The sequence below is a fragment of the Micromonospora eburnea genome, assembly GCF_900090225.1.
Taxonomy (GTDB): domain Bacteria; phylum Actinomycetota; class Actinomycetes; order Mycobacteriales; family Micromonosporaceae; genus Micromonospora; species Micromonospora eburnea.
Window position 1 is genome coordinate 734,797 of record NZ_FMHY01000002.1, and the last position, 113,493, is coordinate 848,289.

The following is a 113,493-nucleotide window of genomic DNA, read 5'->3' on the forward strand; positions in this document are numbered from 1 at the left end:
GTGGTCGATCGCGAAGGCCATCACCTCGTCGGCGTTGCCGACCGGGTCCGGGGTGCCGGGGACCAGGGGTGCACCGGCGCGCTGGGCGATGTGCCGGGCGGTCACCTTGTCGCCGAGGTCGCGGATCGCCTGCGGGGTCGGGCCGATCCAGGTCAGCCCGGCGTCGATGACGGCCTGGGCGAAGTCGGCGTTCTCGGAGAGGAAGCCGTAGCCGGGGTGCACCGCGTCGGCGCCCGACCGGGCGGCGATGTCGATCAGCTTGTCGATGCGCAGGTAGCTGTCGGCGGCGGTGTCGCCGCCCAGGGCGTACGCCTCGTCGGCCAGGGTGGCGTGCAGGGCGTCCCGGTCGGAGTCCGCGTAGACGGCGACGCTCGCCAGGCCGGCGTCGCGGCAGGCGCGGATGACGCGTACGGCGATCTCGCCGCGGTTTGCGATGAGTACCTTGCGCATCTTGGTGGCTCCTCCCCGGAGGTCGATGCCGGGAGTTTATCGGCCGGCCCTCGGCCCCTAACGATCGCTCAGTGTGGGATAGGGCACCCCCCAATCGCGCTTTAGTCAAATTTGCTTATTACGCTTGTCCGGTGTCGGCAACACGGATGATGATTCTCGGCCTGGCCAGGTGGATGCAGCCGGTGCACGGCTACGACGTACGCCGTGAGCTGCTGAGTTGGGGCGCGGACAAGTGGGCCAACGTGCAACCCGGGTCGATCTATCACGCGCTGCGCAAGCTCACCGACGAGGGGCTGCTCCGGGCGGTGTCGACGGAGCAGGTCGGCTCCCGTCCCGCCCGCACCACCTATGAGGTGACCGCCAAGGGTGACGAGGAGTTCGAGGCCCTGCTACGGGCGCAGTGGTGGCAGTTGCACGAGCCGCCGGACCCCTTCGCGGCGGCGTTCTCCTTCCTGCCCGCGATGCCGCGCGACGAGGCGGCGGCGGCCCTGCGTAACCGGGCCAACCTGATCCGGGCCGGGATCGAGTCGATGCGTGCCTCGCTGGAGTCGGACTGGGTGCGCAACCGCAAGCCCGTGCACGTCGGTTGGATGTTCGAGCTGTGGCTGGCCCGGGGCGAGGCGGAGATGGCCTGGTGTGACCGGATCGCCGAGCGGATCGAGTCGGGAGTGTCGTACCTGCCCTCTGCAATGGAGGGAGCCGAGGGCTGGTCCGGCTGGACGGGCGGGGCGCCCGACGGCCACAACGCGGAATAATCAACGTTGACCACAAGAGCTATATCGCGTTAGTCTCGGCGCCACCGCAGGGGAGCCGCGTGCCCTCTGTGTGGACGATCGGCGGCCGGTCACGCCCGGCCCGGACGACCAGGAGCAGACATGATCGAGACCAGGGGGCTGCGGAAGTCGTTCCGCTCCCGCGCGGGTCGCGAGACGAAGACCGTGGACGCGGTCCGGGGCGTCAACCTCGACGTCGCCGAGGGGGAGATCTTCGGCTTCCTCGGCCCCAACGGGGCCGGCAAGACCACCACCCTGCGGATGCTCGCCACCCTGATCGAGCCCGACGGCGGCGAGGCCACCATCGCCGGAGCCGACCTGCGCAAGGATCCGGCCGAGGTGCGCCGCCGGATCGGTTACGTGGCCCAGGGCGGCAGCACGTGGGACGAGTCCACCGCCCGGGAGGAGCTGGTGCTCCACGCCCGGCTCTACGGCATCTCCAAGGCCGAGGCCCACCGGCGTGCCACCCGGGCCCTGGACGCCTTCCAGCTCACCGAGTACGCCGACCGCAAGTGCAAGACGTACTCCGGCGGCCAGCGCCGCCGGGTGGAGATCGCGCTCGGCATCATCCACGAGCCGAAGATCGTCTTCCTCGACGAGCCGACCACCGGCCTCGACCCGCAGAGCCGCGCCCACATGTGGGACGAGATCCGCCGGCTGCGCAGCGAGGGGATGACCGTCTTCATCACCACGCACTACCTGGACGAGGCGGACGCGCTCTGCGACCGGATCGCGATCATGGACCACGGCGAGGTGGTCGCGGAGGGCACCCCGGCCGAGCTGAAGCGGGAGATCTCCGGCGAGGTGGTGCAGGTCGGTCTCGACGCCGCCATCACCCCGCGCGCCGCCGAGCTGCTCGACAGCGAGGCGTACGTCAACAAGCTGGAGACCGTCGACGAAGGCGGCCTGCGGCTCTATGTGGACGAGGGCGCCACCGCCATCCCGCAGGTGCTGCGCCGTCTCGACGGCGCCGGGCTGGACCTGCGCTCCATCGAGCTGCACCGCCCCAGCCTCGACGACGTCTTCCTCACCAAGACCGGCCGCTCGCTGCGCGAGTCCTGACCTCCGGAGAAGCTGTCATGAAATTCGCCCGCGACACCTGGCTGATCTTCCAGCGCCAGACCCAGCTCCTGCTGCGCAACCCGGTCTGGGTCTTCGTCGGAGTCTTCCAGCCGGTGATGTACCTGCTGCTCTTCGCCCCGCTGCTCAAGGCGGCGCTGAACGCGCCGACCCAGGCCGCGGCGTACAAGATCTTCGTTCCCGGCCTGCTGGTGCTGCTGGCCATCTTCGGCGGCCTGTTCCAGGGCTTCGGCCTGATCGCCGAGCTGCGCGCCGGGGTGATCGAACGGTCCCGGGTCACCCCGGTCAGCCGGCTCGCCCTGCTGCTCGGCCGCTCGCTGCGGGACGTGGTCTCGCTGATCGCGCAGGCGATCATCATCACGCTCCTGGCGCTCCTGTTCGACCTGCGCGTCTTCATCGGCTACCTGCTGCTGGCGTACCTGATGCTGGCCCTGATCGCGCTGATGACCTCGGCCGTCTCGTACGGCGTCGCGCTCAAGGTCAAGAGCGAGGACGCGCTCGCCCCGCTGATGAACACCGTCGCCCAGCCGGTGCTGCTGCTCTCCGGCATCCTGCTGCCGCTCGCTCTGGCCCCCGGCTGGCTCCAGGGCATCGCCAACTGGAACCCGTTCTCCTGGGCGGTCGACGGGGTCCGGGCGCTCTTCGCCGGTGACCTCAGCAACGACAAGGTCTGGCAGGGGCTGACGATCATCGCGGTGCTCGCCGTCGCCGGCGTGGTCTGGGCCGCCCGGCAGTTCGCCCGCAGCGTCCGCTGAGCTGAAAGGAAGGGCCCCCTATTAACGCCAGCGGTAGAGAAGGGCTCCCCTCTCACCACCGTTGAGCGGACGAGAGCTGCCTCTCAGCAGCGGCGGGGCACCGGGGTTGCGCGCGTAGCGTGTACCGGTGCCCCGCCTCACCCGTGACAGGACGACCTGGTTCGCCTACGCCCAGCTCGGGCTCTGGGGCTTCTTCCTCTACGGGTTCGGCCCAGTCGTACCCCTGCTCCGCGACGAACAGGGCACCAGCGCCGCCGTCGCCGGCCTGCACAGCACGGGCATCGCGGTCGGCGCGCTGATCGGCGGGGCCCTCTTCGCGCCGGCCGCCCGCCGCCTCGGCCGTGGCCCAGCCATCTGGCTCGGCCTCACCGGCGTGGCCGGCGGCGTCGCCGCCCTCGGGCTGCTCCGCCCGCTGCCCGCCACCCTGGCCGCGGTCGCGGTGATCGCCACCTTCGGCATGATGGTGATCAGCGGGGTCAACGTAGTGCTCACCGCCCACCACGGACCCGCCGCGCCCGCCGCGCTCACCGAGGCCAACGCCGCCTGCGCCGGCATGGGCATCCTCGCGCCGCTCGTCATCGGCACCGCCGTGGACGCCGGCCACGGCTGGCGGCCGGCGATGGCCGTCGAGGTCGGGCTGATCGCGCTGGTCGCCCTCGCCGCCCTGACCTTCCGGGTACGCCTGCCGAAGGCCGCCCCCGCTGCCGCGGCTGCCGCCGCCCCGGCCGTGGTGAGCGCCTCGACTACCGTCGATGCCGTCGATGCCGTCGATGCCGTCGATGCCGTCGGGGTGTCCGCGTCGTCTGCCGCCCGGGCGACCGCCTCGGCGGGGGCGGAGCCGGCCGACGGGGCACCCGCCGGCCCGCCCGCCCCTGTGCGCGCCCGACTGGCCGGCATCGGCGCACCCGCCGATGGCGCGGCCGGGACCGGTGTATCCGCCGCCGGCACCCGCGCGGCCGGCCGGCTGTCGGCGGCGTACTGGATCGCCTGGGTGCTGATGTCGGCCACCGGCTCGATCGAGGTGTGCCTGTCACTCTGGACCGCCGACGTGCTCCGTACCCACGCCGGGCTCGACACCGGCAGCGCCTCGGCGGCCGTCGCCGCGATCGTCTGCGGCATGTTCGTCGGCCGGCTGGCCGGCGGCCGGTTCGCGCTGCGCTGGCCGCCGGTGCCGCTGCTGCTCGGCGCGCTGGCCGTCTCCCTGGCCGGGTTCGCCCTGTTCTGGTCCGCCTCGATCGGCTGGCTCGCGGTCACCGGGCTGGTCGTGCTCGGCCTGGGCAACGCCCTGCACTACCCCCTCGCAATCTCCATCGCGCTCGCCGTCGCCGGGCCGGCCGCCGACAAGGCGGCCGGTTGGTCGTCGTACTCCATGGGGGTGGGTTTCGGGATCGCGCCGGTCGCGCTCGGTTGGGTGGCCGACGGGGTCGGACCGCACCTCGCCTTCCTGCTGCTGCCCGGCTTCATCGCGGCGTCCGTGCTGCTCACCGTGCGGCTCGGCCGCGTCCTACGCGCCCCGCGCCCGGCCTGACCGCCCAACCCGCTCGCTCTTTGCTTGATCGACTCGCTGTGCGGCAACCTGTGGTCTCCCCAGCGCCTGACACCGCAGGATGCCGCAACCCGAGTCGATCAGCGCACTCTGGCGAGCGTCACCCCGTCGGCGATGGGCAGCATGACCACGTCAACCCGGACGTCGGAGAGGATCTCGTCGTTGAACGCGGCGATGGCCCGGTCGTCGGCGTTCTGCGGGGCGAGTACCCGGCCACCACGCAGCGTGTTGTCCACCGCGACGACCGCGCCCGGCCGCATCCGGGGCACCAACTCGTCCCAGTAGACCGGGTAGCCGACCTTGTCGGCGTCGATGAAGGCAAAGTCCAGGTAGCGCTCCTGCGGCAACTGGCGCAGCGTCTCCGCGGCCGGGCCGATCCGCAGGTCGATCCGGTCCTGCACGCCGGCCCGGGTCCAGTAGCGGCGGGCGATCCCGGTGTACTCCTCGGAGATGTCGAAGCAGGTCAGCCGGCCACCCTCGGCGAGGCCCCGGGCGATCGCCAACGAGGAGAGCCCGGTGAACGTGCCCACCTCCACCGCCTGCCGTACACCCAGCAGCCGGGTGAGGAAGGTCAGGAACGCGGCCTGCTCCGGTGCGACCTGCATGTCAGCCTGCGCGGGAAGGGCGGCCAAGGTCTCCTCGGCCAACTCCCGGACGATCTCGTCGGGCGTGGAACCGTGCGCCACAAGATAGGCGTGCAGTTCCGGAGTCAGCGGCAACGGTTTCGTGCTCATGGTCGGACGTTAGCCGAGATGTTCGATCTCCTGGCCGCCGGGCGCGACCTTCGTCCACAGGTCGGTGACGCTCAGCCCAAGCTCGCCGAGAAGCGTACGCAGCAGCGGCAGGCTCAACCCCACCACCGTGCCCGGGTCACCCTCGATGCCAGTCAGGAACGCCCCGCCCAGCCCGTCGATGGTGAACGCCCCAGCCACCGCCAGCGGCTCGCCCGTCGCCACGTACGCGGCGATCTCCTCGTCGCTGATGTCCGCGAAGTGCACCGTCGTCGAGGCGACCCCCTCCGCCCGCGATTCGTGGACCGCGTCGATCAGGCAATGCCCGGTGTGCAGCACTCCGCTACGCCCACGCATCCGCTGCCACCGTCGGGTGGCGTCCGCCGCGTCCGCCGGCTTGCCCAGGATCTCGCCGTCGAAAGCCAGCACCGAGTCGCAGCCGAGCACCAACGTCTGCTCGTCCGGCGTGGCGCGCAGCCGGCCCAGCACCGCCTGCGCCTTCAGCCGGGCCAGCTCCAGGCACAACTCCTTTGCCCGGTCGCTGACCACCTGCGACTCGTCGACGCCGCTCACCAACACGTCCGGTTCGATCCCGGCGGCCTGGAGCAGCTTGCGGCGGGCAGGGCTCTGCGAGGCGAGCACGAGGCGCAGCGGTAGGGAACTCAACACCCCACCGACGCTACCGGCTGATCCGTGGCGGCGGGTCGTCGGCACGGCGACGACGACGCCACACCAGATAGCCGCCACCCGCCGCCACCAGTACGCCCAACGTCGCCAGCCCGCGCGCCGTCGCGCCGTCGCCTGCGTTGTCGCCCGGTGCCGTCGCCTGCGCCGAGGCGGGTGGGGTGGCCGCCACCGACTCGAAGCCGAGTGGAGGCACGTCCGCGGTGAGCGCGGCGACCAGATCGATGACGCCGTAGCCGTACTCGTCGTCACGGCCGGGCGGTCCCTTGTCGATAGCGGTGGCAGTCAGCCGATGCGCAACCTCCCGAGCAGGCAGGTTGGGGAACTTCGAGCGGACGAGGGCAGCGGCCCCGGCAACGATGGCTGTTGCTGCCGAAGTTCCCGTGCCCTTGGAGTACTTACCGTCATAACTTGTGCTGTAGATGTCGACAGCAGGGGCCGCAACATCGATCTCGGGCCCGGTCACTGACACTGCGGCGTGCCTGCCGAGACGGTCAACGCCGGCAACGGCTATAACGCCATCCTGAGAAGCAGGATAGCCCACACTTGTGTCATCCGGGCGATTTCCAGCTGCCGCGACGATGACAATATTTGCGCGGAGGGCCATTTTCACCGCGTGTTCGAGTCGAGCATTTCTCTGGGTGACGGCAGAGATGCAAATGACGTCCGCTCCCTGTCGTACTGCATATTCTATGCCGGCCGCAAGCTGTTCGGCGTGTCCTCCATCGCTGACTGGCTTTCCGCGAATCGGTAATATTTTCGCCTCTGGGGCTATGCCAAGTGTCCCAGTTCCGTCCCTTTGGCCATGGGCCGCAATGAGGCCAGCCATTGCAGTGCCGTGGCCATCCAGATCCCGTCGTCCGTCGCCGCTCGCCGTCATATCAATTCCAGGCAGCAGGTTATCGGCCAAGTCGGGATGTGGATCCACGCCGGTGTCTGGCACGCCGATCGTAACGCCTGCGCCACGGCTAATTCTGTTGGCGTTCGCTACCCCCAGAAAACCGAGGTGCCACTCATCTGCCCGGACCTGTTCGGCTCCGGACGGCTGAGGTGCGGCCGAGGCTGTTACCGCCGGCATGATTATCTGCATTAAGGCGATGAGAACTCCAAAGGCGGTGGAGATGCGATATTGCATCACCGATCGAGGCCGATGGCAGGCCCAGGGTCGATTGGATCTTGGTCATTCGGTGGGCGAACAACCGGGTTGACCCCAGTGTCGGTTTCCCACGGGTTGTCCGGGTCCCAGCGATGAGTCCTGACCTCGCCTTGCTCGCTCCGGCCCGGCCGGCCGACTGGCCCTCCGGTGTTCGATGTTCGTGGGCCTATTCCCAGCGTGCCTCCCGTTGGGGGCATGCCACTCATCCCGTTCGGAGGGAAGGCGCGGCCAACACCCGGGCGGGAACCCGCAGCACCTGTCGGTGCTGTTCCTGCACCGCCACCCCCAATTACGCCGCCTACTGGGTTGACCCTGCGAGGCGAGACTGCGCCCCCTCCGGATTCGCGGAGTCCTGGTGTGCCGCCGATTAGGCCGCCTGGCGGCATCGGCCGAGGCGAAGTGGTGTGAGTCTCGCCTCCGGAATTTGAGCGGCTGGCTGTATTCGGTTGTCCGTTCTGGGAGCCAAAGTTGGGTACACGACCTACGGCATGGGAAACCGGCGGCAGGCTTGGTGGCACTCCTACGCTGCCGGCCGACGCTGAGGGTGGTGAGGTGCCCGGCAAGTTCGGGCCGCCGTGTGTAGACGCGAGGCCGGTGTCGACCCCACCGAGGACAGGCCCCGGTCCAGATGCCACCCCTGGCTGCGGGGCGGTCGGCAGCGAAACTGGTCTAGTCGTAGTCGATCTGCGGCTTGCTCGTGACTCAGGGCCAGTAGATGCCATTGGTACTGGCACGATCGGTGGGAGAACTGGAGTGACGGCGCTGCCGTAGACGTCGGGGTCGAGGTGCTCTCGTCCAGGCCATGTCTTGGGTGCGGGTGGGGGTTGGCGGAGCATTACTTGGGCTTGTTGGAGTTCTCCGCTCAGTCCCGTCATCAGGCTCCGCGCCCGGATGTTCAGTTGCTCCAGGTCCGCGTCCGTCACCGGCGGCCGTTCGGGCAGGCGGCTGCCGGCCACCGCCTTCGGGTCCGCGAGCGTCGCCTCGTACGCCTGCTTCTGTTGGAGTTTGGCGGCGTACTCGTCGTAGATCGGCTTGAGGTCGGCGCGGGTGCTGGCGATGGCGCGCGTGGCGGCCGCGAGCGCGTCGTGGTTCGTGGCGGCGGCGTCGTGGGTGCGTTGCGCCTTGTCGATGAGCTGGTCCAGCTCGGCGAGGTACGCCCGCGCGGCCGCATTGGTCTCCGGCGGCCAGGCTTCGGCGAGGCCGCGGCGGTATTCCTGGAGCCGGCTGAGGTGCGTCCGGGCGAGTTCGCAGATCTTGCGCCACCCGGCGACCTGCTTCCACTGCCCGGTGGTCTCCTGGTCCTGCAGGCATGCCCACATGCTGGGCACGCTCATCAGCCGCCAGTCGGTGAGGCCCGAGGTGCGGCCGTGGCCCCGCTCGATCATGGCAGCACCACCGGCCCGTCCACCGTCGAGGTCGGATCGGACAGCACGGGGAGCGGTCGTGATCCGGCCATGCCGGAACGGCCCAGGGCCCGCTCGACGTCGGCGACCCGGGCGGCGGAGAACGCGTCGGTGTGCACGTACTGATCGGCGATCCGGCCCGCGGCGTCGGCGAGGTGGCCGGTGGCGGGGCCGAGGTCCCATACGGTGTGGACGGTGGCCTGCTGGGTCTCGTGGTGGGCCTGGAGGAACTGGACCAGCTCGATGAACGCGTCGGCCGGGTTGGGGACCGGCGCCTTCATGTCGTCGGCGATGTACGACAGGTGCGGGGCGTAGTTGCGGGTGACCTCGTCCTGGAGCCGATCGGCGAACTCGCGCATCTGTCGGATGTCGGCCTCGATGCCGCCGTAACCTCGTAGCCAGCCTGCCGGCCGGCCCTCCTCGGGGATCATCGGCCCTCCCTCTGTGTCACCGCATGGTTTCCCAGGGTGAGGTTAACGGCTCGGCGGCGTTCCTGGCAGTCCCGGCCGACGGCCGGGCGCAGCCGTCGTGCCCAGTATCAGCGGGGCAGACCGGAGGCGCGCCACGCGCCGGGACCGGCGACGAGCGCCGCGCCCCCCGGACGGGCGCTGCGCGTCCACCGCGATACGGGGGCCGGCGCGGTGGCCACGGCCGGTCGGGTCCGCGTAACGATCGCGCCGACCAGGGCGGCCAGTTCCTCGGGGGTGGGCACCCCGCGGACGATCCGGAACAGCGGCTCTTCGGCAGACATGAGTTTCAGGGTACGCGTCGAGAACTTGACCTTCCTCGCACAGTGGCGTGCCGGCGATGTGCCCGTTGGAACAGCCGGGTACGGTTTCAGCGATGTCGAACGCGCTGCCCCAACTTATCGCTGGCCGGTACCGGCTCATCTCGCCGCTCGGTCAGGGTGGCATGGGCCGCGTGTGGAAGGCACGTGACGAGGTGCTGCACCGGGACGTGGCCATCAAGGAGCTGGTCCCGCCGCCCAGTCTCACCCCGGAGGAGCGCCGCGAAATGCGGGAACGCTCGCTGCGGGAAGCGCGGGCGATCGCCCGGCTGAACAACGTCAACGTGGTCCGCATCTTCGACGTGCTGCGTACCGACGGCGATCCGTGGATCGTCATGGAGTACGTGCCGTCCAGGTCGTTGCAGGACGTCCTCGCCGAGGATGGGCCGGTGTCGCCGGCCAAGGCGGTTCAGATCGGTTTCGGGGTGCTGGGCGCGCTGAAGGCCGCCCACAAGGCCGGCATCATGCACCGCGACGTGAAGCCGGGCAACGTGCTGATCGGCAACGACGGCCGGGTGGTGCTCACCGACTTCGGCCTGGCCACCATCCCGGGCGACCCGAACGTCACCCGTACCGGCATGGTGCTCGGCTCGCCCGCGTACATCGCGCCGGAGCGGGCCCGGGACGGCACGGCGGGGCCGGAGGCCGACCTGTGGTCGCTGGGCGCGACGCTCTACGCCGCCGTGGAGGGCAAGTCTCCGTACGCCCGGCCGTCGGCGATCGCCACCCTGGCCGCACTCGCCGTCGAGCCGCTGCCGCCACCGAAGAACGCCGGGCCGCTCAAGCCGGTCCTACAGGGCCTGCTGCGTAAGGATCCGGCCGAGCGGATCACGGCCGAGGTGGCGGAGCGCCTGCTCCGTAAGGCCGCTGGGCGGCGTGCGCGGAGCATCTCGCTGCTGGACGGCGTACGCCGGCCGGGGCCGAACGGTCCGCGTGAGCCGCGCCCACCGCTGGTGCCGGCGCCGCGTCCGGCCGACGAACGCGTCGGGCGGCCTCCGGCCACCCCGGCTCCGCGTAAGCCCGACCAGGGCCCGGCCGCCGCCGGCACGGCGGACGACGCGACCGCCAAGGTGCCCGACAGCCTGGACGCGACGCCCACCGCGAAGGTGGCCCCGCCGGCCGTCGACCCGCCGACCACGAAGCTCGCCTCGCCGGCCGCCGAGCCGACCACGAAGCTCGACGCCGCCCCGGTGCTCGACGCGCCGGAGCCCGTCGACGTCGAAACGGCGGTGGACGGATCCGACCCCGCCCTCGACGAGACGCGGATCGACAGCACGCCGGCAGCGGCACCGGTGGAGCCGCCGGCCCCGCCGAGCGCATCCGCCCAGGCGGAGCCGGTGAGTCCGGCACCGCCGTCCGGACGGGCCGCGGCCATTCCGGGTACGAAGCCGGAGCGCAACCGGCGCAACCTGCTGATCATCGCGCTGGCTGCGGTCCTGGTGCTCGGCCTCGCGGTGGCCGTGCCGCTGCTGACCAGCGGCGACGACAACGGCGCCGAGCAGCCGGGCGCTCCGACCCCGGCCGCCTCCGCGTCGCCGTCCGCGACCAGCGCCGCGCCGCCGACGTCGGCCGCCCCGACCAGCGCCGCCCCAAGCCCGACCCCGTCGAAGACCCTGGCATCGGGTGCTGCCCTGCCGGCCGGTTGGGAGCTGTACAAGGACGAGACTGGTTTCTCGGTGCCGGTGCCGCCCGGGTTCAGCCTGGACTATCGCCGCCACTTCGGATCTGGTCCGGAGGACTGGCGGGTGAGATTCAAGGACGGACGAGGCCGCGCCCTGCTGATCGACCAAACCACTCGGCCGCTCAAGGACGCCGAGGCGGACTGGCGCCAGCAGGAAGCGCGCCGGAAAAAGGACTACACCGGATACCAGCACGTCAAGATCGTCTCGGTGGACTACTGGCGTGAGGCGGCTGACTGGGAGTGGATTTACACCGAGGGTGGCCGGCAGCTTCACGTCCGAAACCGGGGTTTCGTGACGGCGCCCGACAAGGGTTACGCGATCCGCTGGGACTGCCCGGAGAAGGACTGGGCGGCGAACGAGCCCATCTTCAAAATCATCGCCGACGGATTCGTGCCGGTGCGGCAGTGATTCGCGTGGCCTGCTGTCGGTGAGCGCCGGAGACGACGGTGGCGGCAGCGGGACCAGCTGTCCCGCTGCCGCCGATCTGTTTTTCGGGATCCGTCAGGCGGTGTTGTTGGCCAGCGCGAGCAGCCGGCTGCGGTCACCGTTCCAGTAGTTCCGGTCCACGTTGCCGCTGATCCCGGAGACGCTGCCGCTGCTGGTGTACTGCCAGAAGCTCCAGACCGGCGCGCCGGCCGGCAGGGTGCCGGCCGAACCGCACCAGCAGGCGATCCACAGCGGGCTGTTGGCCCACGGGCCGGTCCAACTGCCGGTGCACTGGTTCCACCAGCTGGTGGTGGTGTAGATGACCGCGTACCGGCCGGTGCGGGCCTTGTACCGGTTGAGGAAGTCGTTCACCCAGGTACGCATTCCCGAGGTGCTCAGGCCGTAGCAGTAACCACCGCTGTACGGGTTCGCCTCCAAATCGAGCGCGGCGGGCAGGGTGCGGTTGTCCGCCGACCAGGCGCCACCGTTGCTGGCCAGGAAGTCGGCCTGGGCGGCGCCGCCGGACAGGTTCGGCCGGGCGAAGTGGTAGGCGCCACGGATCACCCCGGCGTAGTAGGCGTTGGGGTAGTTGGTGTTGAAGGACGGGTCCTTGTAGGTCGTCCCCTCGGTCGCCTTGATGTACGCGAACTCGATGCCGGCGTTGCGGACACTGGTCCAGTTGATGCTGCCCTGCCAGTTGGAGACGTCGATGCCGGCGACCGTGGCGGCCGAGGCGGGCGTGGCGCCGACGAAGAGGGCCGCCGCTGCCGTGGCGACGACGGTGAGGCCGGCGGTAAGCATCCGGCGCAGGGAGATTCTGGTACGAGCCATTGATGCCTCCTGGGACGGTAGCTAATTGACGACCATCATTGAAGACAAGTGCCCGTTCCGGCAAGAGTGTCTGAAGAATTTTTCATAGACGGGAACCGTTGCCTCGGTGGCTGGCCAGTGCCGGCCGGGGCGGGCCAGCTCGGGCCGGTAGGCTGCCCGCCCATGCCCCTCATCGACGGCCTCACCACCCTCTGGGACAAGCTGCTGAGCGCGCAGCCCGCCCCGCCGCCGCTGCTGGTGCTGATCACCGCCGCAGTCGCGCTGGCCGTGGTCGCCACCCGGGTGCCCTGGCGGGTCGCCCGCAACGCGGTCACCATCGCCCACGAGGGCGGCCACGCACTGGCGGCGTTGCTGACCGGACGGAAGCTGCGCGGCGTCCGGCTGCACTCGGACACCTCCGGGCTCACCCTCTCCGCCGGGCGGCCCACCGGGCCGGGAATGGTCCTCACCCTGCTCGCCGGGTACATCGCCCCATCGCTGATCGGTCTCGCCGGGGGATGGCTGCTCGCCGGCAACCGGATCACCCTGCTGCTCTGGATCGCGGTGGCGCTGCTGCTGGCCATGCTGGTGCTGATCCGCAACGTGTTCGGTGTGCTGTCGCTGCTGGTCACCGGCGGTGTGGTGCTCGCCGTCTCCTGGTACGCGTCGCCGCAGGTGCAGGCGGCGTTCGCCTGGACGTCGGTCTGGTTCCTGCTCTTCGGCGGCGTACGCCCGGTGTTCGAGCTGCAACGGGTACGCAGCCGGGGCCGGATGCCCGAGTCCGACGCCGACCAGCTCGCCCGGCTCACCCCGTTCCCGGCGCTGTTCTGGGTGGCCGTCTTCGCCCTGGTCAACCTGGCCGTCCTGGTCGGCGGCGCGCTGCTGCTCGCCGGCCCGATCCTCAGCGACGCGGGCCTCACCCTCTGACAGCCGGCGCCGGCCCGGCGAACGCGGCGGTCCGGATCGCTGTCCGTCGGCCGGCAGGCGAGCGGATCCCGGCCGACGGGGTTCCCTGGCCGAACTGGAGAAAATGGTCGGCCGACCGGGCAACCGCACCCCCGGCGCCAGGCGTATCCACTGCGACCGCGACGGGGGAGGTAGCAGGGTGTCGGACGCCGACGGGTTCGACGAGTTCTACCGGGGCAGCCGGCAGCGGCTGCTCGGCTTCGTCTACGCGCTCACCGGCAATCTCGCCGAGGCCCAGGACGCCGTGCAGGAGGCGTACATCCGGGCCTGGCAGCGCTGGTCGACGGTGCGCGGGTACGACGACCCGGAGGCCTGGGTGCGGGTGGTGGCGAGCCGGATCGCGGTGAGTCGGTGGCGCAGCCTGCGCAGCCGGGCTCGGGCGTACCTGCGGCACGGGGCGGAGGAGACGACCCCCGCGCCCAACAGCGACACGGTCGAGGTGGTGGCCGCGCTGCGCCGGCTCCCCGAGGAGCAGCGCACCGCCCTCGCGCTCTACTACCTGCTCGGCATGCCGGTCGCCGAGGTGGCCCGGGAGACCGAGGCTCCGGTCGGCACGGTGAAGGCGCGACTCTCCCGGGGGCGCGCCGCGCTCGCCGGACTGCTCGCGGTCGTGGACCTGGAGGAGGCCACCGATGCGTGACGACGACCTGGCGTTCGTCGAACTGATGCAACGGGAGCTGCGGGACGTCCGCTGGCCCGAGCCGGCCGAGATCCGGGCCCGGGCCCGGCGCCGCAGCCGGCGTACGGCGGTGGTGGCGGCCATGGCGGTGCTCGCCGTCACCTCGGCCTCCGCCGTCGCGGTGGCCGCGCGTCCCGGCCTGCCGACGGCCCCGGCGTCCGTGGCGGCCACGGCCGAACCGTCGCCGTCCGAGCGGGTACTGGCCGAGGTGCCGCTGGACGTGCTGCTCGGGCCGGCCGACGTGCGGACGCAGAGCGAGGCGCTGACCCAGGCGGGGCTGGACGAGCCGGTCCGGGTCGACGCCCAACTGCTTCTGTGCCACAAGCGCCAGGGGCACACCGCGAGTTGGGAGTCGTCGCGCTACTCGCGTTCGGTGACCCTGGTGCGGTCGCGTTCCGCCGTTGCCGACAACGCATCCGCCGAGTTCGTGCTCTCCGAGGACGTCTACCGGGTCGCGCCGGAGGTGGGCAGACGGTTCTTCGCCGGGATCGACAAGATGCTGGCGCCCTGCGAGAACTGGCGGTCCCGCGGGCCGACCCAGTGGCAGGGCGAGGTGGTCGACGCCGAGGTGATCCACCGCTGGCAGGTGGTGGACCGGAACTTCGCCGGCACCGAGTCGGTGCTGCTGCGGCACACGGTCGGCCAGGCCCGGAACCTGAAGACCGGTCAGGCGTTCGGGTCGCCGTCGCCGCCCGCGAGCACGGCGGTCGTCCGGGCCGGCGACCTGGTCTCGGTGATCAAGCTCGGTCGAGACGGCACCGAGCCCGAGCTGCGCCGCCTGGCCACCGTCGCGGCGGAACGCATGTGCCCCGCCGCGAACTCCCGCTGCTGACCGCCCTCGGCCCTCAGGCGCCACGCAACCTCAGGGAAGCCGCCGCCTCCCGGCGTCGGGAGGGGCCAGCTTCCCCGGGGTTACGCGGATCAGGCGGACGAACCGTCAGAGCGGGATGTTGCCGTGCTTCTTGGGGGGCAGGGTTTCGCGTTTGGTGCGGAGTACGCGTAGGGCGCGGGTGATGTGGGTGCGGGTTTGGTGGGGTGGGATGACGGCGTCGATGTAGCCGCGTTCGGCGGCGATGTAGGGGTTGGCGAGGGTGTCTTCGTATTCGGCGATCTTTTCGGCGCGGGTGGCGGTGGGGTCTTCGGCGTTGGCGAGTTCCTGGCGGTAGAGGATGTTGACCGCGCCTTGCGCGCCCATGACGGCGATCTGTGCGGTGGGCCAGGCGAAGTTGAGGTCGGCGCCGAGGTGTTTGGAGCCCATGACGTCGTAGGCGCCACCGTAGGCCTTGCGGGTGATGACGGTGACCTTGGCGACGGTGGCTTCGGCGTAGGCGTAGAGGAGTTTGGCGCCGCGGCGGATGATGCCGTCCCATTCCTGACCGGTGCCGGGTAGGAAGCCGGGCACGTCGACGAAGGTGAGCACCGGGATGTTGAAGGCGTCGCAGGTGCGGACGAAGCGGGCGGCTTTCTCGGAGGCGGCGATGTCGAGGGTGCCGGCGAACTGCATCGGCTGGTTGGCGACCACGCCGACGGGGCGTCCTTCGACACGGCCGAGACCGACGATGATGTTCTGTGCGTAGAGGGGTTGGACCTCAAGGAAGTCACCGTCGTCGAGGACGTGTTCGATGACCTGGTGCATGTCGTAGGGCTGGTTGGCCGAGTCGGGGATCAGGGTGTCCAGTTCCCGGTCGGTGTCGCTGATGTCCAGGCTGGCCGGGGTGTCGTGCACGGGGGGTTCGTCGAGGTTGTTCGACGGTAGGTAGGACAGCAGGGTCTTGACGTAGTCGATGGCGTCCTGCTCGTCGCTGGCGAGGTAGTGGGCGTTGCCGCTACGGGTGTTGTGGGTACGGGCACCACCGAGTTCCTCCATACCGACGTCTTCACCGGTGACGGTTTTGATCACGTCGGGGCCGGTGATGAACATGTGGGAGGTCTGGTCGACCATCACGGTGAAATCGGTGACCGCCGGGGAGTAGACAGCGCCGCCGGCGCACGGGCCCATGATCAGCGAGATCTGGGGGATGACGCCGCTGGCCCGTACATTGCGGAAGAAGATCTCGCCGTAGAGGCCGAGGGAGGCCACGCCTTCCTGGATCCGGGCGCCGCCGGAGTCGTTGATGCCGACGACCGGACAGCCGATCTTCATGGCCAGGTCCATCACCTTGACGATCTTCTCGCCGAACACCTCACCGAGAGATCCGCCGAAGACCGTGAAGTCCTGCGCGAAGACACACACCTGCCGGCCGTCGACCGTGCCGTAGCCGGTGACCACACCATCACCGTACGGGCGGGTCCGCTCCAGGCCGAAGTTCGTGGACCGGTGCCGGGCGAACTCGTCCAACTCGACGAACGAACCCTCGTCGAGCAGCATCTCGATCCGCTCCCGCGCGGTCTTCTTCCCCCGGGCGTGCTGCTTCTCGACCGCACGCGCCGACCCGGCGTGCACCGCCTCGTCGACCCGGCGTTCCAGGTCCGCCAACTTCCCGACGGTCGTGTGGATGTTGATCCCGGTCTCGGTAGTCACCCAGGGAATATAACGACGGTTCAGCCGGACCCCGTTGTGCAGTGCGCCTCACGGGCTTCCCGGCGACCCGACCCGACCGGGCCGTAGGCTGGCGGGATGCCCGGCTCCCCGTACACCGATCTGGACCGCCCGCCGCTGTCAGCGGCCCGGCTGCGGCGCGCGCTGGTCGCCCCGCACGGGCCGTGGCGCCGCCTGGAACTGCTCGCGGAGACCGGCTCGACCAACGCCGACGTGGTCGAGGCCGCCGCGGCCGGCGAGCCGGAGGGCCTGGTGGTGGTCGCCGAGCGGCAGACCACCGGCCGGGGCCGGCGCGGCCGGGTCTGGCAGTCGCCGCCGCGGGCCGGCATCGCGACCAGTGTCCTGCTCCGGCCCGGCGAGGCCGTCGCGGAGCGCGGCTGGTCGCCCGTGCCACCCGCGGGGTACGGCTGGCTGCCGCTGCTCGCCGGGGTCGCGCTGGTAGAGGTGGTGGCCCGGCTGGCCGAGCTGGACGCCCGCCTGAAGTGGCCCAACGACCTGCTGATCGACGGTGCCAAGTGCGCCGGGGTGCTGGCCGAGGCGGTGCCGGGCGGCACGCCGGCCGGGCCGCCCGCGATCGTGCTCGGCATCGGCCTCAACGTCACGCTGCGCGCCGACGAACTTCCAGCGAACCCGACCGGGCTGCCCGCCACCTCGCTCCAGCTCGCTGGGGCCGCCGCCACCGACCGGGACCCGCTGCTGCGTGCCCTGCTCCGCTCGCTCGCCGACTGGTACGACCGCTGGCGCGTGGCCGGCGGCGACGCGGTGGCCAGCGGCCTGCGGGAGGCGTACGTGTCCGCCTGTGCCACCGTCGGCCGGGATGTCCGGGTTCTGCTCCCCGACGGCCGCGAGGTACGCGGCACCGCCACCGGCGTCGACCCGGACGGTCAGCTCCTGGTCGACGGCCCAACCGGCGTACTCCGCCTCGCCGCCGGCGACGTCCTCCACCTGCGGTGAAAGGAGGGGCCCCTGATTAACGCCTGCGGTAGAGCAGGGGACCCCTGTTAACAACGCGGCAGCCCCCTCCGTGCGGCCGATCCCCGCTACGAGCGTCGACCGGTTACGGTCAGCGCGTCCTGTTCTGCGAGGAGGTTTCCGTGGCGTTCCCCGAAGACGTGCTCACCGAGGACGAGCACGTCGTGCTGCACCTGCACCCGCACTGGAAGGCGCTGATCCGGCCGATCCTGGTGCTGGTGCTCGCCGTCGCGGCGGTGGTCGCGGGCTGGATCCTGCTGCCCGAGGGCAGCGGCGGCACGATCGCGCTCTACGTGATCGCCGCGCTCTGCCTGGCGCTGGTGCTCTGGCTGACCCTGTGGCCGTACCTGGTCTGGCGTACCACGCACTATCTCTTCACCAACGAGCGGGTGCTGCTCCAGCAGGGGGTCTTCTCCCGTGACCGGCGGGACCTGCCGCTGACCCGGATCAACGACCACTCCATGCACCAGCGTTTCATCGAGCGGCTGCTCGGTTGCGGCACGCTCACCATCGAGTCGGCCGGTGAGCGGGGGCAGTCGGTGCTCCACGACGTCCCGCACGTCGACAAGGTGCAGACCCGGCTCTACGAGCTGGTCGAGGCCCACCACGACAAGCACAGCCTGGGCGACGGCGAGATGCGTGAGATCCTCGCCGACATGCGCGACGGCAAGCCGCTGCGCGATCCCTCGGCCTGAACCCTCGGGCTCCGATCAATGAGGTTTGTCGCCACCCGTAGGCGGCGACAAACCTCATTGATCAGGGATGTCGGGCGGACCGACGCGCCGCGGGGCGCGCGGTCAGGAGCGGGGTAGGCGGCGGGTGCCGCCCTGGAACTCGGTGGCCAGCTCCGGGTTCAGGCCGGCGCCGAGGGTACGACCCAGGCCGGTGTCCGCCTGGGCGGGACGCCCCTGCTGTGGGGCGTAGTCGGCCGGTACGTCCGGCCGGGGCTCGGTCTCCTCCAGCTCGCTGACCGACTCGGCCAACTCCGCCACCGGGTCCATCTCGGCCACGTTGTCCCATTCGTCGCGCGGGATGGCGTGCCAGGCCTCGTCGACCTGCTCGGGCGGTGGCTGGAAGACGAACGTCCGGTACGACCAGAAGCGGAACACGGTGGCCAGCAGGACGCCGCCGGTCTTCGCCCCGTTCAGTGCCAGCAGGCTGGTGATGCCGAAGCCGTACTTCGCCGCGGCCAGGACACCCACCTCGATGGCCAGGCCGGTGGCGTTGAACAGGAAGAACAGGGTGTATTCCCGACGAAGTGCCGACTTCGGTCGATCGCGGTACGTCCAGTGGCGATTCATGAGGTACGACGTGATCGTCGCCACGATGGTCGCGATCACGGTCGCCTTGAGCTGGCCGTCTCGAAAGAGGGTGAGTGCCAGCGCATTGAACACCGCGTAATTGATGACGGTGTTGACGCCACCGACGACGCCGAATTTCAGCGCCTCATGGATGAACTTCTGCCAGCGTTCGGGCAGACGGACTCCAGGCATGCGAAGCACCTTAGGCAGCGGGCAGGGCCGGCTCGGCCCGGCGGGGACGGGATGGGTGGAGGCTCACGCCTCGGACTCTCGCTCGTGGCTCGTTCCCGGAGCGGGAGGAGTTCCCGCTTCCACGAAAACGAACCGCCGGTACGACCAGAAGCGGAACAGCGTCCCGAGGCCGGTGCCGACGACGAAGCTGGCCACGTTGTCGGCGAGGGCTGTCTGGAACACGCGGGGCCAGATGGCGCCCAGCCCGTAGCGGCTCAGCGCGAGGCAGCCCACGGCGATGCCCAGGCCAACCCCGTTGAAGAAGAAGAACAGCGCGTACTCGCGGGCCGGGTGCGAGCGCTGGCGGTGCCGCCAGGTCCAGAACCGGTTACCGAGGAAGGCGAGGGTGGCCGCGACCACCGTGGAGATGGTCTTCGCCAGTAGCGGCGACGCGTGCTGCACGCTGGCCAGGTAGTTGAAGAGCGCCAGGTCGAGGAGGAACGCGAGCCCGCCCACCGTAGCGAACTTGCTCAGCTCACGGACGAGGTGACCGAAACGGTCGAGCAGACCCCTGATCAGACCCCGGCGGGTCTGCGGAGCCCCCGGTTGGTCTCCGGTCATCGTCGCGGCCACCCGCAGAGAGTACCGGTTGGACGTATCCCGGGGCGGTAGCAACCGCGAGCGGGGCCGGCGCGGGGGTCGTCTCGGCCCCTGGACGGCCCGCCGTGCGGCGTATCGATGACGGCGTCTCCTCCGGTGCGCGCCGTCCGTTCCGGACGGCGGTGTGGCCGTTCCGGAGCCGGTGAGCGCAGCGTAACCGGCCGGGTCGAAATTGTGGACGGGATCACGGAATCGCGGTTCGCGACATCCGGGTGGCCTTCCGTGCATGGCGCATCCGGTCCGGGTGGCGCCGCCGACGGGGGCTGAAGGTTTCCCACAGGATTTGCGTGAAACTGCGCGCGAAAGCGGGTATCAGATCGTGATGCCGCAGCGTGGCCGTACCTTGTGCAGTTCTTCACAACCAGTCCCACTGACTCGCGAGGCAGCCCGGTTTACGCTGAGCCCAATCCCAGGTTTCCACGAAGGCGACGCCATGGCTCGCCAGAACTCGTGCATCCCATACATCGGTCAGCGTCGACCACAAGGAGATGTGACATGGTTGCTCCGGCTACTGTTCGGGGTATCGATCAGGCCCCGACGTCCCACCCCAAACTACTCGCCTGGGTACGTGAGGTCGCGGAACTGACCACCCCCGACCGGGTGGTCTGGGTGGACGGGTCCGATGAGGAGTGGCGCCGCCTCACCGACGAACTCGTCGAGAACGGCACCCTGATTCGGCTGAACCCCGAGAAGAAGCCCAACTCGTTCTACTCGCGGACGGACCCGACGGACGTCGCGCGGGTCGAGGAGCGCACCTTCATCTGTTCCGTGGACGAGGCGGACGCCGGCCCCACCAACAACTGGATGGCCCCGGCCGAGATGAAGCGCGTCATGACGGACCTCTACCGGGGTTCGATGCGGGGCCGCACCATGTACGTCATTCCGTTCTGCATGGGCCCGGTCGAGGCGAAGAACCCCATGTTCGGCGTCGAGATCACCGACAGCCCGTACGTGGTCGCCTCGATGCGGATCATGACCCGGATGGGGTCGAAGATCCTGGCAGCGATGGGTGACGACGCCGACTTCGTGCACGCGCTGCACTCGATCGGCGCCCCGCTCGCCCCCGGGCAGCAGGACGTGGCCTGGCCGTGCAACGACACGAAGTACATCTCGCACTTCCCGGAGACCCGGGAGATCTGGTCCTTCGGCTCCGGTTACGGCGGCAACTCGCTGCTCGGCAAGAAGTGCTACTCGCTGCGGATCGCCAGCGTGATGGGGCGCGACGAGGGCTGGCTCGCCGAGCACATGCTGATCCTCAAGATCACCTCGCCGGAGGGCCGGGTCTACCACATCGCTGGCGCGTTCCCGTCGGCCTGCGGCAAGACGAACCTCGCCATGCTGGAGCCGACCATCCCGGGCTGGAAGGTCGAGACCATCGGTGACGACATCGCCTGGATGCGGTTCGGCCCGGACGGCCGCCTCTACGCGATCAACCCCGAGTACGGTCTCTTCGGCGTCGCGCCGGGCACCGACTGGAAGACCAACGCGAACGCGATGCGGACGCTGGACCGGGGCAACTCCATCTTCACCAACGTGGCCCTCACCGACGACGGCGACATCTGGTGGGAGGGCATGGGCGAGCCGCCGGCCCACCTGATCGACTGGAAGGGCAACGACTGGACGCCGGAGAGCGACCAGCTCTCGTCGCACGCGAACAGCCGGTTCTGCACCCCGATCACGCAGTGCCCGATCCTGGCCGACGACTACTACGACCCGAACGGGGTCCCGATCGACGCGATCCTGTTCGGCGGCCGGCGCCGGGACACCGTCCCGCTGGTCACCGAGGCCCGCGACTGGGTGCACGGGGTCTACCTGGGCGCCACGCTCTCCTCGGAGACCACCGCCGCCGCGTCCGGTGCGGTCGGTGTGGTCCGCCGTGACCCGATGGCCATGCTGCCGTTCATCGGATACCACGGCGGCGACTACTTCCGGCACTGGATCGAGATGGGCAAGGGCGCCGACGGCGACGAGTCCAAGCTGCCGAAGATCTACTACGTCAACTGGTTCCGCAAGGACCCGGACGGCAGCTTCCTCTGGCCGGGCTTCGGCGAGAACTCCCGGGTACTCAAGTGGATCATCGAGCGGATCGAGGGCCGTGCCGAGGCCGTCGAGACCCCGATCGGCATGGTCCCGGCCCAGGACGCGCTGGACGTCGACGGCCTGGACATGACCCCGGAGGACGTCCGGATCGCCCTCAAGGTCGACCCGGAGGAGTGGCGCAAGGAGCTGCCGCTGGTCACCGAGTGGTTCGAGAAGTTCGGGGACAAGCTCCCCGGCGTTCTCTGGGCCGAGCTGGACGCCCTCCGCGCCCGCCTCGACGTGGAGCCGCAGAAGTAGCTCCAGCCTTCACCCGTTCCCACCCTGTTGATCAAGGAGTTTGCGTCAATTTCCCGCCGGATTGCGACGCAAACTTCTTGATCAACCCTGCCCGCCGTTGGGTGGGTGGGGGAGGATGGGGCGGGGGTGGGGGGCGTGTGGGATGTGGTTGTGGTGGGGGCCGGGCCGGCAGGGTCGGCCGCGGCGCTGGCCGCCCGGCGCGGCGGGGCCCGGGTGCTGCTGCTGGACCGGTACGACTTCCCCCGGGACAAGCCCTGCGGCGACGGGATCGCCGCGCACGCGCTGGACGTCCTCGCCGAGCTCGGCGTGACCGGCGCGGTCGACGGTTACGCTCCGCTGCCCGCGCTGCGCCTCTCCGGCCCCGGCGGCGGCACGGTGGCGCGGGCGCTGCCCCGGCCCGCGTACACGGTGCCCCGGACGGTGTTCGACGCCCGGCTGGTGGCGGCGGCGGTCGCGGCCGGCGCGGAGCTGCGCCGGCACACCGTACGCCGGGTGGAGGTGCGCGCCGACCGGGTGGTATTGGACGGGGAACTGGCCGCCCGGGCGGTGGTGGGGGCGGACGGCGCGGGCTCGGTGCTCCGCCGGGCGCTGGGCCACCCGGTCAACCCGGACCGTCACCTCGCGCTCGCCATCCGCGGTTACGCCCCGGCCCCGCCCGGCCCGCCCGAACAGGTCATCGTCACCTCGTCGCCGCGCTGGCCGGCGTACGCCTGGTCGTTCCCGATCGGTGACGGCCGGGCGAACGTCGGGTACGGGGAGGTGCTGCGGGGCGAGCCGCTGACCCGGGCGCACCTGCTGGACCGGCTGGCCGCCCTGCTGCCCGGCACCGACCCGGCCGGGGTCACCGAACTGCGCGCCCACCACCTGCCGCTGTCCACGCACCGGCCGGCGCCGGGGCGGGGGCGGGTGGTGCTGGCCGGTGACGCGCTCTCGTTGATCAATCCGTTCACCGGCGAGGGCATCTTCTACGCCCTGCGATCGGGAGCGCTGGCGGGCGCGGCGGCGGCCGGTGCCCCGGAGCAGGCGGCCCGGCGGTACGCCGACACCCTCCGCCGGCGGCTCGGCACGCACCTGCGGCACAGCTCCGTCGCCGCGTGGCTGGCCCGGCGGCGGGCGGTGGTGGACGCGGCGGTCCGCGCGGCCCGGCGGGACGACCGGGTCTACCGGACCGTGGTTGAGCTGGGGCTGGGCGACGGACGCCTGGACGCCCGTACCCTCGGCATGATCGGCTACGGTCTCGCCGGCCGGGATCAGCCACCTCGACACTGATCTTCAAGGCGGGTCGCTACCCTGCAAGGTGATGACTCTGCGGAAAATCCTCTACTCCGTGTACGAGCGCCGGCTGACGGCGACGCTCGCCGGCAAGCCGGTGCCCCGGCACGTCGGCGTGATGTGCGACGGCAACCGCAGATGGGCCCGGGACATGGGCTTCGTCGATCCCAACGACGGCCACCGGATGGGCGCCGAGCGGATCAAGGAGCTGCTGCGCTGGTGCGACGCCGCCGGTGTCGGGCACGTGACCCTCTGGCTGCTCTCCACCGACAACCTCTCCCGTCCGGCCGCCGAGCTGGACCCGCTGCTCCAGATCATCGAGGACCTCACCACCGAGCTGGCCGAGGCGGGCAACCCGTGGCGGCTGCGGATGGTCGGTGCCCTCGACGTGCTGCCCGCGCACCATGCCGTCGCGCTCAAGGCCGCCGAGGAGCGCACCCGCGACCGCAGCGGCGGCGCCCAGGTCAACATCGCCGTCGGGTACGGGGGCCGGCGCGAGATCGCCGACGCGGTCCGCTCGCTGCTGCTGGAGCACGCCGCGAACGGCGGCACCATCGAGGAGCTGGCCAACACGATCGATGTCGACCACATCTCCGAGCACCTCTACACGAAGGGTCTGCCCGATCCGGATCTGATCATCCGGACCAGCGGCGAGCAGCGCCTCTCCGGCTTCATGCTCTGGCAGAGCGCCCACTCCGAGTTCTACTTCTGTGAGCTCAACTGGCCCGATTTCCGCCGGGTCGACTTCCTCCGCGCCCTCCGCTCCTACGCCACCCGCCAGCGGCGTTTCGGCACCTGACCCCGTCGCCCCGCCGAGCGAGGAGGGTCAGCGGAGGTGGGGGAGGGCGGTGGTCAGGAAGTCGGCCAGGGCGGCGGGGGAGTCGAGGGTGAGGTCGGCGGCGTCGGCGACCTCGTGACCGGTCTCCGGGTTGGCGACGGCGACACAGACGCCGACGAAGTCCGGGTCGGCGGCCCCCCGGGCGCGCACCGCGGCGAAGGCCTTGATGTCGGAGACGTCGTCGCCGAAGTACCAGGCGCCGCCGGCGTCCCGTACCACCTCGTCGATGACCATGCCCTTGTCCCGGTCGACCGGGGGCTTCAGCTCCAGCACCATCCGCCCGGCCTGGCAGCGCAGGCCCAGCCGCTCCGCGCGGGCCCGGCCCCACTCCTGGACCAGGTCGCCGAGCTGCGGGGCGGTCCGCCAGTGCAGGGCGACGGAGAGGCGCTTGAACTCCACCAGCGCGCCGGGCGGCAGCTCGGCCCGGGCCTGCTCGGCCAGCTCGGACATGGTGGGCACCCAGGGCAGCGCGGCCGGCTCGGTGACGGTCTCGCCGCCGGAGTGGCTGTGCTCCAGGCCGTAGAGCCCGTACAGGTCGATGCCGGCGAGGCCGCCGAGGCGGTCGCGGAGGAACTCCACCGGGCGCGCGGAGACGATGGCGATCCGGCGTACGTGTGGGGCGAGCGCCTCCAGCGCGGTGAGCACCTTCGGGGCGGGCCGGACCGCGGTGGGGTCGTCGCCGACCGGCGCCAGGGTGCCGTCGAAGTCGAAGAAGAGCACCACGTCGGCGGCGCGGGCTGCGGTGGCACGCCAGGCGCGCTCGGCGTCCAACGGGGTCTTCGGCTGCTGCTTGCCCAGATTCAACGGCGGCACGCGCGTCAGCGTACCCCGGACACGAGGGCGTATTCGTGTTCGAGACGTGACGTGCGGGCGCGGCGCGGGTTCAGCGTTCGGCGGCTCCCCGGCCCCGCCGACCGAACGGCACCACGGCCGCCTCCGGACCGTGGCTGAGCAGGTAACCCTCTACGAAGCCGGCGTTCCGGTCGCCGGTGTGCGCCTCGATCTCGTTGAGCCGCGCCACCAGGAACTCGGTGAGCGCGCTGACCCGGTCGTTGAGCCGGTCGTGCAGTTCGGCGACGACGGCGAGGACCACCGCGGTGCCGGCCGTGGTGAGGCTGAAGAGGTTGACGACCAGGGGAAGCTCCCCGCCGTTCAGCACGCCGACCACCACGTTGCCGGTCACGCACGATGTCCCCGACACCACCGCGACCACGACTGCCCACCATTTCAGGGTCATGGACAGACCCCTCCTTCTGTCCCGCAGGGCCGGGTTCGGCTTGTTCCGTCCCCCCGCCGACGACGAGCCCGAGCAGTACGAATACGGACGCTAGCGTGCCCGTTCCGCCCCCGGAGCGAAACGATCGGGTCTTCCCTTCCGTTCTTTCGCCATCTGAGGAACTAGCCGGCCTCTTTACCGCTATTTCCGATATCTCCTGGAAGAGTCGGTCGATAAGCGAGATATCGGATGGTCTCCCGGATGTGGAACTTCTCCGCGTCCGAGACGCTCGGATCCACCAGTCGACGCAGCAACGCCTCGACGTCCGGGTCCATCGGCGGGGTGGGCGCGGCGGTACGCGGGGCGGTGGCCCGGTCCCAGCCCAGGGCGGTGAACGCCGCGGCCGGGTTGAGGCCCAGGCCCTCGCAGAAGGCGACCACCCGCTCCGCCTCGGGATCGCTGGCCCAGTCGCCGCGTACCCAGCGGTTGATGGTCTGGCGGGAGACGCCGGTGCGTCGGGAGACCTCGGTGCCGCTCCAGGCCCGCATGGTGCGGGCGTCGGCCAGCGCGCGGCGGACGAAGGTGGCGAAGGCGATCTTCCGTGCGTTGGCGGTCTCGGTCACCCCGTGACCGTACGGGCGGCCGGCCGTACCGGGGTGCCCCGGCACGCTGCTGTCACGCTGACGTGACGGATTCCTCGGATTTCCGGTAAACGATTCGGTGCTGTTCCTGAGGGGTGTCACCCGGTCAGGATAGATGGACGCGAGGACGGCGGTAAGCGGACGAAAAGCTGATACTGTCACGCGCATGAGACAACTTACGGTGTGTCACGTGCATGAGACGACTGGTGCTCACATGCGTCACTCCGCGGGTGACGAGGGGGTCTCGTGACCGAGCTCGCGACCCGCGCCCAGGCTTTTGGCCTGATCGCGGACGGGGTGGCCGCCGGGTTGAGCGCCCCGTGGCGCCTCTACCTGGCTCGGGGCTGTCGCTACCTCTCGCTGAGCGTGGGTGACCGGGCCGAGTGGACCGCCTGGCGCACCCACCTCGGCTGCCCGGAGCTGAGCGTGCGGGTCTACGACGTCGGTGGCGAGATCCGGCGTTCCTCGGTCGCGGAGGTGATCCTGGACGGCTGCCGGATCAGCGTCGAACTGGTGGAGGAGATCAGCACCGCCGACCTGGACGAGTTGCTGGTCGTCGACCCGCTGGTCGAGCCGGAGGAACGATGACCCGGCAGGACGCGACGCCGACGGGGGTGGCCGGATGAGTCCGTTCCTCGCCGTCGTGCTCGTACTGGTACTCGGCTCCAGCTCCTACGCGGCGGGCCGGCTGCACGGTCAGCTCAGCTACCGGATCGGTTACCGGTTCGGCTACCGACAGGGATACTTCGACGGCGACCGGGGCGCCTGGAACCGGCGGCGACGCGACGCGCAGGCTGTGATCGCCTCCGCGCTGACCCGCCCCGCGTCGGCGACGCGCGCCACGGTCCCGGTCGCCAGCACCGTCGCTCCCGTCGCGGTCGCCGCCCGGCCGGTGTCCGGCCCGCCGGGGCGGACCACCGCGACCGCACAACTCGGCGGGCTCGCCACCCGGCAGGGCACCACCTACACCGGGTCCTCGTTCAGCGCCTCTCCCGGCACAGCGGGCGGGCGGCAGACCGGGACCCTGGTCCGGCGACAGGGCTGAGGCCCACCCAGGACACGGTGCCGTCCGCGGCGGACGCGCACCGTCGGAGCCGACGTCAGACCGGTGACGGTGGCTCCGCCGGCCGGGATGCGCGCAGGGGGCATGCATCCCGGCCGGTACCGCCGGGCGTCGTTCGTCTCCCTGTCGAGTGGGATCAACTTTTCGTACTGGCCGAAGGGCCTTCGGGGCACTAGCGTCTAGGTATGGCACGGGGTTTTCCCGAGCCAGCCGGAGAGCCCGGACCTGCGACCTCGCGCACGGGGCCCGCATCCGACCCCGTGTCCACCGGGCACCGGACGAGGCGGAACACGGGCGGCCGGGTGCCCGCCCGCGGAGCAGGCCTGTGACGACTCGCCGTACCCGAGCCGGTGCCGACCAGAACCCGGCCGCGACTGCCACGACCCGCCGGACCACCCGCAGCCGCCGCGCCGCGTCCGCCGGCACCGAGGAGCCTCGACCATCCGGCCCGGCCTACGTGCTGGACACCTCGGTCCTCCTCTCCGACCCCGCGGCGTTCCACCGCTTCGCCGAGCACGAGGTGGTACTGCCGCTGGTGGTCATCTCCGAGCTGGAGGGCAAGCGGCACCACCCCGAGCTGGGCTGGTTCGCCCGTCAGTCACTGCGCATCCTGGACGAGCTGCGGGTGAAGCACGGCCGACTGGACCGCCCGGTGCCCGCCAACGACCAGGGCGGCACCCTGCGGGTGGAGCTGAACCACACCGACGACGGGGTGCTGCCGCCCGGCTTCCGCACCGACTCGAACGACGCCCGGATCCTCTCCGTGGCGCTCAACCTGGCTGCCGACGGGCGCGAGGTCACCCTGGTCAGCAAGGACATGCCGCTGCGGGTGAAGGCGGCGTCGGTCGGCCTGCGGGCCGACGAGTACCGGCACGGCCAGGCCAGCGACCCGACCTGGACCGGCATGGCCGAGCTGCAACTGGCCGAGGAGGACATCGCCCGGCTGTACGCGGGGGAGACGCTGGACGTCGACGAGGCCGCCGGCCTGCCCTGCCACACCGGGCTGGTGCTGCACTCGACGCGCGGCTCGGCGCTCGGCCGGGTGCTGCCCGACAAGACCGTACGGCTGGTCCGCGGCGACCGGGAGGCGTTCGGCGTGCACGGCCGGTCGGCGGAGCAGCGGATCGCGCTGGACCTGCTGCTGGACGAGTCGATCGGCATCGTCTCGCTGGGCGGCCGGGCCGGCACCGGCAAGTCCGCGCTGGCGCTCTGTGCCGGCCTGGAGGCGGTGATGGAGCGCCGCCGGCACAAGAAGGTGATCGTCTTCCGCCCGCTCTACGCCGTCGGCGGCCAGGAACTCGGCTACCTGCCCGGCTCGGAGTCGGAGAAGATGTCGCCGTGGGCCCAGGCGGTCTTCGACACCCTCGGCGCGGTGGTGCACGAGAACGTGCTGGAGGAGGTCACCTCCCGTGGCCTGCTGGAGGTCCTGCCGCTGACCCACATCCGTGGCCGCAGCCTGCACGACGCCTTCGTCATCGTCGACGAGGCGCAGTCGCTGGAGCGGGGCGTCCTGCTCACCGTCCTGTCCCGGATCGGGCAGGGGTCACGGGTGGTGCTGACCCACGACGTCGCCCAGCGGGACAACCTGCGGGTGGGTCGGCATGACGGGGTGACCGCGGTGATCGAGGCGCTGAAGGGCCATCCCCTCTTCGCGCACGTCACCCTCACCCGTTCGGAGCGTTCTCCGATCGCCGCCATGGTCACTGATTTGTTGGAGGACACCCCGCTCTGACGTCGGATTCACCCCTCTTTGGGGGCTATTTCATGTGTGGTGCAGATCACAATTGGCTCCCTTGGTTTCCCATCCGCCTCACTGTGCGCAATGGTGTCCATCGAGCGTCTCAAACAACTCCAGTTTCGGCGCGGCTGACGCCGCGCAGCTACGACGGCTTCAGTTCGGCGCGTCCGACGCCCGGCCAGAAGGCCGTCACTGGAGCCGTCGCATGCACCGGGAAGATCGTCGAGCATCGTCCGCCACGGAGGCGGAGAGCCACGGACACCGGTGCGGCGGCTGCGACCGCGAGGGTCGGGGCGCTCACGGCGCCGGCGCGGCCACCGACGGCCACGCGTCGCGTCGTGTCCTTGCACCCGACGAAGGGACCACTTCGTGAGTCGGCTGTGGAGCCGGTTCGGCGCCCGCACGGCCGCTGTCGCGCTGCTCTCCGTGGGCGTTGCCGGCGGCTACTACCTGGGCGAAGACCGACAGACCCAGCAACAGGGCCTGACCGCGCAGGTCGGCCTGCAGGTCGACCAGGCGGAGTACGCGTACCAGCGTGACCTGCAGGCCGGCCAGCGCGTGGAGTCGGCCCGGCAGCGGGCCGCCGAGTACCAGGCGAAGCTGCGCGCCGCGGCGGCGGCAAAGGATGCCGCTGAGCGGGCCCGCAAGGCCGAGGAGGCGGCCGCCACGCGCAAGCGGGATCGGTTGGCGGCCGAGGCCGCGGCCAAGGCGGCCAAGCCGTACGACGGCCCGATCCCGAGCTCCTGCAACGAGTACAGCGGCAACCGGCAGATCGGCTGCGCGATCATGCTGGGCGAGGGCTTCGGTATCGACCAGTTCCCGTGCCTGGACAAGCTCTGGACCAAGGAGAGCGGCTGGAACCACAAGGCCCTCAACTCGGGGTCCGGGGCGTACGGGATCCCGCAGGCCAGGCCCGGCAGCAAGATGGGCACGGTCGCGGACGACTGGAAGACCAACCCGGCCACCCAGATCAAGTGGGGCCTCGGCTACATCAAGGGCCGGTACGACACCCCGTGCGGCGCCTGGCAGCACTCGCAGAACAGCGGCTGGTACTGACCGGACGGGCCCGACGGCGGGGTGGCTGGAACCGTACACCCCGCCGTCGTGCTGGCGGCGCGGCCCGGGACGCGAGTGGCGGTTGGCCCCGTTTACTGATAGCTGTTGACAGGTGACCTGGCGCGGTGGCCCGATGGGCGGCGATCCCCACCGGTTCGGCAGTGAGGCGTTCTACGCCGCACTGGGCCGGGCCTTCGTCGCGATGTGCGCCGTCGTACCGGTGCTGTTCCTCGTCGAGGCGCTCGACGCCGGCCTGCGCCTCGACCTGGACGTGGCCGCCGGGATCATCCCGCACCGGATCCAGGGGCTCGACGGGGTGTTCTTCTCGCCCTTCCTGCACGCCGACTTCAACCACCTCTACAGCAACAGCATCCCGCTGATCCTGCTCGGCACCTTCGTCCTGGCCGCCGGCACCCGCCGCTTCCTCTGGTCGACCATGGTGATCATCCTCGTCAGCGGGCTGGGGGTGTGGTTCACCGGCTCGCCCAACTCGGTGGTGGTCGGCGCGAGCGGGGTCATCTTCGGCTACCTCGGCATCCTGCTCACCCGGGGCATCGTCGAACGGAGCTGGTGGAACTTCGCCGTGGTGCTGCTGGTCGGCCTGCTCTACGGGTGGCAGCTGATCGGCATCCTGCCCACCGACGAGCGCATCTCCTGGCAGGGGCACCTCTTCGGGCTGCTCGGCGGGATCGTGGCGGCGATCCTGTTCCGCCGCCGGCCGGAGCTGTCGGCGTCGGAGCGGCCCGGGTCGCCGACCGCCACCCTGGGCTGACCGGCTGTCGGCGCGTCCGCGGGACGTGCTTGCCCCGGGGGCCTCGACCCGCCTACCGTCGGCATCAGCACGCGTAGATCCGTGACCCGAAAGTGACGGTACGCCATGCGCGAGGTCGATGTCGCCGTGATCGGCGCCGGTCCGTCCGGGCTCTTCGCCGCCTACTACGCCGGGTTTCGCGGGCTCTCGGTGGCGGTGATCGACGCGCTGCCCGAACCGGGCGGCCAGGTGACCGCCATGTACCCGGAGAAGCTCATCCTCGACGTCGCCGGATTTCCCGCGATCAAGGGCCGGGAGCTGGTGGCGAACCTGGTCGCGCAGGCCGCCCCGTTCCACCCCGAGTACCTGCTCGGCACCCGGGCCGAGAAGCTCGCCTACCTCGACGGGCGGCCGGTGCTCGGGCTCGCCGGGGGCGAGCAGCTGCACTGCGGGGCGGTGCTGGTGACCGGCGGGCTGGGCAGCTTCACGCCCCGGCCGCTGCCGGTGGCCGATGGTTTCCTGGGCGCCGGGATCGTCTACTTCGTGCCGCAGCCGGCCGAGCTGGCCGGCCAGGACGTGCTCATCGTGGGCGGCGGGGACTCGGCCTTCGACTGGGCGGTCACGCTCCAGCCGATCGCCCGGTCGGTGACCCTGGTGCACCGGCGGGAGAAGTTCCGCGCCCACGCCTCGACCGTCGCCCGGGTGCGGTCGCTGCCCGTGCGCGTGGTGGTCAACGCCGAGGTGACCCGGCTGTACGGCGAGGACCAGGTCACCGGCGCCGAGCTGACCGTACGCGGCTGCGCGGTGGAGAAGGTGCCGGCGAGCAGCGTGGTCGCCGCACTCGGCTTCACCGCCGACCTCGGGCCGCTCGCCGAGTGGGGGCTGACCCTGGACCGGCGGCACATCGTGGTGGACAGCACCATGGCCACCAACCTGCCCCGGGTCTTCGCCGCCGGGGACATCACCGAGTACCCGGGCAAGGTCCGGCTGATCGCCACCGGCTTCGGCGAGGCCGCCACGGCGGTGAACAACGCGGCCGTCGCGATCGACCCGACCGCCCACCTCTTCCCCGGGCACTCCTCCGACGGCGGCTGAGGCCGGATCCTGCCGAGACGTGGCCTGATTCTCGCCGGGGGCATGGCCTGATCGAGACCGGGCGTGGCACGCCCGTTGCGGCCGAGGGTGCCGGACGAACCGGCCCGCTGAGGCTCAGGGGAGGCCGATCAGGTCAGCCATCAGGGCGGTCTGGTGGTCGAAGTACTCGTCGCGATGCGGGACGAGCGGCTTCAGCCGGCCGAACAGCTCGAAGCTGATCAGCCCGAAGAGCTGGGTCCAGCCGGCCATCCCCCGGGCCAGCAGCGCCTCGGGCAGCCCGGGGACGAATCCGGCGGCCAGCTCCGCGAGGTCGGCGCGGACCGGCTCGGGCAGGTTTTCGTCGGGCGGGCTGAGCCGGCCGTCGGCGAGACCGTCGCGCAGGATGCCGACCAGGATCAGCGGGGGCCGCGACGCCGGCGCGACGGTGTCCTCCGGGGCCGCGTACCCGGGGACGGGGCTGCCGTAGAGCAGCGCGTACTCGGCGGGGTGGGCCAGTGCCCAGTCTCGGGCGGCCCGGCACACCGCGTGCCAGCGCCCGCGCAGGTCGGCCCGGTCGGCGCCGGTGTCGGCCGCCTCCACCGCGTCGCCGAGCGCGTCGTACGCCTCCAGGATCAGCGCGGTGAGCAGGTCGTCCCGGCTGGGGAAGTAACGGTAGATCGCGGAGGAGACCATGCCCATGTCGCGGGCGACCGCGCGCAGCGAGAGGTTCGCGCCGTCGGTGGCGAGGTGGCGGCGGGCCACCGCCTTGATCTCGTCGATCATCCCGGCGCGGACCCGGGCGCGGAGCGAGGGAGCGACCATGCCTCCACTCTGCCACGGGAGAGGGCGCTGATTCAAACAGAGAGCACTGCTCTTGACGGTGGGCGGTAATAGGGTTCATGATGAGTGCATCGCTGCGAGAGCACTGCTCTCACCGCGGATCCCTGCTTCGAAAGGTGACTCCCATGGCCCTGCACGTGATCGTCGGCGCCGGACCCGTCGGCACCGCCACCGCCCGCCTGCTCGCCGAGCGCGGCGACCGGGTGCGGGTGGTGACCCGCCGTGGCACCGGACCCGAGCACCCGGCCGTCGAGCGGGTCGCCGCCGACGCCGCCGACTCCGCCCGGCTCACCACGTTGACCGAGGGTGCGGTGGCCCTGTACAACTGCGCCAACCCGGCGTACCACCGGTGGCCGGTCGACTGGCCGCCGCTGGCCGCCGCGCTGCTCACCGCCGCCGAGCGGACCGGCGCGGTGCTCGCGACCGTCGCCAACCTCTACGGGTACGGGCCGGTCGACGCCCCGATGACCGAGGCGACCCCGCTCGCCGCGACCGGCACCAAGGGGCGGGTACGGAACCGGATGTGGGCCGACACGCTCGCCGCGCACCAGGCCGGCCGGATCCGCATGACCGAGGTACGCGGCTCCGACTACCTCGGCGTCGGCGGCACCGGGCTGGCGATGATGGTGCTTCCCCGGGTGCTCGCCGGGCGGCGGGTGTTCCTGCCGGTCGACTGGGACGCCCCGCACACCTGGACGTACATCCCGGATGTCGCCCGTACCCTGGTCGCCGCCGCGACCGACGAGCGGGCCTGGGGACGGGCCTGGCACGTGCCCAGCGCGCCCGCCGTGCCGATGCGGGACCTGGCCGCCCGCGCGGCGGCCCTGGTCGGCGCGCCGGCGCCGAAGCTGACCCGGATGCCCTACCCGGTGCTCTGGCTCGGCGGACTCGCCGACCCGATGGCCCGTGAGCTGCGGGAAACCGCCCACCAGTTCGCCCGGCCGTTCGTGATGGACTCGACCGCCGCCACCGCCACCCTCGGCATCGAGCCGACGCCGCTGGACCAGGCGATCAAGGAGATCGTGGCGGGGCTGCGCCGTTGAGCGGTCGGGACGGCGTTAGCAGGGGGCCCCTGCTATACCGCAGGCGTTAACAGGGGACCCCTCCTTACGAGCGGAGCGCCGCGATGAGGACCGCGACCAGGGTCAGCGCCGCGCCGAGCAGGGTGGCCGGCCCGGGGTGCGAGGCAGCGGTCGGCAGCACCGTGTCCAGCAGGACGGCCCCGACGATCTGCCCGGCGATGGTGGCCAGACCGAGCAGCAGCACCCCGGTGAAGCGGACGATCGCGGCGGCCAGCGCGATGAACACGATGCCGATCGGGCCGCCCAGATAGAGCCATGGCTCGCTCGGGAAGCCACCGGCCGGGCGGCCCCGGACCGCCACCTCCACGGCGAGGGTGGCGAGCAGTGCCACCGTGCCGACGGCGAAGTTGACCAGGGTGGCGGTCATCGCGCTGCCAGCCGCGCCCCGTACCCGACCGTTCACCGCCTGCTGCCAGGCGATGCCCACCCCGGCCGCCATCGGCAGCAGGGCCAGCGCCAGGGCCCTCGGGTCGCCGAGCCGGCCGCTCACCGCCAGCAGCACGGCCAGCACCGTCAGCACCGCGCCGACCAGGCGGTTCGGGGTGACCGGTTGCCGCCCGGTCGGGCCGATGCCGGCCCGGTCGACCAGCAGGCTGCTGCCGGACTGCCCGGCCACCACGGCGACGGTGAACACGGCCACGCCCAACGTGCCGATGGTCAGCCCCTGGGTGGCGACCAGGAAGGCGCCGCACAACCCGCCGAGGCACTGCCACGGCCGCAGCGAGCCCTCGCGCAGCGCCGCCCGGAGGGCGGCCAGGCCACGCCGGCCGCCCGGGGTGGCGGGGACCAGCACCAGCAGCACCAGCAGGCCCAGGCCGAACGAGACCACCGCGGCGGCGATCCCGTCGGCCAGTCGTACGCCCAACTCGCCGTTGATCCGGGACTGGACGGCCACCGCGACCCCTGAGGCGGTGGCCAGCCCGACGCCGGCGACCCGCCGCCCCGTCGGCAGCGTGGGGGGTGTCGCCGTCGCGGTCGCGGTCACTCCTGCTCGGCCAGGGGCCGGCCGTCGAAGTCGACCGCCGAGTAGAGGGCGAGCTTCTCCAACCGGTGGTACGAGTCGATCACCCGGATCGTGCCGCTCTTGGAGCGCATCACGATCGACTGGGTGTACGCCCCGCCGGCCCGGTAGCGCACGCCGCGCAGCAGGTCGCCGGAGGTGACCCCGGTGGCCACGAAGAAGCAGTTGTCCCCGGTGACCAGGTCGTCGGTGAACAGCACCCGGTCCAGGTCATGTCCGGCCGCCAGCGCCTTCTCCCGCTCCTCGGCGTCCCTCGGCCAGAGCTTGGCCTGCATCATCCCGCCCATGCACTTGAGGGCGCAGGCGGCCGTGATGCCCTCCGGGGTGCCGCCGATGCCCATCAGCACGTCGACGTCGGACTCGCCGCGGGCCGCCGCGATGGCGCCGGCGATGTCGCCGTCCGAGATGAACCGAATGCCCGCCCCGGTACGCCGGATCTGCTTCACCAGGTCGTCGTGCCGGGACCGGTCCAGCACGCAGACCGTCACCTCGGCGACATCGGTTCCCTTGATCTTGGCGATCCGGCGGAGGTTCTCGGCCACCCCGGCGTTGATGTCGACCGCGTCGGCGTACATCGGGCCGACGGCGAGCTTCTCCATGTAGAAGACGGCGCTCGGGTCGAACATCGCGCCGCGCTCGGCCACCGCGAGCACCGCGAGAGCGTTCGGCATGCCCTTGCTCATCAGCGTGGTGCCGTCGATCGGGTCGACCGCCACGTCCACCTCGGGACCGCTCCCGTCACCGACCTCCTCGCCGTTGAAGAGCATCGGGGCGTTGTCCTTCTCGCCCTCGCCGATCACCACGACACCGCGCATCGGGATCGAGTTGATCAGCTTGCGCATGGCGTCGACAGCTGCCCCGTCGCCGCCCTCCTTGTCGCCCCGACCGACCCAGCGGCCGGCGGCCATCGCTGCGGCCTCGGTGACCCGGACCAGGTCGAGGGCGAGGTTACGGTCGAGATTCTGTGGCGTCCGCGTCCCGGTGGTTGTCATGACGGCTTCCTCCTCGCGACGTTGCGGGGTGGACCGGCGGGATGCGGCCGTCGCCGCCGCCGGCTCTGTGGTTGATCCTCACACGGCGGCAGGTCCCGCGCCGGGGCGGGGCGGAGGAGGCCCGACCGGCGTCACCCGGACGGCTGCGACAATGGGCAGGTGGAAGCCGCACAGCCTGCCGACCGCGTACCCGCCGACGCCACCTCGCCGGATGGCCGGCCGCCCGTCCGGGCGACCGCCGGGCCGGCACTGGAGGCCGGGAAACCGGCGCCGGTCGAATCGGCGGCCGCCCCCGCGCCGGTGGCCGGTTCGGGCGAGCCGGCCGTGATCGAGCCGGCCGACGTGCCGGCCCGGGGCGAGGCGGGCCGCCACCCGGCGTCGCCCGTCGGCGGGGGCCGGTCGCGCTCCGAGCGGTCGCCGAAGGACATGGCGCTCTCGCTGCTGGTGCTGCTGGTCCCGATCGCGCTGCTGCTCGCCTTCTACCGGGGGTTCCTCGGTGGCGAGCAGCCGACCACCGTTGACCCGACGACCGCCATCGAGCAGGCCCGGGAGGAGGCCGCCTTCCCGGTCAGCCAGCCCACGGGGCTGGGCTCGGACTGGCGTACGGTGAGCGCCCGTTACCGGGCCGAGCCGGGCGGGGCGACGCTGCGGATCGGCTACCTGACCCCGGCGGGACGCGGAGCGCAGCTCGTGGAGAGCAACGTGCCCGCAGACAAGCTGCTCCCGGCCGAGCTGAGCGGCGGCCAGCCGCAGGGCCCGGCCGCCCTGCCCGGCGGAAGCTGGCAGCGTTACACCGCCCGCAGCAACGAGCAGGCTCTCGTCCTGCTGGAGCCGACCCGCACAGTGATCGTGATCGGTGACGCCGGGGAGAACGAGCTGCGTGCGCTGGCTACCGCGCTGCGCTGACCGTTCACTTGCCCGGCCGCGGAATGTCGGGTCGGTCCGTTAGGCTGCCCCGGTCCGACAACCGGCACGACCGATGTGTCGGGAAAGCAACCGGAAAGAGAACGACGTGAACATTCGACGGTGGAGCGCCGGCGTCCTCGCCGCTGCCCTGTTCGTCCCCGGTCTGGCCGCCTGCAAGTCTGAGGACGGCTCGCCCACCGCCGGCAGCACCTCCGCCGCCAAGCCGGCGGACCCGAAGGAGGCGCTGCTGGCTTCCACCAAGGAGCTCCAGAAGGGCAACTTCACCTTCACCATCAAGGGCGGTGAGCTCAACGGCGAGGGCACCGTGCACCTGCCGTCCAAGAGCGCCGAGATGAAGATGGAGACCAGCTCCGAGGAGCTGTCGATGAACATGCACCTGGTCTTCATCGACAACGACAGCTGGGTCAAGCTGGAGCTCGGTGGCGCGATGGCCGACGCCGTGCCGGCCTTCAAGGCGATGAAGGGCAAGTACCAGCACCTCGACCGGAGCAAGCTGGACGGGGTCAAGGAGCTGAGCTTCGACTTCGCCGACGTCGACCCGGCTGGCGCCGAGAAGATGATCAATGCGATCACCGACGTCAAGCAGACCGGTGACGGCGCGTACGAGGGCACGATCGACGCCACCAAGGCGGCCGACTCCGACCTGCTCGACGAAGACACCATCAAGACCCTGGGCGCCCAGGCCAGCGCCCTGCCGTTCACCGCGAAGGTCGACGGGCAGGGGCGGCTGAGCGAGCTGACCGTCCAGGTGCCCGCCGTCGGCAGCGCCAAGGCGCAGACCCTGACCGTCACGTACGCCAACTACGGCTCCGCCACCGCCCCCAAGGCGCCGGCCGCCAGCCAGGTCGTCGAGGCGTCCGACCAGCTCTACGAGATGTTCAAGGGCTGAGCCCGAGGGCCGGTCGGGGAGGCTGTTCCAGCAGCCCCGACCGGCGCCGGTGAGAAGGGTCGCCCGCGGACCGGACAGGGATTGCGGAACGCCACTTCAGGGAACAGAGGAGGGCACGAGCCCGCCGGGGCCGTCAGGCCGGCCGGACGCGGCTCGTGCGCCGCAGTCGCGGGTGAGAGCTGCGGCGTCCCACCTCCGGCGCCCTCGTGGGCCGGACGACCCACCTGGAGTGGTTCACGTGAAGATTCGACGCTTCAGCGCGGCGGCCTTCGCCGTGGCGCTGCTCAGCCCCGGCCTCGCCGCCTGTAACGACAACGCGACCGGCGAGGCGGCGTCCTCCGGATCGCCGGCCGTCTCCGGCAGCATCGCCCCGAGCGGCACGCCCGGCACCGGCGACGCCAAGCAGGCCCTGCTCGACTCCACCAACGCGATCCGCGACGGGAACTTCCGGTTCACCGTGTCCGGCGCGGGCTCGACCGCCGAGGGGCAGGTGCACGAGCCGAGCCAGAGCGCGGAGATGCGGCTGACGATGGGCGACCCGTCATCCGACCTGACCATGAAGCTGGACCTGATCCACTACAGGCCGGACAGTTGGGTGAAGCTGGAGCTGGGTGGCAGGGCCGCCGCCGGCGTGCCCGGCCTGCGACAGCTCAACCTCGGCAGGTACCAGCACCTCGACCAGACCCGGATCAGGGGTAACCGGGCGCTGGGCTTCGACTTCGACCGCCTCGACCCGGCCGGCAGCGCCGTACTGACCCGGGGCGTCACCGAGGTCCGCCGCACCGGCGACGGCACGTACGCGGGCACGCTCGACGTGTCGCAGGCGGCCGAGGCCGGCTCGGTCGACCCGGCGCTGATCACCGCGCTCGGGGCGCAGGCCAAGGCGGTGCCGTTCACCGCCAGGGTCGACTCGCAGGGGCGGCTCAGCGAGCTGGTGATGCAGGTGCCGGCCGCCGGCCAGAGCGCTGCCCAGGAGATCAAAATCACGTACGCCGACTACGGCAACGCCACCGCCGCCCAGAAGCCCCCGGCGGACCAGGTCGTCGAGGCGCCGCCGGAGTTCTACAACCTCTTCAACTGAGGACGACGACCCCGACGGGGCGGCCGCGACCGTCCCGTCACGGCTCGGCGCCGTCCCCGGGCCGGTGGACCTCGGTCAGGCGTCGGCGCGCTGGCGGGCGGCGTCGATGCGCGCCCGCGCGCCGTCCAGCCAGCGCTGGCAGGTCTCGGCGAGCCGCTCGCCGCGCTCCCAGAGCGCCAACGACTCCTCCAGCGAGGTGCCGCCGGCCTCCAGCCGCTCGACCACGGTGGCCAACTCGGCGCGGGCCTGCTCGTAGCTGAGCCGCTCGTCCTTCTTCTCGTCAGTCATCGCACCCATCCTCGTGCAGAGTCGTCAGCCGTCGACCGTCGCGGTCAGCTCGCCCTCGGCGAGGCGTACCCGCAGCGGGTCGCCCTTGGTCACCTCGCCGGCGGCCCGGACCACCTGGCCGTCGGCGCGTTGGACGATCGCGTACCCCCGGTCGAGGGTGGCCGCCGGGGAGAGGGCGCGCAGCCGGGCCAGGGTGTGCCGCAGGTCGTCGGCGGCGGCGTCGAGCCGGTGGTCCAGGCAGCGGCCCGCCCGGTCGCGCAGCGCGGCGACGTCGGCGGCCCGCTGGTCGACCATCACCTGCGGGCGGGCCAGCACCGGCCGGGAGCGGAGCAGGTCGAGGCGGTGCTGCTCCCGGTCGACCAGGTTGCGGACCGCCCGCTCCAACCGGGACCGGGCCTGGCCGATGAGGCGTACCTCCTCGGCGAGGTCGGGGACGATCCGCTTCGCCGCGTCGGTCGGCGTCGACGCGCGGAGGTCGGCGACGTAGTCCAGCAGCGGCGCGTCCGTCTCGTGGCCGATCGCGCTGACCACCGGCGTCCGGCAGGCGAAGACCGCCCGACAGAGCGCCTCGTCGGAGAAGGGCAGCAGGTCCTCGATGCTGCCGCCGCCCCGGGCGATGACGATCACGTCGACCGTCGGGTCGGCGTCGAGCACCTTCAGCGCGTCCACGATCTGCGGCACCGCACCCGGCCCCTGCACCGCGACGTTGACCGTGCGGAACTCCACCGCCGGCCAGCGCCGCCGGGCGTTGGTCAGCACGTCCCGCTCGGCGGCCGAGGCACGGCCGGTGATCAGGCCGATCCGCCCGGGCAGGAACGGCAGGCGGCGCTTGCGGGCCCGGTCGAAGAGCCCCTCGGCGGCGAGCAGTTTCTTGAGCTTTTCCAGCCGGGCCAGCAGCTCGCCCAGCCCGACCTGGCGGATCTCGTCGGCCCGCAGGCTGAGCGTGCCCCGTGCGGCGTAGAACTCGGGTTTGGCGTGCAGCACCACCCGCGCGCCCTCGCGCAGCTCCGGCGCGCCCGCGTCGAGTACGTCCCGGTTGGTGGTGACGGTCAGGCTGAGATCGGCCGACGGGTCACGCAGGGTGAGGAAGACCGTGGTCGCGCCGGGCCGGCGGCTGATCTGCGCGACCTGCCCGTCCACCCACACCCAGCCCAGCCGGGCGATCCAGGCGCCGATCTTCTGGCTGACCACCCGGACCGGCCACGGCTCCTCCGACGTGCTCTGTCCCCCGTCACTCACCCGCCCACCCTACGGCCCACCCCTGACGATCAAGAGGTTCGCGTCCGGAGGCCGGGCGTTTCCAGACGTAAACCTCTTGATCGACGCGATCTGGGGTGGGGTGGGGGCGGCCCTGGCGGGTCGCAGCCGCTGTCGGGGAAAGATCGGGCACGTACGATGGTCGGGTGACTGAGGCTGAGACGACTCCCCAGACCGGCAAGCGCGTGCTCCTGGCCAAGCCCCGCGGCTACTGCGCGGGCGTGGACCGGGCGGTGCAGACCGTCGAGGAGGCGTTGAAGCTGTACGGCGCCCCGATCTACGTCCGCAAGCAGATCGTGCACAACAAGCACGTGGTGCGGACCCTGGAGGCCAAGGGCGCGATCTTCGTGGAGGAGAACGAGGAGGTGCCCGAGGGCGCCACCGTCATCTTCTCCGCGCACGGCGTCGCTCCCGAGGTGTACGAGCAGGCGAAGGCGCGCTCGCTCAAGGCGATCGACGCGACCTGCCCGCTGGTCACCAAGGTGCACCAGGAGGCCCGGCGGTTCGCGGCCGAGGACTACGACATCCTGCTGATCGGTCACGAGGGGCACGAGGAGGTCATCGGCACCGCCGGCGAGGCCCCCGCGCACATCCAGCTCGTGGACGGCCCGGACGGCGTCGACAAGGTCACCGTGCGTGACCCGAACAAGGTCGTCTGGCTCTCCCAGACCACCCTCTCCGTGGACGAGACCATGGAGACCGTGGCCCGGCTCAAGCAGAAGCTGCCGCTGCTCCAGTCGCCGCCGAGCGACGACATCTGCTACGCCACCTCCAACCGTCAGCACGTGGTGAAGGAGATCGCCGCGGACTGCGACGTGGTGATCGTGGTCGGCTCGCGCAACTCGTCCAACTCGGTACGCCTGGTCGAGGTGGCCGTGGACGCGGGTGCCCGCGCGGGGCACCTGGTCGACTTCGCCCACGAGATCGACGAAGCCTGGCTGGCCGACGCCCGTACGGTCGGCGTCACCTCCGGTGCCAGCGTGCCGGACGAACTCGTCCAGCAGGTGCTCGCGTATCTGGCCGAGCGGGGCTTCACCGACGTCGAGGAGATCACCACCGCCAACGAGCGGCTGACCTTCTCGCTGCCGCAGGAGCTCAAGCGGGACCTGAAGGCCGCCGCGGCCGCACGCGGCTGACGGGCCGGAACGAATCGCCCGCCGGATACGTCCAACCGCTCATGAAGACTCCTCGGACGGCGTTCGTCGCCCTGCTCGCCTGGGCGGCGCTGAGCGCCTGCGCCGGCCCGGGCACCGAGCCCGCCAGCTCCGGCCCGACAGGAGGCCCGGTGACCAGCGCACCCAGCTCCGAGCCCAGCGCCACCCCGAGTGACCCGACGGCACCGACCGGTCCGGCGCCGACCTCGCCCGGCGTCACCACCCTCAGCGGCACCGTGCAGGCCGGCGTGGAGCCGAACTGCCTGCTGCTGGACGGCAACCTGCTGGTCGGCGGCCCGCGTGACGTGCTGAAGGCGGGCGCTCGGGTGACCGTCACCGGCCATCCACAGCCGGACCTGATGACCACCTGCCAGCAGGGCATTCCCTTCGTCGTCGAGTCGGCCAAGACCGCCTGACCGCCCACGGGCCCGCCGCCCGCCGTTGGCCCGCCTGGTTGATCATGAGGTTGCTGGTCGCCGCCTCGGCGGTCGCGACAACAACTTCCTGATCACCGGCGGGGTGGCTCGGCGGGGTCGGTCGGGAGGAGTTCGGGGGCCTGCGGCTGGCGGGGGGCCAGCTCCAGTTGGGGCGGGGTGGGCAGCTCCTGGTCGGAGACGCCCAGCTCGGCGAGCTTGCGGGCGCTGACCAGCACCCGCGCCTCCAGCGAACCGACCGCCCGGTTGTACGCGGTCACCGCCCCGCCCAACGACGCGCCCAGCTTGCCGACGTGGTCGCCGAGGGTGGACAGCCGCCCGTACAGCTCGCGGGCCAGGGTGTGCACGGTGGCGGCGTTGCGGGCCAGCGCCTCCTGCCGCCACGAGTAGGCCACCGTACGCAGCAGCGCCACCAGGGTCGCCGGTGTGGCCAGCACCACGTTGCGGGCGAAGGCGTGCTCCAGCAGCGTCGGGTCGCGCTGCAACGCCACGTCGAGGAACGGATCGGCTGGTACGAAGAGCACCACGAACTCGGGGGACGGGTCGAACGCGGCCCAGTAGGACTTGGCGGCCAGCGAGTCCACGTGCGCCCGCAGGTGCCGCGCGTGCGCGTCGAGGTGGGTGTCCCGCCCCCGCTCGTCGCGCGCCTCCATCGCGGTCAGGTACGCGTCGAAGGGCGCCTTGGCGTCGACCACCACCGTCCGGCCACCGTGCAGCCGGACCACCAGGTCGGGGCGTACCCCCTGGTGGTCGGTGGCGGCGGTGACCTGCTCGTTGAAGTCGCAGTGCTCCAGCATGCCGGCCGCCTCCACGATCCGGCGCAGCTGGTGCTCGCCCCAGCGCCCCCGGACCTGCGGGGCGCGCAGCGCCGCGACGAGCTGCTTGGTCTCGGTGCGCAGTTCACCGGAGACCGTGCCCATCGCCCGCACCTGTTCGCGCAGCTCGGCGTACGCGTCGACCCGGTCGCGTTCCAGCTCGGTGACGCGCTGCTCGTAACGCCGGAGGGTGTCGTGGAGCGGGGCCACCGCCCGCGCGACGGCCTCCTGGGACTGCGCGGTCGCCTCGTAGCTGAGCGCCCGCATCGACTGCTCCAGCCGGCCCTCACCCGCCCGGGCGGCGGCGAGGGTCGCCTCCAGCCGGGCCACCTCGGCCGCCGACCGGGCTCGGGCGGCCAGCCAGCCCACCGCGCCACCCGCAGCGAGACAGACGATCACCATGGCCAGCGTTGCGAAGCTCGTCACCCTCTGAAGCTTGCCAAACGGGTACGACGTGACTCGGGTGGGTACCGTCGAGTGATGAGAGCTGTGCTGTGCCTTGTCCTGGTGCTGATGCTCGGAGGTGCGCTGGTGTTCTGGCGGTCGGGAAGCAGGTCGCGGCGAGACACCGAGTTGGCCGACGCCCGAGCCGAGGCGCAGCGCTGGTACGAACGGCTCGGTGGGCAGTTGATGAACCTGCACGGCGACGCCCCGGCGGTACGCCAGGCGCTGGCCGACGCGGGGGAGCGGTACAACGCGGCCGGCTCCCAGCTGGAGCAGGCGCGTACCCCGCACCAGTTCGCGTTGGCCCGGGAGACCGCGCTCGAGGGGCTGGCGTACATCCGGGCGGCGCGGACCGCGATGGGCATCGACCCGGGGCCGGAGCTGCCGTCGCTGGCCGCCGCTCGGGGCGCCGGGATGCTGACCAGGGAGCGCGAGGTCAACGTGCAGGGGCAGACCTACCGGGCCGGGCCGACACCGGGCAACCAGACGCCGTACTACTACCCTGGCGGCACGTGGCAGGGGCGGCGGGTGCCGGCCGGCTGGTACTCGACGCCGTGGTGGAAGACCGCGCTCGGTGCCGGTGCCGGCGTGCTCGGCGGCATGCTCATCGCCGACGCACTCTTCTCGCCCGCCTTCGGCGACCCCGGCCACGGCTACGAGGCCGGCTACCAGGAGGGGTTCCAGGACGGCTTCGGTGACGGCCAGGGCTACGGCGACCAGGCCGGTGGCGACTTCGGCGGCGACCAGCTCGGCGGTGGCGACTTCGCCGGCGGCCAGGGCGGCGGCGACTTCTCCGGCGGCGATTTCGGTGGCTTCGGCGGCGGGGACTTCGGCGGTTTCGGTGGGGGCGACTTCGGCGGGGACTTCGGCGGCGGCGACTGGTGACGCCCGGCCCACGCGCGGCGCAGTTGTGTTAAGAGGGGCCCCCTGCTCTGCGGAATCCGTTAACAGGGGGCCCCTCCTTGCACCTCAGCCGGTGTTGCGCATGCCGGCGGCGATGCCGTTGACCGTGGTCAGCAGCGCCCGCTCCAGCGCCGTACCGTCGTTCGGGGCGCGGCGGCCCCCGGGCGCGGTCGCCACCGCTCGGCCGGCGGCACCGGAGTCGCGGTACTGGCGCAGCAGCGCCACCTGGAGGTGGTGTAGCGGCTCCAGGTAGGTGTCCCGCACGGCCAGGGTGCGCTGGAGCACGGGCGAGTTCTCCAGCAGCGCCGGTGAGGCGGTGACCGCCAGCACCTCCTGCTTGGTCAGCTCGTACTCCTCCTGGATCTTGTCGAAGATCGGGTGCAGCTTCTTCGGGACCAGCGTCTCCACGTACCGGCGGGCGATGCTCAGGTCGGTCTTGGTCAGCATCATCTCCACGTTCGACAGGAACGTGCGGAAGAAGTGCCAGTTGCGGTGCATCTCGGCGAGCACGTCCTGCAGGCCGGTGGCCCGCGCGGCGGCCAGGCCGGAGCCCACGCCGAACCAGCCGGGCACGATCTGCCGGGTCTGGGTCCAGCCGAACACCCACGGGATGGCCCGCAGGCCGGCCAGGCCGGCGCCGGTGTTCGGCCGCTTCGCCGGCCGGGAGCCGATGTTGAGCGCCCCCAGCAGCTCCGTCGGGGTGGAGGCCCAGAAGTACGCGGCCAGGTCCGGATTCTCGACCAGCGACCGGTACGACCGGAACGCCGCCTCGGAGACCACGTCCATGGTGGCGTCCCAGCGTTCCAGCATCTCGGCCGGCTGCCGGGGCGCGGTGTGCAGCAGCGTCGCCTGGAGCACCGCGGCGACGGTCAGCTCCAGGTTCTCCCGGGCCAGCGCGGGCAGCGTGTACTTGTCGGAGATGACCTCACCCTGCTCGGTCACCTTGATCGCGCCGTCCAGGGTGCCGTACGGCTGGGCCAGGATCGCGTCGTGGGTGGGGCCGCCGCCCCGGCCCACCGTGCCGCCGCGGCCGTGGAACAGCCGCAGGTGCACGCCGTGCCGGGCGGCCACGTCGCGCAGCGCGCGCTGGGCCCGGTGGATCGACCACTGGCTGGTGGTGATGCCGGCCTCCTTGTTGGAGTCGGAGTAGCCCAGCATCACCTCCTGCACGTCGCCCCGGGCCGCGACCAGCGCCCGGTAGGCGGGAAGCGACAGCAGCTCGTCCAGCAGTTCGCCGCCACTGTTCAGCTCGGACGGGGTCTCCAGCAGCGGGACGAAGCCGATCCGGGCCCGGCCGCTGTGCACGTCGACCAGGCCGGCCTCGCGGGCCAGCACCACCGCGGCGAGCACGTCGTCCACGCCCAGGGTCATCGAGATGATGTACGACTCGATCACCTCGGTGCCGAACCGGTCCTGCGCCTCCCGGATCGCCGCGAAGACGTCGAACGTCTTCTGCGCGTTCTCGGTGAGCGGGCTGTCCAGGGTGGAGAGCGGCCGGCGGCCGGCCAGCTCGTCGGCGAGCAGCTTGGTGCGCTCCAGCCGGGTCAGCGACGGGTAGTCGGACACCTCCCCGACCGCACCGTAGAACTGGGCGAGGACCGCGTGGTGCGCCTCGGCGTGCTCGCGGACGTCCATGGTCGCCAGGTGCAGCCCGAACGCGGACACCGTACGGATCGTCGAGGCGAGCCGGCCCACGGCGGTGAGCTGCCCGGAGTTGCGGGCCAGCGAGGCGCGCAGCAGCTCCAGGTCGGCGATCAGCTCGGCCGAGCCGCGGTAGTCCCGCCCCGGGACGTGCGGGGTGCCGTTGCGCAGCCGCTCCCGGGTGTTGGCCAGCTTCGCCTTCACGCAACGCGCCTTGAGCCGGTACGGCTCCTCGGCGTTGACCCGGCGGAACCGGGGCGCCACCTCGGGCAGCGCGTCCAGGTCGGCGGCGAGGCTGGCGGAGAGGTCCAGCGAGACCGCGCGCAGCCGGCGGGAGACGGAGACCTCGCTGATGAGCGCGTCCATCGCCTTCTCGGTGGCCTCGATGCCGTGCTCGTGTTGGATGCGCAGCACCTCGCGGGTGACCGTGGGGGTGACGAAGGGGTTGCCGTCCCGGTCGCCGCCGATCCAGGTGCCGAAGGTCAGCGGGCGGGCGGTCGGCGAGGTCTCCACCCCCAGGGTGCGCAGCGTGTCGGCGAGGTCGTCGAGGACCTGCGGGGCGGCCTCGGCGTAGAGGTCGCGCAGGTAGTAGATGGCGTTGCGGGCCTCGTCGGTCGGGTCCGGTCGGTCCAGCCGCAGCTCGTCGGTCTGCCACATCAGGTCCAGCAGCTCGGCCAGCCGCCGGTTGGCCGGGCCCTCGTCGCTGGCCCCGTAGAGGATGGCCTTGGCGGTCTCGGCGTCCAGCTCGTCGGCCACGGCGCGCAGCTTGGACAGGATCGACCGGCGGGCCGCCTCGGTCGGGTGGGCGGTGAAGACCGGGCGTACCGCGAGCCGGCGGGCCACCGCGGCGATCTCCTCGGCCGGCACCCCCCGCTCGGCGATCATCCGGGCCGCCTGGTCCAGCCAGCCGCCGTGCACGGCTCGGCGCCGGCGCAGGTCACGGGCCCGGTGCACCTGCTCGGTGATGTTGGCCAGGTGGAAGTAGGTGGAGAAGGCGCGGGCCAGCTTGGTGCCGGTGGTGACGTCGAGTCCGGCGAGGCGCTGGGCGGCGGCGGGGGCGTCGGATCGGACCTGGGCGCGGATCTCCTCGACCAGGTCGAGCAGCGGTCGGCCCTCCTGTCGGGCGAGGGTCTGCCCGAGCAGCGTGCCGAGGCGGCGGATGTCGGCCCGCAGTGCGGCGTCCGGGCCGTCGTGGTCGTGCTGGTCGGTCACGGGTGCGCTCCTTACGCGAGTACGAAGGACAGCGCTGTCCGACTCCCTGGATCGTATCCGCGTCGGGCCGTCCGGCAGGAGGGGGACGGCGTGATGATCTGCACTCTGGGACAGGCACGCCGGTTCAGCCATCGGCCATCGGCCTGCCGGGCGTGGTCAGGCGGGCCTTCCTGGCCCGGGCCGCGCGTCGGCGCGCCCGGAAGGCCGTCGCGCCGAGCAGCCCGACGATCCCGAGCGCGACCCAGACCAGCAGCCCGACCAGCGGCCAGCGTGCGGGCCGCCAGTCGAAGTAGACGGCCGCCTTGAGCAGGTCGGTGGCCAGTCCGGGGACGTTCCACCGGTGCATCCCGCGTAGGAAGGCGGGCAGGAACTCCGGGGCGTAGATGCCGCCCGAGCCGGGATTGCCGAGCACCACCAGCAGCAGGATCACCAGCCCGGTCCCGAGCAGTCCCAGCCAGCCCTGCACCGCCGCCGCGACCATGCCGGCGGCGAACACGGTGAGCGCGCCCACCAGGGCGACCGCGGGGACGTTGTGGTCCCAGATGTCCATCACCGGCCCGACCAGCACCGCACCGATGATCCCGAGCAGCACCGCGTGTACGGCGAGGGTGCCGATCCGCAGGCCGGCCCGGCGCAGGTCGCGGGGCGCGGTGCCGAGCGAGACGCCCAGGGCGGTGGACGCCAGGTAGCCGCCGAGCACCAGGCCGACGGCCAGGTAGAACGGCACCAGCCCGCGCGGGTCGTTGGCGGAGACCGGCACCTCGTCGGTGACCTGGAGTGGCAGGTTGGCCTGCCGGGCGGCCTGGCCGAGCACCTGCGTGACGAGGTCGGTGGCGGCGGGCGCGGCGGCGCTGGCCGTCGCGAGGGTCAGGCCACCGGCCGGGTCGGAGTGCAGCACCGCATAGACCTCGCGGTCGGTGAGGGCCTGCACGGCGCGGTCCTGGTTGTCGTACCGGATGGGTTTGATCGCGTCGGTGCGCGCCCGGACCGCGGTCAGCACGGCCTCGGCGCGTTGGTCGCCGCGGGCCACCCCGACCGGCACGTCCTGCGGGGTCGGCTTGTGCAGCGCCCCGACGTAGGCCGCGATGAACGCGGTGGCCAGGGCCAGCGTGCCGACCACCAGCCCCACCGTGCGCGGCAGCCAGTCGCGCATTGGCAGGTCCCGCTCCGCCTCGTCCATCGGCTCAGCCTATTAACCCGCAATGCCCGGGATGGGAGCTTTCCCTGGCGTAAATCGCTGGCCCGACCGGATAGCGTCCGATCATGAGCCTCCCCAGCTACCCGCCCAAGCCCCGGCCGGGCGACCGGGTCGCGGTCGTCTCGCCCTCCGCCGGCCTGCCCGGCCTCTTCCCGCACGTGTACGAACTGGGGCTGCGCCGGCTCCGCGAGGAGTTCGGGCTGGAACCGGTGGAGTATCCGACCACCCGGCGGATGGGAGCCGACCCGCGGGACCGGGCGCGGGACCTGACCGCCGCCTTCGCCGACCCGACGATCACCGCCGTGCTGGCCACGGTCGGCGGGGACGACCTGATCACGGTCACTCCGCACCTCGACGACGAGGTGCTGCGGGCCAACCCGAAGCCGTACTACGGCTACTCGGACAACACCAACATCCTCAACCACCTGTACCGGCTGGGCATGGTGGCGTACCACGGCGGCTCGGTGCTGGTGCATCTCGGCCGGCCCGGCAAGCCGCACCCGCTCACCTTCGACTCGTTGCGCGCCGCCCTGTTCACCTCCGGCTGGTACGAGCTGACCCCGGCGACGGAATGGGGTGACCAGCCCAACGACTGGCGGGATCCGTCCACGCTGGCGTACGAGCCGGCGATGCTCCCCGGCGAGAGCTGGCGCTGGCAGGGGTCGGCGACCGTGGTGCAGGGCCGTACCTGGGGCGGCTGCCTGGAGATCCTGCACTGGCTGATGGCGACCGACCGGGTGCCGTCGGCGGCGGAGCTGGCCGGGTCGGTGCTGGTCGTCGAGACCTCGAACGAGCTACCCACCGCCCAGGAGGTTTTCCGCATCGTGCGCAACATGGGGGAGCGTGGCCTGCTGGCCGCCTTCCCGGCGATCGTGGTCGGCCGCCCGAAGGCGTGGGACTTCGACCGGCCGCACACGCCGGAGCAGCGGCGGGAGTGGGGCGAGGCGCAGCGGGAGGCGGTCACCCGGGCGCTCGCGGACTACGCCGACGACCCGGTGGTGGTCTTCGACGTCGACCTCGGCCACACCGACCCGCAGTTGATCATCCCGTACGGCGGGGAGATCCGGGTCGACGCCGTCGAGCGCCGCATCTCGGTGCGCTACTGATCCCCTGGCCCAGCCGAATACGCCGGCGCCCGGTGCACCGAGTCGCAACATCGACTCCAGTTGCGCGGTGTAGCGGTCTCGACGGCCGTGGATGCCGCTACGTCACGTATCTGGAGTGGATCTTGACCCCGGCCGGGCGGCCGAGGCGCGGGGCCGGGCGGCCGAGGCGGGGTCAGGTGTCGATCGCGGCGAAGGCGCGGACCGGGAAGGTGCCCATGCCGGCCACCATCGGTGGCGCGGCGGTGAACCGGAACCCCTCCGAAGGCAGGCCGCCCAGGCCGGTCAGGTGCTCCACGATCGGGATGCCGGCGGCGAGCAGGGTGCTGTGCGCCGGGCGCTTGCCGGCGGCGGCCGGGGTCATGTCGTCGATGTTGATCGAGTCGATGCCGACCAGGGCGGCCCCGACCTCGACCAGCCAGTCGGCACCGTCCCCCGTCAAATAGGGCGCGTCAGGGGCGGCGTACCGGTCGGTGCCGAAGTGGGCGTCCCAACCGGTGTGCAGCAGCACCGCCCGCCCCGAGACGTCGTACGGCGCCAGCAGCGAGCGGTCCACCGCCCGGGTGTCGGCCGGCACCCGGACCACGATCCCGGGCAGGTCGACGAGCCGGTCCAGCGGGATTCCGGTGAGATCCGGGCCGTCGGCCCACCGGTGCGCCGGCGTGTCCAGGTACGTGCCGGTGTTCGCGATCATGTCGATCCGGGCGACATGGAACTCGACCCCCGGCGCGTACCTCGCTCGGGACTGCTCGCGGGTGAGCCAGTCGCTGATCCGGGGCGGCTGCCAGCCGGGCAGGGTGATCATCCCGTCGGTGATCACATGGCTCAACTCGACGAACCGCGCCCGTTGCTGCCCTGTCACGCCCTCAGCGCAGCACGCCGGCGTCCGACGGTCAAGATCCCGGCAACGGGCGGGCCGAGGCCGGCGAGGAGGGCGCGGCGCGGCGCGTGCGGTGAGGTGCCGCACTGGGGGGAGTGCGGCACCTCGGCGGGGCACGCCGGGGGCGAGCCGCCAGGAGGCCCGGTTCGGGGCTCGGACCTCCCCGAACAGGTCCGCGATCCCCTGCTCGGCGCGCTTCCCTCCCCGGCGGCCAGAGCCCGGACTGACGAGATCCATCCTCGGGGCGTGGCCGGGCCGGTTCTTGAAGAATTTTGCGCGGTTCGGGTGACCGCGCTGCTCAGGCGGGGCCCGCGTCGTGGGCGGCGAACAGCCGGCGCAGCCGGGCCGGCGGGTGACCGACCTGCTCCCGGACCACCCGGGTCAGGTGGGCCTGGTCGGCGAAGCCGTGCGCGACGGCGACCTCGCCCAGCGGCGGCCCGTCCCCGTCGGCCAGCACGGTCAGCACCGACCGCACCCGCAGCCGGTTCCGGTACGCGGTCAGGCTGTCGCCGGTCACCCGCTGGAACACCCGGCTCAGGTGGTGCGGCGAGCACCCGACCTGCTCGGCGACCTCGGTCAGCCCGATCCGGAAGTCGGAGGCGACCAGCACCTCGCGGGCCCGGTCGGCCAGCCGCCGGTGGGCGGCCAGGGTGGCCGGCCTGCGGCCGATGGCCCGTTCGATCTCCGCGCCCGGCTCGCCCACGCCCAGCGGCGTCCGGCTCAGTAACCGGCCCAGGAACCGGTGCAGCCGTTCGGCCACCTCGAACTGGTCGATGCCGCGCTGGCAGTGGGCCACGAGCATCCGGTGTTCGAGGTCCAGCCGCCCGTCGACGCTGCCCCACCAGCCGCGCCGGTGCAGCCACTCTTCGGTGTCGGGGCGTTCGGCGAGGACCTGCGGGGCGAGTTCCAGGCAGCTGTAGACGTCGCCGTCGCCGTGCGGGTGGCTGCTGGCCAGCTCGTCGCCGGGCCGGGTCAGCCAGATGGTGGTGGCGTCGGTGAGGAAGACCCGGCCGTTGAGCCGAACCTGGGCGGCACCCGCGCGGCCGAGGAACAGGCGGTGGCCGCCCTCGAACGTCGGCCCGTGCCAGCCCGGGTCCTCGACGATGCACTTGACCTGGTAGAACAACATGCCCTGCGGGACGCCCAGCACCTTCCACCGTCCGGGGCTGGTCCGTCTCCTGGGATCACTGCCGACCCCTTCCGGCATCGTTCCTCCCCTGTGCGACGTACGCGGCGCCACCCGGATTGTCCCCGCCGGGGGATAGTCTCGACAGGTGCACCCCCCGTCTGGCCGGACGAGGGGTCATCGCCGTGCGTCGACCTTTCGCTGGAAGTGATCACAGATGCTCACCGGACTCTTCTCCGCCGCCCTGGCCGACCCCGGGCTGGCCCGGGCGCGTGACCTGGCGCGCTCCGGTGCCGCCCAGGTCGACGGCCTCGACATCACCGCCCCGGCCGCGCTGCGCCCGTTCGCCGTCGCCGCCGTCGCGGCCGACGAGCCGGCCGGCGGCGCGGGACGCCCGGTGCTGGCGGTGACGGCGACCACCCGCGAGGCGGACGACCTCGCCTCCGCGCTGGGCAGCCTGCTGGAGCCCGCACAGGTGGCCGTCTTCCCCTCCTGGGAGACGCTGCCGCACGAGCGGCTGTCGCCGCGTTCCGACACGGTCGGCCGGCGACTGGCCGTGCTGCGCCGGCTGGCTCACCCCGAAGCGGCGGACGCCCAGGGCCGTACCGGGCCGCTGCGGGTGGTCGTGGCACCCGTCCGGTCGCTGCTCCAGCCGCAGCTCAAGGGGCTCGGTGACCTGGAGCCGGTGCAGCTCGCGGCCGGCGACGAGGCGGACCTGGAGGAGGTCGCCCGGCGGCTCACCGACATGGCGTACGCCCGGATGGACCTGGTCACCAAGCGGGGCGAGTTCGCCGTGCGCGGCGGCATCCTCGACGTCTTCCCGCCCACCGACGAGCACCCGTCGCGGGTCGAGTTCTGGGGCGACGAGGTGGAGGAGATCCGCACCTTCGCCGTCGCCGACCAGCGCACCATCGAGCAGGTCGCTCAGCTCTGGGCGCCGCCCTGCCGCGAGCTGCTGCTCACCCCGGCGGTGCGGAAGCGGGCCGCCGCGCTCGCCGGGGAGCACCCGGAGCTGGCCGAGATCCTCGACAAGCTCGCCGAGGGCATCCCGGTCGAGGGCATGGAGTCGCTCGCCCCGGCGCTGATCGGCGCTGACTCGATGGAGCTGCTGCTGGACTGCATGCCGGCCGGCACCCACGTCGTGCTCTGCGACCCGGAGCGGATCCGCACCCGGGCGCACGACCTGGTGCGTACCTCGGAGGAGTTCCTCCAGGCGAGCTGGGCCGCGGCCGCCGTCGGGGGCCAGGCCCCGGTCGACCTCGGCGCCGCCGCCTTCCGCACCCTGGCCGACGTACGCGCGGCGGCCCGCGCCCTGCGCCAGCCCTGGTGGACCCTCGCGCCGTTCGGTTTGGTCGAGGCGGAGGCCGCCCCGGCCCGGCAGCCGTGGGAGGACGAGCCGACCGAGGTCGACGTCACCCCGGACGACGCGATCGCGGTGACGCTGGCCGCCCAGCCCGCCCCGCTCTACCACGGCGAGACCGCCCGGGTGGTCGACGACCTCAAGCGCTGGGCCGGCGAGGGCTGGTCGGTCGCGCTGGTCTTCGAGGGGCATGGTCCCGCCCAGCGGGCCGTCGAGGTGCTCCGCGACGCCGGTCTCGGCGCCCGGCTCACCGAGGAGGTGCCGGCCGCACCCGCCCCCGGCGAGCTGCTGGTCTCCTGCGGACGCCTGACCGCCGGCTTCGTCGACGAGGTGTCCCGGTTCGTGCTGCTCACCGGCGACGACGTGACCGGTGGCCGGGGCACCTCCACCCGGGACATGCGCCGGATGCCCAGCCGGCGGCGCAACACCATCGACCCGCTGGAGCTGAAGGCGGGCGACCACGTGGTGCACGAGCAGCACGGCATCGGCCGGTACGTCGAGCTGGTGCAGCGCACCGTCAACGGCGCGAGCCGGGAATACCTGGTCATCGAGTACGCGCCGAGCAAGCGCGGCCAGCCCGGCGACCGGCTCTTCGTCCCCACCGACCAACTCGACCAGCTCTCCCGGTACGTCGGCGGGGAGCAGCCCACGCTGCACAAGATGGGCGGCTCGGACTGGCAGAAGTCCAAGGCCCGGGCCCGGAAGGCGGTCCGCGAGATCGCCGCGCAGCTCATCCAGCTCTACGCCGCCCGCAAGGCGTCCAAGGGGCACAACTTCGGCCCGGACACCCCGTGGCAGCGGGAGCTGGAGGACGCCTTCCCCTGGCAGGAGACGCCGGACCAGCTCGCCGCGATCGAAGAGGTCAAGCGGGACATGGAGCAGACCGTCCCGATGGACCGGCTGATCTGCGGCGACGTCGGGTACGGCAAGACCGAGATCGCGGTCCGCGCGGCGTTCAAGGCGGTGCAGGACGGCAAGCAGGTGGCCGTGCTGGTGCCCACCACCCTGCTGGTGCAGCAGCACTACAACACCTTCGCCGAGCGGATGAGCCAGTTCCCGGTCACCATCCGGCAACTTTCCCGGTTCCAGACGCCGAAGGAGACCGAGCAGACCCTGACGATGGTCGCCGACGGCACCGTCGACATCGTCATCGGCACCCACCGGCTGCTCCAGGCGTCCACCCGGTTCAAGCAGCTCGGTCTGGTCATCATCGACGAGGAGCAGCGCTTCGGCGTCGAGCACAAGGAGCACCTGAAGACCCTGCGCGCCTCGGTCGACGTGCTGGCCATGTCGGCTACCCCGATCCCGCGCACCCTGGAGATGGCGATCACCGGCATCCGGGAGATGTCGACCATCGCCACCCCGCCGGAGGAGCGGCACCCGGTGCTCACCTTCGTCGGGGCGTACGACGACAAGCAGGTGGCCGCCTCCATCCATCGTGAGCTGCTTCGCGACGGGCAGGTCTTCTACCTGCACAACCGGGTGGAGTCGATCGAGAAGGCGGCCCGCCGGATCCGGGAGCTGGTGCCCGAGGCCCGGGTCGCGGTGGCGCACGGCCAGATGAGCGAGGAATCGCTCGAGAAGGTGATGGTCGGCTTCTGGGAGAAGGAGTTCGACGTCCTGGTCTGCACCACGATCGTGGAGTCCGGCATCGACATCCCGAACGCCAACACCCTGATCGTGGAGCGGGCCGACCTGCTCGGCCTGGCCCAGCTGCACCAGATCCGGGGCCGGGTCGGCCGGGGCCGGGAGCGGGCGTACGCGTACTTCCTCTATCCGGCCGACAAGCCGCTGACCGAGAACGCGCACGAGCGGCTGGCCACCATCGCGCAGCACACCGAGCTGGGTGCCGGCATGTACGTGGCGATGAAGGACCTGGAGATCCGGGGCGCCGGCAACCTGCTCGGCGGCGAGCAGTCCGGCCACATCGAGGGCGTCGGTTTCGACCTGTACGTGCGGATGGTCGGCGAGGCGGTCTCCGCGTTCAAGGGCGAGCAGGCGGAGGAGGAAACCGAGGTCAAGGTGGATCTCCCGGTCGACGCGCACCTGCCGCACGACTACGTCGGGGTCGAGCGGCTGCGGCTGGAGATGTACCGCAAGCTCGCCGAGGCCCGCGACGAGGAGCGGCTGCGCGAGGTGGTCGCCGAGATGACCGACCGGTACGGCGAGCCGCCCGCGCCGGTGCAGAACCTGGTCGCGGTGGCCCGGTTCCGGTTGCTGGCCCGCCGGTACGGCCTCACCGACGTCTCGATGCAGGGCAAGCACCTCCGGTTCAGCCCGCTGCCGCTGCCCGACTCGAAGCAGCTGCGGCTCAAGCGCTACCACCCGGACTCGGTTTACAAGCAGGCGCTCGACCAGGTCAGCGTGCCCCGGCCGAGCACCCGCCGGGTCGGTGGCGAGCCGCTGCGCGACCAGGCGCTGCTGGAGTGGTGCGCCCAGCTGCTCAAGGACGTGCTCGGCGAACCGGCGGTGGCGCAGCCGGCCGGGGCCGGTGCGCGGTGAGCCCGGGCGGCGGCGCGGTGAGCCCGGGCGGCGGCGCGGTGAGCCCGACGGCGGGTTAGCCGCTCCGGTGCGGTGGGCGGCGTCACAACAGCTTGTCGGGCATGAGAGAGTGGCCGTCATGCGTGCTCGCCGTCTCATCGCCGCCGCCAGCGTCGCGGCCCTCGCTGTCCTCTCCCTCGCCGCCTGCGGCCGGTCCGCCCCGAGCGTCGCCGCCTACGTGGGGGACCGGACGTTCACCGTCGACCGGGTCAACGAGATCTACGACGATGCCCAGGCGCAGTACGCCGACGCCGTCCGCAGCCAGCGGGAGCAGATGGGTGCCACGCCGGCGCCCGAGGAGCTGCGCTCCTCGGTCACCCGCCAGGACGTGCTGAACCTGCTGGTCAGCGTCGAACTGGGCAAGCGCCTGGCGGACGAGAAGGGGATCCAGGTCCGCGACCAGCTCTCCCCGGAGCAGCTCCAGCAGCAGCTCCAGATGCCGGCCACCACCGAGTACGTGAAGCTGTGGGGCGAGTGGGTGGATCTCTCCGACGCGCTCCAGCAGAATCTGCCGCCCGCCGACCTGAGCGACGACGCGGTGATGGCCGTCTACGAGGCGCTCGTGAAGACCGGCGCGATCCGCTCCGGAATGTCGGTCGCCGACGTCCGGCGGTCGTTCGGCGAGGGCGGCTTCGTCCGCAGCGCCACCGCGCTCAGCTCGGCCCTGCGTGAGGAGGCCGAGAAGTCCGGCGCCTCGATCAACCCGAAGTACGGGCAGATCGGCGTGCCGTCGGTGGTCAGCACCGGCCAGTCGCTGGTCTTCTACTCGCTGCCCTTCATCAACCACGACGGCCCGGTCACCGACATCTCGACCCCCGAGGCAGCGGAGACCAGCGACCCGACCGCCCACTGAGCATGACCGCACGGATCGTCCTGCTGGTCACCTCGCCGCGGCTGCCGGCCGGCCTGCTGACCGCGCCCGCCTGGGACGTCGTACGTTCCGCTCAGGTGCTGACCGGCGCGGAGAGCGAGCTGGCCAGGGCGGTCCGGTCGGCGGGCGCCGAGGTCACGGTGCTGGCCGAGGGTGCCACCCAGGCGTTGCTCGACGCGGCGGCGGCGCACGGCACGGCGGTCTGGCTGGCCGGGCCGACCGGTGACGAGGCCCTGGCCCGGGAGCTGGGGTTGCGGCTGGCCCGCGAGCCGGGCCTGGCCGAGCTGGAGCTGATGTACGGCTCGTGGGACCCGCCGGGGGCCCGGCTGCTCGACGCGGTCGAGGTGATGGACCGGCTCGCCTCTCCCGGCGGTGACCCGTGGAAGCGGGCGCAGACGCACCGCAGCCTCGCCGGATTTCTGCTGGAGGAGTGCTACGAGGCGTACGACGCGATCAGCGCCGACGACACCGACGCGCTCCGCGAGGAGCTGGGGGATGTGCTGCTCCAGGTGCTGCTGCACGCCCGGCTCGCGGAGGAGCTGCCGGAGGGTGAGCGGTGGACCGTCGACGACGTGGCCGGTGGCCTGGTCGACAAGATGGTCCGGCGCAACCCGCACGTCTTCGCCGGGACCGAGGCCGGCTCGATCGAGGAGATCGAGGCGAACTGGGAGCGGATCAAGCGGGCCGAGAAGACCCGCGAGTCGGTGCTGGACGGCATCGCGATGAGCCAGCCCGCGCTGGCCCTGGCCGCGAAGATCCTGGACCGGGCCGGCCGGATCGGCCTGGCGGTGCCGCCACCGCTGGCCGAGTCCCAGGTGGACCCCGAGGCCAGACTCGGCGCCAGCCTCCTGGCCACCGTAGCTGCCGCGAGGCAGGCCGGGATCGACCCGGAGGCCGCCCTCCGCCGCACCACCCTCGCCTACGCGGAGGCCGTCCGCAGCGCCGAACGCGCCGCCCCCGACCAATCCACTTGATCATGACGGTGTTGTCGCGATCCGCCGTGCCGGACGACAACACCTTCATGATCACCGGTGCGGCGGCCGGGAGGCGGGGAGGTCGGTAGGGTCGTCGGCATGGAGGCGTTTGTGCCGCTGGCTGAGCGGATCGTGGAGGCGTTGCTGGAGAGTCGGCCGGGGTTGGCCACCGCCGCCGGGGACCATCGGTACGACGACCGGCTGCCAGACCTGTCCGCCGACGCCCTCGCCGACGACCAGGCGATGCTGCGGGACGCCGCCGACGCCCTCTCCGAGATCGACCCGGACTCGCTCGACGTCGAGGAACGCGTCGACCACGCGCTGCTCAGCAGCATGGTCGACCAGGGGCTGTTCGAGTTGGCCGAGATCCGCGCCCACGAGTGGGACCCGCTGCGGCACAACCCGGGTCCGCTGCTGCACGCCCTGCTGGCCCGCCCGTACGCGCCCGTCGAGGAGCGGCTGACGCAGCTCGCCGGGCGGCTGGCGGCCGTACCCGACGCCCTGGCGACCGCGCGCGCGACGCTGCGCGACATGCCGCGGATCCACGCGGAGACGGCGGTCGGGCAGTTCACCGGCACGGCGGCGCTGATCCGCGACGAGGTGCCGGCGCTGCTCGCCCAGGCGCCGGCGCTGCATGGCCGGGTGGAGCCGGCGGTGACCGCCGCGATCGCCGCGCTAGAGGAGTTCGTGGCCTGGCTGCGGATCGGGCTGACCGCCGACGCCGGCCCGGGGCGCGACCCCCGGCTGGGCCGGCGGCGCTGGGAGGCGCGACTCTGGCACACCCTGGACACCGAGCTGAGCGCCGCCGAGATCCAGCGCCGGGCCTGGGCCAACCTTGAGCGGGTGACCGCGGAGATCCGCGAGGCGGCCGTCGAGCTGGTCGGCGGCCCGGCCGACGACGCGACGGTACGCCGGGCGCTGGACCTGCTCGCCGCCGAGCACCCCGACGACGCCACGATCGTGGACCTCGCCTCGGTGACCCTCGACGAGGCGACCGATTTCGTCCGCGCACACGACGTGGTCAGCCTGGTCGACGACCCGTGCGTGATCCAGGAGATGCCGGAGTTCGCCCGGGGCGTGGCGGTGGCCTACTGCGACTCGCCCGGCCCGCTGGAGACGGCGAACGTCCCGACCTTCTACTGCATCGCGCCCACCCCGGCGGACTGGCCCGCCCAGCGGGTCGAGTCGTTCTACCGGGAGTACAACGACCACATGATCCGGAACCTGACCGTGCACGAGGCGATGCCCGGTCACTTCCTCCAGCTCGCCCACGCCCGCCGGTACGCCGGCCCGACCCGGGTCCGGGCGCTCACCGAGTCCGGGGTGTTCGTCGAGGGCTGGGCGGTGTACGCCGAGGAGGTGATGGCCGGCCTCGGCTTCGGCGGCCTGCCGGTCCGGCTCCAGCAGCTCAAGATGCAGCTCCGGATGACCATCAACGCGCTGCTCGACCAGCTCGTGCACTGCGAGGGGATGCCCGAGGCGGAGGCGATGGCGCTGATGACCGGGCGCGGCTTCCAGGAGGAGGGCGAGGCGGCCGGCAAGTGGCGGCGGGCGCTGCTCACCTCCACCCAGCTTTCCACGTACTTCGTCGGGTACAGCGAGATGGCCGACATCGCCCGCGCCCGCCCCGCCGGGGTGTCGGTGCGCGACTGGCACGACGCGATGCTGGCGCACGACTGCCCGCCGCCCCGCCACCTGCGCACCCTGCTGCGGGTGTAAGGAAGGGCCCCTTCTTAACGCCTCCGGTAGAGAAGGGTGCCCTTCTCACGCCGGTCGCCGGAGCGCGGCGGCGTGCGGGGAGTGGGGAGTGGCGTGCGGGGAGCGGGCTGTGGGGAGCGGGGTCAGCGGCGGGTGCGGGCGGCGACGCCGTCGATGAGCCAGCGGGAGAGGGAGTACGCCGGAGGCAGCTCCGCCGGCAGCGCGTCCACCGGGAACCAGCGCGCCTCGGTGATCTCCCGCGCGTCCACCACCGGCTCGGCGCCCGGGTCCGACACGGTGGCGGTGAAGCCGGCGAGCAGGGTGCCCGGCCCGGAGATCGCCCAGGGCTGGCTGTCGACGTACGCGGGTCGCCCGATGGTCAGCCCGACCTCCTCGCCGACCTCCCGGTGCGCGGCCGCCTCCAGCGACTCGCCCGCCTCGACGAACCCGGCCACCAGCGCCCACAGCTCCGTCGGCCCGTACGCGTGCCGGACCAGGAGCAGCTCGTCGGGACCACCGCTCCGGCCGGGGCGGGTGATCGCCACCAGTACGGCGACGGAGAGCGGCACGAACACGGTCAGGCCGCAGTCGGGGCAGCGCCGGGCGGTCTCGCCCGGTACGTCGGCCAGCTCGGTCCGGCACGCCCCGCACCAGCGGTGCGTACGCCGCCAGGTGACCACCGAGAGCGCCCGCCCGGCGAGGGTGGCCATCGGTTCCGGCAGCTCGACGGCGATCCGCCGCCAGCCCTGCCAGCGTCCGGGCAGCGCCTCGGCGTCGGTGGGTTCGGCCGTCCAGGCCGGCGTCCCGTCCAGCGTCCCGAGCGGCACCCAGTCGAGGCCGGCGGGCAGCTCGCCGATCCGGTGCAACCGCCCGTCCGTTCCGGTCAGCAGCCGGCGCCCGGCCACCGGCACGGCCAGGTCGCCGGGCGCGGGCGGTCGGCTCCGGTCGGCGCCCGGAACGAACCCGGCCGGCACGGTGGGGGTCACGAGGTCGCCGTGCGGTGGTCCACCACCTCGGCCGCGGTCGGCACGTCGAAGGCGGTCGGCTCGACCGTGTCGGTGTACCGGCTCAGCGCGATCTCCGTCGGCCGGCCGTCCAGGGTCCCGGTGAAGCTGGCCAGCACGCCCTCGGTGGTGACGCAGGCGGTGAAGCGTTCCCCGGCGTGGGTGACGTCGACGCAGGTGGCGTGGTGCCCGGCCAGGGTGGTGTCGCTCTGCTCGATGGTCGCCTCGCGGTCGATCGCGGCCTCGGTCAGCAGCCGGATCACCGCCGGCGGGGTGACCAGATGGTGCTTGCGGGCCTCGGTGTAGACCACCACCGACGGTCGGCCGGCGGTCAGCACCGGCGGCGACACGACGCAGGAGGAGTGGCCGCCGTTGGTGTCGCAGCGCGTCACGGCCTGCTGGGTCACCGTGATCTTGCCCGCCGGCCAGGTGTACGCGGAGCGGAGCGGTTCCATCGTCTGGGCGATCGAGGCGGTCTGACCGCCCGGCAGTTGGTAGTCGGCGGCCCAGGTCTGCTCCAGTGCCCGGTCCATTCGGGCGGCGAGGTCGTTGACCAGGTCGGCCCGCCCGAGTGCGGCCCCGGCGTCGTCGAGGGCCTGACAGCCGGTGACCGTGAGCGACGCGATGACCGAGGCGGTGAACACGCGGAGAGTCGTCGAGGCGGCGGGCATGCCGCCCAGCCTTGTCGATCGGGTCAACGTATCGCAAACCCGATGCCGGTTGACCCCCGATAAACCGGGAATGTCCGTCCAACTCTCCGTAGGGTACGGGCCCGGGGTCCGAGTCCGTACCCCTGCTTGGCGCCGGGTGGAGGCGTGCGACCGGGCGTCGCCCGATACGCTGCGTTCAACACCTGCCTCAGCCGCACCGTCGCGGCCCATCCGGACCGGAACACACAATCGAGGAGCGACTCAGTGGCAACCATCGAGGGAATCGTCGCCCGGGAGATCCTGGACTCGCGGGGCAACCCGACGGTCGAGGTCGAGGTCGGGCTCGACGACGGCACGATCGCCCGCGCCGCGGTGCCGTCCGGCGCCTCCACCGGCGCGTTCGAGGCGATCGAGCTGCGCGACGGTGACAAGGACCGCTACCTGGGCAAGGGTGTCGAGAAGGCGGTCGCCAACATCGAGGACAAGATCGTCGACCAGCTCATCGGCTACGAGGCCAGCGAGCAGCGACTGATCGACCAGAAGATGCTCGACCTCGACGGCACCGACAACAAGGCCGAGCTGGGCGCCAACGCGATCCTCGGCGTCTCGCTGGCGGTGGCGAAGGCCGCCGCGGGCAGCGCCGAGCTGAGCCTCTTCCGCTACCTCGGCGGCCCGAACGCGCACCTGCTGCCGGTGCCGATGATGAACATCCTCAACGGTGGCGCGCACGCCGACTCCAACGTCGACATCCAGGAGTTCATGATCGCGCCGATCGGCGCGCCCACCTTCCGGGACGCGGTGCGCTCCGGCGCCGAGGTCTACCACGCGCTGAAGTCGGTGCTGAAGAAGAAGGACCTGTCGACCGGTCTCGGCGACGAGGGCGGCTTCGCCCCGAACCTGCCGACCAACGCCGCCGCGCTGGACCTGATCGCCGAGGCCGTCGAGAAGGCCGGCTACCGGCTCGGCACCGACATCGTCTTCGCCCTCGACGTGGCCGCCACCGAGTTCTTCGAGAACGGCACCTACACCTTCGAGGGCAGCACGAAGACCGCCGAGGAGATGAGCAACTACTACGCCAAGCTCGTCGGCGACTACCCGATCGTGTCCATCGAGGACCCGCTGTCGGAGGACGACTGGAGCGGTTGGGCCACCCTGACCGCGGCGCTGGGCGACCGGATCCAGATCGTCGGCGACGACCTGTTCGTCACCAACCCGCAGCGGATCGCCCGCGGCATCACCGAGAAGGCCGCCAACGCGGTGCTGGTGAAGGTCAACCAGATCGGCTCGCTCACCGAGACCCTGGACGCGGTGGACCTGGCCCACCGGGCCGGCTTCAAGTGCATGATGAGTCACCGCTCCGGCGAGACCGAGGACACCACCATCGCCGACCTGGCGGTCGCCCTCGGCTGCGGCCAGATCAAGACCGGCGCCCCGGCCCGGTCCGACCGGGTCGCCAAGTACAACCAGCTCCTGCGGATCGAGGAGGAGCTGGCCGACGCGGCGCGGTACGCCGGCGTGGGCGCGTTCCCGCGCTACCGTTCGGCCTGAGCCGCAAGCTCCGGGGGAGGGGTGTGACGATGCAGCAGCGCCGCACACCGGGTGGTCAGCGCCCCGCCCGTCGGCCGGGTCAGGCCGGCCGGCCGGGCGGGGCCCGGGTCCGATCGTCGGTCCGCGACGGCGGCGTCCGCGCCGAGCCGCGCACCGCCGGCCGGTCGCCCGGCGGCACCCGCGCCGACGCCGTACGCTCCGCGAGCCGTCCCGCGGCCGCCCGGCGTACGGCGGCCGGCGGGGCGGTCAAGCGGCTCACCGCACCCCACCCCCGGCGCTTCACCGGGCGGGCCACCGTGCTCTTCGCGGTGCTGATCGCGCTCGCCCTGGCCTACACCTACCCGGTGCGGGTCTATCTGGACCAGCAGGCGGACATCGCGCGGATGGAGGCGTCCCAGGCCGATCAGCGCGAGGTGATCGAGGGCCTCTCGGCCGAGGCGGCCAAGTGGCAGGACCCGGCGTACATCGAGACGCAGGCCCGGGAGCGGTTCTTCATGGTCCGGACGGGAGAGACCCCGCTGGTGGTGCTCTCCGACCCGGAGGGGGCCGCGCAGGACGCCGGCAAGGGCACGCAGCCGGGGCCGTCGAAGCAGCCTGACCGCTGGTACGACACCCTGTGGTCGAGCGTGCAGGCGGCGAACGCCGAGCGCCCCGCCAAGTGACCACCATCTGAACATCACCCGACGAGAGACAGGGACCAGTGAGCGCGAGGAGTGAGCCGGGTTTGCGAGCCCCGCAGTCGGGAACGAAGACCGGCCCAGTGAGCGCGAGGAGTGAGCCGGGTTTGCGAGCCCCGCAGTCGGGAACGAAGACCGGCCCAGTGAGCGCGAGGAGTGAGCCGGGTTTGCGAGCCCCGCAGTCGCGAACGAAGGCTGACCGGTGAGCGTCGTACCACCGCAGGATCCGGCGGCGGATTCCGTACCCCCGCCGGAGCGGCAACCGGCCACCGAGGCCGACCTGGCCGCGGTGGCCGCGCAGCTCGGACGTCCGCCCCGCGGCACCCGGGCGGTGGCGCACCGTTGCCCGTGCGGCCTGCCGGACGTGGTGGAGACGACGCCCCGGCTGGCCGACGGCACGCCCTTCCCGACGCTGTTCTACCTGACCTGCCCGCGTGCGACGGCGGCGTGCAGCCGGCTGGAGTCAGCTGGCCTGATGAAGGAGATGGCCGAACGGCTCGCCGAGGATCCTGAGCTGGCCGCCCGGTACCGGGCCGCGCACGAGGACTACCTGGCCCGCCGGGAGGCGATCGGCCAGGTGCCGGAGATCGCCGGTATCTCGGCCGGCGGCATGCCCGGGCGGGTGAAGTGCCTGCACGTGCACCTCGGGCACGCGCTCGCCGCCGGGCCGGGCGTCAACCCGTTCGGCGACGAGACCCTCGCCCTGGTGGAGAAGTGGTGGGCCGCCGGCCCGTGCGTGGACGTCCCGGCGGCGGAGTGAGATGACGGTCGGCGAGATCGTGGTCCGTCGGGCCCGCACCGGGGATGTGCGCGGCATCCGGCGGCTGGTCGACACCTACACCGACGACCGGCGGCTGTTGAGCAAGGCCACCGTCACGCTCTACGAGGACGTCCAGGAGTTCCGGGTGGCGGTGGCGCCGGACGGCGCCGTGGTCGGCTGCGGGGCGCTGCACGTGATGTGGGAGGACCTGGCCGAGATCCGTACGGTGGCGGTCGACCCGGCCTGCCGGGGGCACCGCATCGGGCACCGGATCGTCGGCGAACTGATCGACGCGGCCCGCGAACTCGGTGTGGCCCGGATCTTCGTGCTCACCTTCGAGACCAGGTTCTTCGGCTCGTTCGGTTTCCGGGAGATCGACGGCGCGCCGGTGCCGCAGCCGGTCTACGAGCAGCTGCTCCGCTCGTACGACGAGGGTGTGGCCGAGTTCCTCGACCTGGAACGGGTCAAGCCGAACACCCTCGGCAACACCCGGATGCTGCTGCGCCTCTGAACCGGCTGCCGGCCTCGCGGGTTATCGGCCTGTTCCGGTTCGCGGACACCCTGACCTGCCGTACATCGAGTCGATCACTGCGGCGCGGCGGGGCGGGCTGCCGTAGGGTTGCTGCCGTGACGACGCGCGTGGCCGCCATCGACTGCGGGACCAACTCGATCCGACTGCTGGTCGCCGACCTGCCCGACCCGGAGGCCGGGCCGCAGGCGCCGCTGGTGGACCTGTGCCGCCGGATGGAAATCGTCCGGCTGGGCCAGGGCGTCGACCGGACCGGCCGGCTCGCACCGGAGGCGATCGAGCGGACCCGGGTGGCGCTCGCCGACTACGCGGCCGAGATCGAGAAGTTCGGTGCGGAGCGGATCCGGATGTGCGCCACGTCGGCGAGCCGGGACGCCAGCAACGCCGCCGACTTCCGGGCGATGGTCGAGCAGACCCTCGGCGTGCCGCCCGAGGTGGTCACCGGCGACGAGGAGGCCCGGCTCTCGTTCACCGGCGCGGTGCGCGGGCTGCCCGCCGACGCCCGGTCGCCGTATCTGGTCGTCGACATCGGCGGCGGCTCGACGGAGTTCGTGGTCGGCACCCGCGAGGGCGGGGTCCAGGCGGCCGTGTCGATGGACATCGGCTGCGTCCGGATGACCGAGCGGCACCTGCACGGCGACCCGCCCGGCCTCGACCAGATCGCCGCCGCGCAGGCCGACATCGCCGTGGCGGTGGACCGGGCGCTGGCGGTGGTGCCGGGGCGCGAGGCGGCCACGCTGGTCGGGCTCGCCGGGTCGGTCACCACCGTGGTCGCCATCGCGCAGGGGCTCCAGGCGTACGACCCGGAGCGCATCCACCACGCCCGGGTGTCGTACGAGCAGGTCGCGGAGGTCACCGCGGACCTGCTGGCGAAGACTCGCGAGCAGCGGCTGGCCATCCCGGTGATGCACCCCGGCCGGGCCGACGTGATCGGCGCGGGTGCGCTGGTGCTGCGGGTCATCATGGAACGCGCCGGGATGCCGTCCGTCGTCGCCTCCGAACACGACATCCTCGACGGCATCGCCTGGAGCCTCGGGTAGGCAAACGGGTGCCTGGGTGCCGGGGGTGCCCGGCGGGGAGACCGAGCACCCCTTCGACCCTGAGCCGTCAGCGGATCACCTCGACGGCTGGCGCGGCCAGTTCGAGGGTCGTGCGGTCCGGTCCCCGGCGCCGCCCGACAGCAGGCCGGCCCAGTCCGAGCGGCCGGCCCCGTCGGTGGTGTTGGTGGCGTCCGAGCGACCGGCCCGGTCCGAAGCGCCGGTCCGGACCAGTTCCGGCTCGGGTGTCCGGTGGGGCGTCAGGCCGAGGCCGTCCGCGCCCAGTGGTTGGTCGCGTCGCGTCTCGGACGGGAGGATCTCGTCCGGCAGCAGCGCGGTGGATGCTTCGGCCCCGGGCTGCGGCCACCGCTGCCAACGGCGGACGCTCGCGACCGCGACGAGCATCAGCGAGCCCACCAGCAGTGTCGTACCGGTCCGGAGGGGAGCCGCCAGGTCGATCCGGTAGCCGTTCAGGGGCAGTTCGTGGTCGAGCAGCCCCAGCACCGCGGTCGGGCTGACCAGCAGGCCCAGGTAGCTGGCCGAGTAGAACAATCCGGTCAGCGCCGCGCCCAGCGGGGAGAACCGAAGCGTGGCGATGAGTCCGAGCAGGATTCCGGCTGCCGCCAGCACCAGGGCGGGGCGGACGAAGTCGCCGCTGTCCAGGGTGCCGCCGTTCTGTGCTTCCGCGAACGCGTGCGCTGAGCGATCCTGACCGAGGGCGAAGAGGATCCAGGCCAGCGGACCCACGATGGCCGCGGCGATCACGGTTCCGATGTGTCGCATTCGGGCAACGTACCGATCGTCTTGGTGGATCAGCGGGTCCCATAAGCGAAACTTAAGTGCCGGCACAGAATGGATCTCCCGGTGGCGGGAGTGCCGTCACGCTGTCGGCTCCGCGTTGTCACGCATCGCGGTCGATTCGCACCGGGTGGCCGTCAACCGCGTGGCTCAGGCGCTCTCGGCGGCGAGTCGGGCGCCGAAGCCGAGCAGGGCCACCCCGGTCAGGCCGTCCAGCCAGCGCCGTACCCGCCGTCGGGACAGCACCGAGCGGATCCGGTTCAGCGCCGTGACCAGCACCATCAGGTACGCCAGGCTCAGCACCGCGTGGCTGAGCGCGAAGGCGAGCAGCACGTCCGGTGGCGCTGACGGGCCGACGAACTGTGGCAGTACGGCCAGATAGAACGCCAGCACCTTGGGGTTGGTGATGTTCGACAGGAAGCCCTGTCGGAAGCCGGTGAACGCCTGCCCGGAGGCGCCGGCGGGGCTGCCCGCCAACGGCGGGTAGCTGCCGTGCCAGGCCGAGCGCCACGCCTGCACCCCGAGGTACAGCAGGTACGCCACCCCGGCCCAGCGGATCGTCTCGAACAGCGGCTGGGAGCGGACGACGAGCGCACCCAGCCCGGCTGCCGCGGTGCCGCCCTGTATTGCGTTCGAGCTGGCCACCCCGATCGCGCTCCACCTGCCGCGGCGGCGGCCGGCGGCCAGGGTGTTGCGGGTGACCACGGCGAAGTCCGGACCCGGGATCAGGACCAGCACCAGGGCGAAGAGCAGGAACGAGGCGTAGGCGCTCCACGACATGCCCTCAACCTACGGCCGGTCCGGCGGGTAGCTACTGTTTTCTTGACGGTACTGCGCAATCCACAGTACCGTGCGAAGCGTGGATACGACGCAGCTCCTCAAGGGCGTGCTCGACCTGGCCGTTCTCGCCGTGCTCAGGGACGAGGACGGCTACGGTTACGACATCCTCCGCCGGCTGCGTGAGGCCGGCCTGGAGGAGGTCGGTGACGCCTCGGTCTACGGCACCCTGCGCCGGCTCTTCGCCGCCGGCCTGCTCACCACCTACGTGGTGCCGAGCGAGTCCGGCCCGCACCGCAAGTACTACGCGCTCAACGCCGCCGGCCGGGACCAACTCGCCCGCTCCGGCAAGACCTGGCGCTCGTTCGCCACCACCATGGACGCACTGCTCGATGATCGGGGGATGGCGGCATGACCGTCACTGGGCAGGAGATCGCGGACTACGTTGACCGGGTGCGGGCCGCCCTCGCCGACCTGCCACCCGTCATCCGCGACGAGTTGACTGAGGACCTGCCGGAGCACCTGGCCGAGGTGGCCGCCGAGGGCGACGGCGCGCTGGTCGACCGGCTGGGCACCCCGGAGGGGTACGCGGCCGAACTGCGGGCCGCCGCCGGCGTGGACGGCGACCGTGCAGGATCGTCGCTCAACCGGCGGTACGGCGCCCTCCGGGCCCGGCTCGCCGCCCTGTCGCAACGCCTGGACGCCCGGCTCGGCCCGCTGCTCGGGTACGCCACGGCGAGCGAGTTCCTCCGGCCGCTGCGCCCGGCGTGGTGGCTGGTCCGCGGCTGGCTGGCCGCGCTGCTGATCTCCGCCATGCTCGGCGAGCCGTCCGGGCTGCTGCCCCGGCTCAGCGGCAACCCGCTGGCCGGCCTGTTCCTGCTCGCCGGCACGGTCCTCGCCTCGGTCTGGTTGGGGCACCGCTCCGCCGGCCTGCGGGGCTGGCCGCGGCGGCTGCTGCGGGTCGGCACGGCCAGCCTGCTGCTCTTCGCCGTCGCCGTGTTGCTGAACGTGGACCGGCACGCCAGCTCGGACGAGTTCGCCAGCTACGACAACGTCTCGGTGGGCAACCCGTACGACTCGATCCAGGACGTCTTCGTCTATGACGAGCAGGGGCGGCTGGTCCGCAACGCCCGGCTGTTCGACCAGAACGGTGTGCCGATCCGGCTTGGGTATCCGACCTGCGACGACCTGGGCAGGCTGACGGCACCGCCACGGAACGTCTATCCGTACTGCCCGGAGCAGGCGCCCTTCGCGCCGGCCATGCCGACCGAAAGCGCGTCGCCCACGCCGCCGGAGAGCGCGTCGCCCACGAGCGCGTCGCCCACGGCCACGCCGACCGCCGGCACGCCGGCCCCGCCGACCGCCAGCGCGACGGCCCCGCCCCCGCCGCCGACCGGAGCGCCGGCCCCGCCGGATCCGACCGCGACCCGCTGAACCGCCCGAGGGGTGCCCGCCGACCGGCGGGCGCCCCTCACGGCGTCCATCGTGGACAAAAGCGGTGGGGTGGTGCGGCGGTGCCCGGAGTCGGTCGCTACGGTGTCGTCTGCTCATCGACTCCCACGAAGGGAACGCCCGTGCCTGAGCAGGTTGCCCTCGCGTCCGCAGCGCCGGAGATCGACGACGCGCCCGCCCCGCCCCGGCCGTCCCGTCTCGGCGCCGTCTTCGGGGTGCTCGTGCTCCTCCTCGGCGTCGCGGCCGCCCTGCTGGTGGGGCTGCTGATCCGGGTCGGGCCCGGTGGCGACCTGCGCGACCTGTTCGCCGGCGGCGACGGCACGGCCGAGGCGAAGGCCGGCGACTGCGTCGCGGAGCTGCCCCGGGTGGCCGGCGTGGAGGCGAAACCGGCCGACGACGCCCGCGTGGTCGGGTGTGGGTCCGGCGACGCCGCGTACACGGTGGTCGGCCGGGTGCAGGACCCGACGGCGGCGCGGAACCGTTCGGCGGTCGCGTGCGAGCCGTACTTCCACGCGGGTGACGACGGTTACGTCCTCTACCGGGTCGGCGACGACGGCGACGGTTACCTGCTCTGCCTCGTTCGCAAGCCGAACGGGAGGTGAATGCCACTCTTCGCGCGTCTTCCGTGCGCCGGTCAGCGCGTGGCAGGCTACCCGCACGTAACACCCACTGTGCGACCAGCCAACGATGACTGACCGCTAGGAGGACGGGTCGATGGGCGAGATGGTGAGCTTCACCGGCAACGGAGGGACGAGCGAGGGGTATCTCGCGATACCCTCCGACGGTGCGGCCAGCCCGGCGGTCATCGTCATCCAGGACTGGTGGGGCCTGGTGCCCCACGTCCGGGCGGTGGTGGACCGTTTCGCGGAGGCCGGCTTCGTCGCCCTCGCGCCGGACTTCCGTCACGGCGGCCCGGCCAGCCGGCCGAGTGAGCCCCGGCAGATGTTGAACAGCACGCAGATGGACGAGGCGGCGACGGACATCGCCGCCGCCGCGGAATATCTCGCCGGTCGGCCCGAGGTCGCCGGTCGGATCGGGTGCGCCGGGTTCTGTGCCGGCGCCAGCCTGGCCCTCTGGTCCGGCGTGTTCTCGAAGCGGATCGCCGCGACCGCCGGCTTCTACCCCCGCCTGCCCTGGGAGGGCATGCGGACGGACTGGGCCGACTACGCGGGCAAAGCCGCCCTCATCCACTGCTCGGAGGCGGACGGCACCTCCGCCGCCGACGGGGTGCAGAGCGTACGCCGGGCCATCGAGACCGCCGGCGGCGCCTGCCAGACGTACGACTACCCGGGCACCGCGCACGCGTTCTTCAACGAGGACCGCCCGGAGCACTTCGACCAGCGGGCCGCCGCCACCGCGTGGGCCCGCACGCTGGAACTCTTCCGGGCCAGGCTTGGCTGAGCCGCGTACCCCGCAGGATGTGGTCGCCCGCGCCGCGCGGGCGACCGACCTGACCGACCTCGACGGTGCGGTCGGCAACTGCTTCGCCTGCCCGCGCCTGGTCTCCTGGCGGGAAGAGGTCGCCCGGACGAAGCGGGCGGCCTTCCGCGACCAGGAGTACTGGGGGCGGCCGGTGCCGGGCTTCGGCGCGCCGGACGCGCGGATCGCGATCCTCGGCCTGGCGCCGGCCGCGCACGGCGGCAACCGCACCGGCCGGATCTTCACCGGTGACCGCTCCGGCGACGTGCTCTTCGCCGCGCTGCACCGCGCCGGGCTCGCCAACCAGCCGACCAGCGTCGCCGTCGACGACGGCCTCACCCTGCGCGAGACCCGCATCTTCTCCGCCGTGCGCTGCGCGCCGCCGGACAACAAGCCCACCCCGGTCGAGCGCGACACCTGCGCGCCCTGGCTGCACCGCGAGGTCGCGTTGATCCAGCCCACCCTGCGGGTCGTGGTCGCGCTGGGCGCGTTCGCGTGGGCGGCGTGGTGGCCGCTTCTGCGAGGTGTCTACGATCAGCGCCCGCCCACACCTCGCCCGGCCTTCGGCCATGGGGCACACTGGTCCGGCACGTCCGCACCGGCGCTGCTCGGCTGCTACCACGTCAGCCAGCAGAACACCTTCACCGGGCGGCTGACACCAGCGATGTTGGACGACGTGTTCGCCCGGGCGAAACAGTTGGCCGGGGTGGACTGAGGAACGCGTGGGCGGTGGGATGGACCTCGGCGTACTGCGCAGGTGGTGGCCGGTCGCGGTGGTGACCCTGCTGCTGGCCGGCGTCGCCCTGGCCGCCGGGCACTCCACGATCGGGGCGAGCCGGATCCCGCCCGTCGCGGACCACCTCCCGTACGTGCCGGAGTACCCCACCGCCGAGCCGACGCCCTCGATCCCGGTCGAACCACGGGACGCGGCAGAGCCCGCCTCCGCCGGAATTCCCCAGTGGATCCTCACCGCCGCGCTGGTCGTGCTAGGTCTGGCCGCCCTGGTCGCCATGGGGTACGCGATCTGGACGGTGGTCAGCGGGGCGCTGCGGCGTACCACCCGGGCCATCCCGACACAGCGGGTCCGGCGAACCGCCGAGGGCACCGCCCGGGAGGTGGTGGCCGCCCTCGACGCCGGCCTGGTGGAGCTGGACGACCGGTCCACCGACCCCCGGACCGCCGTGATCGCCTGCTGGGTCCGGCTGGAGGAGGCCGCCGAGGAGGCCGGCGTGCCCCGGCTCGCCGAGGACACCTCCACGGATCTGGTCAGCCGGCTGTTGCGCGGCGACCCGGCGGCCGGCGTCCCGGCGATCGCCAGCACCGACGTGCTGGACGGTTTCGCGCACGTCTACCGCGAGGCCCGGTATGCCACCCACACCGTCGACGAGCGGATGCGCGACCAGGCCCGGGCCGCGCTGCGCCGGCTGCGCGGGGAGCTGACCAGCCTGGCCGGCGTCGGCGAGGGGCCACGATGAGCGAGACGGCATGAGCACCAGCATCGACGACCTGCTGTCGTCCGAGACGTACGCCGAGGAGCCGGCCCCCGAGCGGCGCGGCCGGCTGCGCTGGCTGGCGCGTACGCTCGCCAGCACCGCGGCGATCGTGGTGGTGGTCGTGGTCGGCCTGCGCACGGTGGGCCTGCAGGTCTCGCTCTGGATCCTCGTGGCGGGCGTGCTCGCCCTGCTCGCCGTACGCCGGGTCACCGCCGCGCTGGCGCCCCCGCCGCCGCCCCGGGCCGGCGGCCGGGCGCCCGGCGGCGAGGAGCCGGGCAGCTGGAACTGGGCCGCCCAGGACGCGCTGCGCGCCGCGATCAACGGGTGGGAACGCCCGCTGGACTGGTGTGCCGGCGACCGGGAGCGGTTCACCACCCGGATCCTGCCCCGGCTCGGTGAGCTGGCCGACGAACGGCTGCGCCAGAAGCACGGCGTCACCCGCGAGTCCGACCCGGCCCGCGCCCGTGCCCTGCTGGGAGAGCCGCTGTGGACGTTCCTCAACACGCCCCCCCACCGCCCCCCGTCGCCGCGCGTGCTCGCGGCGATCGTCGTCGAACTGGAGAAGCTGTGATGAACGACGTGGACCGGAGCATGCCCGCCGCCGAGGTGGGTCGACTGGCCCAGGCGGTGCTGGACGCGGTCGGCACGGTCGTGGTCGGCAAGCGGGACGCGCTGGAGCTGGTCCTCGCCGGCATCCTGGCCGGCGGGCACGTGCTGTTGGAGGACCTGCCCGGTCTGGGCAAGACGCTGACCGCGCGCTCGTTCGCACAGGCCCTCGGGCTGGACTTCCGCCGCCTCCAGTTCACCCCGGACCTGCTGCCCGCCGACGTCACCGGTTCCTTCCTCTACGACCAGCGCAGCGGCGACTTCTCGTTCCGCGCCGGGCCGGTCTTCACCAACCTGCTGCTCGCCGACGAGATCAACCGGACCCCGCCGAAGACCCAGTCGGCGCTGCTGGAGGCGATGCAGGAGAAACAGGTCTCGGTCGAGGGCGTGACGTACCGGCTGGACGAGCCGTTCCACGTGCTCGCCACCGCCAACCCCATCGAGTACGAGGGGACGTACCCGCTGCCCGAGGCGCAGCTCGACCGGTTCCTGCTCCGGGTGTCGTTCGGCTATCCCGACCACGAGGAGGAGTGGGACGTGCTGCGCCGGCGGATCGCCCGCCGCCGGGAGGAGGCCGAGATCAAGCCGGTGGTGGACGCCAAGACGCTGCGCGCCATGCAGGCCGCGCTGGAGGACGTGGTCGTCGAGGACTCCATCGGCCGGTACATCGTGGCGCTGACCGCCGCCACCCGGGAACACCCCTCCGCGCTGGTCGGCGCCTCGCCGCGCGGCTCGCTGGCGCTGCTGCTGCTCTCCCGGGTCCGGGCGGTCCTCGCCAACCGTGACTACGTGGTGCCGGAGGACGTCAAGGCGGTGGCGGTGCCCGCGCTGGCCCACCGGATCACGCTCCGTCCGGAGATGTGGCTGCGCCGGGTCGACCCGTCCTTCGTCGTCGGCGAGGTGCTGACCTCCACGCCCGCCCCGGCCAGCGGCGCGCTGCCCAGTTACGCGGCCGGGTCCGTCGGGCGCTGATGGCCGACCGTCACGAGCCGGTGAGCGGCTGGGCGCCCACCCGGGCGCTCGGCCGGGCCGTGCTGCTCACCGGGCTGCTGCTGGTCGCGGCCGTGCTGCTCGGCCGGGTCGAGCTGGTCGTGCTGGCCACACCGTTCGCCCTGGGCACCGCGTACGGGTTGCGCCGCCGCCCCACCGCGCTGCCCGAGCTGGAGATCGCCACCGGGGAGGCGCACCTGGTCGAAGGCACGCCGATGGCCGCCGCGGTCGCCGTCGCCAACCCGGACACCGTGTCGTACGACCTGGCGGTGGTCCGGACCCGGATGTCGCGCTGGCTGCGGGTGGAGAAGGCCAGCTTCGGCGGGGCCGGGGTGGACGTGAGCCGGTCCGGCGGGGCCGACCGACCCTTCGCCACCTCGCTGCCCTCCGGCAGGGCGATCGACCTGGAGCTGACCGGGACGGCGCTGCGCTGGGGCCGGCACCCGGTCGGGCCGGCCGGGGTGCGGGTCGCCGCCGCCGACGGACTGCTGGTCTCGCGGGCTGTGATCACCGATCCGGTCCGGACGCGGGTCTATCCGATGACGGAGCCGTTCGAGGCGGTGGAGGCGATGCCCCGGGCCGCCGGACTGGTCGGGGCCCACCACTCCCGTCGGCCCGGGGAGGGCGGCGAGCTGGCCGGCGTACGGGTCTTCGCTCCCGGCGACCGGCTGCGCCGGATCGACTGGCGGGTGTCGCTGCGGGCCCGGCAGTTGCACGTGGCGGCCACCCTCTCGGACCGGGACGCCGAGGTGGTGGTGCTGCTCGACGTGCTGGCCGAGGCGGGTCGCTCCGGCGGCATCGGCGGCCCGGCCTCCGTGCTGGACACCACGGTGCGGGCCGCCGCCGCGATCGCCGAGCACTACCTGCACCGGGGCGACCGGGTGGCGCTGCTGGAGTACGGCCCGGCCGCCCGGAGGCTGCGTCCGGCGACCGGCCGCCGGCAGTATCTGACCGTGCTGGAATGGCTGCTCGACGTGCGGGCCGAGTCGTCCCCGCACGAGCTGTACGAGCAGGTCTTCGGGCTCCAGTTGCCCTCCTCGGACGCGCTGGTGGTGGTGCTCACTCCGCTGCTGGACGAGCGATCCGCCCAGATGCTGGCCCGGATGGCGCGGGGTGGGCGGTTCGTGGTGGCGGTGGACACCCTGCCGGCCGACCTGCCGGTGCCCAGGGAGCGGGGTTGGGCCGAGGTGGCGTACCGGCTGTGGCGGCTGGACCGGGACACGATGATCGGGCAGCTCCGCGAGCACGGCGTACCGGTGGTGCGCTGGGCCGGCGCCGGCAGCCTCGACCAGGTGCTGCGGGATGTGGCCCGGCTGGCGACCGCGCCGCGGGTCGGTGGCCGGTGAGCGCGGGCGAAGGCGGGTACGCATGAACGACCTGGTCGAGGGGCTGCACGAGCGGGTGCGGGCCGTGCGGTACAAGGTCCGCCGGATCAGCCTCACCCCGCTGCTGGTGCGTGCCGGCATCGTCCTGGCCGTGTTGGTCGGTCTCCTGGTCGCGTACCCGGTGCAGGTGTTCAACCCGCGGTCGCTGGCGGCCCTCGCGGTGGTGGCGGTGCTGCCGGCGATCGGGCCGCGCCGGGTCTGGCCGACCTTCGCGGCGCTGGTCACGGTCGCCGGCTGGTTGCTCGCCACGCTGGGGTTCGACCGGCCGCCGGCGCTGTGGCGGCTGCTCGCCGTGGCGGCCCTGCTCTATCTGGCGCACACGCTCTGCGCGCTGGCCGCGCTGCTGCCGTTCGACGCGGTGGTCGACCCGGAACTGGTGGTCCGGTGGCTGGTCCGGGCCGGCGTGGTGGTGTTGGCCAGTGCGGTGATCGGCGTCGTGCTGGCCTGGCTCGGCGGGGTCGGCGGGGAGCGCGGCTTCCAGGCGGTGACCCTGGCCGGCCTGCTCGTCGCGGTGGCGCTCAGCGCGCTGTTGGGCTGGCTCCTGCGTCGCAGATAGCGGGACGTCTCGGTACGTTGTGCAGGTCACAAGGGTTGTGCTCTGTCACAGAACGGGGTCTCGAAAGGGATTAGCCGAGCCGCCCGGGGAAAGATGGATAGCGTGAATCCGAAGCGGATCCTTGTCGTGGGCGCCGGGCACGTCGGCCTGTACGCCGCGTTGCGCCTGTCCAAGAAGCTGAGCTCTCGTGAGGCTGAGGTCATCGTCGTCGACCCGCAGCCGCACATGACCTACCAGCCGTTCCTCCCCGAGGCGTCCGCGGGCAACATCTCGCCGCGGCACGCGGTGGTGCCACTGCGGCGGGAGTTGCGTAAGTGCAAGGTTCTGGCCGGCACGGTCACCCGGATCGACCACGACCGGAAGACCGCCACCGTGCAGCCGATCAGTGGCCCGACCCGGGAGATCCGGTACGACCACGTGGTGGTCGCCCCGGGCTCGGTCTCCCGGACGCTGCCGATTCCCGGCCTGCATGAGCACGGTATCGGGTTCAAGACGATCGGCGAGGCGATTTTCCTCCGAAACCACGTGCTGGACCGGCTCGACGTGGCGGCGGCCACGACCGACCCGGAGGTCCGCCGGCGCGCGCTGACCTTCGTCTTCGTCGGTGGCGGCTACGCCGGCATCGAGGCGCTCGCCGAGATGGAGGACATGGCCCGGGACGCGCTTCGCTACTACCCGGAGCTCAAGCAGGACGAGCTGCGCTGGGTGCTGGTCGAGGCCACCCAGCGGGTGCTGCCCGAGGTCGATCGGGACATGGGCGCCTACACGGTGCAGCAGCTGCTCAAGCGGAACATGGACATCCGGCTGGACACCCGGCTCGAATCCTGCGTCGACGGGATCGTGCGGCTCTCCGACGGCGACAGCTTCCCCACCGACACCATCGTCTGGACGGCCGGGGTCAAGCCGTCGCCGATGCTGGACGCGACGAATTTCCCACGCGACGAGCGTCGCCGGGTCACCTGCCTGCCCACCCTCCAGATCGTGGACGGCGACCGGGTGCTCGAGGGCGCCTGGAGCGCGGGCGACTGTGCCGCGGTGCCGGACCTGACCAAGGAGCCGGGCAACTACTGCTCGCCGAGCGCGCAGCACGCGGTGCGCCAGGCCATGCGGATGGCCGACAACATCGCGAACGTGGTGCGGGGCCGGGAGCCGGTCAACTACAAGCACAAGCACGCCGGCAGCGTGGCCAGCCTCGGCCTGCACAAGGGCGTGGCGCAGGTCTACGGCGTGAAGATGACCGGCTGGCCGGCCTGGTTCATGCACCGCACGTACCACATGTCGCGGATCCCGTCGCTCAACCGCAAGGTCCGGGTCGTGGTCGACTGGACGCTGGCGTTCTTCCTCAAGCGTGAGGTGGTCGCGCTCGGCCAGCTGCACGACCCGCGCGAGGAGTTCGCCGAGGCCTCCGCCCCCGTCCGCTGAGGTCGGGCGGGCTCGGGCCAGGTCAGAAGCGCCAGGTCCAGGCGTCGGCGACGCGGGCGCCCGGGCCGAAGAGCGCCTCCAGCGTCCGGCGCAGGGCCCCCGCGTGCGGTGCGTCGTCGGTCAGCGCCAGGCAGGAGGCACCCCAGAAGCGGACGTCCCGGGCGGCCTGCCGGCGCTGCTCGTCGCCGATCGTCGGGGGCACCCCCCGCGCGGCGACGTCGGCCAGCAGAGCCGAGGTGGGCTGCGGGTAGGTGCCGACGGAGGGTGCCCCGTCGTGGCCGTACGGGCCGATGAAGAAGCCCTCCGGTACGCCGAACGCGGCGTTCGCGGCGGTGGCCCAGCGCATCGGCCCGGGGTCGGTCGGGGTGGCCGCCGGCACCGGGACCAGCACCCCGCCGGGGCGTACGCACTGCCGCCAGTGGCCGGCGGTGACGAACTCGGGCAGCGGCGGCCGGGGTGTGGTCGGCAGCGGCGTGGGAAAGACGCTGAGCAGACCCACGCCGACGGCCACCGGCACCAGCCGCCGGACCCGGCCGCGTCCCGCCAGGGCCCGGTCCAGGGCGAGGGTCAGGATCGTTCCGGCCAGTGGCAGCACCGCCAGGCCGAACCGCGTCGGCAGCGCGGTCTCCGTCACGGGCAGCCCGACCAGCAGCGCGTACGGGGCGCGCAACCCGCTCCGTACGCCGGAGACCAGCACCTCGGGGCCGAGCGACAGGACGCCCATCACCACGGCCCCGGCCGCGCAGGCGACCGCCGGTGGCCGGCGGCCGAGCCAGGCGGCGCAGCCGACGGTGACCAGCAGCAGGGGCCAGCCGAGGAAGGTGTTGTACTCGGCCGGGCCGGTGGCCAGCCGGGACGCGGCGTCGTCACCCAGCACGGTGAGCGGGGAGAGGGTCACCCAGCCGGTCAGGTCGGCGGCATAGTGGTACGGGTCGAACAGCGCCCCGGAGACGGCCTGCGGACCGGCGAACTGATACCACACCGGGTAACCGAGCGCGAAACCCGCCAGAACGGCGGCCATCGCCAGCCCGCCGCCGAACGCGGGCAGCGCCCGGCGCAGCCGTGCCCGATCGGCCAGCCCGTACGCCGGCACCATCACCAGCAGGGTGACCGCAGCCAGGAAGAGCACCTCCTCGCCCACGAAGAACTGGGCGGTGACCGCCGCGGCCAGCCCGACGGCCGAGGTGGCCACCCGGCGGCGGTCCGCGCCGCCCGTCCGGCCAGCGGGGTCGGCGGCCCGAAGCATCCGGATCACCAGCCAGACGAGCAGCGGGACCAGCCACTGGGCGGTCATGTGCAGGTGCGCGTTGCTCTGCGAGACCATGCCGGGGCCGAAGCCGCAGAGCGCCGCGCCGAGGGCCGCGGCGAGCGGGTGTGCGCGCAGCGCCCGGGTGAACAGCAGGTACCAGGCGATCGCCGTGCCGGCCAGGTTGCCGGCGGCCAGCAGCGCGAAGGTGACCGGCGCGCCGAACGCGAACGTGACCGGGGCGAGCAGCACGCCGAGCGCGATCACCGTGGTGTTGGTCAGCAGGTTGACCCCGTCCGGCGCGTTGAGCCGGTCGGTGAGCAGGCCGAAGTCGCCCAGCAGGGCGCGCGCGTCGACGGCCAGGAACCATTCGTAGAGGGTCTGGTCCGCCGGGTTGAGCGCGAGTACCCGCTGTCCCGGTGCCGGCCACAGGCCGTGGGTGAGCCATCCGGCGAGCAGGGCGAAGGACAGTCCCGCGAACAGGCCCGCGCGGTGCCGGGCCACGGCGGCCAGCAGGCGGGCCGTACGCGGACGGGTGACCGCCGGGTCGAGGCGTCCCGCCGGGCCGAGGGCCGTACGGGCGGCGCTGGTCACGGCTTCGACCATAACGGCGGCTCCCCGCCGGGTACGCCGGCTCGCCGCGCAACGGTTACGGTGAGACCTGCACCGCCGCGCGTCGACGCGCGGGTGTCACCCGCCCGGGTGGTGGAACGGCAGACACGGCCGCCTTAAAAGCGGCTGCCGCGAGGCGTGCGGGTTCGAGCCCCGCCCCGGGCACCGAGACTCTCAGGTTTCCCACAGCTTCACTCCGGGCGCGGCGGTGCACGTCCCGTTTACCCTGGAGAGGCACGTTCACGTGCATCGACCCCCTGAGGGAGGCCTGAAAGTGAAGACCTCGAACCCGGTGCTCTCGCGGTTCGGCCAGGCGGCCGAACGCGAGCGGGCGGCCGGGTACGCCCAGCCCGGGCCGTACGGTCAGCCCGGATATCCGCAGCAGTACCAGCCGTACCCGCAGCAGCCGCAGTACGCGGCCGGTCCCGCCTACCCGGTGACGCCGGTCACCGAGACCCCGATGACCCTCGACGACGTCGTCGTCAAGACGGTCACCATGCTGGCGATCCTCGGCGGTGCCGCGGCGGCCACCTGGGTCCTCGTCCCGGACCAGTTGCTCGGGGCGGCCTGGCTCGGCGGCGCGGTGGTCGGCCTGGTGCTCGGCCTGATCATCTCGTTCTCCCGGATGGCGAACCCGGCCCTGGTGGTGGCGTACTCCATCATCGAGGGTGTCTTCGTCGGTGCGGTGAGCAAGACCTTCGAGTCTTTCTACGACGGCATCGTGCTCCAGGCCGTGGTGGCGACCTTCGGCGTCTTCTTCGTGATGACGATGCTCTACAAGGCGCGCGTCATCCGGGCCACCCCGAAATTCACCAAGATCATGGTCGCGATCATGGGTGGCCTCTTCGCCACCATGATGATCAACCTGGTGCTCTCGCTCTTCGGGGTCAACACCCACCTGCGCGACGGCAGCGGGCTGGCCATCGTCTTCAGCCTGGTCTGCATCGTGGTCGCCTCGCTGAGCTTCGTGCTCAACTTCGCGAACATCGAAGAGGGCGTCCGGATGGGCCTCCCGCAGCGCTACGCCTGGACCGCCGCCTTCGGTATCGTCGTCGGCCTGGTCTGGCTCTACCTCGAGGTGCTGCGCCTGCTCAGCTACCTCCAGGGCGACGACTGACCGCCGTCCGACCACCGACGCCCGCCTGCCGCGACCGCGGCGGCGGGCGTCGTCGTTTTCCCGCCACCACCGGCCCGTCCGGGGCAGAGTGAGGGCGGGTACGTCGGCGAGGAGGTCACGGTGCGGAGTACCAACCCCGTGCTGACCCGATTGGACGACGTCCGCCGGGCCGAGCGTCAGGTGCTCGGCGCGGCCGACACGATGACCGTGACCGACGTGGTCAGCCGTACGGTCGGCCTGCTGTTGCTCGCCGGCGTCACCGCGGCGGTCGCCTGGGTGGTCGTGCCGCAGGCGGTGTGGATCCCGGCGGCCCTGGCCGGCAGCTCCCTGGCCAGCCTGGCGCTGGTGCTGGTCATCTCCCTGAGGCAGGTCACCAACCCGCCGCTCATCGTCGGGTACGCGGTGCTCCAAGGGCTGTTGCTCGGGGTGGCCAGCCGGGCCTTCGAGCAGGTGTATCCGGGCATCGTGGTGCAGGCGGTGATCGGCACCTTCGGCGTCTTCCTCGGCATGGCGCTGCTCTACCGGGCCCGGGTGGTCCGCGCCACCCCGCGGATGGCCCGGCTGGTCGCGGGCACGCTGCTCGGGATCCTGGTGCTCAGCCTGGTCAACCTGGTCGCGTACCTGTTCACCGGGCGGCAGGGGGTGGCGGTCTACAGCCTGACCGCGCCGGTGGGCTGGCTGCCGTACGTCTTCTCGGTGGTGGCGATCATCGCCGGCGCGTTCAGCTTCATCCTCGACTTCGACCTGGTCGAGCGGTCGACCCGGGCCGGACTGCCCCGCCGGTACGCCTGGTACTGCGCGTTCGGGCTGCTGGTCGGCTTGGTCTTCCTGTACTGGCAGATCCTCCGCCTGCTCGGCTACGTCCGGCGCTGACTTCGACGGCTCCAGCTCGGCGCGTCTGCCGCGAGTTGGAGCCGTCGTAGACTCGGCCGCGATGAGCGCAGCGGAACTGGACCGGGCGGTGGAGCTGCTGGTCCGTCAGGTCGGGCACTGGCAGCAGCCGCGCTGGTCGGCGGCGGCCGAGGGCGGCAACGTCTCCCGGGCCGACCTGGTGCACAAGCTGGTGCAGGAGATCGCCAACCTGGCGGCGGACGCGGAGGGCGGCCCGCGCCGGGAGGTGCCCCGGCTCGACGGCGACCTGGCGCTGCCCGACCAGCTCCGGGTGGTCGCCGCCGATCTGGCGGCGGCCGGCCCGTCGGAGTCGGTGCTGGCCGAGGCCGCCGCCGCCGTCGCCCGGACCCGCTCCGCCCTCTAACTCAGTCGTTCGAGCACCATGGCCATGCCCTGGCCGCCGCCGACACACATGGTCTCCAGACCGATGGTGCGGTCGTGCCACTCCAGGGCGTTGAGCAGGGTGCCGGTGATCCGGGCTCCGGTCATGCCGAACGGGTGCCCGACGGCGATCGCGCCGCCCATCACGTTCAGCTTCTCCTCGGGGATGCCGAGCTGCCGGTACGACGGGATCACCTGGGCGGCGAACGCCTCGTTGATCTCGACCAGGTCGACGTCGTCGATGGTCATGCCGGCGCGCCGGAGAGCCTGCTTCGACGCCTCCACCGGGCCGAGGCCCATGATCTCCGGGGACAGCGCGGTCACGCCGGTGGAGACGATCCGGGCCAGCGGGGTGACGCCGAGGTCCTTCGCCCGCTGGGCGCTCATGATGATCACGGCGGCGGCGCCGTCGTTGAGCGGGCAGCAGTTGCCGGCGGTGATCCGGCCGTCCGGGCGGAAGACCGGCTTCAGGCCGGCCACGCCCGCCAGGGTCACCCCCGGACGCGGGCCGTCGTCGGCGCTGACCACGGTGCCGTCGGGCGTGGTCACCGGGGTGATCTCGCGGGCCCAGAAGCCGTCGGCGATCGCCTTCTCGGCCAGGTTCTGGCTGCGTACGCCGAAGGCGTCCATCTCCTCGCGGGTGATGTCGTACGCCTGGGCGAGGTTCTCCGCGGTCTGCCCCATGGCCAGGTAGATGTCGGGGAGCTGGCCGGCCTCGCGCGGGTCGGTCCACACCTCGGCGCCGCCCTGGGCGCGAGCCGCCGAGCGCGCCCGCGCCGCCGCGAAGCGGGGATTCTCCCAGCCGCCGCCGACCAGCGCCTGCGCCTCCGGCGGCAGGGCGTCCGAGTTGCCGCGGGCGTACCGCGAGACGGTCTCGACGCCGGCGGAGACGAAGACGTCGCCCTCGCCCGCCCGGATCGCGTGCATGGCCATCCGGGTGGTCTGTAGCGACGAGGCGCAGTACCGGGTCAGCGTGGCGCCGGGCAGGCCGTCCAGGCCCAGCAGGGTGGCGACCACCCGGGCCAGGTTGAAGCCCTGCTCGCCGCCGGGCAGCCCGCAGCCCAGATAGAGATCGTCGATCGTGGTGGGGTCGAGCGCCGGCACCTTGTCGAGGGCGGCCTGGACGACGGTGGCGGCGAGGTCGTCCGGGCGGACGTCCTTCAGGGATCCCTTGACCGCGCGACCGATGGGAGACCGGGCGGTGGCGACGATGACGGCGTCGCGGGGCGACTCAATCGGCATGAACCAACGTTAACTCGCCGGTAACTTGCGGCGGAAGTCGGCTGCCGGGCGGGAAATGTCACGCCCGGCGTCGGGTCAGTGGTGTCGGGAGGCGACCGTCGCCGCCGCCGCGACCGCCGGCAGCAGGGCGTGCGCCCAGACCCGGTAGCCGTCGGCGGAGGGGTGGTAGCCGTCGTGGCAGAGCGTCCCCGCGTCCGCCCGGAACACCGGGCCGGTCTCGGCGGCCAGGTCGACCACGCTGCCGCCGGCCTCCAGGACGGCCGCGTTCTGGGCCCGGGCGACCCGCCGGCCGGACCAGGCGAGCAGCTGCCGCAGCGGGGACGCGACCGCGCGTACCGCGCCGAGGTCGGGGCAGGTGCCCACGACCACCTCGACGTGGGCCTCGCGCAGCCGGTGCACCGCCGAGGCGAGGTACGCCGCGGCGTCCGCAGGCCGGGCCAGCGCGGTGGCGTCGTTGGCGCCGATCAGGATCACCGCCACGTCGGGGCGCTCACCGAGCAGCGCTCGGGCCACCTGGGTGGCCAGGTCGGTGGTACGGGAGCCGGACACCCCCACGCTGGACAGCTGCACCTGCCTGCCGGCCGGCCCGTCGGTGAGCAGGTGGGCCAACTGGCCACCGATGGTCTCCTCGAAACGCTCCACGCCGACGCCGAGCGCCGACGAGTCGCCGAGCAGCACCAGGCGCAGCGGCGGGGCACCGGCCCGGCCGACCGTGGCACGCAGCGCGAGGCCCAGCTCGGGCTTGGCGTACTGGCGGCTGCGGGCGGCGATGGCTTGGCCGGCGAGGATGGCGGCCCCGCCCACCGTGCCGGCGACCAGGGAGAGGGCCGCGGCCCGACCCAGCCGGACCACGAGTTCGTTACGCCCCGTCATGGCGACACCTCCCCATGGCCGGCGCAGGGGCCGGCCAGCTTGCGAGGCGTGCTCATGTCACGCCTGCGTTGTGCCTGATGATGCCCCTGACAGGCCCGCTCATGCCAGCCCCTTGAGGGTGGGAGAATCGGCGGCGGTCCTCGGTTGCGGCTCCGCGCCGACACCGAAGTGGGCGCGCCGCCGGAGCTGCGCCCAGCGACCGCCCGGACCCCGGTCGCGCCCCTGGACCTGGGTGCCGCTGACCTCGGTGCCGGCGTGCCGGGCCGCCTCCTGGGCCGCCTCCGGCAGCGACCGCACGCCGTCCCGGCCGGCGAGTGGAGCCGGGCGCTCCGGGCCGGCGCCCAGCGCGGAGAGCAGGGTGGGCAGCAGGGCCGCCGCGGCGACCGCGTAACCCTCGGCGGACGGGTGGAACCGGTCCCAGGCGAACATCCGGGCCGGCTCCGCGGCGAACCGGGGACCGAGCAGGTCACCGAGGGAGACCGTCCGGCCGCCCGCCTCGACCACGGCCACCGTCTGGGCGGCGGCGAGCTGACGGCTCCAGCGGCGGGCCAGCCAGCGCAGCGGCGGCTGGATCGGCTGGATCGCCCCCAGGTCGGGGCAGGTGCCGACGACCACCTCACAACCGTTGTCGCGCAGCGTGCGTACGGCGTCGACCAGATAGCGCACCGCCACCGACGGTGATGTGCGGTTGGTGACGTCGTTGCCGCCGATCAGGATGACCGCGATGTCCGGCTCGACCTCCAGGGCCGACTCGACCTGTGGCTTCAGCCCGGCGGACAGGGCACCCACCACGGCGAAACGGTGCAGCCGCACCGGCCGATGCAACCGGCGGGACAGCCCGGTGGCCAGCAACGCGCCCGGTGTCTCGCGGCGGCGGTGCACGCCGTAGCCGGCCGCGGAGGAGTCGCCGAGGATGACCATGGTGATCGGCGGGCCGGGGAGCTTCGCGCCATAGACCCCGTCGCAGCGCGGCGGGGGCGCCTCGGCCATCGGAATGGTGCGTCGGGCCTGCCGGGCCTGGCCGAGCAACACGCCGCCGGTCGCGACGGTGGCCGCCACGGTGGCGCCCGTGCCGATCGCCGCCAGGCGGGCGATCCGCCGGACATCGCGCCAACCGGCCGGTGCGACGGAACCAGCGTCCCCCATGAACCGACATTATCGCGCCGCACCGACACCCCGCTCTCCTGAGATTGCGCGGCTGGGCGGCGACGGTTCCGGGTACCTGAGCCGACAGTGGCGAAACTTGCGCCGGGAACGCACGCTGGTGGCGGAAAGGGGCGACGATCATGGCGAAGACGTTGAAGCGGAGCGCGGCGTTCGCCGCGCTGGGCCGGGCGCTGATGGCGGGGGCGCGGAGCGGTCCGCCGGTGGGTAGGCGGCTGGCGGCCCTGCCGCGGATGATCTGGGCCACGGCGAAGGGGGAGTACGACGGCGGCCTGCGGCTGGCCCTGATGACCGCGGCGACGGCGTACATCGTCTCGCCGATCGACCTGATTCCGGAGTTCCCGCTGGGGCTTCTCGGCCTGGCCGACGATGCCGTGATGGTCAGCTGGCTGGCCGGCAGCGTGCTCGCCGAGACCGAACGGTTCCTGGAGTGGGAGGCGCGTCGCAGCTCGGTCGTCCCGGGACATGTGGTGCCCTGACGACACGTACCCTTGGGCGACGAACTGATGTCCGCCCGGCCGCCGGCGCCGGTGCCGTAACGAAGGGCACAACGAGGTGCAGTACTACGACAACGTCGTCGAGCTGATCGGCAACACCCCGCTGGTACGCCTGCGCAACGTCACTGAGGGCATCCAGGCGACCGTGCTGGCGAAGGTGGAGTACGTCAACCCGGGCGGTTCGGTGAAGGACCGGATCGCGCTGCGGATGGTGGAGGACGCCGAGAAGGCGGGGATCCTCAAGCCGGGCGGCACCATCGTCGAGCCGACCAGCGGCAACACCGGCATCGGGCTGGCCCTGGTGGCCCAGCTCAAGGGCTACAAGTGCGTCTTCGTCTGCCCCGACAAGGTCAGCCAGGACAAGCAGGACGTACTGCGCGCGTACGGCGCCGAGGTGGTGGTCTGCCCGACCGCGGTCGCGCCGGAGGACCCGCGTTCCTACTACAACGTCTCCGACCGGCTGGCCCGGGAGATCCCCGGCGCCTGGAAGCCCGACCAGTACAGCAACCCGGCCAACCCCCGCTCGCACTACGAGAGCACCGGCCCCGAGCTGTGGAAGCAGACCGAGGGGCAGATGACGCACTTCGTCGCGGGCGTCGGCACCGGGGGCACCATCTCCGGCATCGGCCGCTACCTCAAGGAGGCGTCCGACGGTCGGGTCAAGGTCATCGGCGCGGACCCGGAGGGCTCGGTCTATTCCGGTGGCACCGGTCGGCCCTACCTGGTCGAGGGGGTCGGCGAGGACTTCTGGCCGGAGACGTACGACCGGACCGTGGCCGACGAGATCGTCGAGGTGTCCGACAAGCAGTCCTTCGAGATGACCCGGCGACTGGCTCGCGAGGAGGGGCTGCTGGTCGGCGGCTCGTGCGGCATGGCCGTGGTCGCCGCCCTGGAGGTGGCCCGCAAGGCCGGCCCGGACGACGTGGTCGTGGTGCTGCTGCCGGACGGTGGCCGGGGCTACCTGTCGAAGATCTTCAACGACCGGTGGATGGCCCGGTACGGCTTCCTGGACAACTCGGGCACCGAGCCGACCGTGGCCGACGCGCTCGCCGGCAAGCCGGGCGGCCTGCCCGAGCTGGTGCACGTCCACCCGACCGAGACGGTGCGCGACGCCATCGACTACATGCGCGAGTACGGCGTCTCCCAGCTTCCGGTGCTCAAGGCCGAGCCGCCGGTGGTCACCGGTGAGGTGGCCGGCTCGATCGCCGAGAAGGATCTGCTCGACGCGCTCTTCACCGGGCAGGCCCACCTGCACGACACCATCGAGCGGCACATGGCCGAGCCGCTGCCGATGATCGGCGGCGGGCAGCCGGTCAGCGAGGCGGTCGCCCTGCTGGAGAAGGCCGACGCCGCGCTGGTGCTGGTCGACGGCAAGCCCAAGGGTGTGCTGACCCGACAGGACCTGCTCGCCCACCTCGGCGCGCGCTGAGATGTAAGGAAGGGCCCCTTCTTAACACCCCGTGCGCAGGAGAACGCCGGGCGACGCTGTTAAGAAGGGGCCCTTCCTCTACCGCAGGCGTTAATAGGGGGCCCCTCCTTACAGCCGTCGGGCGTAGCGGAGCTGGGGGACGAGCGCAGCGCCGACGTGTTCGTCCCGCTGCTCGCCGGTGGCGGTCCACCCGCCGCGCTCGTAGAAGCGGCGGGCGGAGGCGTTCTCCCCGAGCACCCACAGCGCCGCACGGGACCAGCCACGCGCCCGCATCGCGGCCAGGGCGTCGACCATGAGCGCCCGGCCGGTGCCGCGCCCCCGCTCGTCGGGCGCCAGGTGGATGGCGTTGAGCAGGCCCGTGGCCGGGTCGCCGGCGTCGTCCGGACCGAGGTAGCTGAAGCCGACCAGTCGGCCGTCGCGTACGGCCACGGTCATCCGGTGGTCCGCGCCCTCCCAGGTCAGCCGCTCCACCCAGTACCGGCCCATCTCCTCCGGCGTCGGCCGGGCCAGCGCCCCCGCCGGCAGGAACGACGAGTACGCCGCCATCCGGGACCGTTGGTGCAGCGCGCCGACCGCCATCAGGTCGGCCGCGGTGGCGGGGCGTAGCGTGACGGTCACCGGGCCGAGACTACCCGCCGGGGCGGCACCGGCACGATCATCAGGTCCTCGGCGATCACCAACTCGCCGGCGAAGTGCTGCCGGGCCTCGTCGGCGAAGCGGCGCGGGTCGGCGTACCGCTGGGAGAAGTGGGTGAGCACCAGGGTGCGTACCGCCGACTCGGCCGCCACCCGCGCGGCCTGCGCGGCGGTGAGGTGGCCGACCTCGGCGGCGAGCGCGGCCTCCGACTCCAGGAACGTCGACTCGATGACCAGCAGGTCGGCGTGCTCGGCCAGGGCCCACACCGCGTCGCAGAGCCCGGTGTCCATCACGAACGCGAACCGCTGCCCCGGCCGGGTCACGCTCACCTCGTCCCGGGTGATCCGGCGTCCGTCCAGGTCGAGGTGGCCGTCGCGGAGCAGCTTGCCGACCGCCGGGCCGGCGATGCCGTACGCGGCCAGCTTCTCCGGCAGCATCCGGCAGCCGTCCGGCTCGACGAGGCGATAGCCGTACGTCTCGATCGGGTGCCGCAGCCGGCGGGCCTCCAGCGTGCCGATGCCCAGTGCGATCCGCTGCCCGTCGGCGCCGATCGGCTCGACGGCCAACTCGGCGGTCTCGTGGAAGCTCGCCGCGTGGCGCAGCCGGGCGAAGTAGTCCGCGTCGCCGGCGGGGAAGTGCACCGCCACCGGGTGCGGCACCCGGTCGAGCGAGAGCCGCTGGATCACGCCGGGCAGGCCGAGGCAGTGGTCCCCGTGGAAGTGGGTGACGCAGATCCGGGTGAGGTCGGTGGCGGAGATCCCGGTGTGCAGCATCTGCCGCTGGCTGCCCTCGCCCGGGTCGAAGAGGAGTACCTCGTCGTCCCAGCGCAGCAGGTACCCGTTGTGGTTGCGCTGTCGGGTGGGGGCCTGGCTGGCCGTCCCGAGCACCACCAGCTCGCGCATGGACACGGCGCCTCCTGCCGCTGACATGAAGCGACCCCCGGGGCTTCCGCGCTCGCGCGGGCCGGCTGGACTGGGCCGGCACCCCGGGGGTCGGGTGGCTGTCGTGGATTCGCCGCACCGCTGCCACACGGTCTCGACGATGGTGCCTGTGCCCGCCTCGCGGCGGACGGGATTACTGTCGAGGACAGCGGCTAGCGGACAGCCACCTCACGAGTCCGATTGCTATACAAAGCTGGACCACCTCCTTTCCCGTGTACCGCCACGCTATCCACTTCCCGGGGACCGCGGCAACGGATTTCGATCACAGGCCCGGCCCGGCCGGCGTCCAGAGCCGCTGTGGCGCCCGGGTGCCGGGGAAGAGCAGGTCGACGAAACGTTCGGCGGTCGGCTGCGGTTCGTGGTTGGCCAGGCCGGGGCGCTCGTTCGCCTCGACGAAGACGTGCTCGGGCCGGTCGGGGGCGGGCACCAGCAGGTCCAGCCCGGTGACCGGGATGTCCAGCGCCCGGCTGGCCGTCACACACGCCTCCGCGATCGCCGGGTGCAGCTCGGCGGTCACGTCGTGGATGGTGCCCCCGGTGTGCAGGTTGGCGGTCCGGCGTACGGCGAGCACCTGGCCCTCGGGGAGCACGTCGTGCATCCGGTACCCGGCCTCGGCCACCACCTCGCGGGTCATGTCGTCGACCGGGATCCGCGACTCGCCCTCGGTGGCGGCGGCCCGCCGCCGGCTCTGCCGCTCGATCAGCTCGGTGACGTCGTGCACCCCGTCCCCGGTGATCTGCGCCGGCCGGCGTACGGCCGCGGCCACCACCTCGTGGTCGATGACGATCACCCGCAGGTCCTCGCCCGCGCACCGCTGTTCGATCAGCACGTCCGGGCAGAACCGCCGGGCCAGCTCGACCGCGACGGTCAGCGCCGCGGGCGTACGCACCCCGACGGTGATGCCGCGGCCCTGCTCGCCCCGCGCCGGCTTGACCACCACCGGGCCGACGTCGGCCAGGAAGGCCAGGTCGTCGGCGTCGCCGGTGGCGGTCCGGCCACGCGGTACGGGAAGCCCCGCCTCGGTGAGGATCCGCCGGGTCACCCGCTTGTCGTCGCAGCGGCTCATCGCCACCGCCGAGGTCAGCTCCGACAGCGACTCCCGGGTGTGGACGGTCCGGCCGCCGATGGCCAGTCGCAGCTCACCCCAGTCCGGGTCGGTGACCTCCACCCGGATGCCGCGGCGCATCGCCTCGTCGGCGACGATCCTCGCGTACGGGTTCAGCTCGTCGTAGCCGGGCGGGGTGGCGGGGAGGAAGAGCCGCTCGTTGATCGGGTTCTTCCGCTTCACGCACAGCGCGCCGGTGCGGTGGAAGCCCAGCCGCTCGTAGAGTCGGATCGCGCCGGAGTTCTCGGCCAGCACCGACAGGTCCACGTACGCGCGGCCCCGCGCGTCGAGCCGGTCGGCCAGCGCGGTGAGCAGGGCCTGGCCGGTGCCGGGCGGCGCGGTGTTGAAATCCACGGTCAGGCACCAGAGGCTGGCCCCGTTCTCCGGGTCGGCGAAGACCTCGACGTGGTCCACCCCGGTGATGGTGCCGACCACCTCGCCGGTGGCGGCCTCGGCGACCAGGTGCAGGAACTTGTCGCCGACGGCGTTGTCGACCAGCACCCGCACCGGGGCGGTGACCATGCCGTTGCGGGCGTAGATCCGGTTCACCGCGTCGGCGTCGTCGGCGTCGTACAGCGGGCGGATGGTCAGTCCGGGGACGTCACCGCCCTCGGCGGCGGCCGGCCGGCGCTCGCCCAGCGGCAGCCGGTACGTCAGCGACGGGTCGATGAACAGCTCGTCCGGCAGCCGGGAGACCAGCACGTGCGGGTCGCGCAGGTAGACGCAGATGTCCCGGGCGCCGGCCGCCTCCGAGCGCAGCACGTCGGCGACGGCGGTCTGCTCGGTGAAGGTCTGCCCGAAGACCAGCCGGCCCCAGCCGCAGTCCAGCACCACCCCGGGTTCGTCGGACGGCTGGCGTCGCGGCTCGGGAGTGCCGGGCGCGATCGGGTCACCGCCCGGGCCGACGCGTTCCCGGCGGCTGCCCAGCAGCCGTTCCCGGTCGAGTCGAGCCGTGCCGGTGGCGAGGGTGCCGGTCACGGTCAGTCGATTCCGTGGCTCTGGAGCCACATTTCCAGGAGTCCGAGTTGCCACAGCTTGTTTCCGTTCAACGGGGTCAGTTCGGCGTTCGGGTCGGCGAGCAGCGCGTCGACGTACTCGGCGCGGAACAGGTCGCGGCGGCGGGCCTCGGGTGCGGTGAGGGCGTCGCGTACCCGGTCGAGGAGCTTGCCCTCCAGGTGGGTGAGGCCCGGCACCGGGAAGTAGCCCTTCGGCCGGTCGATCACCTCGTGCGGCAGGACCCGGCGGCCGATCTCCTTGAGCACACCCTTGCCGCCCTGGGCCAGCTTCAGCCCCGGTGGGCAGCTCGCGGCCAACTCCACGAACTCGTGGTCGAGGAACGGCACCCGGGCCTCCAGCCCGTGCGCCATGGTCATGTTGTCCACCCGCTTGACCGGGTCGTCGGTCAGCATCACCTGGGTGTCGATCCGCAGGCCGGCGTCGACCGCGGTCTGCGCCCCGGGCCGGGCCAGGTGCGCGGCCACGAACTCCCGGGCCGGGTCGCCGTCGGCCAGCCACGCCGGGTTGAGCACCCGGGCCAGGCCGGCCGCGTCGCGGTCGAGGAAGGCCTTCGCGTACGTCTCCAGCGCCCGATCCCGGTCGACGGCGGCGAGCGGCGGGTACCAGTGGTAGCCGCCCAGGATCTCGTCCGCGCCCTGGCCGGACTGGACCACCTTGACGTGCCGGACGACCTCCTGGCTGAGCAGCCAGAACGCGACGCAGTCGTGGCTGACCATCGGTTCGCTCATCGCCGCGACGGCGGCCTCCAGCGGCGGCAGCAGGTCGCCGGTGGGCACCCTGATCCGGTGGTGGTCGGTGGCGAAGGTCTGCGCGACCAGGTCGGACCAGCGGAACTCGTCGCCCGCCCGGCCGCCGACCGCGTCGAAGCCGATGGAGAACGTGGCCAGCCCAGACTGCCCCTGCGCGGCCAGCAGCGCGACGACGAGGCTGGAGTCCAGGCCGCCGGAGAGCAGCACGCCGACCGGCACGTCGGCCACCGTCCGCCGGCGTACGGCGGTGGTCAGCGATTCCAGCAGCGCGTCCTGCCAGTCCCGCTCGGTCCAGCCGGCCCGCTCGGCGGCCCGGCCGAAGGACGGTTCCCAGTAGACCCGTTCGCGGCTCGAACCGTCCGGCTCGTACACCCGGATCGTGGCCGGGGGGAGCTTGGCGACGCCGCGCAGGATGGTCCGCGGCGGCGGCACGATGCTGTGGAAGCTCAGGTAGTGGGCGAGCGCCACCGGGTCGATCGAGGTGTCGACCCCGCCGCCGGCCAGCAGCGCCGGCAGGGTGCTGGCGAAGCGGACCAGGCCCGGCGTCTCGGCGAGGTAGAGTGGCTTGATGCCGAGGCGGTCGCGGGCCAGCACCAGCCGGCCGGTGTCCCGCTCGCTGATCGCCACCGCGAACATGCCGACCAGGTGGTCGACGAAGTCCAGCCCCCACTCGGCGTACGCCTTGACGACGACCTCGCTGTCGCCGGACGAGAAGAAGCGGTGGCCCTTGGCCTGCAACTCCGCGCGCAGCTCTCGATAGTTGTAGACGCAGCCGTTGAAGACGCCGGTGAGGCCGGCGGCGGCGTCGACGATCGGCTGGCCGCTCGCCGCGGTGCAGTCGATGATCTTCAGGCGGCGGTGCCCCAGGGCGATCGGGCCCTGTGACCACACCCCGCTGTCGTCTGGTCCTCGGTCCTTCATGGTGGCCGCCATCCGCTCCACCGCCGCCACATCGGCGCGTGAACCGTCATGGCGGAACTCCCCAGCCAGTCCGCACATGCCGGCCCATGCTGCCAGAGGCCGTCAGGGCTCGCCTGTTGAGCCGATGACGACCGGTGGCGAGGTTGCTAAGATGCGCGCCACGTTCGGCGGTGGTTGATCGGGTGCCGGCCGTTCCGGCTCAGGCGGGACGAATGTCGGAAATATGCCCGGCCCGCAGTGTGAAGAACGCCGCAAAGTGAGGAAAGCGGACACCCGGCCTTGATCGACTCCAGGTCGCGCAAACGGCGGTCTCCGGGCCTGCCGAGACCACCACATGCCGCACCCGGAGTCGATCAAGGACTCGCCGTACGCCGACTTTCCACTCACTCATCACCGGGTTGCGGGAGGCGGCCGAACCGTCGGACCTCCTGGGGCCAGCCGCATGCTTCCGCGATCTTGCCGGCCCACATCCGGGCCGTTTCCTCGTCGGCCACGTCCACCACGGTCAGCCCGCCCAGCCACTCCTTGGTCTCGACGTATGGCCCGTCGGTGAACATCAACGTGCCGCTCGTGGCGTCGGCACTGAAGACGGGGCCGTCTTCCTCCAGTCCCCCGGCGAACACGTACGCCCCGGCTGCCTTGATCTCGTCCACGACCGCGCTGGCGAGTGGCCCGCGCCCGCGAAACCACTCCTCGGTGTGGTCACCCACCCACTGCTGGTTGAAGTAGATGAGGTACTCGGCCATGTCTGCTCCTCGTCTCGGGCGGACCTGTGTCTGCCTCCATCCTCGCTACGAACGGCGCCGGGCCGATACGACACCTCAGGCCGGAAATTTCCACGTCGATGTTGGCGGGAGAGCGGTGCGGGTCCGTCACTGGTCCACGTGGGCGAGCGACGCGCACGGTTGCTGTTCCGTTTCGGGGTGGCGGCCGGCTCGGTCGAAGCGCCTAGTGACGGTCGGACGGCACCCGGGCCACCCCGACCGGGCAGCTCAATCCGTTCGGGCCGTGGTTGCAGTAACCGTTCGGGTTCTTGGACCCTGGCGGACAGTGCGCTACTACGTCCGACGATGGATGCCGCTCCGCATTCTGGCCGGCCCGAGGGGCCCGGACTATCTTTGGCGGATGGCAGGCGAGACGCGCGCAGAGCGGTTGACGCTCATTTCCGAGGTGCGCCCGGGCGGCGGTGCCCCGCTGGTCTTGCGGCGGCCCTTGCTTGTCCAGCCGGGGCAGCGCTACTGGCTTGACGCGGACAACTCGGCGCTCACCGTGGAAGACGCGGCCGGTGACAGATGCTCGTTTCCGTGCGCGTACGAGACCGGGCCCGACGCACCACGCTGACGAGCGTTCGGAGCCAGCCGGAACAGCCGCCGGCGGCACAGCGTCGTTGCTGACGCCCATGCGACCGAACCGACCCCGACACCGAACAAGGCCGCCGGGTCGGAACCCAGTGGCCTTGCCAGTTACCGCAATGGGTGGTCAGTGAGCGGCGTTGGACGTGCGGGCCACCCCGACCGGGCAGCTCAATCCGTTCGGGCCGTGGTTGCAGTAACCGTTCGGATTCTTGGTCGGCGCCAGGTACTGCTGGTGATAGTCCTCCGCGAAGAAATAGTCACCGACCCGGGCGATCTCCGTGGTGATGTCGCCCTTGCCGGCCCGCGCCACGATCGGCGCGAACGCGTCCCGGGACGCCTGCGCGGTGGCGAGCTGCTCGTCGGTGGTGGCGTAGATCGCCGAGCGGTACTGCGTACCGACATCGTTGCCCTGGCGCATGCCCTGGGTCGGGTCGTGGTTCTCCCAGAAGACCTTGAGCAGGTCCTCGTAGCTGATCCGGGTGGGGTCGTAGACCACCTGGACCACCTCGGCGTGCCCGGTCATCCCGGAGCAGACCTCCTCGTACGTCGGGTTCGGGGTGATGCCACCCGCGTAGCCGGCCGAGGTGGTGATCACGCCGGGGAGGGTCCAGAACAGGCGCTCGGCGCCCCAGAAGCAGCCCATCCCGAAGACGGCGACCTGCGAGCCCGCCGGGAACGGGCCCTTCAGCGAGGAGGGCAGCACCTCGTGCCGGTCGGAGATCGGCATCGCGATCGACCGGCCCGGCAGGGCCTGGTCGGGGGTGGGCAGTTCGGCCTTCATGCGGCGAAGGAACACGGTGGGACTCCTCTCTTGCCTCTCCCAGCGTGCAACACCGCCGGTTCCCGCTTTCTTACCCGCCCGTGACGCGCTCAGGCCAGCGCGGCGGCGATCCGGCGGGCGACGCCCTCGGCCTCGGCGTCGTCGGCGTAACGGGTACGCGGCCAGAAGAAGCCACGCAGCCCGTCGCCCTTCGTGCGGGGCACCACGTGGGTGTGCAGGTGCGGCACCGACTGGGACACCTTGTTGTTCACCGCCACGAACGTCCCACCAGACCCCAGGCCGGTCTCCACCGCCACGATGATCCGCTGCACCAGCCGGAAGTAGCCGGGCAGCACCTCGGCCGGCAGTGTGTCGAGGGTGACCAGGTGGGCCCGTGGCACCACCAGCACGTGCCCCTTGAAGACCGGCCGGGTGTCCAGGAAGGCCATTCCGTCCGGCTCGTCGGCGACGACGAACGCGGGCACCTCGCCCGCCACGATCCCGCAGAACACGCACCCGCTCACCCGGGCAGCGTAGTCCGGGATCCCGACCACCCCTAGAACCCCGAGGGCGGAGCGGTCGGGCGGGTTACCCACGCCCGGGTTCCAAGCACTGGGACGGGCGGGCCGACTAACGTCTCGGGCATGAGTCACGGCTTCGAGACGCTCGCCATCCACGCCGGCCAGGACCCCGAGGCCCGCACCGGCGCGGTGATCCCACCGATTTACCAGACCAGCACCTACGCCCAGGACGCGGTCGGCGCGCCCCGGCAGGGCTACGAGTACAGCCGTTCCGGCAACCCCACCCGGGACGCGCTCCAGGAGTGCCTGGCCGCCCTGGAGGGCGGGCCGTTGGCGCTCGCCTTCGCCAGCGGCCTGGCCGCCGAGGACACCCTGCTGCGTACGGTCTGCAAGCCGGGCGACCACGTGGTCATCCCGGACGACGCGTACGGCGGCACCTACCGGTTGTTCGCCAAGGTCGCCGAGCGGTGGGGCCTGAACTACACCCCGGCGAAGGTCTCCGACCCGGACGCCGTACGGGCCGCCATCCGGCCCGGCGCCACGCGGATCGTCTGGGTGGAGACGCCGACCAACCCGCTGCTCGGCATCGCCGACATCGCGGCCCTGGCCGCCGTTGCGCACGACGCCGGGGCGCTGCTGGTGGTCGACAACACCTTCGCCTCGCCGTACCTCCAGCAGCCGATCGCGTTCGGCGCGGACGTGGTGGTCCACTCCACCACCAAGTACATCGGCGGACACTCCGACGTGGTCGGTGGCGCCCTGATCGCCGCGGACCGGGCGCTCGGCGAGGAGCTGCGCTACCACCAGAACGCGATGGGCGCGGTCAACGGTCCGTTCGACGCCTGGCTCACCCTGCGTGGCATCAAGACCCTCGGCGTACGCATGGACCGGCACTGCGACAACGCCGAGCGGATCGCGGCCTACCTGGACGGTCACGCCAAGGTCGGCCAGGTGCTCTACCCGGGCCTGCCGTCGCACCCCGGGCACGAGGTGGCCGCCAAGCAGATGCGCCGGTTCGGCGGCATGATCTCCTTCCGTGCCGCGGGCGGTGAGGAGCACGCCGTGGAGATCTGCAACCGGGCCAAGCTTTTCGTGCTCGCCGAGTCCCTCGGCGGCGTCGAATCCCTGATCGAGCACCCGGGACGGATGACACACGCAAGTGCGGCCGGCTCGCCGCTTGAAGTTCCCGGCGATCTCGTGCGACTGTCTGTCGGCATCGAGACGGTCGACGACCTGCTCGCCGATCTGGAGCAGGCGCTGGGCTGACCGCTGGCTGGGGAGGGTGGCCGTGCCGGACATCATGCCGACGACCTGGGTGGGGGCGACCGCCAAACAGATCGCCCGGGGCGTACGCCGGGGTGACGTCTCGGCCACCCAGGTCGTGGCCGACCACCTGGACCACGTCGCGCACGCCGACGCCGACCTCGCCGCGTTCCGCACGATCCGCGGCGGGGCGGCGATCACCGAGGCGGAGAAGGTCGACGAGCAGGAGGACCTGGCCAACCTCCCCCTCGCGGGGGTGCCGGTCGCGGTCAAGGAGAACACCCCGGTCGCCGGGCTGCCCACCTGGAACGGCTCGGCCGCCGTGCGTACCCCGGTGGCGGAGGCCGACCACGAGGTGGTCCGCCGGCTGCGCGGCGCGGGCGCGGTGATCCTCGGGGTGACCCGGATGCCGGAGCTCGGCCTCTGGGCCCTCACCGACGACGAGACCGGGGTCACCCGCAACCCCTGGGACCTGTCGCGTACCCCCGGCGGCTCCTCGGGCGGCGCGGCCGCCGCGGTGGCCGCCGGGCTGGTGCCGATGGCGCACGGCAACGACGGGCTCGGCTCGATCCGTATCCCGGCCGCGTGCTGCGGGCTGGTCGGGCTCAAGCCCGGCCGGGGCGTGATCCCCTATCAGCTCGGTGCGGACGACTGGTTCGGCCTCGCCGAGCACGGCGTGCTCACCGGCACGGTGGCCGACGCGGTGGTCGGCTTCTCGGTGCTGGCCGGTCGCCGCCCCGACAGGCTGGAGCAGCCGTCGCGGCTGCGGGTCGGCGTCTCGCTGCGCTCCCCGGTGCGCGGCGTCGCGCCGGACGCGCCCAACCGGGACGCGGTGGCCGCCGCCGGGCGGCTGCTCGCCGCCGCCGGCCACGACACCGTTCCCGCCGACCCGGTCTACCCGACCCGGCTGGGGTTGCAGGGGATCGCCACCTGGTTCGCCGCGGCCGCCGCCGACGTGCGGGCCGCCGGGGTCCAGCGGCGCGGCCTCCAGCGGCGCAGCCGCCGGCACGTCGCGCTCGGCGAGTGGGCGCAGCGCCGGGGGTACGTCCGCGAGGCCGACCGGCGCGCCTGGCGCGAGCAGTCGGTGGCCTTCTTCACCGACCACTCGATCGACCTGTTGCTCACCCCGGCGTTGGCCGGGCCGCCGCCGGAGGCCGCCGGCTGGTCCGGCCGGTCCTGGCTGTCGAACATGAAGGCCAACATCCGGTACGCCCCGTACGCCGCGCCGTGGAACATCGCCGGGCTGCCGGCGATCGTGGTGCCGGTCGGCCGCCGCCCGGACGGCCTGCCGGTCGCCGTGCAGTTCGTCGGACCGCCCGGCTCCGAGCTGCTGCTGCTCGGCGTCGCCGGCCAGTTCGAGTTGCAGGCCCCGTGGCAGCGGCACGCTCCCGGCTATCCCCGGGTCGCGACGGGGTCGCCAGCCACCGCATGATCGTTTAGCGTGTGCGCACCGACACACCTTGGACGGTCATCCATGCGCTGCCACACCTGCGGGGACGAGACGTTCCCGAGCGACAACGAGTGCCAGAAGTGCAACACCCCGCACGGCCAGCCGGCGGTCACCCCGGGCGTGCCGACCTACTCGGTACGCGGAATCGGGCTGGCCGCCTCGATCGCGGTCGGCGCGACCGCGCTGCTCTACGTCGTGCTGGCGCTCTTCCCGCTGGTCGGTGCCGTGCTGGCGCGGCGCGCGGCGGACCGCCACGACCCCGACGTGCTGCTCGGCGCGGTGTTGGTGGAGGTGGTGCTCGCACTGCCGTTCCTGCTGGCCTACGTGACCGCCGCCGTACTGGTGATCATCTGGACGTGGCGGGCCCGGAAGAACCTGGACGCCTTCCCGGGCGCGCTGCCCCACCTCGGCGCAGGGTGGGCGATCGCCGGCTGGCTGGTGCCGTTCGCCAACTTCGTGGTGCCCTGCCGGGTGGTCGCCAACGTCGCTCGGGACAGCCTGTGGAAGCGGTTCACCCCGGACCTGGTCCTCGTCTGGTGGGTGGCGTGGCTGGGCTTCAGCCTGGGGGAGCGCTTCGTCAGCAGGCGCGACGATCAGGCGTACGCCCGCCTGTCCGAGGAGCCCGTCTCCGCCGCCGACTTCGAGGAGTACGTGGACTTCTACCAGGGTGTGCTCGGGTGGCACCTGGTCCCGCTGATCGCCTGCCTGGTCGCCGCGGTGTCGCTGATCGTGCTGATCCGGCGGATCTCTACCGCCCAGCAGGAGCGGATCGCGCTCGGCGCGCCGGCCTGGCCTGCTCACCCCGGCGGACCGGCGGCCGGCGTGCCGCTCGGGTACGGCTATCCGACGCAGCCCGTCATCGAGCCGTCGCCGCAGGTGGCGACCGATCTGACGGGGACGTCGCCGCAGGTTCCGCCGGGGGCGGGTGGCACGATCGGGGCATGACGGAACTGGTCGGCCTCGCTGACGTACGGGCCGCGCGGGAGCTGCTCGCCGGCGTCACCCGCACCACCCCGCTGGAACCCTCCCGGCCGCTCAGCGCGATCCTCGGTGGGCCGGCGTGGCTGAAATGCGAGAACGTGCAACGCGCGGGGTCGTACAAGGTGCGCGGGGCGTACGTGCGGATCGCCCGGCTGTCGGCCGAGGAGCGGGAACGCGGCGTGGTCGCGGCGAGCGCCGGCAACCACGCGCAGGGGGTGGCGCTCGCCGCCGGCCTGGTCGGCGCCCACGCCACCGTCTTCATGCCGGTCAACGCCCCGCTGCCGAAGGTGGCTGCGACCAAGGGGTACGGCGCGACCGTCGAGCTGGTCGGCAACACGGTGGACGAGTCGCTGGTCGCGGCGCAGACCTTCGCCGAGCGGACCGGCGCGGTGTTCATCCACCCGTTCGACCACCGGGACGTCATCGCCGGCCAGGGCACCGTCGCGCTGGAGATTCTCGAACAGTGCCCGGAGGTGAGGACCATCGTCACCGGGGTGGGTGGCGGTGGCCTGATCTCCGGCATGGCGGTGGCGGCCAAGGCCCTGCGTCCCGACGTACGGGTGGTCGGGGTACAGGCGGCGACCGCGGCCGCCTTCCCACCCTCGCTCAAGGCCGGTGCCCCGGTACGCCTGCCGTCGTTCTCGACGATCGCCGACGGCATCGCGGTGGGCTGTCCCGGCGAGCTGACCTTCACCCACGTCCGTGAGCTGGTCGACGAGATCGTCACCGTGTCGGAGGAGGACATCTCCCGGGCGCTGCTGATGCTGCTCGAACGCGGCAAGCAGGTGGTGGAGCCGGCCGGCGCGGTCGGGGTGGCCGCGCTGCTGGCCGGGGCGGTCGAGGTAGCGGCGCCGGTGGTGGCGGTGCTCTCCGGCGGGAACATCGACCCGCTGCTCATGCTCCGGGTGATCGAGCACGGCCTCGCGGCTGCCGGCCGCTATCTGCGGGTCACCGTGCGGTGCTCGGATCGGCCGGGCCAGCTCGCCTCGCTGCTCAGCGAGATCGCCGAGCACCGGGCCAACGTGGTCGACGTGGAGCACCAGCGGGCCAACCCGCACCTGCGCCTCGGTGAGGTGGAGGTGGCGCTGTCGGTGGAGACCCGCGGCGTGGAGCACTCGGACACGCTGATCAGCGCCCTGCGGGCCAGCGGCTACCAGGTGGTGTTCGCCGGCGAGGCGTGATCCGGGTCCGGGCCGAAACGCCGCGACCGCCCTGGCCGGCGGGCCGGGGCGGTCGCGGGTGGCTCGGGTCCGACCGGCCTGTCAGCCCCGGTCGGGTGGTCGAACCCGGCCGGTGGTCGGGCGCGGAGCCCGATTCTGGGCTCAGCCGGTGAACGGCTCGAACTTGACGATGGTCACCTTGATGTCGGCGCCGCTGGGCGCCGTGTAGGTGCAGTTCTGGCCCGCCTTGCCGCCCAGGATCGCCTTGCCGAGCGCGGACTCGGGGCTGTAGACGGTCAGGTCGGTGGTGGAGGCGATCTCCCGGGAGCCGAGCAGGAAGGTGTCGGTGTCGTCGGTGTCGTCGTCGAAGTAGATCGTGACGACCATGCCGGGCGCCACCGCGTCGGCCGACGGAGCCTCGCCGACCTTGGCCGTGCGCAGCAACTCCTTCAGGTAGAGGATGCGGCCCTCCGCCTTGCCCTGCTCCTCGCGGGCGGCGTGGTATCCGCCGTTCTCCCGCAGGTCGCCCTCCTCGCGCCGGGCGTTGATCTCGGCGGCGATGACTGGCCGGTTGGCGATCAGCTCGTCGAGCTCGGCCTGCAGGCGGTCGTGCGCGTCCTGGGACAGCCAGGTGGCGGGCGCCTCGTTGTCATTGGTGGACACAGGCGATCTCCTTGGTCGTGCGGTACCGGCTGACAGGTGAACCACCAAGCTACCAGTGCCGGACCTTTCCGGGCGCCGTAGATCACCCGGGGTACCGGCGACGGGACCCCGGGTAGACGTTCCGGCAGGTGGCCGTGGCCGCGTTCGAACGAACCGCCGGCGAGCGCGGTGGCCGGGCTCAGTCGGCCGGGCTCAGCCGGCCGGTCGACAGCGCAGCACCTCGCCGATGAACGGCCGGGCGCTGGTCGGCACCTCGTGCCGGACGGTCGCGTGCCGAGCGCCGGGCTCGGCGTTCACCACGACCTCGGTGTGGCCCACCTCGGCGCCGTCATGGGCGCGGGCGCGCAGCAGACAGGTCGCCGAGCCGCCCGGGGGCAGGGTGACCCGGAAGTCGACCACCACCCGGGAGTCGGTGATCCCGGTGTAGGTGATCACTTCGGCGCGGTACTCGGGGTCTCCGTACTGGTTGTAGAGCTTCGCGGCGACCAGTCCCATGGCGGCCAGCAGGACGGCCACCAGCAGCGCCCGCAGGACAGGACGACGGCGCCCCGGGTTCCGGCGTCGGCCGTAACGGCCGGGCGGGAAGACCGGCGCACCCGGTGCGATTGTGGCGTGCGTCTCGCTCACCGGCGGGTATCTCCTGGCGTTGTTGTCAGCGGCATCGGCAAGAATGGCAGAGTCCATCTTCCCAGCCCGGCGCTGAGTCAAGGATGGCAGGTCGGCTCGCCGTCGACCGGCCAGCACGGGGGCTTTCACGGGCGCGGGGGAGGATTCCGGCAGGTCAGCCGGCTGGTCCCGGGTGGGCCCGGCCGGCGGGCAGACACGAGGAGTGCCGAAGGTGGCAGAGCAACTGCGTCTCATGGCCGTGCACGCCCATCCCGACGACGAGTCGAGCAAGGGTGCCGCGACCACGGCGAAATACGTCGCCGAGGGGGTGGATGTCCTGGTCGTCACCTGCACCGGCGGCGAGCGGGGCAGCGTGCTCAACCCGAAGATGGACCGTCCGGACGTCTGGGCCAACATGGGCGACATCCGCCGTGCCGAGATGGACGCGGCTCGGGCGATCCTCGGCATCGAGCAGGCCTGGCTGGGCTTCGTCGACTCCGGGCTGCCCGAGGGCGACCCGCTGCCGCCGCTGCCCGAGGGCTGCTTCGCTCTCCAGGATGTGGCGGTCGCCGCCCTCCCGCTGGTGCGGCTGATGCGGCAGTTCCGTCCACACGTCGTCACCACCTACGACGAGGAGGGCGGCTACCCGCACCCGGACCACATCATGACCCACAAGGTGACCGTCGCCGCCTTCGAGGCCGCCGGTGACCCGGAGCTCCATCCGGAGCTGGGCGAGCCGTGGCAGCCGCTGAAGCTCTACTACGACGTCGGCTTCTCCAAGGGCAAGATCATGGCCCTGCACGAGGCCATGCTCGCCGCCGGTCTCGAATCGCCCTACGAGGACTGGCTCAAGCGCTGGGACGAGCGCCCCGACAAGGGCTCGCGGATCACCACCCGGGTCGAGTGCGCGGAATACTTCCCGGTCCGCGACGACGCCCTGCGCGCCCACGCCACGCAGATCGACCCGGACGGCTTCTGGTTCCACGTGCCGATGGAGCTGCAGCAGCGCGCCTGGCCGACCGAGGACTTCCAGCTCGCCCGCTCGCTGGTGGACAGCCCGCTGCCGGAGTCCGACCTCTTCGCCGGGGTCCGCGAGACGTGCCATGCCGGCTGACATCCCGGCGGGCTACGCTGGTCGGCAACCGCACATCGGAGGAACACCATGCTGACCACCGTCCAGGTGCTCGCGCAGAACAACTTCGGTGACACCCGCACGGGTGGTCTGGCCGGACCGATGGGCCTCTTCCTCATCCTGCTGCTGGGCACCGCCACCGTTCTGCTGATCCGCAACATGAACGCCCGGCTGCGCCGGTTGCCGGACCGCTTCGCGCAGCAGGCCGGCCCGGCTGACCAAAATCTGGCCGAGAAGGCGGTCGTCGATCCGACAGGCGGGATCGTGCAGCAGGAATCACGCACAAACGCTCCCAACGGCTCCCAGCAGCACCGCAACGGGTAGTCGGCACGTGAATCACGCCGAAGCCGGTGGTCGCCCCCTGTTGCGACCACCGGCTTTGGCTTAGCCTTCCGCCGGGGGACCACTAGTCCTCGAGCCGTGCGCGGGAGGGGGCGCCGATGTCCGTGGCAGCAGTGGCCGCCCGCCGTGCCCGCGGACCGTCGGCGGGCAGGGTGAGCCCGTGACGCCCGGCAGGAGCGGCCACCCTCCCGATCGGCTGGGCCTACGTGGCGCGCCGACCGGGGTGCTTCTGCTGACCTGCGCCGTCGCGGTCACCGCGCTGGTGGCCGCCGTGCTCGGCCTCACCGTCACGGCGTCCCTCCCGCCGGACGACCCGCTGCCGGCGCCCGCCCGGTTCGGCATCGCGGTCGCCGCGTTCGCCGTGGCCCAACTCGCCCGCCTACGCTTCCGGACCGCGTCCGGGATGGTCAGCATCACCTGGGGCGAGGCCGCCCTCATCGTCTGCCTCTATCTCGTACCGGCCGGCTGGCTGCCGGGCGCGGCCTTGCTCGGCGTCGGGGCCGCCTGGACGGCGATGTCCCTGCTCGCCGACCGGCAGCCCGTGCTGGAGCTGGTCCGGATCACCGGGTCACTGACCGCCGCGACCGCGCTCGCCGCGGCGGTCGCCAGCGCGCTCGGCCGGCCGATGCTCGCCGCGCCGACCCCCGAACTCGCCCTCGCGCTGGTCGCGGGCTCGGTGGCCTATCTGCTCACCACCGCCTGGCTCGGTGGTGCCAGCCTTGCCCTGCGGCACGGGATTCCGATCGGGCCGCCGCTGCTCGCCGCGCTGCGTGGCAAGCTGCTGATGTTCGTCGGCAACGTGGCCGTCGGCCTGGTGGTGGTCGCGCTGCTGGAGCTCGACGTCCGCTGGCTGCTGCTCCTCCCGCCGCCGCTCTGGCTGCTCCAACAGACCTACCGGCACCGGCTCCGGGCCGACCAGGAGCGGCGCACCTGGCGGGCGTTCGCCGAGGCCACCGCCGCGCTCAACCAGCTCGACGAGCGGGGCGTGGCGACCGCCGCGGTGACCGGGGCGGTCGCCCTCTTCGGCGCCGAGCTGGTCGAGGTGGACGTCGCCCGGGGGGACGGCCGGTGGCGGCGCTACCGGGGCGACAAGAGCGGCCAGGTACGCGACCGCGAGGTGAAGTCGCCGACGCGTACCGAGCCGGGTGAGCAGGAGCTGGTCCGGCCGCTGACCGTCGGCAGCTCGGAGGTGGGCCAGTTGCGGGTCCACTTTCCCCGGTCCGCCCCGCCGACCGCTCGCGAACGGGACGCCGTGGCCGCCTTCGGCGACGCCCTGGCCGCTGCCCTGCACGACGCGGCGACCCACCGCGAGCTGCGGCTGGTCACCGCCCGTTCGTCGTACGATGCGGTGCACGACCAGCTCACCGGGCTGCTCAACCGGGCCGCGATGCTCAGCAAGGGTGACCAGGCGCTGCGGCAGCTCGCCCATGACCATCCGGTGGCGCTGCTGCTGCTCGACGTCAACCAGTTCAAAGAGGTCAACGACACGCTGGGGCACGCGGCCGGCGACCAGCTGCTACTGCTGACCGGGAACCGGCTGGAGAGCCTGGTCCGCCCGGGCGACCTACTCGGGCGGCTCGGCGGCGACGAGTTCGCCCTGCTGTTGACCGCGGTGCCGGTGGTCGACGACCGGGCCGCCCCGCTGGCGTACGCGCTGCGCCAGGCCCGGGAGATCGCCGAGCGGCTCGCCGCACCGACGGAGGTGGCCGGCGTACGGATGTCCGTCGAGGTGGCGGTCGGGGTGGTGGTTGCCGACGCGGGCACCGCCGACCTGACCGAGCTGCTGCGCCGCGCCGACATCGCCATGTACCAGGCGAAGGAGGGCGGCGGCAGCGTCGCCGCGTACGACAGCTCTCGGGACGCGGCGAGCACCGACCACCTGGCGCTGCTCGCCGAGCTGCGGGAGGCCCTGGCGGCCGACGACCAGCTGGTCCTGGCGTTGCAGCCGGCGGTGGATCTGGCCACCGGCGCCCCGACCGGGGTGGAGGCGCTGATCCGCTGGCGGCACCCGCGGCGGGGCTGGCTCGGGCCGGCCGACTTCATCCGCCCGGTGGAGAACAGCGAGCAGCTCGGCAGCTTCACCCGGTACGTGCTGGACAAGGCCCTCGCCGTGGCGGCCGGGTGGACCCGCGAGGGGTTGGACCTGCCGATCTCGGTGAACCTGTCGGCGCGCAGCCTACTCGACCCGAGGCTGCCAACGGAGATCGACGAGGCGTTGCGTCGGCACCAGGTGCCGGCGCACCGGCTGGTCCTGGAGATCACCGAGACGGTGGTGATGAGCGAGCTGGAGGTCATCGACGAGGTGCTCGCCACCCTGCGGTCGATGGGGGTGCAGCTCGCCGTCGACGACTTCGGGACCGGCTTCTCGTCGTTGACCTTCCTGACCCGGATCGCCGTGGACGAGCTGAAGGTCGACCGCTCCTTCGTGATCCGGATGGCCGACTCGCCGGAGGCGGCGGCGATCGTCCGGACCACCGTCGGGCTCGCCCACGAGCTGGGGCTGCGGGTGGTGGCCGAGGGGGTGGAGACCGCCGAGCAGCGGACCGCCCTGGCCGAGCTGGGCTGCACCGCCGCCCAGGGTTATCACTTCTTCAAGCCGATGCCGGCGGACAAGCTCGGGGCGGTGCTGGGGTCGCTGGTGGACACCGCCCGCGGCAACGTCTTCCCGCTGCGCGCCGACGGCGCCTCCTGACGGCCGCACGGGCGAAGGGCGGTCTGCCCCGGCCTGACCGGTCCGCTCCGCAGCGCCGCCGCGGCCCGCTGGATATGGTCGTCGGGTGAACCGACTCGCCAACGCCACGTCGCCCTACCTGCTTCAGCACGCCGACAACCCGGTCGACTGGTGGCCCTGGTGCGAGGAGGCGTTCGCCGAGGCGAAACGGCGCGACGTCCCGGTGATCATCTCGGTCGGGTACGCGGCCTGCCACTGGTGCCACGTGATGGCGCACGAGTCGTTCGAGAACGAGGCCGTCGCCCGGCTGATGAACGAGGACTTCGTCCCGATCAAGGTGGACCGGGAGGAGCGGCCGGACGTCGACGCCGTCTACATGACCGCCACCCAGGCGATGACCGGCCAGGGCGGCTGGCCGATGACCGTCTTCGCCGCCCCGGACGGCACCCCCTTCTTCTGCGGCACGTACTTCCCCCGGCCGAACTTCATCCGTCTGCTCGGGTCGGTCGCCACCGCCTGGCGGGACCAGCGGGAGGCCGTGCTGCGCCAGGGCGCCGCCGTGGTCGAGGCGATCGGCGGCGCGCAGGCCGTGGGCGGCCCGGGCGCACCGCTCACCGCGGAGCTGCTCGACGCCGCCGCGGATCAGCTCGCCCGGGAGTACGACGAGACGAACGGTGGCTTCGGCGGGGCGCCGAAGTTCCCGCCACACATGAACCTGCTCTTCCTGCTGCGGCACCACCAGCGCACCGGCTCGGCGCGGAGCCTGGAGATCGTCCGGCACACCTGTGAGGCGATGGCCCGGGGTGGCCTCTACGACCAGCTCGCCGGCGGGTTCGCCCGCTATTCCGTGGACGGCCACTGGACCGTGCCGCACTTCGAGAAGATGCTCTACGACAACGCGCTGCTGCTGCGGGTCTACACCCAGCTCTGGCGGCTCACCGGCGACCCGCTGGCCCGCCGGGTGGCCCGGGACACCGCCCGGTTCCTCGCCGACGAGCTGCACCGGCCCGGCGAGGGCTTCGCCTCCGCGCTGGACGCGGACACCCAGGGCGTCGAGGGCCTCACCTACGTCTGGACGCCCGCGCAACTGGTCGAGGCGCTGGGGGACGAGGACGGCCGTTGGGCCGCCGACCTGTTCGGGGTGACCGAGCAGGGCACCTTCGAACACGGCACCAGCGTGCTCAAGTTGGCGCGGGACGTCGACGACGCCGATCCGGAGATCCGGGCCCGCTGGCAGGGCGTGGTGGCGCGGCTGCTGGCTGCCCGGGACGCCCGCCCCCAGCCGGCCCGGGACGACAAGGTGGTGGCCGCCTGGAACGGGCTGGCGATCACCGCGATCGCCGAGTTCCAGCAGGTCGCCGCGCTCTACGCGTCCCCCGACGACGAGGACGCGAACCTGATGGAGGGCGTCACCATCGTGGCCGACGGGGCGATGCGGGACGCCGCCGAGCACCTGGCGAGTGGGCACGTCGTGGACGGCCGGCTGCGCCGGGTCTCCCGCGACCGGGTGGTCGGCGAGCCGGCCGGCGTGCTGGAGGACTACGGCTGCGTGGCCGAGGCGTTCTGCGCGATGCACCAGCTCACCGGCGAGGGGCGGTGGCTGGCGTTGGCCGGTCAGCTCCTGGACGTGGCGCTGGCCCGGTTCGCCGCCCCGGACGGCGGCTTCTACGACACCGCCGACGACGCCGAGCGGCTGGTCACCCGGCCCGCCGACCCGACCGACAACGCCACCCCGTCCGGCCGGTCGGCGATCGTCGCGGCGCTGGTCGCGTACGCGGCGTTGAGCGGGGAGACCCGGTACCGGGAGGCGGCCGAGACCACCCTGTCGACCGTCGCGCCGATCGTCGGGCGGCACGCCCGGTTCACCGGGTACGCGGCCACCGTCGGCGAGGCGCTGCTCTCCGGCCCGTACGAGATCGCGGTGGTGACTGACGACCCGGCGGGCGACCCGCTGGTGGCGGCCGCCCACCGGCACGCCCCGCCCGGTGCCGTGGTGGTGGCGGGCCGCGCCGACCAGCCGGGCGTGCCGCTGCTGGCCGAACGGCCGGCGCTGGACGGGCGCTCCACCGCGTACGTCTGTCGGGGGTTCGTCTGTGACCGGCCGGTCACCTCGGTCGACGACCTGGCCGCCCGGCTCGGCCGCTGACCCGCGCCGGATCGCTCGGGCCGCCGCCCGCGGGCCGACCCCGGCGCGCGGGCGGATAGGCTGGCGGCGTTATGGATTCCCGTACCGGACTTCCTGTCGTCGGCATGGTGGGCGGAGGGCAGCTGGCCCGGATGACCCACCAGTCCGCCATCGCCCTCGGCCAGTCGCTGCGCGTGCTGGCGCTCGCCCCGGACGACGGCGCGGCCCTGGTCGCGGCCGACGTCCAGTACGGCGACCACACCGACCTCGCCGCCCTGCGCACCTTCGCCAAGGGCTGCGACGTGGTCACCTTCGATCACGAGCATGTGCCCACGGCGCACATCCGCACCCTCGCCGACGAGGGCGTGAAGCTCTACCCGCCGGCCGAGGCGCTGCTGCACGCGCAGGACAAGCGGGTGATGCGCGAGCGGCTCGCCGAGCTGGGTGCGCCGAACCCGGCCTGGCGGCCCGTCGAGGCACCCGCCGACCTGGTCGCCTTCGGCGAGGAGGTCGGCTGGCCCGTGGTGCTGAAGGCGGCCCGGGGCGGCTACGACGGCCGGGGCGTCTGGCTGGTGGACGACGCCACCGGGGCCGGCGAACTGGCCGCGACCCTGCTGGCCGGGGGCACCCCGCTGATCGTCGAGGAGCGGGTCGCGCTGCGCCGGGAGCTGGCCGTGCAGGTGGCCCGCTCGCCATTCGGGCAGGTCGCCGCGTACCCGGTGGTGGAGACGGTGCAGCGGGACGGCATCTGCGTCGAGGTGCTCGCCCCGGCGCCGGGCCTGCCGGAGGAGCTGGCGGTCGCTGCCCAGCAGCTCGCCATCGACCTGGCCACCGCGCTCGGCGTGGTCGGCCTGCTCGCCGTGGAACTCTTCGAGACCGACGCCGGCCTGGTGGTCAACGAGCTGGCCATGCGGCCCCACAACTCCGGCCACTGGACCATCGAAGGTGCGCGTACCTCCCAGTTCGAGCAGCACCTGCGGGCGGTGCTCGACTATCCGATGGGGGACACCTCGCTCGCCGCGCCGGTCGTCGTGATGGCCAACGTGCTGGGCGGCGAGCCGGGCGGGATGCCCATCGACGAGCGGCTGCACCACCTGTTCGCCGCCGAGCCGGGGGCCAAGGTCCATCTGTACGGCAAGCAGGTGCGCCCCGGCCGCAAGATCGGGCACGTCACGGTGCTCGGAAACGACCTGGATGAGCTACGGGCCAGGGCGGCGCGTGCCGTCCGGTGGCTGCGGGAGGGACGCGGGTGAGCACCGTCGGGCTGATCATGGGCAGCGACTCGGACTGGCCGACCATGCGGGCGGCCGGCGAGGCGCTCGACGAGTTCGGGGTGGCGTACGAGGTCGGCGTGGTGTCGGCGCACCGCACCCCGGTCAAGATGATCGAGTACGGTCGGGCCGCCGCCGATCGCGGGGTCAAGGTGATCATCGCGGGTGCGGGCGGGGCGGCTCACCTGCCCGGCATGGTCGCCGCCGTCACCCCGTTGCCGGTGATCGGCGTGCCGGTGCCGCTCAAGTACCTCGACGGGATGGACTCGCTGCTCTCCATCGTGCAGATGCCGGCCGGCGTGCCGGTGGCCACCGTGTCGATCGGCAACGCCCGCAACGCCGGCCTGCTCGCCGTCCGGATCCTGGCCGCCTCGGACGAGGTCCTGCGGCAGCGGATGGTCGACTTCCAGCAGAGCCTGGAGAACCTGGTGGCCGAGAAGGACGCCGCCCTCCGCGCCTCCCTCCCCTGACCGTCGCCGCCCGCTCGGGCCGGCTCGCCCGACCGGCCGCCGCCGGGTCCGCGCCCGACCTCTGATGGGCCGCCGGGTCCGCTCCCGGCCTTGATCGACTCGCTTTGCGGTAGCTGGCGGCATCCGCTGCGCCGGAGACCACGATGTGCCGCAACTGGTGTTGATCAACCCCGGAACCCCAGCCGCTCGCACCAGCACCCGCTGCCGCAGCCTCCGCACGAACCGGCACCCCTCCCCGCACCCTCCGTACGGGCCATCACCCCCTGCCGCAGCCTCCGCACGAACCGGCACCCCCACCCGCACCCTCCGTACGGGCCATCACCCCTCTGCCGGCCCCCGACGGTGGACGCCAGCCCCTCCGATCTCATCTCATGCCGCGTAGGGCGGTCTGTAGCCGTTCCTGGGCGCGGCGGCGGCGCTCGTTGCTGGCGCCGAGCGCCAGCAGGATGATGCCGACCGGGATCAGCACCAGCCACGGGCCGAGGCTGATCAACGCGTGCACCGCGGTCACCGCGGTGACCGCGGCTCCCACGATCACCGGCGCCTGCTGCCGGCTCGTCGAGCCGAAGATCAGCACCGCCACGGCGCCGAGCAGCAGCAGCACCTGCCGCAGCATGCTGGTGTCGGTGGCCAGCACGATCGCCAACGTCGGCAGGAACGCGGCGACCAGCGCCGGCCCGTACGCCACCCAGCTCGACTGGTCCGGCCGGTGCCGCAGCTCCAGCACCCCGACGAGCAGGGCGAGCGCCGCGAACGGCAGGGTGTACGCCTCGGGCAGCGCCACGTCGGCCGCCCGCATCAGGATCCACCAGGCGGTGATCTCGCAGCCCACCACCGACCAGAACAGGATCCGCCGCTCCACCGGCCGTCGGCCTGGCCGGCCGGCCGCCACCCCGAGAACGGCACCCCAGGCGGCCAGCAGCGCGGCGATGTGCCGGGGCGAGTCGTACGCCAGGGCCAGCGCGATGAGGGCGGCGGCGTAACCGCTCCACTCCACGGTGGCCGCCTCCCGGTACGCCTCGGGGCGACGCAGCCGGGGGAGGGTGGCGGCGAAGACCTGGAGCGCCGCCCCGACCGCCAGCACCCCGAACGCCGACCAGACCGCGGCCAGCCCGACGACCAGGCCGAGGGTGAGCACGAAGAGTTCGGCCATCAGCGAGGCGAACAGCCAGCCGAGGATGCGGGCCCGTTGGGTGGTGCCGAAGAGCGCGGCGACCACGCCCACGCCGACCGCGCCGCCCAGGGTGAACAGGGTCAGTTGCCGGGTGGCGAGGCTGCCGGCCAGCCCGGCGCCCCCGGCTGCCAGCCCGATCGCGAACACCAGCACCCGGGCGACGCGCAGCGAACGAGCCGGCTCGGCCAGCGACGGGGGTGGGGTCAGCGCCAGCCCGAGCATGGCGATGGTGAAGACCGCCAACCCGGCCAGCGCGGTCTGCGGCCACCCGTGGCCGAGCGCCACCGGCGTGATCAGCAGGGTGACCGCCGCGCCGGGCAGCACCACCGGGACGGCCCGGGAGCGCCGCCCCCCGCTGAACCCGGTGGCGGCGAGCGCCGCCGTCGCGGTGAGCATCAGCGCGGTCAGCACATGGGTCGGATCGACGGCCCCGGCGGGCGGGGTGAGCAGTTCAGGCGGCGCATCCCGCCAGATCCGCGGCAGCACCCGGAACGGTTCGACCAGGGCCACCAGCAGCGGGGGCGTCAGGCTGATCAGGGCCAGCGCGGTCGGCACCACGGCCGCCGCGAGCGCCCCGGCGGCCGGGCTGACCCGCCAGCGCGGCTCGGTGCCGTCGTCCGGCAGCCGCCGCAGCGCCCCGTCGAGCAGCACCGACCAGCGGCGTACCGGTCGGGCCGAGTTGGCTGGCGGGATGGTGGCGGCCCGGACCAGCTCCGCGAGTACGCCGAGCAGCGCCGCCGCGGCGGCGTACACCCCGGAGGGCAGGTGGGTGAGGACCGCGGCGACCGCACTGATGGTCGCGCCGCCCACCACGGCCACGCTCGCGTACGGGAGGTATTCCGGCACCTGCCGGCGGACCGCCGCCATCGCGGCGAGGCCGATGCTGGACGCGGCCAGCGCGGCGGTGAGCACCACCTGCGGTGAGCGGCCGAACTCGGCGGCCAGCGCGGCGACCGCCCCGGGCAGGGCGAGCAGGGCGGCACCCGCCGCGGCCCCACCCACCTGCACCAGGTGCGGTGGCATCCCCTCGGTACGGACGTCCTCGACGAGCGTGGGCGCGAGCCCCCGGGCCAGGGCGGCCACCGTCACGCCGATCAGCGCGATGCCGCCCAGCGCCAGCGCGGTGGTCCAGGGGCGGACCAGCCCGGCGCCGGCGGCGTGCAGGGCGACCACCCCGGCCACCACGGCCCGGGACACTGAGGCCCGGGGGTCCACCGTGGCCACCGCCGCCATCCCGAAGATCGTGGCGACCGTGGCACCCACCAGCACCGGCGACCACCAGGGCAGGTCGAAGGCGGCCGGGGCGCCGATGGTGGCGAGCACGGCGGCGGCACCGGCGACGTCGTACTTCCAGGGTGGCGGCAGCAGGATGCCGGCGGCGCCCGCCAGCAGCGCCAGCGCGACGGGTGCCTGCCAGGCCGATCCGCCGGTCGGCGCGGCCGGCCAGCCGCTCAGGTCGCCGGCCCAGATCGGGCCGGGCGTGGCCACCACGCCGACCCCGCCGCGCAGCGCGCTCCAGGCGGCGATCAGGCCGACCAGTGTGCCGCCGACCGCGAGGCCGAGGATCGGTCCGCGCCGCCATTCCTCGGGCAGCGCCCGGGCGGCGACGGCGACCAGCAGGATCAGCCCGGCCGCCACCACGAGCTGGCCGCCGGGCACGAGCACGGCGGCGATGCGGACCAGGGTGGCGATCAGCGCCGCCGTGGTGGCGGCGAGCGCGAGGTCCGACCCGTCCAGGGACAGGTCGGCGCGGCGGCCCGCGTCCACCCGTGGCGCCAGCGCCAGCAGCGCGGCGGCGAGCAGCAGTAGCCCACCCACCCAGGCGTCGGCGGCGGTGGCGCCGGGTGCGCCGAACCCGGCGGCGGCGACCGCCACCGCGCCGAGCACGGTGCCGACCGCGTGCGGCGCGCTGAGATGCCGCTGCGCGACCTGGACGATGGCGGCGTAGCCGAGGGTGACGCAGACGCCGAGGAAGCTCGCCGCGAGGATCGGGACGGTGACCTCGCGCAGGCTCGCCGGCGTCGGGGTCGGGTCGGTCGGCACGGTCGCCGCGACGAACGCGGCCACCGCTCCGGACAGCGCGAACGCCGCGCCGCCGGCCGCCCAGCCGCAGACCGTGTCGGCCGCCACCGTCGCGATCCGGATCCGGGGCGCCAGCGACACCAGCGCGCCGGCCAGGAAGAGGGTGGTCAGCGCGGCGGCGGTGAGCGCCGGTCGGGCCAGCGAGGCTCCGGCGCCGATCAGGCCCAGCCCGGCGGCGGTGACCGCGTGGACCACGGCGGACCGTCCGGTGCCCGCGGTGAGGCCGAGTATGCCGATCCCCACCGCGGTGAGCAGCATCGGCCAGCAGGCCGCCGCCCAGCCCAGCCCGAGGGAGGCCGGCACGGCGAGCGCGGTCAGCGCCGCCGCGACCACCGCGAAGTCGCGCCGGATCTCCGCGGGCAGGGCGACCACCGCGGCGATCGTGAGCAGCAGCGCGCTGGCCGCGAGCTGCCAGCCGCTCGGCCCGACCGCCGCGGCCAGTTCGGCCGGCCACCGGCTCAGGTCGGCCGACCAGGCGGGCAGCGCCGCGCGGACCGGTGCCAGCCCGGCCCGCAGCGCGCCGCCGGCGACCACCAGGCCGCTGACCGTCAGGGCCACCGCCGAGGCGAGCTGCGGCCCGCGCCGGGCCGCCTCGGGTACGGTCCGGACGGCGAACCCGGTCAGCGCGATGACCGCGGCGATGAGCAGCAGTGACCGGCCGGGGAAAGCGACCGAGGCGACCCGGCCCAGCGCGCCGATCACCGCGAGGGTGACGATGCCGGCGCCCACGTCCGGCAGCGGCGGCCGGCGCAGCGCCAGCGCCCCGGCCAGCCCGACCAGTGCGGCGAGCAGCAGCACCGCGCCCGCGCCGGCAGCGGCGGGTACGGTCGCGGCGTGCAGCAGCGCGGTGACCGCGTACGCCAGGGCGACGGCGACCGCGCCGCCGTGCAGTGCCCAGGTCAGTTCCGGCAGCCAGGGCACCGGACGGGCGGGCGGGGCGGCTGGAGCGTCTCCGGGCGCGGCGAGCACCTCGGCGGACTCCTCGGGGTCCGTCTCGGGTCGGCCGTCGGCGGCGCGCTGCTCGGGTGGGGTGGGTGCCGGCGGCGGGGCGGGCAGGTCGCGCCGGACCGGCCGTTCGAGGAGCACCGCCGAGCGGGCCAGGGCGAGGTCGACGACGGCCACCACGGCCAGCACCAGCGCCCAGCCGGCTGACCCGGTGATCCGCTCGTACGCCAGCAGCGGCAGCACCGGTTGGGCGGCCAGCACGGTGGCGAAGCGCGGGGCCCGCAGCCCGGTCCAGTACGCGTACCCGACGGCGACGACGGTGGTGACCAGGAAGATCGACCCGGCGAAGGCCGAGCCGGAGGCGCCGCCGATCCGGTCCACGGCCCAGAGCGCGTACCCGGCCAGCGGCACCAGCAGCAGGCCCACCGCGGCGATCGTCTCGGCGGTCGAGGTGAGCCCCCGGCGGGCCAGCACCGGCGGGGCGAGCAGCAGCAGCACCGTCGCCACCAGCAGGACGGCGAGTCGGGCCAGGGCGTCCATCGAGCTGGTGGCGACCGCGGCGAAGACCACCGCGGCGACGCCGAGCAGCAGCGCGCCGAGCCCGAGGGGGATGTTCTGCACCTCACGGGAGGAGGCCTCCGGGGGGTGTTGCGGATCATCCACGTCGAGCCAGTGCGGCCTGGCCCGGGGCGGGGGACCGTCGGGGCCGGGCGACGGGGTGCCCTGACGGGGCACCCGCGGCGGCGCGCCGGTGGTGGCCGTCGGCGGGCGGCGGCCCGGCTGCCGGCGAAGCACCCGACGCGGCCGGCTGGCCTGCTTCTGTCGCTGCTCACCGGCGTGCGCGAGGATGTCCCGCTGGAAGAGCGCGGCCTGCATCTTGGCGGCGATCTGCCGCTGTTCGCGGGCGATCTCGGCGTCGCGTGCCTTCATCTCCGCGATCGAGCGCTCGATCTCCGTGAGGTGGTCCGCCCACTGTGGCTGGTCGGCCCCGCAGCGCGGGCAGACGACGGCCGGCTTGATCTCCCGCCCGCACGAGGCGCACCTGAAGTCCTGCACGACACCCCTCCGTCCGGCCGGCCCGCACTGTGGACCTTCACTGTCGCAGCATGCCTTGACCGGGCGTGGATTTCGACCGTTGCCGGCGCGTTCCGGGGCGACAAAAAACCGGCCGGCCGTGGAGCGGATCCACGGCCGACCGGATGGGTCGGTCGACTGTCGCGGTGTCAGGCGCGCCGAGCCGGACTTGTCGTCAAGATCAGGGGCGGCCCATGCCGCGGTACGCCCAGCCCGCCTGCGTCCACAGTGTGGAATCCAGGCAGTTGCGCCCGTCGACCACCTTGCGCCCGTTGACCAGTTCGCCGAGGGCGACCGGGTCGGCGTTGCGGAACTCGGCCCACTCGGTGAGGACACAGACCAGGTCGGCTCCGCGTACGGCGTCGTTCATGCTCGCCTCGTACGTCAGCTCGGGAACCGCCCGGCGCGCGTTCTCCATGCCCTGCGGGTCGAACACGTGCACGTCGGCGCCGGCCTTGCCGAGCAGCGCGGCGACCGCGAGCGCCGGGGCGTCCCGTACATCGTCGGTGTTCGGCTTGAAGGTGGCACCGAGCACGGCGATCCGGGTGCCGGAGAGGTCCGGCCCGGCGGGCCCGGACCGGCGGCCGAGCAGGTCGGCGGCGACCTGGAGCACCCGGGTACGCCGACGCTGGTTGATCAGGTCGACCTCGTGCAGGAAGCGCAGCGCCTCGCCGGCGCCGAGCTCCTGGGCGCGGGCCTGGAACGCCCGGATGTCCTTGGGCAGGCAGGCGCCGCCGAAGCCGAGGCCGGCCTGGAGGAAGCGGTTGCCGATCCGGGGGTCGTACCCGATGGACCGGGCCAGCTGGGTGACGTCGCCGCCGGCGGCCTCGCAGACCTCGGCCATCGCGTTGATGAAGGAGATCTTGGTGGCCAGGAACGCGTTCGCGGCGACCTTGACCAGCTCGGCGGTGGCGAAGTCGGTGACCACCAGCGGCACCTCGCGGTCCTCGGTGGCGGCTAGGTCGAAGACGCCTTTGTGGGCGGCGTAGAGCATGCCGTTGGCCCACTCGCTCTTGACCCCGACCACGATCCGGTTGGGCCGCAGCACGTCGTCGACGGCGAAGCCCTCCTGAAGGAACTCCGGGCTCCACGCCACCTCGATGCCGAGGTCGGCCGGGGTGTGCTTGCCGACCAGTTGCTCCACCCACTCGGCGGTGCCCACGGGGACGGTGGACTTGCCGACGATCAGCGCCTTGCGGGTCAGGTGCTGGGCGAGGCTGGTCACCGACGCCTCGA

At 72.7% G+C, this 113,493-nt stretch carries 105 protein-coding genes and 1 tRNA gene (2 of these 106 cut by a window edge); 64 read left to right on the forward strand and 42 right to left on the reverse strand.

Annotated elements, in window-relative coordinates; genetic code table 11:
- Positions 1-450, reverse strand: the start of a protein-coding gene (locus tag GA0070604_RS03730; protein WP_091114150.1) for an acetyl/propionyl/methylcrotonyl-CoA carboxylase subunit alpha. Its footprint begins 1,302 nt before the window's first position; 450 of the gene's 1,752 nt are visible here — the first part of the coding sequence; the start codon lies at positions 448-450; its stop codon lies off the left edge, out of view.
- A 146-nt stretch (positions 451-596) separates the two neighbouring features.
- Here GA0070604_RS03730 and GA0070604_RS03735 point away from each other — a divergent pair, with 146 nt between their 5' ends.
- The 4 genes from GA0070604_RS03735 (at position 597) to GA0070604_RS03750 (ending at position 4,586) form a co-directional block, all read left to right on the forward strand.
- Positions 597-1,205, forward strand: coding sequence for a PadR family transcriptional regulator (locus GA0070604_RS03735; RefSeq protein WP_091114154.1), 609 nt, complete (start codon positions 597-599; stop codon positions 1,203-1,205).
- A 120-nt stretch (positions 1,206-1,325) separates the two neighbouring features.
- Positions 1,326-2,285, forward strand: a complete 960-nt coding sequence (locus GA0070604_RS03740; protein ID WP_091114158.1) for an ATP-binding cassette domain-containing protein — start codon at positions 1,326-1,328, stop codon at positions 2,283-2,285.
- A 17-nt stretch (positions 2,286-2,302) separates the two neighbouring features.
- On the forward strand, positions 2,303-3,058 hold the full coding sequence (locus GA0070604_RS03745) for an ABC transporter permease (protein ID WP_091114161.1): 756 nt from the start codon (positions 2,303-2,305) through the stop codon (positions 3,056-3,058).
- Between the two features lie 127 nt (positions 3,059-3,185).
- Positions 3,186-4,586, forward strand: coding sequence for an MFS transporter (locus GA0070604_RS03750; protein ID WP_091114163.1), 1,401 nt, complete (start codon positions 3,186-3,188; stop codon positions 4,584-4,586).
- Between the two features lie 98 nt (positions 4,587-4,684).
- Here GA0070604_RS03750 and GA0070604_RS03755 read toward each other — a convergent pair whose 3' ends face one another.
- From GA0070604_RS03755 to GA0070604_RS03780, 5 genes are all read right to left on the reverse strand, one after another.
- Entirely contained in the window at positions 4,685-5,338 is a 654-nt protein-coding gene (locus GA0070604_RS03755) for an O-methyltransferase (protein ID WP_091114167.1), read from the reverse strand.
- 9 nt (positions 5,339-5,347) lie between these two features.
- Positions 5,348-6,004 carry a Maf family protein gene (locus GA0070604_RS03760; RefSeq protein WP_091114170.1) on the reverse strand — a complete coding sequence of 219 codons (657 nt, stop codon included), beginning with the start codon at positions 6,002-6,004 and terminating at the stop codon, positions 5,348-5,350.
- A 10-nt stretch (positions 6,005-6,014) separates the two neighbouring features.
- Entirely contained in the window at positions 6,015-7,154 is a 1,140-nt protein-coding gene (gene mycP / locus GA0070604_RS03765; protein WP_377593682.1) for a type VII secretion-associated serine protease mycosin, read from the reverse strand.
- A 1,402-nt stretch (positions 7,155-8,556) separates the two neighbouring features.
- Positions 8,557-9,009 (reverse strand): hypothetical protein, encoded by a 453-nt coding sequence (locus GA0070604_RS03775; RefSeq protein WP_091114174.1) that lies wholly within the window; start codon positions 9,007-9,009, stop codon positions 8,557-8,559.
- A 107-nt stretch (positions 9,010-9,116) separates the two neighbouring features.
- Complete coding sequence (locus GA0070604_RS03780) at positions 9,117-9,329, reverse strand: acyl-CoA carboxylase subunit epsilon (protein WP_091114178.1); 213 nt, start codon at positions 9,327-9,329, stop codon at positions 9,117-9,119.
- 92 nt (positions 9,330-9,421) lie between these two features.
- Here GA0070604_RS03780 and GA0070604_RS03785 point away from each other — a divergent pair, with 92 nt between their 5' ends.
- Positions 9,422-11,455 (forward strand): serine/threonine-protein kinase, encoded by a 2,034-nt coding sequence (locus GA0070604_RS03785; RefSeq protein ID WP_091114183.1) that lies wholly within the window; start codon positions 9,422-9,424, stop codon positions 11,453-11,455.
- A gap of 93 nt (positions 11,456-11,548) precedes the next feature.
- On the opposite strand, the gene GA0070604_RS03790 is transcribed toward GA0070604_RS03785, so the two are convergent.
- On the reverse strand, positions 11,549-12,304 hold the full coding sequence (locus GA0070604_RS03790) for a GH25 family lysozyme (protein ID WP_091114186.1): 756 nt from the start codon (positions 12,302-12,304) through the stop codon (positions 11,549-11,551).
- A 162-nt stretch (positions 12,305-12,466) separates the two neighbouring features.
- On the opposite strand from GA0070604_RS03790, the gene GA0070604_RS03795 reads away from it, so the two are divergent.
- From GA0070604_RS03795 to GA0070604_RS03805, 3 genes are all read left to right on the forward strand, one after another.
- Positions 12,467-13,210 (forward strand): M50 family metallopeptidase, encoded by a 744-nt coding sequence (locus GA0070604_RS03795; protein WP_091114190.1) that lies wholly within the window; start codon positions 12,467-12,469, stop codon positions 13,208-13,210.
- 178 nt (positions 13,211-13,388) lie between these two features.
- Positions 13,389-13,889 (forward strand): SigE family RNA polymerase sigma factor, encoded by a 501-nt coding sequence (locus tag GA0070604_RS03800; RefSeq protein ID WP_091114194.1) that lies wholly within the window; start codon positions 13,389-13,391, stop codon positions 13,887-13,889.
- The gene (locus GA0070604_RS03805) at positions 13,882-14,760 is read left to right on the forward strand and encodes a hypothetical protein (protein WP_091114196.1); all 879 of its coding nucleotides are present in this window, start codon (positions 13,882-13,884) and stop codon (positions 14,758-14,760) included. The genes GA0070604_RS03800 and GA0070604_RS03805 overlap by 8 nt, the downstream gene beginning before the upstream one ends.
- 105 nt (positions 14,761-14,865) lie before the next feature.
- Here GA0070604_RS03805 and GA0070604_RS03810 read toward each other — a convergent pair whose 3' ends face one another.
- On the reverse strand, positions 14,866-16,449 hold the full coding sequence (locus GA0070604_RS03810; RefSeq protein WP_091114199.1) for an acyl-CoA carboxylase subunit beta: 1,584 nt from the start codon (positions 16,447-16,449) through the stop codon (positions 14,866-14,868).
- A 96-nt stretch (positions 16,450-16,545) separates the two neighbouring features.
- Between GA0070604_RS03810 and GA0070604_RS03815 the strand changes: the two genes are divergently transcribed.
- Complete coding sequence (locus tag GA0070604_RS03815) at positions 16,546-17,421, forward strand: biotin--[acetyl-CoA-carboxylase] ligase (RefSeq protein WP_091114203.1); 876 nt, start codon at positions 16,546-16,548, stop codon at positions 17,419-17,421.
- Between the two features lie 140 nt (positions 17,422-17,561).
- Positions 17,562-18,134 carry a PH domain-containing protein gene (locus tag GA0070604_RS03820; protein ID WP_091114207.1) on the forward strand — a complete coding sequence of 191 codons (573 nt, stop codon included), beginning with the start codon at positions 17,562-17,564 and terminating at the stop codon, positions 18,132-18,134.
- A 102-nt stretch (positions 18,135-18,236) separates the two neighbouring features.
- On the opposite strand, the gene GA0070604_RS03825 is transcribed toward GA0070604_RS03820, so the two are convergent.
- Both GA0070604_RS03825 and GA0070604_RS03830 read right to left on the reverse strand, forming a co-directional pair.
- Positions 18,237-18,932 carry a GtrA family protein gene (locus GA0070604_RS03825; RefSeq protein ID WP_091114210.1) on the reverse strand — a complete coding sequence of 232 codons (696 nt, stop codon included), beginning with the start codon at positions 18,930-18,932 and terminating at the stop codon, positions 18,237-18,239.
- Between the two features lie 63 nt (positions 18,933-18,995).
- The gene (locus GA0070604_RS03830; RefSeq protein WP_091126885.1) at positions 18,996-19,532 is read right to left on the reverse strand and encodes a GtrA family protein; all 537 of its coding nucleotides are present in this window, start codon (positions 19,530-19,532) and stop codon (positions 18,996-18,998) included.
- 534 nt (positions 19,533-20,066) lie between these two features.
- On the opposite strand from GA0070604_RS03830, the gene GA0070604_RS03835 reads away from it, so the two are divergent.
- The 3 genes from GA0070604_RS03835 to GA0070604_RS03845 all read left to right on the forward strand — a co-directional run bounded on the left by GA0070604_RS03835 (position 20,067) and on the right by GA0070604_RS03845 (position 23,979).
- Positions 20,067-21,908, forward strand: a complete 1,842-nt coding sequence (locus GA0070604_RS03835) for a phosphoenolpyruvate carboxykinase (GTP) (RefSeq protein ID WP_091114212.1) — start codon at positions 20,067-20,069, stop codon at positions 21,906-21,908.
- A 135-nt stretch (positions 21,909-22,043) separates the two neighbouring features.
- Positions 22,044-23,177, forward strand: a complete 1,134-nt coding sequence (locus GA0070604_RS03840; protein WP_091114216.1) for a geranylgeranyl reductase family protein — start codon at positions 22,044-22,046, stop codon at positions 23,175-23,177.
- Positions 23,178-23,208: 31 nt separating this feature from the next.
- Positions 23,209-23,979, forward strand: a complete 771-nt coding sequence (locus GA0070604_RS03845; RefSeq protein ID WP_091114223.1) for an isoprenyl transferase — start codon at positions 23,209-23,211, stop codon at positions 23,977-23,979.
- 27 nt (positions 23,980-24,006) lie between these two features.
- Here GA0070604_RS03845 and otsB read toward each other — a convergent pair whose 3' ends face one another.
- The 3 genes from otsB to GA0070604_RS03860 form a co-directional block, all read right to left on the reverse strand.
- Positions 24,007-24,831 (reverse strand): trehalose-phosphatase, encoded by an 825-nt coding sequence (gene otsB, locus GA0070604_RS03850; protein WP_091114225.1) that lies wholly within the window; start codon positions 24,829-24,831, stop codon positions 24,007-24,009.
- 70 nt (positions 24,832-24,901) lie between these two features.
- Positions 24,902-25,255 carry a hypothetical protein gene (locus GA0070604_RS03855; protein ID WP_091114248.1) on the reverse strand — a complete coding sequence of 118 codons (354 nt, stop codon included), beginning with the start codon at positions 25,253-25,255 and terminating at the stop codon, positions 24,902-24,904.
- A 161-nt stretch (positions 25,256-25,416) separates the two neighbouring features.
- Positions 25,417-25,857 carry an XRE family transcriptional regulator gene (locus tag GA0070604_RS03860; protein ID WP_091126886.1) on the reverse strand — a complete coding sequence of 147 codons (441 nt, stop codon included), beginning with the start codon at positions 25,855-25,857 and terminating at the stop codon, positions 25,417-25,419.
- 264 nt (positions 25,858-26,121) lie between these two features.
- On the opposite strand from GA0070604_RS03860, the gene GA0070604_RS03865 reads away from it, so the two are divergent.
- From GA0070604_RS03865 to GA0070604_RS03895, 6 genes are all read left to right on the forward strand, one after another.
- Positions 26,122-26,463, forward strand: coding sequence for a hypothetical protein (locus tag GA0070604_RS03865; protein ID WP_091114251.1), 342 nt, complete (start codon positions 26,122-26,124; stop codon positions 26,461-26,463).
- Between the two features lie 34 nt (positions 26,464-26,497).
- Positions 26,498-26,920 carry a hypothetical protein gene (locus GA0070604_RS03870; protein ID WP_091114254.1) on the forward strand — a complete coding sequence of 141 codons (423 nt, stop codon included), beginning with the start codon at positions 26,498-26,500 and terminating at the stop codon, positions 26,918-26,920.
- Between the two features lie 343 nt (positions 26,921-27,263).
- Positions 27,264-28,670, forward strand: coding sequence for an RNA 5'-3' helicase PhoH2 (locus GA0070604_RS03875; protein WP_091114258.1), 1,407 nt, complete (start codon positions 27,264-27,266; stop codon positions 28,668-28,670).
- Between the two features lie 375 nt (positions 28,671-29,045).
- Positions 29,046-29,732, forward strand: a complete 687-nt coding sequence (locus tag GA0070604_RS03885; RefSeq protein ID WP_091114265.1) for an aggregation-promoting factor C-terminal-like domain-containing protein — start codon at positions 29,046-29,048, stop codon at positions 29,730-29,732.
- 133 nt (positions 29,733-29,865) lie between these two features.
- Positions 29,866-30,504 carry a rhomboid family intramembrane serine protease gene (locus GA0070604_RS03890; protein WP_091114268.1) on the forward strand — a complete coding sequence of 213 codons (639 nt, stop codon included), beginning with the start codon at positions 29,866-29,868 and terminating at the stop codon, positions 30,502-30,504.
- A gap of 105 nt (positions 30,505-30,609) precedes the next feature.
- Entirely contained in the window at positions 30,610-31,578 is a 969-nt protein-coding gene (locus tag GA0070604_RS03895; protein WP_091114272.1) for an NAD(P)/FAD-dependent oxidoreductase, read from the forward strand.
- A 114-nt stretch (positions 31,579-31,692) separates the two neighbouring features.
- On the opposite strand, the gene GA0070604_RS03900 is transcribed toward GA0070604_RS03895, so the two are convergent.
- Positions 31,693-32,379: a TetR/AcrR family transcriptional regulator gene (locus GA0070604_RS03900; protein WP_091114277.1), complete on the reverse strand. Its 687-nt coding sequence runs from the start codon at positions 32,377-32,379 to the stop codon at positions 31,693-31,695.
- A gap of 143 nt (positions 32,380-32,522) precedes the next feature.
- Between GA0070604_RS03900 and GA0070604_RS03905 the strand changes: the two genes are divergently transcribed.
- Positions 32,523-33,440 carry an NAD-dependent epimerase/dehydratase family protein gene (locus GA0070604_RS03905; protein WP_091114281.1) on the forward strand — a complete coding sequence of 306 codons (918 nt, stop codon included), beginning with the start codon at positions 32,523-32,525 and terminating at the stop codon, positions 33,438-33,440.
- Between the two features lie 64 nt (positions 33,441-33,504).
- Here GA0070604_RS03905 and GA0070604_RS03910 read toward each other — a convergent pair whose 3' ends face one another.
- Together GA0070604_RS03910 and glpX are read right to left on the reverse strand one after the other, a co-directional pair.
- Complete coding sequence (locus GA0070604_RS03910) at positions 33,505-34,464, reverse strand: DMT family transporter (protein WP_091114284.1); 960 nt, start codon at positions 34,462-34,464, stop codon at positions 33,505-33,507.
- Entirely contained in the window at positions 34,461-35,492 is a 1,032-nt protein-coding gene (gene glpX / locus GA0070604_RS03915; RefSeq protein WP_091114287.1) for a class II fructose-bisphosphatase, read from the reverse strand. Before glpX ends, GA0070604_RS03910 begins: the two co-directional genes overlap by 4 nt.
- A gap of 159 nt (positions 35,493-35,651) precedes the next feature.
- On the opposite strand from glpX, the gene GA0070604_RS03920 reads away from it, so the two are divergent.
- The 3 genes from GA0070604_RS03920 (at position 35,652) to GA0070604_RS03930 (ending at position 38,389) form a co-directional block, all read left to right on the forward strand.
- Positions 35,652-36,398: a DUF4245 domain-containing protein gene (locus tag GA0070604_RS03920; RefSeq protein WP_091114290.1), complete on the forward strand. Its 747-nt coding sequence runs from the start codon at positions 35,652-35,654 to the stop codon at positions 36,396-36,398.
- A 106-nt stretch (positions 36,399-36,504) separates the two neighbouring features.
- Entirely contained in the window at positions 36,505-37,308 is an 804-nt protein-coding gene (locus tag GA0070604_RS03925; RefSeq protein WP_244161733.1) for a hypothetical protein, read from the forward strand.
- Positions 37,309-37,546: 238 nt separating this feature from the next.
- Positions 37,547-38,389: a hypothetical protein gene (locus GA0070604_RS03930; protein WP_091114296.1), complete on the forward strand. Its 843-nt coding sequence runs from the start codon at positions 37,547-37,549 to the stop codon at positions 38,387-38,389.
- Between the two features lie 75 nt (positions 38,390-38,464).
- Here the strand turns inward: GA0070604_RS03930 and GA0070604_RS03935 are convergent, their stop codons facing one another.
- The gene (locus GA0070604_RS03935) at positions 38,465-38,677 is read right to left on the reverse strand and encodes an exodeoxyribonuclease VII small subunit (RefSeq protein ID WP_091114300.1); all 213 of its coding nucleotides are present in this window, start codon (positions 38,675-38,677) and stop codon (positions 38,465-38,467) included.
- 24 nt (positions 38,678-38,701) lie between these two features.
- On the reverse strand, positions 38,702-39,916 hold the full coding sequence (gene xseA, locus GA0070604_RS03940; RefSeq protein WP_091114304.1) for an exodeoxyribonuclease VII large subunit: 1,215 nt from the start codon (positions 39,914-39,916) through the stop codon (positions 38,702-38,704).
- A gap of 164 nt (positions 39,917-40,080) precedes the next feature.
- On the opposite strand from xseA, the gene GA0070604_RS03945 reads away from it, so the two are divergent.
- Positions 40,081-41,070 carry a 4-hydroxy-3-methylbut-2-enyl diphosphate reductase gene (locus GA0070604_RS03945; protein ID WP_091114308.1) on the forward strand — a complete coding sequence of 330 codons (990 nt, stop codon included), beginning with the start codon at positions 40,081-40,083 and terminating at the stop codon, positions 41,068-41,070.
- 41 nt (positions 41,071-41,111) lie between these two features.
- Positions 41,112-41,504, forward strand: a complete 393-nt coding sequence (locus tag GA0070604_RS03950) for a hypothetical protein (RefSeq protein ID WP_091114312.1) — start codon at positions 41,112-41,114, stop codon at positions 41,502-41,504.
- Between the two features lie 92 nt (positions 41,505-41,596).
- On the opposite strand, the gene rmuC is transcribed toward GA0070604_RS03950, so the two are convergent.
- Positions 41,597-42,739, reverse strand: a complete 1,143-nt coding sequence (gene rmuC, locus GA0070604_RS03955; RefSeq protein WP_091114315.1) for a DNA recombination protein RmuC — start codon at positions 42,737-42,739, stop codon at positions 41,597-41,599.
- A gap of 78 nt (positions 42,740-42,817) precedes the next feature.
- On the opposite strand from rmuC, the gene GA0070604_RS03960 reads away from it, so the two are divergent.
- Positions 42,818-43,666 carry a hypothetical protein gene (locus tag GA0070604_RS03960; protein WP_091114319.1) on the forward strand — a complete coding sequence of 283 codons (849 nt, stop codon included), beginning with the start codon at positions 42,818-42,820 and terminating at the stop codon, positions 43,664-43,666.
- 84 nt (positions 43,667-43,750) lie between these two features.
- On the opposite strand, the gene ppc is transcribed toward GA0070604_RS03960, so the two are convergent.
- Positions 43,751-46,537: a phosphoenolpyruvate carboxylase gene (gene ppc, locus GA0070604_RS03965; protein WP_091114322.1), complete on the reverse strand. Its 2,787-nt coding sequence runs from the start codon at positions 46,535-46,537 to the stop codon at positions 43,751-43,753.
- Between the two features lie 124 nt (positions 46,538-46,661).
- Entirely contained in the window at positions 46,662-47,717 is a 1,056-nt protein-coding gene (locus tag GA0070604_RS03970) for a hypothetical protein (protein WP_091114326.1), read from the reverse strand.
- 83 nt (positions 47,718-47,800) lie between these two features.
- Between GA0070604_RS03970 and GA0070604_RS03975 the strand changes: the two genes are divergently transcribed.
- Positions 47,801-48,841, forward strand: coding sequence for a S66 family peptidase (locus tag GA0070604_RS03975; protein WP_091114328.1), 1,041 nt, complete (start codon positions 47,801-47,803; stop codon positions 48,839-48,841).
- A 172-nt stretch (positions 48,842-49,013) separates the two neighbouring features.
- On the opposite strand, the gene GA0070604_RS03980 is transcribed toward GA0070604_RS03975, so the two are convergent.
- Together GA0070604_RS03980 and GA0070604_RS03985 are read right to left on the reverse strand one after the other, a co-directional pair.
- Positions 49,014-49,700, reverse strand: a complete 687-nt coding sequence (locus tag GA0070604_RS03980) for a cyclase family protein (protein WP_244161734.1) — start codon at positions 49,698-49,700, stop codon at positions 49,014-49,016.
- 316 nt (positions 49,701-50,016) lie between these two features.
- On the reverse strand, positions 50,017-50,925 hold the full coding sequence (locus GA0070604_RS03985) for a helix-turn-helix domain-containing protein (RefSeq protein ID WP_091114331.1): 909 nt from the start codon (positions 50,923-50,925) through the stop codon (positions 50,017-50,019).
- Between the two features lie 136 nt (positions 50,926-51,061).
- Here GA0070604_RS03985 and mfd point away from each other — a divergent pair, with 136 nt between their 5' ends.
- The 4 genes from mfd (at position 51,062) to GA0070604_RS04005 (ending at position 58,309) form a co-directional block, all read left to right on the forward strand.
- Positions 51,062-54,706, forward strand: a complete 3,645-nt coding sequence (gene mfd, locus GA0070604_RS03990) for a transcription-repair coupling factor (RefSeq protein ID WP_091114333.1) — start codon at positions 51,062-51,064, stop codon at positions 54,704-54,706.
- Positions 54,707-54,824: 118 nt separating this feature from the next.
- Positions 54,825-55,598 (forward strand): SurA N-terminal domain-containing protein, encoded by a 774-nt coding sequence (locus GA0070604_RS03995; protein WP_091114336.1) that lies wholly within the window; start codon positions 54,825-54,827, stop codon positions 55,596-55,598.
- Positions 55,599-55,600: 2 nt separating this feature from the next.
- Positions 55,601-56,590, forward strand: coding sequence for a nucleoside triphosphate pyrophosphohydrolase (locus GA0070604_RS04000; RefSeq protein ID WP_091114339.1), 990 nt, complete (start codon positions 55,601-55,603; stop codon positions 56,588-56,590).
- 99 nt (positions 56,591-56,689) lie between these two features.
- The gene (locus GA0070604_RS04005; protein WP_091114342.1) at positions 56,690-58,309 is read left to right on the forward strand and encodes a DUF885 domain-containing protein; all 1,620 of its coding nucleotides are present in this window, start codon (positions 56,690-56,692) and stop codon (positions 58,307-58,309) included.
- A gap of 122 nt (positions 58,310-58,431) precedes the next feature.
- On the opposite strand, the gene GA0070604_RS04010 is transcribed toward GA0070604_RS04005, so the two are convergent.
- Both GA0070604_RS04010 and GA0070604_RS04015 read right to left on the reverse strand, forming a co-directional pair.
- A complete protein-coding gene (locus GA0070604_RS04010; protein WP_244161735.1) occupies positions 58,432-59,274 on the reverse strand; it encodes an NAD(+) diphosphatase in 843 nt (280 codons plus the stop codon).
- Positions 59,271-59,963: a hypothetical protein gene (locus GA0070604_RS04015; RefSeq protein ID WP_091114346.1), complete on the reverse strand. Its 693-nt coding sequence runs from the start codon at positions 59,961-59,963 to the stop codon at positions 59,271-59,273. The genes GA0070604_RS04010 and GA0070604_RS04015 overlap by 4 nt, the downstream gene beginning before the upstream one ends.
- 243 nt (positions 59,964-60,206) lie before the next feature.
- On the opposite strand from GA0070604_RS04015, the gene eno reads away from it, so the two are divergent.
- The 5 genes from eno to GA0070604_RS04040 all read left to right on the forward strand — a co-directional run bounded on the left by eno (position 60,207) and on the right by GA0070604_RS04040 (position 64,496).
- The gene (gene eno, locus GA0070604_RS04020; RefSeq protein WP_091114349.1) at positions 60,207-61,490 is read left to right on the forward strand and encodes a phosphopyruvate hydratase; all 1,284 of its coding nucleotides are present in this window, start codon (positions 60,207-60,209) and stop codon (positions 61,488-61,490) included.
- Positions 61,491-61,519: 29 nt separating this feature from the next.
- Positions 61,520-62,152 (forward strand): FtsB family cell division protein, encoded by a 633-nt coding sequence (locus tag GA0070604_RS04025; RefSeq protein WP_091126889.1) that lies wholly within the window; start codon positions 61,520-61,522, stop codon positions 62,150-62,152.
- 217 nt (positions 62,153-62,369) lie between these two features.
- Positions 62,370-62,927, forward strand: coding sequence for a DUF501 domain-containing protein (locus GA0070604_RS04030; RefSeq protein WP_091114352.1), 558 nt, complete (start codon positions 62,370-62,372; stop codon positions 62,925-62,927).
- Between the two features lies 1 nt (position 62,928).
- Positions 62,929-63,438: an amino-acid N-acetyltransferase gene (locus GA0070604_RS04035; protein WP_091114356.1), complete on the forward strand. Its 510-nt coding sequence runs from the start codon at positions 62,929-62,931 to the stop codon at positions 63,436-63,438.
- 128 nt (positions 63,439-63,566) lie between these two features.
- Complete coding sequence (locus tag GA0070604_RS04040) at positions 63,567-64,496, forward strand: Ppx/GppA phosphatase family protein (RefSeq protein WP_091114359.1); 930 nt, start codon at positions 63,567-63,569, stop codon at positions 64,494-64,496.
- 75 nt (positions 64,497-64,571) lie between these two features.
- On the opposite strand, the gene GA0070604_RS04045 is transcribed toward GA0070604_RS04040, so the two are convergent.
- Entirely contained in the window at positions 64,572-65,276 is a 705-nt protein-coding gene (locus GA0070604_RS04045; protein ID WP_091114363.1) for a hypothetical protein, read from the reverse strand.
- A gap of 165 nt (positions 65,277-65,441) precedes the next feature.
- Entirely contained in the window at positions 65,442-66,071 is a 630-nt protein-coding gene (locus tag GA0070604_RS04050; protein WP_091114368.1) for a LysE family translocator, read from the reverse strand.
- 79 nt (positions 66,072-66,150) lie between these two features.
- On the opposite strand from GA0070604_RS04050, the gene GA0070604_RS04055 reads away from it, so the two are divergent.
- From GA0070604_RS04055 to GA0070604_RS04105, 11 genes are all read left to right on the forward strand, one after another.
- Entirely contained in the window at positions 66,151-66,483 is a 333-nt protein-coding gene (locus GA0070604_RS04055) for a PadR family transcriptional regulator (protein ID WP_091114372.1), read from the forward strand.
- Positions 66,480-67,502 carry an HAAS signaling domain-containing protein gene (locus tag GA0070604_RS04060; RefSeq protein ID WP_091114375.1) on the forward strand — a complete coding sequence of 341 codons (1,023 nt, stop codon included), beginning with the start codon at positions 66,480-66,482 and terminating at the stop codon, positions 67,500-67,502. Before GA0070604_RS04055 ends, GA0070604_RS04060 begins: the two co-directional genes overlap by 4 nt.
- A gap of 140 nt (positions 67,503-67,642) precedes the next feature.
- A complete protein-coding gene (locus GA0070604_RS04065) occupies positions 67,643-68,122 on the forward strand; it encodes an LppU/SCO3897 family protein (RefSeq protein ID WP_091114378.1) in 480 nt (159 codons plus the stop codon).
- A gap of 112 nt (positions 68,123-68,234) precedes the next feature.
- Positions 68,235-68,921 carry a dienelactone hydrolase family protein gene (locus GA0070604_RS04070; RefSeq protein WP_091114382.1) on the forward strand — a complete coding sequence of 229 codons (687 nt, stop codon included), beginning with the start codon at positions 68,235-68,237 and terminating at the stop codon, positions 68,919-68,921.
- 19 nt (positions 68,922-68,940) lie between these two features.
- Positions 68,941-69,654, forward strand: a complete 714-nt coding sequence (locus GA0070604_RS04075; protein WP_091114385.1) for a uracil-DNA glycosylase — start codon at positions 68,941-68,943, stop codon at positions 69,652-69,654.
- A gap of 19 nt (positions 69,655-69,673) precedes the next feature.
- A complete protein-coding gene (locus GA0070604_RS04080; protein ID WP_091114388.1) occupies positions 69,674-70,414 on the forward strand; it encodes a DUF4129 domain-containing protein in 741 nt (246 codons plus the stop codon).
- Positions 70,415-70,424: 10 nt separating this feature from the next.
- A complete protein-coding gene (locus tag GA0070604_RS04085) occupies positions 70,425-71,003 on the forward strand; it encodes a hypothetical protein (protein WP_091114392.1) in 579 nt (192 codons plus the stop codon).
- A complete protein-coding gene (locus GA0070604_RS04090; RefSeq protein ID WP_091114395.1) occupies positions 71,003-72,010 on the forward strand; it encodes an AAA family ATPase in 1,008 nt (335 codons plus the stop codon). Before GA0070604_RS04085 ends, GA0070604_RS04090 begins: the two co-directional genes overlap by 1 nt.
- Positions 72,010-73,374 carry a DUF58 domain-containing protein gene (locus tag GA0070604_RS04095; protein WP_091114399.1) on the forward strand — a complete coding sequence of 455 codons (1,365 nt, stop codon included), beginning with the start codon at positions 72,010-72,012 and terminating at the stop codon, positions 73,372-73,374. The genes GA0070604_RS04090 and GA0070604_RS04095 overlap by 1 nt, the downstream gene beginning before the upstream one ends.
- 22 nt (positions 73,375-73,396) lie before the next feature.
- The gene (locus GA0070604_RS04100; RefSeq protein ID WP_091126890.1) at positions 73,397-73,969 is read left to right on the forward strand and encodes a VIT1/CCC1 transporter family protein; all 573 of its coding nucleotides are present in this window, start codon (positions 73,397-73,399) and stop codon (positions 73,967-73,969) included.
- Between the two features lie 102 nt (positions 73,970-74,071).
- Positions 74,072-75,391 carry an NAD(P)/FAD-dependent oxidoreductase gene (locus GA0070604_RS04105; protein ID WP_091114402.1) on the forward strand — a complete coding sequence of 440 codons (1,320 nt, stop codon included), beginning with the start codon at positions 74,072-74,074 and terminating at the stop codon, positions 75,389-75,391.
- 22 nt (positions 75,392-75,413) lie between these two features.
- Here GA0070604_RS04105 and GA0070604_RS04110 read toward each other — a convergent pair whose 3' ends face one another.
- Positions 75,414-77,231 (reverse strand): hypothetical protein, encoded by a 1,818-nt coding sequence (locus tag GA0070604_RS04110; RefSeq protein WP_244161736.1) that lies wholly within the window; start codon positions 77,229-77,231, stop codon positions 75,414-75,416.
- A 102-nt stretch (positions 77,232-77,333) separates the two neighbouring features.
- On the opposite strand from GA0070604_RS04110, the gene GA0070604_RS04115 reads away from it, so the two are divergent.
- From GA0070604_RS04115 to GA0070604_RS04130, 4 genes are all read left to right on the forward strand, one after another.
- Positions 77,334-77,414 (forward strand) — tRNA-Leu (locus GA0070604_RS04115).
- A 109-nt stretch (positions 77,415-77,523) separates the two neighbouring features.
- Positions 77,524-78,366 (forward strand): Bax inhibitor-1/YccA family protein, encoded by an 843-nt coding sequence (locus GA0070604_RS04120; protein WP_091114408.1) that lies wholly within the window; start codon positions 77,524-77,526, stop codon positions 78,364-78,366.
- Positions 78,367-78,486: 120 nt separating this feature from the next.
- Positions 78,487-79,239 (forward strand): Bax inhibitor-1/YccA family protein, encoded by a 753-nt coding sequence (locus GA0070604_RS04125; RefSeq protein ID WP_091114412.1) that lies wholly within the window; start codon positions 78,487-78,489, stop codon positions 79,237-79,239.
- Positions 79,240-79,300: 61 nt separating this feature from the next.
- Positions 79,301-79,621 (forward strand): hypothetical protein, encoded by a 321-nt coding sequence (locus tag GA0070604_RS04130; protein WP_091114417.1) that lies wholly within the window; start codon positions 79,301-79,303, stop codon positions 79,619-79,621.
- On the opposite strand, the gene GA0070604_RS04135 is transcribed toward GA0070604_RS04130, so the two are convergent.
- From GA0070604_RS04135 to GA0070604_RS04145, 3 genes are all read right to left on the reverse strand, one after another.
- Complete coding sequence (locus tag GA0070604_RS04135) at positions 79,618-80,880, reverse strand: acetyl-CoA C-acetyltransferase (protein ID WP_091114420.1); 1,263 nt, start codon at positions 80,878-80,880, stop codon at positions 79,618-79,620. The two genes, GA0070604_RS04130 and GA0070604_RS04135, sit on opposite strands and share 4 nt — an antisense overlap.
- 75 nt (positions 80,881-80,955) lie before the next feature.
- The gene (locus GA0070604_RS04140) at positions 80,956-81,753 is read right to left on the reverse strand and encodes an SGNH/GDSL hydrolase family protein (RefSeq protein WP_091114424.1); all 798 of its coding nucleotides are present in this window, start codon (positions 81,751-81,753) and stop codon (positions 80,956-80,958) included.
- Between the two features lie 99 nt (positions 81,754-81,852).
- Complete coding sequence (locus GA0070604_RS04145) at positions 81,853-82,899, reverse strand: SGNH/GDSL hydrolase family protein (RefSeq protein WP_091114428.1); 1,047 nt, start codon at positions 82,897-82,899, stop codon at positions 81,853-81,855.
- A gap of 140 nt (positions 82,900-83,039) precedes the next feature.
- Here GA0070604_RS04145 and GA0070604_RS04150 point away from each other — a divergent pair, with 140 nt between their 5' ends.
- Positions 83,040-83,396 (forward strand): YkvA family protein, encoded by a 357-nt coding sequence (locus GA0070604_RS04150; RefSeq protein WP_091114432.1) that lies wholly within the window; start codon positions 83,040-83,042, stop codon positions 83,394-83,396.
- Positions 83,397-83,472: 76 nt separating this feature from the next.
- Positions 83,473-84,843: a cystathionine beta-synthase gene (locus GA0070604_RS04155; protein ID WP_091114436.1), complete on the forward strand. Its 1,371-nt coding sequence runs from the start codon at positions 83,473-83,475 to the stop codon at positions 84,841-84,843.
- Between the two features lie 108 nt (positions 84,844-84,951).
- Here GA0070604_RS04155 and GA0070604_RS04160 read toward each other — a convergent pair whose 3' ends face one another.
- From GA0070604_RS04160 to GA0070604_RS04180, 5 genes are all read right to left on the reverse strand, one after another.
- Positions 84,952-85,461, reverse strand: coding sequence for a GNAT family N-acetyltransferase (locus tag GA0070604_RS04160; RefSeq protein ID WP_091114439.1), 510 nt, complete (start codon positions 85,459-85,461; stop codon positions 84,952-84,954).
- The gene (locus GA0070604_RS04165; protein ID WP_091114442.1) at positions 85,458-86,387 is read right to left on the reverse strand and encodes a ribonuclease Z; all 930 of its coding nucleotides are present in this window, start codon (positions 86,385-86,387) and stop codon (positions 85,458-85,460) included. The genes GA0070604_RS04160 and GA0070604_RS04165 overlap by 4 nt, the downstream gene beginning before the upstream one ends.
- A 295-nt stretch (positions 86,388-86,682) precedes the next feature.
- Positions 86,683-88,503, reverse strand: coding sequence for an N-acetylglutaminylglutamine synthetase (gene ngg, locus GA0070604_RS04170; protein WP_091114444.1), 1,821 nt, complete (start codon positions 88,501-88,503; stop codon positions 86,683-86,685).
- 2 nt (positions 88,504-88,505) lie between these two features.
- Positions 88,506-90,290: an N-acetylglutaminylglutamine amidotransferase gene (locus tag GA0070604_RS04175; protein ID WP_091114447.1), complete on the reverse strand. Its 1,785-nt coding sequence runs from the start codon at positions 90,288-90,290 to the stop codon at positions 88,506-88,508.
- Positions 90,291-90,595: 305 nt separating this feature from the next.
- On the reverse strand, positions 90,596-90,958 hold the full coding sequence (locus GA0070604_RS04180; RefSeq protein ID WP_091114450.1) for a YciI family protein: 363 nt from the start codon (positions 90,956-90,958) through the stop codon (positions 90,596-90,598).
- 379 nt (positions 90,959-91,337) lie between these two features.
- On the opposite strand from GA0070604_RS04180, the gene GA0070604_RS32255 reads away from it, so the two are divergent.
- The gene (locus GA0070604_RS32255) at positions 91,338-91,553 is read left to right on the forward strand and encodes a hypothetical protein (RefSeq protein WP_167363366.1); all 216 of its coding nucleotides are present in this window, start codon (positions 91,338-91,340) and stop codon (positions 91,551-91,553) included.
- A gap of 138 nt (positions 91,554-91,691) precedes the next feature.
- Here GA0070604_RS32255 and msrA read toward each other — a convergent pair whose 3' ends face one another.
- Positions 91,692-92,363 carry a peptide-methionine (S)-S-oxide reductase MsrA gene (gene msrA, locus GA0070604_RS04190; protein ID WP_091114457.1) on the reverse strand — a complete coding sequence of 224 codons (672 nt, stop codon included), beginning with the start codon at positions 92,361-92,363 and terminating at the stop codon, positions 91,692-91,694.
- A 74-nt stretch (positions 92,364-92,437) separates the two neighbouring features.
- Entirely contained in the window at positions 92,438-92,851 is a 414-nt protein-coding gene (locus tag GA0070604_RS04195) for an HIT family protein (RefSeq protein WP_091126891.1), read from the reverse strand.
- A gap of 120 nt (positions 92,852-92,971) precedes the next feature.
- Between GA0070604_RS04195 and GA0070604_RS04200 the strand changes: the two genes are divergently transcribed.
- From GA0070604_RS04200 to ilvA, 4 genes are read left to right on the forward strand one after another with little or no spacing between them, the layout of a single operon-like run.
- A complete protein-coding gene (locus tag GA0070604_RS04200) occupies positions 92,972-94,114 on the forward strand; it encodes a cystathionine gamma-synthase (RefSeq protein WP_091114461.1) in 1,143 nt (380 codons plus the stop codon).
- Between the two features lie 16 nt (positions 94,115-94,130).
- Positions 94,131-95,543: an amidase gene (locus tag GA0070604_RS04205; RefSeq protein WP_091114463.1), complete on the forward strand. Its 1,413-nt coding sequence runs from the start codon at positions 94,131-94,133 to the stop codon at positions 95,541-95,543.
- A gap of 42 nt (positions 95,544-95,585) precedes the next feature.
- Positions 95,586-96,506 carry a DUF4328 domain-containing protein gene (locus GA0070604_RS04210; RefSeq protein WP_091114466.1) on the forward strand — a complete coding sequence of 307 codons (921 nt, stop codon included), beginning with the start codon at positions 95,586-95,588 and terminating at the stop codon, positions 96,504-96,506.
- Complete coding sequence (gene ilvA, locus GA0070604_RS04215; protein ID WP_091114470.1) at positions 96,503-97,723, forward strand: threonine ammonia-lyase; 1,221 nt, start codon at positions 96,503-96,505, stop codon at positions 97,721-97,723. The genes GA0070604_RS04210 and ilvA overlap by 4 nt, the downstream gene beginning before the upstream one ends.
- A gap of 141 nt (positions 97,724-97,864) precedes the next feature.
- Here ilvA and greA read toward each other — a convergent pair whose 3' ends face one another.
- Both greA and GA0070604_RS04225 read right to left on the reverse strand, forming a co-directional pair.
- Positions 97,865-98,365: a transcription elongation factor GreA gene (gene greA / locus GA0070604_RS04220; protein ID WP_091114474.1), complete on the reverse strand. Its 501-nt coding sequence runs from the start codon at positions 98,363-98,365 to the stop codon at positions 97,865-97,867.
- A gap of 192 nt (positions 98,366-98,557) precedes the next feature.
- Positions 98,558-98,992 (reverse strand): DUF4307 domain-containing protein, encoded by a 435-nt coding sequence (locus GA0070604_RS04225; protein WP_091114478.1) that lies wholly within the window; start codon positions 98,990-98,992, stop codon positions 98,558-98,560.
- A 211-nt stretch (positions 98,993-99,203) separates the two neighbouring features.
- On the opposite strand from GA0070604_RS04225, the gene mca reads away from it, so the two are divergent.
- The 6 genes from mca (at position 99,204) to purE (ending at position 106,982) form a co-directional block, all read left to right on the forward strand.
- Entirely contained in the window at positions 99,204-100,085 is an 882-nt protein-coding gene (mca, locus tag GA0070604_RS04230) for a mycothiol conjugate amidase Mca (RefSeq protein WP_091126892.1), read from the forward strand.
- 48 nt (positions 100,086-100,133) lie between these two features.
- Positions 100,134-100,427 carry a hypothetical protein gene (locus GA0070604_RS04235; protein WP_091114481.1) on the forward strand — a complete coding sequence of 98 codons (294 nt, stop codon included), beginning with the start codon at positions 100,134-100,136 and terminating at the stop codon, positions 100,425-100,427.
- 214 nt (positions 100,428-100,641) lie between these two features.
- The gene (locus GA0070604_RS04240; protein WP_244162153.1) at positions 100,642-103,137 is read left to right on the forward strand and encodes a putative bifunctional diguanylate cyclase/phosphodiesterase; all 2,496 of its coding nucleotides are present in this window, start codon (positions 100,642-100,644) and stop codon (positions 103,135-103,137) included.
- Positions 103,138-103,222: 85 nt separating this feature from the next.
- The gene (locus GA0070604_RS04245) at positions 103,223-105,262 is read left to right on the forward strand and encodes a thioredoxin domain-containing protein (RefSeq protein ID WP_091114488.1); all 2,040 of its coding nucleotides are present in this window, start codon (positions 103,223-103,225) and stop codon (positions 105,260-105,262) included.
- Between the two features lie 71 nt (positions 105,263-105,333).
- Positions 105,334-106,494 carry a 5-(carboxyamino)imidazole ribonucleotide synthase gene (locus GA0070604_RS04250; protein ID WP_091114492.1) on the forward strand — a complete coding sequence of 387 codons (1,161 nt, stop codon included), beginning with the start codon at positions 105,334-105,336 and terminating at the stop codon, positions 106,492-106,494.
- Positions 106,491-106,982: a 5-(carboxyamino)imidazole ribonucleotide mutase gene (gene purE, locus GA0070604_RS04255; protein ID WP_091114495.1), complete on the forward strand. Its 492-nt coding sequence runs from the start codon at positions 106,491-106,493 to the stop codon at positions 106,980-106,982. The genes GA0070604_RS04250 and purE overlap by 4 nt, the downstream gene beginning before the upstream one ends.
- A gap of 364 nt (positions 106,983-107,346) precedes the next feature.
- Here the strand turns inward: purE and GA0070604_RS34225 are convergent, their stop codons facing one another.
- Complete coding sequence (locus GA0070604_RS34225) at positions 107,347-110,496, reverse strand: SCO7613 C-terminal domain-containing membrane protein (RefSeq protein ID WP_377592648.1); 3,150 nt, start codon at positions 110,494-110,496, stop codon at positions 107,347-107,349.
- Positions 110,497-112,438: 1,942 nt separating this feature from the next.
- Positions 112,439-113,493, reverse strand: the 3' portion of a protein-coding gene (locus GA0070604_RS04265) for a UDP-glucose dehydrogenase family protein (RefSeq protein WP_091114502.1). The gene runs 373 nt beyond the window's last position; only the last 1,055 of its 1,428 coding nucleotides appear in the window; its start codon lies beyond the right edge, outside the window — the gene reads right to left on this strand; it ends in the stop codon at positions 112,439-112,441.

Excerpts from the sequence above, each read along its gene's own strand:
- GA0070604_RS04200 (WP_091114461.1), top strand. The coding sequence starts at position 92,972 with ATGAGTCACGGCTTCGAGACGCTCGCCATCCACGCCGGCCAGGACCCC.
- GA0070604_RS03960 (WP_091114319.1), top strand. The coding sequence starts at position 42,818 with ATGAGAGCTGTGCTGTGCCTTGTCCTGGTGCTGATGCTCGGAGGTGCG.
- GA0070604_RS03900 (WP_091114277.1), bottom strand. The coding sequence starts at position 32,379 with ATGGTCGCTCCCTCGCTCCGCGCCCGGGTCCGCGCCGGGATGATCGAC.
- GA0070604_RS04045 (WP_091114363.1), bottom strand. The coding sequence starts at position 65,276 with ATGCGACACATCGGAACCGTGATCGCCGCGGCCATCGTGGGTCCGCTG.
- GA0070604_RS03830 (WP_091126885.1), bottom strand. The coding sequence starts at position 19,532 with ATGACCGGAGACCAACCGGGGGCTCCGCAGACCCGCCGGGGTCTGATC.
- GA0070604_RS03735 (WP_091114154.1), top strand. The coding sequence starts at position 597 with ATGATGATTCTCGGCCTGGCCAGGTGGATGCAGCCGGTGCACGGCTAC.
- GA0070604_RS03785 (WP_091114183.1), top strand. The coding sequence starts at position 9,422 with ATGTCGAACGCGCTGCCCCAACTTATCGCTGGCCGGTACCGGCTCATC.
- rmuC (WP_091114315.1), bottom strand. The coding sequence starts at position 42,739 with ATGGTGATCGTCTGTCTCGCTGCGGGTGGCGCGGTGGGCTGGCTGGCC.
- GA0070604_RS03950 (WP_091114312.1), top strand. The coding sequence starts at position 41,112 with ATGAAGACTCCTCGGACGGCGTTCGTCGCCCTGCTCGCCTGGGCGGCG.
- GA0070604_RS03845 (WP_091114223.1), top strand. The coding sequence starts at position 23,209 with ATGACTCTGCGGAAAATCCTCTACTCCGTGTACGAGCGCCGGCTGACG.
- GA0070604_RS04015 (WP_091114346.1), bottom strand. The coding sequence starts at position 59,963 with ATGCCCGCCGCCTCGACGACTCTCCGCGTGTTCACCGCCTCGGTCATC.
- GA0070604_RS04210 (WP_091114466.1), top strand. The coding sequence starts at position 95,586 with ATGCGCTGCCACACCTGCGGGGACGAGACGTTCCCGAGCGACAACGAG.
- GA0070604_RS04060 (WP_091114375.1), top strand. The coding sequence starts at position 66,480 with ATGACCGTCACTGGGCAGGAGATCGCGGACTACGTTGACCGGGTGCGG.
- GA0070604_RS04140 (WP_091114424.1), bottom strand. The coding sequence starts at position 81,753 with ATGACGGGGCGTAACGAACTCGTGGTCCGGCTGGGTCGGGCCGCGGCC.
- GA0070604_RS04025 (WP_091126889.1), top strand. The coding sequence starts at position 61,520 with ATGCAGCAGCGCCGCACACCGGGTGGTCAGCGCCCCGCCCGTCGGCCG.
- GA0070604_RS04175 (WP_091114447.1), bottom strand. The coding sequence starts at position 90,290 with ATGTGCGGACTGGCTGGGGAGTTCCGCCATGACGGTTCACGCGCCGAT.
- GA0070604_RS03975 (WP_091114328.1), top strand. The coding sequence starts at position 47,801 with ATGAGCCTCCCCAGCTACCCGCCCAAGCCCCGGCCGGGCGACCGGGTC.
- GA0070604_RS04100 (WP_091126890.1), top strand. The coding sequence starts at position 73,397 with ATGAACGACCTGGTCGAGGGGCTGCACGAGCGGGTGCGGGCCGTGCGG.
- GA0070604_RS03985 (WP_091114331.1), bottom strand. The coding sequence starts at position 50,925 with ATGCCGGAAGGGGTCGGCAGTGATCCCAGGAGACGGACCAGCCCCGGA.
- GA0070604_RS03905 (WP_091114281.1), top strand. The coding sequence starts at position 32,523 with ATGGCCCTGCACGTGATCGTCGGCGCCGGACCCGTCGGCACCGCCACC.
- ilvA (WP_091114470.1), top strand. The coding sequence starts at position 96,503 with ATGACGGAACTGGTCGGCCTCGCTGACGTACGGGCCGCGCGGGAGCTG.
- mycP (WP_377593682.1), bottom strand. The coding sequence starts at position 7,154 with ATGCAATATCGCATCTCCACCGCCTTTGGAGTTCTCATCGCCTTAATG.
- GA0070604_RS04095 (WP_091114399.1), top strand. The coding sequence starts at position 72,010 with ATGGCCGACCGTCACGAGCCGGTGAGCGGCTGGGCGCCCACCCGGGCG.
- GA0070604_RS03935 (WP_091114300.1), bottom strand. The coding sequence starts at position 38,677 with ATGACTGACGAGAAGAAGGACGAGCGGCTCAGCTACGAGCAGGCCCGC.
- GA0070604_RS32255 (WP_167363366.1), top strand. The coding sequence starts at position 91,338 with ATGGCAGGCGAGACGCGCGCAGAGCGGTTGACGCTCATTTCCGAGGTG.
- GA0070604_RS03970 (WP_091114326.1), bottom strand. The coding sequence starts at position 47,717 with ATGGACGAGGCGGAGCGGGACCTGCCAATGCGCGACTGGCTGCCGCGC.
- GA0070604_RS03795 (WP_091114190.1), top strand. The coding sequence starts at position 12,467 with ATGCCCCTCATCGACGGCCTCACCACCCTCTGGGACAAGCTGCTGAGC.
- GA0070604_RS04050 (WP_091114368.1), bottom strand. The coding sequence starts at position 66,071 with ATGTCGTGGAGCGCCTACGCCTCGTTCCTGCTCTTCGCCCTGGTGCTG.
- GA0070604_RS04250 (WP_091114492.1), top strand. The coding sequence starts at position 105,334 with ATGGATTCCCGTACCGGACTTCCTGTCGTCGGCATGGTGGGCGGAGGG.
- GA0070604_RS04235 (WP_091114481.1), top strand. The coding sequence starts at position 100,134 with ATGCTGACCACCGTCCAGGTGCTCGCGCAGAACAACTTCGGTGACACC.
- GA0070604_RS04080 (WP_091114388.1), top strand. The coding sequence starts at position 69,674 with ATGGACCTCGGCGTACTGCGCAGGTGGTGGCCGGTCGCGGTGGTGACC.
- GA0070604_RS04145 (WP_091114428.1), bottom strand. The coding sequence starts at position 82,899 with ATGGGGGACGCTGGTTCCGTCGCACCGGCCGGTTGGCGCGATGTCCGG.
- GA0070604_RS03895 (WP_091114272.1), top strand. The coding sequence starts at position 30,610 with ATGCGCGAGGTCGATGTCGCCGTGATCGGCGCCGGTCCGTCCGGGCTC.
- GA0070604_RS03870 (WP_091114254.1), top strand. The coding sequence starts at position 26,498 with ATGAGTCCGTTCCTCGCCGTCGTGCTCGTACTGGTACTCGGCTCCAGC.
- GA0070604_RS03815 (WP_091114203.1), top strand. The coding sequence starts at position 16,546 with ATGCCCGGCTCCCCGTACACCGATCTGGACCGCCCGCCGCTGTCAGCG.
- GA0070604_RS03775 (WP_091114174.1), bottom strand. The coding sequence starts at position 9,009 with ATGATCCCCGAGGAGGGCCGGCCGGCAGGCTGGCTACGAGGTTACGGC.
- GA0070604_RS03740 (WP_091114158.1), top strand. The coding sequence starts at position 1,326 with ATGATCGAGACCAGGGGGCTGCGGAAGTCGTTCCGCTCCCGCGCGGGT.
- GA0070604_RS04180 (WP_091114450.1), bottom strand. The coding sequence starts at position 90,958 with ATGGCCGAGTACCTCATCTACTTCAACCAGCAGTGGGTGGGTGACCAC.
- GA0070604_RS04035 (WP_091114356.1), top strand. The coding sequence starts at position 62,929 with ATGACGGTCGGCGAGATCGTGGTCCGTCGGGCCCGCACCGGGGATGTG.
- GA0070604_RS03835 (WP_091114212.1), top strand. The coding sequence starts at position 20,067 with ATGGTTGCTCCGGCTACTGTTCGGGGTATCGATCAGGCCCCGACGTCC.
- GA0070604_RS03780 (WP_091114178.1), bottom strand. The coding sequence starts at position 9,329 with ATGTCTGCCGAAGAGCCGCTGTTCCGGATCGTCCGCGGGGTGCCCACC.
- GA0070604_RS04000 (WP_091114339.1), top strand. The coding sequence starts at position 55,601 with ATGACCGCACGGATCGTCCTGCTGGTCACCTCGCCGCGGCTGCCGGCC.
- GA0070604_RS03790 (WP_091114186.1), bottom strand. The coding sequence starts at position 12,304 with ATGGCTCGTACCAGAATCTCCCTGCGCCGGATGCTTACCGCCGGCCTC.
- GA0070604_RS03745 (WP_091114161.1), top strand. The coding sequence starts at position 2,303 with ATGAAATTCGCCCGCGACACCTGGCTGATCTTCCAGCGCCAGACCCAG.
- GA0070604_RS04130 (WP_091114417.1), top strand. The coding sequence starts at position 79,301 with ATGAGCGCAGCGGAACTGGACCGGGCGGTGGAGCTGCTGGTCCGTCAG.
- GA0070604_RS04005 (WP_091114342.1), top strand. The coding sequence starts at position 56,690 with ATGGAGGCGTTTGTGCCGCTGGCTGAGCGGATCGTGGAGGCGTTGCTG.
- GA0070604_RS03805 (WP_091114196.1), top strand. The coding sequence starts at position 13,882 with ATGCGTGACGACGACCTGGCGTTCGTCGAACTGATGCAACGGGAGCTG.
- GA0070604_RS04150 (WP_091114432.1), top strand. The coding sequence starts at position 83,040 with ATGGCGAAGACGTTGAAGCGGAGCGCGGCGTTCGCCGCGCTGGGCCGG.
- GA0070604_RS03755 (WP_091114167.1), bottom strand. The coding sequence starts at position 5,338 with ATGAGCACGAAACCGTTGCCGCTGACTCCGGAACTGCACGCCTATCTT.
- GA0070604_RS03855 (WP_091114248.1), bottom strand. The coding sequence starts at position 25,255 with ATGACCCTGAAATGGTGGGCAGTCGTGGTCGCGGTGGTGTCGGGGACA.
- GA0070604_RS34225 (WP_377592648.1), bottom strand. The coding sequence starts at position 110,496 with ATGCTGCTCACCGCGGTGGGGATCGGCATACTCGGCCTCACCGCGGGC.
- GA0070604_RS03890 (WP_091114268.1), top strand. The coding sequence starts at position 29,866 with ATGGGCGGCGATCCCCACCGGTTCGGCAGTGAGGCGTTCTACGCCGCA.
- GA0070604_RS03825 (WP_091114210.1), bottom strand. The coding sequence starts at position 18,932 with ATGCCTGGAGTCCGTCTGCCCGAACGCTGGCAGAAGTTCATCCATGAG.
- glpX (WP_091114287.1), bottom strand. The coding sequence starts at position 35,492 with ATGACAACCACCGGGACGCGGACGCCACAGAATCTCGACCGTAACCTC.
- GA0070604_RS04070 (WP_091114382.1), top strand. The coding sequence starts at position 68,235 with ATGGGCGAGATGGTGAGCTTCACCGGCAACGGAGGGACGAGCGAGGGG.
- GA0070604_RS04090 (WP_091114395.1), top strand. The coding sequence starts at position 71,003 with ATGAACGACGTGGACCGGAGCATGCCCGCCGCCGAGGTGGGTCGACTG.
- GA0070604_RS04085 (WP_091114392.1), top strand. The coding sequence starts at position 70,425 with ATGAGCACCAGCATCGACGACCTGCTGTCGTCCGAGACGTACGCCGAG.
- mfd (WP_091114333.1), top strand. The coding sequence starts at position 51,062 with ATGCTCACCGGACTCTTCTCCGCCGCCCTGGCCGACCCCGGGCTGGCC.
- GA0070604_RS04135 (WP_091114420.1), bottom strand. The coding sequence starts at position 80,880 with ATGCCGATTGAGTCGCCCCGCGACGCCGTCATCGTCGCCACCGCCCGG.
- GA0070604_RS03995 (WP_091114336.1), top strand. The coding sequence starts at position 54,825 with ATGCGTGCTCGCCGTCTCATCGCCGCCGCCAGCGTCGCGGCCCTCGCT.